The sequence below is a fragment of the Streptomyces sp. NPDC017993 genome (assembly GCF_044328065.1).
Classification (GTDB): Bacteria; Actinomycetota; Actinomycetes; order Streptomycetales; family Streptomycetaceae; genus Streptomyces.
Genome location: NZ_JBIRGO010000010.1, coordinates 165,916 through 280,457 on the forward strand (window position 1 = coordinate 165,916; position 114,542 = coordinate 280,457).

Consider the following 114,542-nt stretch of genomic DNA (forward strand, 5'->3'; position numbering starts at 1 on the left):
GGGGCGGTCTTCTTCGCCGTGGCCTTCTTCGTGGCCGTGGCCTTCTTGGCCGGGGTCGCCTTCTTGGCGGCGGCCTTGGCGGGCGTGGCCTTCTTCGCCGTGGTCTTCTTGGCGGGAGCCTTCTTCGCCGTCGCCTTCTTCGCGGTGGCGGTGGTCTTCTTCGCCGTGGTCGCCTTCTTCGTGGCGGCCTTCTTGGCGGTGGCCTTCTTGGCGGCGGCCTTCTTGACCGTCGTACGGGTGGAAGTTCCACCCGAGAGGCTTCCCTTGGGGGCCTTCTTGACGGCCACGTCGTTCTTGGGGAGCTTCTTCGAGCCGCTCACCAGGTCCTTGAAGCCCTGACCGGCGCGGAAACGCGGCACCGAGGTCTTCTTGACCCGGACGCGCTCACCCGTCTGCGGGTTGCGGGCGTAGCGGGCCGGACGGTCGACCTTCTCGAACGAGCCGAATCCGGTGACCGAAACGCGGTCGCCGGAGACAACGGAACGAACGATTGCGTCCAGTACCGCGTCCACCGCGTCCGCGGCGTTCTGACGGCCGCCGAGCTTGTCGGCAATGGCTTCTACGAGCTGCGCCTTGTTCACGTCTTCCCCTTCGGAGACATTGCTGGAACGAAAGTGTCCAAGCTTTTTCGCACGTTAGGCAGATATATACCGCAAATCAAACACGAAACGGGCTAATCACCCTTGTGCCGCAACGAACTCGACCTTCACGGACTTCTGTCGGTACGCGCATCTTCGGGATAACGACCTTCGTCGAGGTCTTCCATGAACCACTCCAGACGCCTTGCCGCGTCCGCAAGATCGTGTTTTGCCGCGGCCGTGATGACGAGCAGCTTCCGGGTCAGCGCCATCCGTACGCCCTCCGGGACTTGCAGTGTCCGCACTCTTGCGTGTGCGACCTTGAGACGGTCGGCGACGTGACCGTAGAGCTCGAGTTGGTCGTCGCGTTCCATGCGCTAATTGTGCCATCTGCGGCGAGTTGTCGCTTCACGGGGCCTCAACAGCCGCCTCCACAAGCGGATGCGCCCCCTGCCAACTGCACAGGGGGCGCATCGTACGCAATAACGCTTTGAGCCAAAAACCCGAGGTCAGACCTCTACCGTACGCGGCTTGAACGACGGCCTGTTCGCCTCGTACTCCACGATGGACGACTCCTCCCGAAGGGTGAGGCTGATGTCGTCCAGCCCCTCCAGCAGCCGCCAGCGGGCATTTTCGTCCAACTCGAAGTCGACGCTGACACCCTCGGCGCGCACCTGCCGGTCGACCAGGTCCACCGTCACCTCGGCGGTCGGGTCGGCCTCCACCAGCTTCTGCAGCGTGTCGACGGTCTCCTGCGGCAGGACCACCGTGAGCAGCCCGTTCTTGAGGGAGTTACCCCGGAAGATGTCCGCGAAGCGCGAGGAGATGACGGCCTTGAAGCCGTAGTTCTGCAGCGCCCAGACGGCGTGCTCACGGGAGGAGCCGGTACCGAAGTCGGGGCCGGCGACCAGCACCGTGGCGCCCTTGTACCGCTCCTGGTTGAGGACGAAGCCGGGGTCCTTGCGCCAGGCCTCGAACAGCCCGTCCTCGAAGCCGTCGCGGGTGACCTTCTTCAGCCAGTGCGCGGGGATGATCTGGTCGGTGTCGACGTTGCTGCGGCGCAGCGGGACGGCCCGGCCGGTGTGGGTGGTGAAAGCTTCCATGGTTCTCAGACTCCCGCGGGCACAGAGACGTCGGCGTCGGACAGGTCGGCCGGTGAGGCCAGATGGCCGAGAACCGCCGTTGCGGCGGCAACCTGCGGCGAGACCAGGTGGGTACGCCCGCCCTTGCCCTGCCGGCCCTCGAAGTTGCGGTTGGAGGTGGACGCGGCGCGCTCACCGGGTGCCAGCTGGTCGGGGTTCATACCCAGGCACATCGAGCAGCCCGCGTGCCGCCATTCGGCCCCCGCCGCGGTGAAGACCTTGTCCAGGCCCTCGGCGACGGCCTGGAGGGAGACCCGGACCGAACCGGGAACGACCAGCATCCGCATCCCCTCGGCGACCGAACGGCCGTCCAGGATCTGGGCGGCGGCGCGCAGGTCCTCGATGCGGCCGTTGGTGCACGAACCTACGAAGACCGTGTCCACCTTGATCTCGCGCAGCGGCTGACCCGCCGTCAACCCCATGTATTCCAGGGCCTTTTCGGCGGCGTAGCGCTCCGAGGCGTCCTCGTACGAAGCCGGGTCGGGGACGTTCGCCGAAAGCGGCGCACCCTGGCCCGGGTTGGTGCCCCAGGTAACGAACGGCGACAGCGAGGAGGCGTCGATGACGACCTCGGCGTCGAAGACCGCGTCGTCGTCGCTGCGCAGCGTCTCCCAGTACGCCACCGCCGCGTCCCAGTCCGCGCCCTGGGGGGCGTGGTCGCGCCCCTGCAGGTAGTCGAAGGTGGTTTTGTCGGGGGCGATCATGCCGGCCCTGGCGCCCGCTTCGATCGACATGTTGCAGATGGTCATCCGGGCTTCCATCGACAGCTTCTCGATGGCGGAGCCGCGGTATTCCAGGACGTAGCCCTGGCCGCCGCCGGTGCCGATCTTCGCGATGATCGCCAGGATCAGGTCCTTGGCCGTCACGCCGTCGGGCAGTTCGCCGTCGACGGTGATGGCCATGGTCCTGAACGGGGCCAGCGGGAGTGTCTGGGTGGCCAGGACGTGCTCGACCTGGCTGGTGCCGATGCCGAACGCCAGGGCGCCGAAGGCGCCGTGGGTGGAGGTGTGGCTGTCACCGCAGACCACGGTGGTGCCGGGCTGGGTCAGTCCCAACTGCGGTCCCACGACGTGGACAACGCCCTGCTCGACGTCGCCGAGCGGGTGCAGCCGGACACCGAATTCCGCGCAGTTCTTGCGCAGCGTCTCCAGCTGGGTGCGCGAGACCGGGTCGGCGATCGGCTTGTCGATGTCGAGGGTGGGGGTGTTGTGGTCCTCGGTGGCGATGGTGAGGTCCGTGCGGCGCACCTGGCGGCCGGCCTTGCGCAGGCCGTCGAACGCCTGCGGGCTGGTGACCTCGTGCAGCAGGTGGAGATCGATGAAGAGGAGGTCGGGCTCGCCTTCCGCGCGCCGGACGACATGGTCGTCCCAGACCTTCTCCGCGAGTGTCCGTCCCATCGCTTTCCCTCCGGCCGGCCGCATTGCCGGCCTAACTCGACTGTGCGCGTGCTGCCCGCAACCCCGTGCCGGGCCTTACGCCGGGCCCTGGTAGAGGGCCACACCTACAGATTGACGACTTCCCCGGAAAATTGAACTTGCGTTTCACACTGTGAGACGCGAGTATCGTTGCATGGACAACTCTAGCGGCGTCGGCGTTCTCGACAAGGCAGCTCTGGTATTGAGCGCTCTGGAGTCCGGTCCGGCCACCCTCGCCGGGCTGGTCGCGGCGACCGGGCTTGCACGACCCACGGCACACAGGCTGGCCGTGGCTCTGGAACACCACCGGATGGTGGCGAGGGACATGCAGGGCCGGTTCATCCTCGGTCCGCGGCTCTCCGAGCTCGCGGCAGCGGCAGGCGAGGACCGCCTGCTGGCAACGGCCGGACCGGTGCTCACCCACCTGCGCGATGTGACGGGCGAAAGCGCCCAGCTCTATCGCCGGCAGGGCGACATGCGTATTTGCGTGGCAGCGGCGGAACGACTGTCCGGACTGCGGGACACCGTCCCGGTCGGCTCCACGCTCCCCATGAAGGCGGGCTCCGCCGCGCAGATCCTGATGGCCTGGGAGGAGCCCGAGCGGCTGCACCGCGGCCTGCAGGGCGCGCGCTTCACGGCGACCGCCCTGTCGGGCGTACGGCGCCGTGGCTGGGCCCAGTCGATCGGCGAACGGGAACCGGGCGTCGCGTCCGTCTCCGCGCCCGTACGGGGCCCCTCCAACCGCGTGGTGGCCTCCGTGTCGGTCTCCGGTCCGATCGAGCGGCTGTCCCGCCACCCGGGCCGTATGCACGCCCAGGCGGTCATCGACGCCGCGGCGCGCCTCTCCGAGGGTCTGCGCCGCAGCAGCTGAGCCCACGGCCGGGCCCTGTCCGGCCGGCCCCCGCGGGCCGGCTCGACAGGGCCCGGGCGCGACCGCTCAGGCGGCCAGCCGGTCGGTGGCCTGTACGCCGTCCCGCAGCGGGACGACGCCGTGGGCCTTGCCCAGCCCGTAGGGCGGCATGTCGCCGTAGATCGACTCGTAGGACCCCTCGGGCACCACATACGTCTCGTGCCAGATCCCCACGTGCTGCTTGCCGTTGCGGGCGTAGCGGTTGAACTTGGCCCAGGCGGGCCGGTGCAGCTTGTCCGGCGCCGCGGCGTAGGCGAGCAACTTCTCCTTGGACTCCCAGTACTGCACGACGTAGTAGGTCCTGGGCGACCCGGACAGCAGCTGGTGGCCGAGCAGCCCCGCGGAGGGATCGCGTGACAACTCCCGCAGCATCCGCGGCATGGCGAGGAAGACGGGCAGCCATCGGTGCACCGCCCAGAAGTGGTTGATCCGCATCCCGATATGAAAGACCACGACATCACCCTCGGCGGCCGCCGTGGTCCGGCCGGGCTGGGTCCTGCTGCGCATGACGACTCCCTGGCTCGTTGGATAGTGGAGCTATCCAGTGATTGGATAGTGACACTCTCCCAGGAGGAGGCACAAGGGATGCGACTCTCCGAACTCAGCGCACACAGCGGAGTCTCCACCGCCACGATCAAGTACTACCTGCGCGAGCAACTCCTGCCGCAGGGGCGGCGGATCACCGCGACGCAGGCCGAGTACGACGAGTCCCATCTGCGTCGGCTGCGACTGGTGCGCGCCCTGACCCAGGTCGGCAAGGTCCCGGTGGCGGCCGTCCGCGAGGTCCTCGCGGCCGTCGACGACGAGAGCCTGAGCCGCACCATCCGGCTCGGCGCGGCCCTGTGGGCGCTGCCGCAGCCCCAGGAGGCCGACCCCGAGGCGCCGGCGACGACGCGTGCGGACGAGGAGGCCCGACGCCTTCTGGGCGAACTCGGCTGGGACAACGCCCTGGAGATCGGCCCGCTCTCCCCCGCCTACCGCACCCTGGTCACCGCGATGGCGAGTCTGCGGCAGCTCGGATACGAGGCCGGTGTCGCCGAACTCACGCCGTACGCACGGCAGATGGAAGAGGTGGCGGGCCACGATCTCGATGTCCTCGAAGCGCTGCCGGAGGAGGTCGAGCAGGTCGAGGCGGCAGTCGCCGCAGCCGTGCTCTACGAACCGGTGCTCCTCAGCCTGCGCAGGCTGGCCCAGGAGGAACTGGCCACGCGCCGCTACGGCCTGTGAGGTGGCGCCACGGGGCAGCCCATCGGGCACGACAAAGGCCCCCGCCGAAGCGAGGGCCTTGCCTTCACGTACCCCCGACCGGATTCGAACCGGCGCTACCGCCTTGAGAGGGCGGCGTGCTAGGCCGCTACACAACGGGGGCCTGTTTTCTTGCAGTTGAGCCGTGTCCGGAAGACACTCTGCGCTGGGCTACCAGGACTCGAACCTAGACTAACGGAACCAGAAACCGTCGTGCTGCCAATTACACCATAGCCCATGGTGGTTTAGACCAGTACCCCCGACCGGATTCGAACCGGCGCTACCGCCTTGAGAGGGCGGCGTGCTAGGCCGCTACACAACGGGGGCCCTAGCGATCCTTGCGTCGTTGCATCCGGGAGCGACCCGAAGGAAACGGAGAGAAAGGATCTGTACCCCCGACCGGATTCGAACCGGCGCTACCGCCTTGAGAGGGCGGCGTGCTAGGCCGCTACACAACGGGGGCCTGGTACTGCGATCAAGAAACCTTCAGCACTGGCGAAGAAGACTTCTTGCTGGGCTACCAGGACTCGAACCTAGACTAACGGAACCAGAAACCGTCGTGCTGCCAATTACACCATAGCCCACCAAAACACAACCCCCGAGCGGGGGTTTGTTTGGCTTGCGCCCTCCGGCCAGGCCTTTCGGCCCTCTCGGGCGGCGCAGGAAGAACATTACCCGATGGGAGACGGCGCACCAAAACCGATAAGCCCGCGCAGCAGGGCGGGCAGCTCCGCCAGACTCGCGATGCGCCGCACACCGTGTGGCAGGTCAGCGCCGGTGCCCGTGCGGTCCAGCCAGACGGCGGCCAGACCGGCGTCCCGGGCACCGAGCGCGTCGATGTCGAGCTGGTCGCCGACGTAGACGACATCGGCCGGTGCCACGCGGAGCGTCTCGCAGGCTGCCAGGAAGGCCGCGGGGTCCGGTTTGGCGTGCCCCAGGGCGTCCGCGCACAGCACGGCTTCGAAGCGGGCGCGGATGCCCAGGGCCGTCAGCTTGCGCTCCTGGTTGGCAGTCGAGGAGTTGGAGAGCACGGCCTGGCGGACCAGGGGGGCGAGGGTCTCCAGGGCCGGCCCTGCGTCCGGGCAGAGGGTCCAGGCCGCTTCGTAGTGGGCGATGTAGCGGCCGAACCAGGCGTCCGCGTCGGCGTCGGAGAGCGGGGCACCCAGGAACGTCCGGGCGCGGCCGCGGCGATGGTCGAGGAAGCCGACCTCCCCGGCGAGGAAGCGGGCGAACTCGCTCTCCATCGCCGCGCGCCACCGCTCCAGGGCCGGCTCCGCGCCGCCGTAGGCGTCCAGCAGCCCCTCGGCGCGGAGGTGCCGCAGGGCGCCGTCGCGGTCGGAGCCGGTGTAGTCGAAGAGGGTGTCGTCGATGTCCCACAGGACGGCGTGCACGGGCATGGCGGTCTCCTCGGGATGTCCTGCCCATTGTCGCGTTCGGCCTCCGGACGCGCCTGCGCTTTCCGGTGGCCCTTCCTGCCCCGGCAACGACGGAGGGGGTGACCGCCGGATCGGCAGCCACCCCCTCCGGGCATCATTCGCTCACGCGGTCAGCTTCGCCAGCGCCGCGTCGACGCGGGCCAGGGTGCGCTCCTTGCCCAGGATCTCCAGCGACTCGAAGAGGGGCAGGCCGACCGTGCGGCCGGTGACGGCGACCCGGACCGGGGCCTGCGCCTTGCCCAGCTTGAGGCCGTGCTCCTCGCCGGCGGCCAGGACGGCCTCCTTGAGGGACTCGGGGCTCGACCAGTCCGCCGTTTCGAGCTTCTCGCGGGCCGTCCTCAGCAGGGCGTCCGAGCCCTCCTTCATCGCCTTGTTCCAGGACGCCTCGTCCTCCACCGGGGTGTCGAGGAAGAGGAAGTCGACATTGGCGGTGATGTCCGAGAGGACCGTCAGGCGGGTCTGCGCGTGCGGGGCGATGGCCTCGAACTGGGCGCGGTCGAACTTCTCCGGCGCCCAGGGGGCGTGCGGGGCCTGCAGCCAGGGCTCGCAGGCGGCGATGAAGTCCTTGACGTCCAGCATGCGCAGGTGCGTGCCGTTGATGGCCTCGCACTTCTTGAGGTCGAAGCGCGCCGGGTTGGCGTTGACGTCCTCGATGTCGAAGGCGGCGACCATCTCGTCCATGGTGAAGATGTCGCGGTCCTCGGACAGCGACCAGCCCAGCAGGGAGAGGTAGTTGAGCAGTCCCGCGGGGAGGAACCCGCGCTCGCGGTAGAGGTTGAGGGACGCCTGCGGGTCGCGCTTGGAGAGCTTCTTGTTGCCCTCGCCCATGACGTAGGGGAGGTGGCCGAAGGCCGGGATCTCCTTGGCCACGCCCAGCTCGATCAGAGCCTTGTAGAGGGCGATCTGGCGGGGGGTGGAGGAGAGCAGGTCCTCGCCGCGCAGGACGTGGGTGATCTCCATCAGCGCGTCGTCGACCGGGTTGACGAGCGTGTAGAGGGGCGCGCCGTTGGCGCGGACGATGCCGTAGTCCGGGACGTTCTCCGGAGTGAAGGTCAGCTCGCCGCGGACCAGGTCGGTGAAGGTGATCGGCTCGTCCGGCATCCGGAAGCGGACGATCGAGGTACGGCCCTCGGCCTCGTAGGCGGCCTTCTGCTCGGTGGTCACCACGCGGCACTTGCCGTCGTAGCCGGAGGGCTTGCCGGCCTTGCGGGCGGCGTCGCGGCGGGCGTCGAGCTCCTCGGTCGTGCAGTAGCAGCGGTAGGCGTGCCCGGCGGTGAGGAGCTTGTCGGCGATGTCCTTGTAGAGGTCCATCCGCTGCGACTGGCGGTAGGGGGCGTGCGGGCCGCCGACCTCCGGTCCCTCGTCCCAGTCGAAGCCCAGCCAGCGCATGGCGTCCAGCAGCTGGCCGTAGGACTCCTCGGAGTCGCGGGCCGCGTCGGTGTCCTCGATACGGAAGACGAGGGTGCCCTTGTGGTGCCGGGCGAAGGCCCAGTTGAACAGGGCGGTGCGGACCAGGCCCACGTGCGGGTTGCCGGTCGGGGAGGGACAGAAACGTACGCGGACGGGGGAGCCGGGGGTCGCGTTAGCCACGCTTGATCACCTTGTTGGTGAGAGTGCCGATGCCTTCGATGGTGACGGCGACCTCGTCGCCGACGTTGAGCGGGCCGACCCCGGCCGGGGTGCCCGTGAGGACGACGTCGCCGGGGAGCAGCGTCATCGCCTCGGTGATGTGGACGATGAGGTCCTCGACGGGGCGGACCATCTCGCTGGTGCGGCCGAGCTGGCGCTGTTCGCCGTTGACGGTGCACTGGACGGCGAGGCCGCGGCTGATGTCCGCGAGGTCCAGGCCGGTCTCGACCCAGGGGCCGAGCGGGCAGGAGCTGTCGAAGCCCTTGGCCCGCGCCCACTGCTTCTCGCGCTGCTGGACGTCCCGCGCGGTGATGTCGTTGGCGCAGGTGTAGCCGAGGATGACGTCCTTGACGCGCTCGCGCGGCACCTCGCGGCACATACGGCCGATGACGACCGCGAGCTCCGCTTCGTGGTGCACCTCCTGGGAGAAGGAGGGGTACGCGACGGGGTCGCCGGGGCCGACCACCGAGGTGGAGGGCTTGAAGAAGGTGACCGGCACGTCCGGGATGGTGTTGCCCAGCTCGGCGGCGTGGTCGGCGTAGTTGCGCCCGATCGCCACGACCTTGTTGGGCAGCACCGGCGGCAGGAGGCGGACCTTGTCGAGGGGGACCTTCTGGCCCGAGCGCTCGAATTCCGCGAAGGGATGCCCCTTGATGACGTCGAGTTCGTCGCCTTCGACGACGCCGAAGCCGACGTTGCCGTCGATGGAGAATCTGGCGATGCGCACGGGTTGCCGCTGCCCCTCATTGATCATTGGCCGGAGTTGACACTCCAGGCTATCGCGGGGTCGCGGCCGGTCCGCCGCCCTACGAGGCCGGGGCGCCCTGCTCGGGTGCGTCCATCAGGACGGTGCGGCGGGGGTTGGCGGTCTGGGCGGGCAGCTCGACGCCGTGTTCCGGTGCCTCCAGGGCCGCGGTGCCGAGCTCGTCGGCGTCCTTGAGGTGGGCCAGGGTGGTGCGCCGCGGGTTGGCTATGTTGCGGAACATCATCGTGGTCTTCACTGCGTCACGCCTCGCGTTGGTGAGATGGGGCCGGTCGTTCGGGAAGTAATGCGGTGTCGCCTTGTCGTTCCCGGCAACTGTGTAAAGCGTCAGGCTAAGCGCGCTATTCCCGGTGACGCGCTGAGTATCTCGTTGATCTCCCTGTGAGTTTGCTCACGAAGTGTGTGACAAATGCCGCATTTCCCATGATCAACAACCATGGGCGAATGGGACATTGCCACATTGAAGCGCACGTTCCGCTCCCGATCACCGCACCTGGGACAGGGCCCTTGAGGGAACGACTCGCGGGCAAAAGTCCGTTATCTGGGGCGCAATCCTCTACGTGTCGTCACACGTTCCGTACATTGCGTCACCCATGTCACAGCCAATGGCTCCGCTCTTGTTGGAGATCCTGCACTGTGCTGGAATTCCACGGACCGCCGCACGTTTCAGCCGGCGCGCAGGGCGCTGAAAGCAGCGCCGCGCGGTGGTGCCGCTCTCTCGGCCAGAGGGGGCAGCCCGCCGGTCACTCACGACCGCCATGGGGGACTTAGCGGTCCCCTACGACTCGACACCGTCCCGCCGTTCACGCGGAGGGACGCCTGGTCCAGAGGTTGCGACGCTAGTGCAGGGACGTTTCAAGAGGGATGGCAGCGCTGCGGCGGACCCGGAGCTGCGCGGCGGGACCGACCGCGCCTCCTCGCCCCAGCGCGCCCAGGGCAACAAGCCGGTGGGCGGCGGCACCGTGCCGACCGACCGCAATGGCCAGGCGCCGGGCGACAGCTCCACGGAGAGCTCGACACCCAAGGCGCCCAAGGGCACCGGACCCGGCAACCGCATGGCGCTACGTAACTGGCGCATCAGCACCCGCCTGGTCTCCCTGCTCGCGCTTCCTGTCGTCGCCGCCACCACCCTCGGCGGCATGCGCATCACCAGTTCGCTGGAGAACATCGACCAGCTCGACAAGATGCAGCTGCTCACGGAGATGACGCGGCAGGCGACCGAGCTCGCCGACGCGCTCCAGGTGGAGCGGGACAAGTCGGCCGGTCCGCTGGCCGGCAGTGGCAACACCAAGGACGACGCGAACGTGGTCGCGCCCCGTGAGGCCACCGACCGGGCCAAGATCTCGTTCAACCAGGCCACCGGCGACATCCAGGGCGAGGACGCCACGATGGCCGGTGTCCGGGCCACCGTCCTGGAGATCGGGCGCCAGCTCAACACCCTCAACGAGATCCGCAGCAACGCCTACGACGACGACGACAACACCGCGCGGACGGTCAACAGCTACAACCAGCTGATCACCTCGCTGCTGTCGCTCTCCCAGGACATGGCGCAGGCGACCAGCAGCCCGGAGATGATCCGCAGTACCCGTGCGCTGGCGGCGTTCTCGTCGGCCAAGGAGTACGCGTCGATCCAGCGGGCCATGGTCAGTGCCGGCCTCGCCCACAAGGGCGGCCCCGAACTCTCCGCCAACGACCGGGTCGCCGGCCACACCGCCGAGCTGAACGAGAAGGCCGCCCGGGACCGCTTCTCGCAGATCTACACCAACAACGCCGGCGCGCTCACCCGCGGCCTGGACGGCAACAACGACGAGATCAAGGCCGCGGTGGCGTTCGCGCACCGCGCCTTCGCGAGCGGCAGCGGCATCCGCAGCCAGGAGTACAAGTACCTCGACTGGTACGACTCCGACACCGTCAAGATCGACGAGATGTCGCGCATCGAGACAACGCTGCTGTCCGAGATGGAGCAGAAGTCCCGCGAGCTGCGCAACGACGCCACGCAGGACGCCATCCTCAACGGTGCGCTGATCCTCCTCGTCCTCGGCGTCTCGCTGGTCGGCGCCTTCGTCGTGGCCCGGTCCATGGTCCGCTCGCTGCGCCGGCTGCAGGACACCGCGCAGAAGGTCGCCCAGGACCGCCTGCCCGAGCTGGTCAAGCAGCTCTCCGACGCCGACCCGCAGGACGTGGACACCTCCGTCGAGTCCGTCGGTGTGCACAGCCGGGACGAGATCGGCCGGGTGGCCGCGGCGTTCGACGACGTCCACCGCGAGGCCGTCCGGCTGGCGTCCGAGCAGGCGCTGCTGCGGGGCAACGTCAACGCGATGTTCACCAACCTCTCGCGCCGCAGCCAGGGTCTGATCCAGCGCCAGCTGTCGCTGATCTCCGAGCTGGAGTCCCGCGAGGCCGACCCGGACCAGCTGTCCTCCCTCTTCAAGCTCGACCACCTCGCCACGCGTATGCGCCGGAACGGTGAGAACCTCCTCGTCCTCGCGGGTGAGGAGCCGGGGCGCCGGTGGACGCGGCCGGTGCCGCTGGTCGACGTCCTGCGTGCCGCCGCCTCCGAGGTGGAGCAGTACGAGCGGATCGAGCTGAACGCCGTACCGCAGACCGAGGTCGCCGGCCGGGTCGTCAACGACCTCGTGCACCTCCTCGCCGAGCTGCTGGAGAACGCCACGTCCTTCTCCTCGCCGCAGACCAAGGTCAAGGTGACCGGCCACGCGCTGCCCGACGGGCGGGTGCTGGTCGAGATCCACGACACCGGTATCGGGCTGTCGCCCGAGGACCTGTCGGCGATCAACGAGCGGCTCGCCAGCCCGCCGACCGTGGATGTCTCGGTGTCGCGGCGCATGGGCCTGTTCGTGGTCGGCCGGCTGTCGCTGCGTCACGGCATCCGTATCCAGCTGCGGCCCTCCGACTCCGGCGGCACCACCGCGCTGGTCATGCTGCCGGTCGATGTCGCCCAGGGCGGCAAGAAGCCGGCTCCCAGCAGCGCCAAGAGCAGTGCGTCCGACGCCGGTGGCACACCCTCCAGCCGACTCGCCGGCCTCCAGCCGCGCGGTCAGGTCGGTGCGGGCCCAGGCCCTGGGCGCCCCGCGCTGCCCGGCCGAGGCGGCCCCGGAGGCGGCGGCGCGCCCAACGCCTTCGGTGCCCCGGCGCCGGCAGGCCGCGGCCAGGCTCCCGGCGCTCCCACGCAGGGCGGCGGCTCCCGTCCGCCCGCCGGCCGCCCCGGCGGCGGCGAAGGCCGTCCCTCCCTTCCCACCCGTGGCGCCGAGAACGCGCAGGCGCCCACCGTGGCACCGCCCACCGGCGCGCCCCGGCGTGAGGAGCGGCCGCAGCTGCCGCCGCGGGGACCCGCGGCCGAGCTGCCCGGCGGTTCCTCCCCGGCGGCCGGCGGTTCCGGCGGTCAGAGCGGTCCGGGCAACCAGCAGCAGGGCACCACGAGCTGGGGTGCGCGCCGTGAGCGCGGCGCCGGCGACGACTGGCCGCTTGCCCCTCGCGACGCCCAGGACCGGCCGCGCGGTCACGAGGACACGGAGACCTCCGGCAGCTTCGAGCGGCCCGCGCCCGCCGGCGGCCCCGGCGACACCGCGGCGTTCGCCCGCCCCGACTTCGACGGCCCGCCGCCCGGCGCGGACGGCCCGCAGAGTGGGCGCGGCCCTGCCGACACCGGTGGCTACGGCCGCGGTGCGGGCAGCGGCTCCGCCGACACCGGGCAGTACGAGACCGACCGGTTCCCGCAGGTCGACAGTGACACCGGGCAGTACGAGACCGGCCAGTTCCGGCAGGTCGAGGGCGACACCGGCCAGTACGACACCGGCCAGTTCCCGCAGGTCGACAGTGACACCGGCCAGTACGACACCGGCCGGTTCCCGCAGCAGGACACCGGGCGCGGTGCGTACGGCGACGAGTCCAGGGGCACCGGTCAGTACCCGGCGCGCCAGGACAGCGGTGCGCCGGCCCCCGACATGCTCGGTAGCGGGGACGCGGGCCCGGGTGACGGCCGTACCCCGATCTTCGACACGATCGAGTCGAACTGGTTCAACCACCCGGCGGCCGCGGCGGCCGGTGTGCCGCAGCAGGCCGACGAGGCGGAGGCCCCGCAGCTTCCGCGCCGCGGGTCCGCGCAGGACAACGCGGGGCGCGACAGCGCCGGGCGCACCGGCGCTCCGGCCGACGGCGCCCGCAACCGTGCGGTGGCCGGCGGCGGAGCGTCCGAGAGCACGCCGCAGTGGCGTACCTCGCCGAACGATGAGCGATGGCGGCAGGCGGAACAGGTCCGTCAGCCCGCCGCGGGCGGAGTCACCACCTCCGGACTGCCCCGGCGCGTCCCGCGCGCGAATCTCGTCGCGGGCACCGCGCAGCAGCAGTCCACCCAGACCGGTCCGCAGGTCTCGCGTGCGCCCAGTGACGTGCGCGGGCGGCTGACCAATCTCCGTCGGGGCATTCAGCAGGGCCGACAGGCCGGAGGGACTTCCTCCACCGGCAACCACGGCGTTGTCGACCCCACTCACCAGCAGGAGCGTTAGTTGAGTCCGATGAGCCAGGCGGCGCAGAATCTGAACTGGTTGATCACCAACTTCGTGGACAACACCCCTGGGGTGTCCCACACGGTGGTGGTTTCCGCGGACGGGCTGCTCCTCGCGATGTCCGAGGGCTTCCCCCGCGACCGTGCCGATCAGTTGGCGGCGGTGGCCTCCGGCCTCACCTCGCTGACGGCCGGCGCGTCCCGCATCTTCGAGGGCGGGAGCGTCAACCAGACCGTGGTGGAGATGGAACGCGGTTTCCTCTTCATCATGTCCGTCTCCGACGGCTCCTCGCTGGCCGTGCTCGCGCACCCCGAGTGCGACATCGGCCTCGTCGGTTACGAGATGGCCCTGCTGGTCGACCGCGCAGGCAGCGTTCTCACGCCGGATCTGCGCGCCGAACTGCAGGGCAGCCTGCTGCACTGAGGCGGTCCCCAGCGTCTCGCCGCACACTGCCCACCGACCACTACGCCGCACCCCCCACCGGCCCAACCAAGACAACATTCGTTGTCCCGCCCGGAGGATCAATGACCCCGCCACCTGCCACTTCCGGCCCGTACGGCGCCTACAGCCAGGCGCCGTACGGGAGCGAAGGTGACCAGCCGCTGGTGCGTCCGTACGCCATGACCGGAGGCCGGACCAGGCCGCGCTACCAGCTCGCCATAGAGGCGCTGGTCAGCACGACCGCCGACCCCTCCCAGCTGCCCGGGCTGCTGCCCGAGCACCAGCGCATCTGCCACCTGTGCCGCGAGGTGAAGTCGGTGGCGGAGGTCTCGGCGCTGCTCCACATCCCGCTGGGTGTGGCACGGATTCTCGTCGCGGACCTGGCAGAGGCCGGGATGGTGGCGATCCATCAGCCCGGCGGCAGCGGCGAGGCCGGTGGCACGCCGGACGTGACCTTGCTGGAGAGGGTGCTCAGTGGACTTCGCAAGCTCTGACGGCGGCTCCCAGGGCCGCGCGACGACCTCCGCCAAGATCGTGGTGGCGGGTGGCTTCGGCGTGGGCAAGACCACGTTCGTCGGTGCGGTCTCGGAAATCAACCCCCTGCGCACGGAAGCCGTGATGACTTCCGCGTCGGCGGGTGTCGACGACCTCAGCCACGTGCAGGACAAGACCACCACGACCGTGGCGATGGACTTCGGCCGCATCACCCTGGACCAGGACCTGATCCTGTACCTCTTCGGTACGCCCGGTCAGGACCGTTTCTGGTTCATGTGGGACGACCTGGTCCGCGGTGCGATCGGCGCCGTCGTGCTGGTGGACACCCGCCGGCTCGCCGACTGCTTCCCGGCCGTCGACTACTTCGAGAACAGCGGCCTGCCGTTCGTCGTCGCCCTCAACGGCTTCGAGGGGTACCAGCCCCACACGCCGGAGGAGGTCCGCGAGGCGCTGCAGATCGGCCCCGGGACCCCGATCATCACCACCGACGCGCGGCACCGCAGCGAGGCCAAGAGCGCGCTCATCACGCTCGTCGAGCACGCCCTGATGGCCCGCCTGAAGTAGTCGCCGACGACGGCCCGCCGCGCTTCGGCGCGGGCCGTCGGGCCCTCGGCTCCGGGCGGGCGCATTCCCCCGCCCCGGGCCGGTTCCCTCCTGCCGCGAATGGATCTGTGTCCTTCGACACGCCCGCGGAGGGTGTTCATAACGTTTCGACAGTGAATCAGGGCGCTTTCGACACCCCTCGCGCATGCCCGGCTTCGCTGTGCGCACATTTCGCTTGCCTTTTGGCGGGGCTCGCCCTTAACGCCCCTTTTATCTCGCGCATTTCCGTGCCCTCCCCAGCTTTACCCAGTGTTTGGAAGGCACCGCCCTGACGTGCTGAAATTCGCTGAACTCCGGAGTAGGAACGCCCAGAAGAAACGGCACAGCAGGTCAGGTGCCGGCGCCGAGAGGTTGTTGGTCGAGTGAGGCGAAGCAAGTCGAGCCCTGAGCCGCAGGAACCGCGGCGGGGCAACTTCACCCCGCCGCCGCGAGGTGGCGTACCGGCTTTCGACGCGCCCGAAGATACGGGCGCGACGCCTCCGGTCAGTGGTGGGAAATGGTCCCCGGGCAACTGGCGGGTGGCCACCCGCCTGAACGCCATCCTGCTGATCCCCGTTCTGGTCGCGCTGGTATTCGGCGGCCTCCGGGTGAACAGCTCCTTTGCCACCTGGCAGGACGCGAAGGACGCGGAGGACACCGCGAAGCTCGTGCGGGCGGCCCTCTCCTACGGCAACGCCCTCATCGACGAGCGTGACCGCACCGCCGAGCCCCTTCTCAAGGGCCAGCGGAACGACCCGGTCGTCGAGGAGACGCGCAACGCCACCGACGACGCCGCGGACACCTTCCGCAAGGCCGTCACGGCGATGCCGGACAAGGAGGGCCTCAAGCGCCGCCTCGCGGCGTTCGAGAAGGCCGAGCCGAAGCTGGAGCCGCTGCGCAAGGCCGCGTACACCTCGAAGCTGCGCGGCGCGCAGACCGAAGAGGGCTACGTCCAGATCCAGCACCCGCTGATGGAGTTTGCGAACGAACTCGGTCTGGGCACCGGCAACATCACGTCGTACGGCCGCACCGTCTACGCCGTCTCGCTGGCCAAGGCCGCCGTGTCGCTGCAGCGGGCCATCGGCTCCCACCTCCTGATCGACCCGGCGGCCCCGCAGGGCGGCCGGGAGCACAAGCTCCAGCTGACCGCGTTCGCGTCGTACCGCTACCTGGAGGGCATCGCCATCGGCGAGTACACCTCCGGTGGTACGCCCGAGGACGTCGCACGGCTGAACAAGGACGCGGCGGCGCTGAAGAAGTCGGCGCAGCAGAAGGTCGCCCGGGCCAAGGAGCAGGCGCAGGCCGCCGGCCAGCCGTTCCGCACCCCGCCGTCCATCGACGCCATGTCCACCGCGATCGCCTCCGGCGCCGCACCCGAGCGGCTGGGTCTCAAGGGCGTCAGCTCCGAGACCTGGTTTGCGGCTGCGACCGCCAAGTTCGACATGTACAGGTCGATCGAGAGCGACCTGTCGGACAAGGCCGTGAACGAGGCGGCGCACATCTCCGCCGACGCCAGGCGGTCCACCTTCTCCGACTCCGGCATCGTGCTGGCGGCGCTGATCATCGCCTTCCTCGTGGCCGGCATGATGGCCCGCCGGATGAGCCGCAACATGCGCCAGCTGCGCAACGCCGCCTTCGGCATCGCCGAGCAGCGGCTGCCGATGCTGGTCGACCAGCTCTCGCGTACCGACCCGGGCCGGGTCGACACCCGCGTCCAGCCGATCAACATCTCCACCACCGACGAGATCGGCGAGGTCGCCCGCGCCTTCGACCAGGTGCACCGCGAGGCCGTCCGGCTCGCCGCCGAGCAGGCGCTGCTGCGGGGCAACGTCAACGCGATCTTCACCAACCTCTCGCAGCGCAACCAGGGCCTGATCGAGCGCCAGCTGACGCTGATCACCGACCTGGAGAACAACGAGGCGGACCCGGACCAGCTGGAGAACCTCTTCCGGATGGACCACCTCGCCACGCGTATGCGGCGAAACGGCGAGAACCTCCTGATCCTCGCGGGCGAGGAGCCCGGGCGCCGGTGGAACCAGCCGGTGCCGCTGATCGACGTCCTGCGGGCGGCGACCTCCGAGGTGGAGTCGTACGAGCGAATAGAACTCACGGGCGTCCCCGAGAGCGAGATCCACGGCACCGCCGTGACCGACCTCGTGCACCTGCTGTCCGAGCTGCTGGAGAACGCCACCACGTTCTCCTCTCCGCAGACCAAGGTGCGGGTCGCCGCGACGCGGCTGCCCGACGGCCGCGTGATGATCGAGATCCACGACAAGGGCATCGGGCTCACCCCCGAGGACTTCGCGGACATCAACCACAAGCTGGCCAACCCGCCGAGCGTGGATGCCGCGATCTCCCAGCGCATGGGGCTGTTCGTGGTCGGCCGGCTGGCCGACCGGCACGGCATCCGGGTGCAGCTGCGCCCCTCCGGCGAGCAGGCGGGCACCACCTCGCTCGTCATGCTGCCCGAGGCGATCACCCACGGTGGTGGCGGCGAGGAGCAGTACGAGGACGACTTCACGGTGTCGCGGATCGTGCCCGAGCATCAGCACACGGCGTACGAGAGCAGCCACCGCACCGCCGCGGAGCTGGGCTTCGACGACCACGGCTACGGCCAGTCCGCCGACCCCGCCGAGCTGGACCCGGTGGGCCGCTCGCTGCTCCGTGAGGAGCGCCGTGCGGCTCTGGAAGCGCAGGCAGGCGGCGATCAGCAGGACGTCCGGCCGCCCTTCCCCGGCGACCGGCAGCCCGGCGGTGGCTACCAGGACTACCCGGACCAGGCATATGCGGAAGCCGATCAACCGCTCTACGACGATCGGTCCTTCGGCTCCGATGCCTTCCAGCAGCCGGGTATATCGGAGACAACTGGCCAGCAGCCGTACGTCTCGCACGAATCCGCCCGGCAGGACGACTGGTCCGAACGGCCCGCGTACAACAGCTACTTCGGGACCGAAGCGGAATCTGACCGGAATACAACTGCGGCTCCCGCAGATGCGTCCGAGCGCGTAACATTCGAGCGTCCGGGCCCCTTCACGAGCGACTCCCGCTCGCGGACCGACGCCGGCCTTCCGCGCCGCGGAGGCGGCTCGCCGCAGGCTCAGCAGGAGTGGCAGCAGCACGAGGAGCCGGTGGCGCCCCCGCAGCAGCGGAGCGCGCCGGAGAACGGCCAGGACGGTTCCGCATGGCGCACGTCCAATGACGAGCGCTGGGAGCGGGCGGAGCGGCTGCGTGAGCCGGCGGCGGGCGGAATCACTTCTTCCGGCCTCCCCCGGCGGGTGCCCAAGGCCAATTTGGTCGAGGGCGCAGCGGAGCAGACCCCGCAGGGTGGCCCCCAGGTCTCCCGCGCCCCGGAGGACGTCCGCGGCAGGCTGAGCAATCTCCGCCGCGGTGTCCAGCAGGGACGCAGCGCCGGTTCCGACAACTCCGGAGCCCCCCAGAATGACCAGCAGGGCTTCGGCCCCGGCAGCACCTACGATCAGGAGCGTTAGTGTGAGCCCGATGAGCCAGGCGGCGCAGAATCTGAACTGGTTGATCACCAACTTCGTGGACAACACCCCTGGGGTGTCCCACACGGTGGTGGTTTCCGCGGACGGGCTGCTCCTCGCGATGTCCGAGGGCTTCCCTCGTGACAGAGCCGATCAGTTGGCGGCGGTGGCCTCCGGCCTCACCTCGCTGACGGCCGGCGCGTCCCGCATCTTCGAGGGCGGGAGCGTCAACCAGACCGTGGTGGAGATGGAACGCGGTTTCCTCTTCATCATGTCCGTCTCCGACGGCTCTTCGTTGGCCGTGCTCGCGCACCCCGAGTGCGACATCGGCCTCGTCGGTTACGAGATGGCCCTGCTGGTCGACCGCGCAGGCAGCGTTCTCACGCCGGATCTGCGCGCCGAACTGCAGGGCAGCCTGCTCAACTAGCAGACAGGCAGTGCGTTTCCCGCCACCGCGCCATAGGGTGCGGTGGCGCGACCGGCGTCAGACAGGCAAGTTGGAGGAGGAGACGTGGCAACGCCCCCGAGCGGATACCCGTACGGTTCCGGACAGCAGTCCGGGCCCCAGGGCGAGACCCATAACAACCGCTTCAACTTTCCGTCTGCGCCGAGCCGCGGGCAGCAGCGGCCCCAGCCGCCGCAGTCACCGCATCCGCAGCACCAGCAGCCTCGGCCCTACGGCTCCCAGCCGTACGAGCCGCCGGTGTACGACCAGCCGCAGCCGCCCCGCATCCAGCCGGTGCAGCCCCAGCGGCGCGCGCCCGAGCCGTCCGCCCCCACCGGGGGCGCGCACAACCCGCTCGTGCGTCCGTACGCCATGACCGGAGGCCGGACCAGGCCGCGCTACCAGCTCGCCATCGAGGCGCTGGTCAGCACGACCGCCGACCCCTCCAAGCTGCAGGGCCAGCTGCCGGAGCACCAGCGCATCTGCCACCTCTGCCGCGAGATCAAGTCAGTTGCCGAGATCTCCGCCCTCCTCTCCATCCCCCTCGGCGTCGCCCGGATCCTCGTCGCCGACCTGGCAGAGGCCGGACTCGTCGCCATCCATCAGCCCGGCGGGGACGAGTCCGCCGGCGGACAGCCAGATGTGACACTGCTCGAAAGGGTGCTCAGTGGACTTCGCAAGCTCTAGCGGTGCAGCCCGCTCCACCACCTCCGCGAAAATCGTGGTGGCGGGCGGCTTCGGCGTGGGCAAGACCACGTTCGTCGGGGCCGTCTCAGAGATCAACCCGCTGCGCACCGAAGCCGTGATGACCTCCGCCTCGGCGGGCATCGACGACCTCACGCACGCGCCGGACAAGACCACCACGACCGTGGCGATGGACTTCGGCCGCATCACCCTGGACCAGGACCTGATCCTGTACCTCTTCGGTACGCCCGGTCAGGACCGCTTCTGGTTCATGTGGGACGACCTCGTGCGCGGTGCGATCGGCGCCGTCGTGCTGGTGGACACCCGCCGGCTCGCCGACTGCTTCCCGGCCGTCGACTACTTCGAGAACAGCGGCCTGCCGTTCGTCATCGCGCTCAACGGCTTCGACGGTCACCAGCCCTACACGCCGGACGAGGTGCGTGAGGCGCTGCAGATCGGGCCGGACGCGCCGATCATCGTCACCGACGCGCGGCACCGCAGCGAGGCCAAGAGCGCGCTCATCACGCTCGTCGAGCACGCCCTGATGGCCCGCCTGCGCTGAGCCCACGCGCGGGCTCCCCGTGCCCGTCCGTGTCGCTTCACGACGAAAGGCCCCCACGCCGATCCGGTGCGGGGGCCTTCGTCGTGTGCGGTGTGGTGCGGGGGCCTTGTGTACGCAGTCGTGTGTGGGCCGCCGTGTGTGGCCCGTCGTCCGTACGGGCCTTCGTCGTGTGCGCGTCGTCGGCACCGGCCGGCGCGTCCAGGCGCCGAGCTCGTCCTGGTGAGCGCCCGCAAGCGCGAGGGCCGCTTGGGGCGCGACCTCCGTGGGTAGCCCCCCGGTGGGGGAATTGCCACCCCGTAAGGGCCCGGCACCGGCCTCCCGTAGGGGCGCAGGCCCGCCCCGGTAGGGCCGCAGGCCCGCCTCCCCGTACGGGCTCAGGGCCACCTCCCGTACAGGCGCATGCCCGCCCCGGTAGAGCCGCAGGCCCACCTCCCGTACAGGCGCTCAGGGCCACCTCCCAGTAGGGCCGCAGGCCCACCTCCCGTACACGCGCAGGCCCACCCCGCGCCCCGCCACGGAGCCGTCGGGCACGTACCGCCGAGAGCCCGCGCTCCCCGCGCCGCCCGCGCCCACTCCCCCGCGCCCCTCCCCTCCCCTCCCCTCCCCGGCTTCGCCGCAGTCGCCGCAGTCGTCACAGGCACACCGGACTACGGCAACGAGCCTGAACACGGCGCGGGAGGGTGGCACTTGAAAGAACACGGCCGGTAGTCGTACACAGGCATCCGGCCCCCGCGCCGCCCGCCGTAGCGCGGCAGGGCCCGCACGCAAGCGTGCGGGCCCCTCTCTCAGAGCTCAATCAACTCTCTCAGCCGCTGCTCAGCGCCCGTCGGGACACTGCTTCCAGGCGAAGTGGTAGAGCGTATTGATGCTGCCGTCCGTGGAGTCCATGGCCATATAGCTGGTGGCCCTGGGGTCCGCGGACTTGGCATCGACCCGCAGCTCGGTGTTGATGTTGAAGTAGCGCTCTTCCCCGCACGGCGCGTAGACCAGCGACTCCACATCGGTCTCGTCCGACGACTGCCAGTTGGAGTCGTACGGCCCGGTGAAGGTGTGGCTCTTGCGGGCCGTCTCCGTCTGGCCCTGGAAGTAGTAACTTGCCTGTTCCAGGCCCTTGGCGCCGGTGGCCAGCGACGCGTAGCCGCGGTAGTCGGCTTTGGCGATCGCGTAGGTGAAGCCCTGCGGCACATGGACGTTCAGCGCGATCTGGCAGTTCTTGCGGGAGTCGGTGGGTCTGCTGCCGCCCCCCGCCTGGGCGAGGTATTCGCTGTAGGTGACGGTGAACGCGGTGTTGTCGGGCGCGATGGCCACCGCCGCGCTCCCGGGCCGGCAGCCCGAGCCGTTGACGGTGGCGACGGTGATGGTGATCTTTCCGGTCGGCGGTTCCTCACCGATCCGTGCCGATGTGGGGGATGCCGATCCGGCGAGGAGCAACGATGCCACCGCGGCACCAGCACTCAGAGTGCTGAGCATGGGCACTTCCTTCCGGTCGTCCTAGGGCCCGTCGTCCGGGAACCAGGAGAGGATGACCAGCGCATGCCAGCACGGGGATCTCCACTTGAACAGCTGTTCGTCCACGGGTTGGGGCGAACCTACGCCTTGATCCGGCCGCCGCCGGGGCACCCGGTGCCAACACCGGGCGCAGAGGCACCGTCAGACACAAACGGTCCCGTACCCACCCGGGTACGGGACCGTTCGGCAGAGCGAGCGCGCATCAGCCTTCAGCGCACAGCGGCCAGCGGCTCAGCGCTGCCAGCTGGTGGCGCCGTGGAAGCCGTACTGCCGCTCCAGGCGGCGCCAGCGGGCGGCGGTGGCGCGCGGGCCGGCCGGGGTGGCGGCCGGCTGGTGGGCGGCGCGGGCCAGGAGGACAGCGGTCAGGGCGGCGAGCTCTTCCTCGCTGGCCTGGCCCTTCTCCACGCGGATGGGGTCGTTGAGGCGGTCGGCAGGGTTCACGGTGTCTTCTTCTCCGTCGTCGCGGTGGCGCAGGGCCGGGTGCGGTTGCGGTGGGACTACTGGGGCGGGTTGCCGTGCTTGCGGGCGGGCAGGTCCGCGTGCTTGGTGCGGAGCATGTCCAGGGAGCGGATCAGCGTGTGCCGCGTCTCGGCGGGGTCGATGACGTCGTCGACCAGGCCGCGCTCGGCCGCGTAGTACGGGTGCATCAGCTCGGACTTGTACTCCTTGACCATGCGCACCCGCATGGCCTCGGGGTCGTCCGCCTCGCCGATCTGCTTGCGGAAGATGACGTTGGCCGCGCCCTCGGCGCCCATCACGGCGATCTCGTTGGTGGGCCAGGCGTAGGTCAGGTCGGCGCCGATGGACTGCGAGTCCATGACGATGTACGCGCCGCCGTAGGCCTTGCGCAGCACGATGGAGATGCGCGGGACGGTGGCGTTGCAGTACGCGTACAGCAGCTTGGCGCCGTGGCGGATGATGCCGCCGTGCTCCTGGGCGACACCGGGCAGGAAGCCGGGGACGTCCAGGAGGGTGATGATCGGGATGTTGAAGGCGTCGCAGAGCTGGACGAAGCGGGCGGCCTTCTCGGACGCCTCGATGTCCAGGACACCGGCCAGCGACTGCGGCTGGTTGGCGACGATGCCCACCACGCGGCCGTCCAGCCGGGACAGCGCGCAGATGATGTTGGTCGCCCAGCGCTCGTGGACCTCGAGGTATTCGCCGTCGTCGACGATCTCCTCGATGACCTTGCGCATGTCGTAGGGGCGGTTGCCGTCGGCCGGGACGAGGTCCAGCAGGGCGTCGCCCGAGCGGTCGGCGGGGTCCTCGCAGCCGACCGTCGGCGGGTTCTCGCGGTTGTTGGCCGGCAGCAGGGAGAGGAGGTAGCGGACCTCCTCCAGGCAGGTCACCTCGTCGTCATAGGCGAAGTGCGCCACGCCGGAGGTCTCGGCGTGGACGTCGGCGCCGCCCAGGCCGTTCTGGGTGATCTCCTCACCGGTGACCGCGCGGACGACGTCCGGGCCGGTGATGAACATCTGCGAGGTCTCGCGGACCATGAAGACGAAGTCGGTCAGCGCCGGGCTGTAGGCGGCGCCGCCCGCGCACGGGCCGAGCATCACCGAGATCTGCGGGATGACACCCGAGGCCTTGGTGTTGCGCTGGAAGATGCCGCCGTAGCCGGCGAGCGCCGAGACGCCCTCCTGGATACGGGCGCCGGCGCCGTCGTTGAGCGACACCAGGGGCGCGCCGGCCTGGATGGCCATGTCCATGATCTTGTGGATCTTGGTGGCGTGGGCCTCGCCCAGCGCGCCGCCGAAGATCCGGAAGTCGTGGGCGTAGACGAACACGGTCCGGCCGTGGACGGTGCCCCAGCCGGTGATCACACCGTCGGTGTAGGGCTTCTTCGCCTCCAGGCCGAAGCCGGTGGCCCGGTGCCGCCGCAGCGGCTCGACCTCGTTGAACGAACCCTCGTCCAGCAGCAGCTCGATCCGCTCGCGGGCCGTCAGCTTGCCCTTCGCACGCTGAGCTTCGGTGGCACGCTCGCTGGGGCCTCGCCGAGCCTGCTCGCGGATGGCATGCAGTTCGGCGACGCGCCCGCGGGCGTCGTTGGCGCCGGCGGGCACATCTTCGACAGTGGTCATGCATCGACGGTACGTGGGTCGGGGCCCGAGAACCGATGTCGGTTTCGTACAACGTCACGCGCGATTTGGTGGGCAAGCAGCACAGATTCGTCCTGCGAGCTGCTTGCGTCCAAGGCTCCATACGGGTGGTTGGGCTCTGCCGTATCTGTGAGAGCCCGACAAACGAGGGGCCGGAAGTGCCCGGTGCGGGCCGGTCAGGGCAGGGCGACGGTGCAGGTGTGGGTGGCACAGCCGGTGCCGGGGGTGAGGCGCAGCTTCAGGGCGCGCCCGGTCGCCAGGACCGCTACGGAGGGGTCGTGGTCGAGGACCGCGCGTACCGGCCGGTTCCAGGTGATCTCCACCAAATCCCCGGTGCGTTCCGGAGCGGACACGCACAGTTGTGCCGTCCGGGCGTGTCCGCGCGGGCGCGCCCCCGTACCAGCGGCGGCCCGGCGCTCGCGGACGAGGACGCTTGCCGGGCCACTGCTGGCGAGGGGGCCCGCGCTGCCCGGTCGCCAGAAGTTGGCGGCGGTCACGCCCAGGGAGGCGACGGCGACGGCCTGACGGTCGCCGTCGTTGGCCAGCAGGGTCAGCCAGTGCCGGTCGGCGGCGCGGGCGGCGAGGGTGCGCGGTCCCGCGCCCGGCATGAGGAGGTAGGCGTAGTCGGCGTCGGTGGGGTCGGTGCCGTGGTCGTGCCAGAGGGTGAGGTAGCGGCGGGTGAGCGGCTTCGGGTCGGATCCGGTGTTGATGTCGTGCCAGGAGCCGGTGCGGGCCTCGCGGTGCGCTTTCAGTGGGGCGCCGCCGGGGAAGACGTAGCCGCCGTGGCCGGCGAGGTGGGCCCAGTGGGCGCGTCGGAAGCCGGTGGTCGCGCCGAGCGTGCCGGGCTGTCGTACGCCGTCGACGGTGAGGGCGGCGGTGCCCGTCTCCCCCAGGGCGCGGTTGTCGACGATGGTCTCGGCGGGGACGCCGTCGTCGGCGGTGATGCCGGCGCCGAGGCAGATGACGGTGTCCGCGAGGCAGAACCACGACTTCTTGGCGGTGAGGGTGGAGGCGAGTCCGCGTACGTCTTGTCCGATGGCGGCGTATTCGCCGTCCGTGGTGCCGCCGACCCAGCGCGCGGCGGGTTTCGGCTCGCCCCAGCCGCCGCCTTCGTTGTCGGCGAGCCGTGTGGTGGACACGGTCGTGCCGGGGAGGCGGTAGGGATCGACGGTGGGCCAGAAGGCGTCGGTGTACTGGTCGCCGCCGAAGTCGGCGCCCCACCAATAGAGCATGCCGGCGCCGGTGTGCCAGCCGCGCGGGTTCTCCCCGTTGCCGTTCTCGTAGTACGTGATCCGGTCGGAGGCCATGGCCAGGCCCGCGGCCCACCCGGGGCGGCGGTGCACGGCGCGGTCCATGGCCGGGAAGAGGCGGTGGCCGACGGGTTCGGGGGCGGCGGGCGTGTCGCTGTCCGCGATCGCGCCGAGCCGGGCGAGGTCGGCGACCGTGTACTGGCGGTCGGTGCGCACCGGCAGCGTGCGGTCGCGCGCGATCCAGCCCTTGACCATGGCGTTCCAGCGGGTGCGTTCGGCGGCGCTCGCGCCCTGGCCGAGCAGGGCGACGGCGGCGATCAGCGCGTGGCCGTGGTAGTGGTCGCTGCGCAGTATGCGCCGCTCGTCGTTGCGCAGATAGCCGCGGCTGATGGCGCGTCCGTTGACGCTGTCCATCATCAGGCCGTTGTGGAGCAGTGGCGCGTACGCGTGCTCGACGCTGTCGAAGATGACTTGGCGAGCGGGGTCGGTGACCTCCCAGGCCGAGCCGCGGAGCAGGGTGAACAGGCGGCCCAGGCCGTCGAGCAGGACGTAGCCGTAGGTGCCCGAGTAGGCGACCCAGGCGTGCTGGACGAAGGAGCCGTCGGCGTAGAGGCCGTCGCCCTTGGTGACGTAGGGGAAGACCGGGGAGAGGGCGTCGCGGGCGAGCGCGATCTTGGCGGGGGCGCGGCCGAGGACGCCGCGGAGCGCGACGACGCGGCAGAGGTCGACGCGGTTGGCGCCGGTGCTGGTGCCGGTGTAGTCGCCGAGCGCGGTGTCGGGGACGAAGTGGTCGACCGCGGCGAGGAAGCGGCTGCGCAGGTGGTCGGTGAGTCCGCCGTCGGGCAGGTGCTCGTCGAGGATCGCGACGGTGTCCAGGAGGAGTCTGGGGCTGCCGATCTGCCACTCCCACCAGTTTCCGTAGCGGGTGGTGGTGGCGTTGTAGACGGTGGTGTCGAGGTGGTCGAGGCCGGTGATGATGTCCGCGGCCAGGCCCGCGTCGCCGGTGAGGCCGGTGCCGGGCTGGGCGTAGGCCTCGGCCATGGTGTTCAGCCGGTGGTAGCTCCGGGTGATGCCGGCCGGCGGGTCGTAGGGGCAGTCCGGCCAGAGCGAGCCGGTGGCCGGCCGCATGGCGGTGCTGAAGGTGGCGGCGAAGGTGCCGGTCTCCCGGAGGGCGGCGGCGTAGGGCGGGGCGGTGGGGTCGAAGCCGGTGCCGAGGGTGAGGTCGACCCAGCGGCCGCGCAGGTCGGCGTAGGTGTCCGCGGGGGCGGCGTGCGGGGCCGCGGAGGCGGCGCCGGCGCCGAGCCCCAGGCCGAGCGCGCTCGCGGTCGAGGCGGTGAGGAATCCCCTGCGGGACCAGGCGGACGAGGCGGGCGCAGGCGGCACGGGCGGTCCTCTCGTTGACGTCAACCAGCGTGTGGCGCAGTGCACTTGAGGGCGTGCGGACGGTCTAGCACGGGGTCGCGCGCGGCGGCAATGACCGTGCGGCGGCCCACTCCCGACACTCCCCGGATCCGTAGAGGTTGAAACTTGAACTAAAAGTGCTACGCTGAATCTCGTTGAACGTTAAACAACAACTCGAGGAGGAGCCATGGCTCTGTTCACCCGCAAGCGCACCGAGTCCGCCGACCGCACCGCGACCGCCGTGCTCCCCGCGGACCCCGCGCTGGCCACGCTGACCGGCGACTACACCATCGACCCCGCGCACAGCAGCATCGGCTTCACCGTCCGGCACGCGATGGTCACCAATGTCCGCGGCGCGTTCGCCGGCCACGAGGGCACGCTGCACCTCGACGGCACCGACCCGGCCCGCTCCACCGCCTCCCTCGACGTCACGATCGCGAGCATCGACACCGGTATCGCCGACCGCGACGCCCACCTGCGCGGCGCCGACTTCTTCGACGCCGAGAGCTTCCCGCTGATGACCTTCCGCAGCACCGCCGCCGAGCAGGTGGACGGCGACCGCTACCGCATCACCGGCGACCTGACCCTCAAGGACGTCACCAAGCCGCTCACCATCGACCTGGAGTTCCACGGCGCGGCCACCGACGTCTACGGCGCCGAGCGGGTCGGCTTCGAGGGCAGCGCCGAGATCCTGCGCTCCGACTGGGGCCTGACCTGGAACGCGGCGCTGGAGACCGGCGGCGTGATGGTCAGCGACAAGGTCAAGCTCACCTTCGACATCTCCGCGGTCAAGGCGGCCCCGCAGGACTGAGGCCGCAAGCATCCGAAACGCACGACGGCCCCGCGCCGGCCCTCCCCCGGGGGCCGTGCGGGGCCGCGGTCATGCCGTCCCCGCGGTGGTCACTCCTGCGGCTCGACGCCCGCCCGCAGCAGGCCGTACGCGTACGCGTCGTCCAGCGCCTGCCAGGACGCGGCGATGACGTTCTCCGCGACGCCGACCGTGGACCATTCGGCCTGGCCGTCGCTGGTGGAGACCAGGACGCGGGTGATCGAGCCGGTGCCCTGGGCGCCCTCCAGGATGCGGACCTTGTAGTCCACCAGCTCGATGTGGGCCAACTGCGGGTAGATCCGCTCCAGGCCGACCCGCAGCGCCCGGTCCAGCGCGTTGACCGGTCCGTTGCCCTCCGCGGTGGTGACGATCCGCTCGCCCTTCGCCCACAGCTTCACGGTCGCCTCGTTGGCGTGCGTCCCGTCCGGCCGGTCCTCGACGATCGCCCGCCAGGACTCCACCTGGAAGTAGCTGGGCCGCCGTCCCTCGACCTCCGCCCGCAGCAGCAGCTCGAAGGACGCGTCGGCGGCCTCGTAGGTGTAGCCCGCCAGCTCGCGTTCCTTGACCCGCTCGACGACGCGGCCGACCAGCTCGCGGTCGTCCCCCAGGTCGATGCCGAGTTCCTTGCCCTTCAGCTCGATCGAGGCCCGGCCTGCCATGTCGGAGACCAGCATCCGCATGGAGTTGCCGACCAGCGCCGGGTCGATGTGCTGGTACAGGTCCGGGTCGACCTTGATGGCGGAGGCGTGCAGCCCGGCCTTGTGGGCGAAGGCGGAGACACCGACGTAGGGCTGGTGGGTGGAGGGGGTGAGGTTGACGACCTCGGCGACGGCGTGCGAGATGCGGGTGGTCTCGGCCAGCTTGCCCTCGGGCAGGACCCGGCGCCCGTACTTCAGCTCCAGCGCCGCGACGACCGGGAAGAGGTTGGAGTTGCCCACCCGCTCGCCGTAGCCGTTGGCGGTGCACTGGACGTGTGTGGCACCGGCGTCGACGGCGGCCAGGGTGTTCGCCACGGCGCAGCCGGTGTCGTCCTGCGCGTGGATGCCAAGGCGCGCCCCGGTGTCCGCGAGGACGGTCCGCACCACGGCCGTGACCTGCGCGGGAAGCATGCCGCCGTTGGTGTCGCAGAGCACCACGACATCGGCGCCGGCCTCGCTCGCGGTCCGCACCACCTGCTTGGCGTAGGCGGGATTCAGCGCGTAGCCGTCGAAGAAGTGCTCGCAGTCCAGGAAGACCCGGCGGCCCTGGGACCGCAGGTACGCGACGGTGTCCCGCACCATCGCCAGGTTCTCCTCCGGCGTGGTGCGCAGGGCGAGCTCCACATGCCCGACGTGGGACTTGGCGACGAGCGTGATCACCGGGGCCTGGGATTCCAGGAGCCCGGCGACCTGCGGGTCGTCCTCGACCCGTACGCCGGCCTTGCGGGTGGCGCCGAAGGCGACCAGCTGGGCGTGCCGGAAGTCGATCTCCGTGCGGGCGCGCTGGAAGAACTCGGTGTCCCGGGGGTTGGCGCCGGGCCAGCCGCCCTCGATGAACCCCACGCCGAAGTCGTCCAGGTGCCGGGCGATGGTCAGCTTGTCGGCGACGGTGAGGTTGATGCCCTCGCGCTGGGCGCCGTCGCGCAGCGTCGTGTCGAAGACATGGAAGGTGTCGGACACCGGGCCGTCGGACCGGGGGCTCGGGGACGGGGAGGGTTCGGGTGCGTCCGTCATGCTGGTCTGGCTCCTGTCGGGATCTCGGTCTACCGGAATAACCGGCTCCACCGTCCCTCCATGATCCCTCGCGCTCCGCCTCCGGTGACGGGTGGGCCGGAAACGAAAAAACCTCTCGCGGGTGCGAGAGGTCTGCGCGCGGGTCTGGGACGACGATGGCCGCGCCGTACTCGGTTCGTACGGGGCGGTCACTGCGGACCGGCGCGCCTGCTGCCAATAATCGTGGCGAACGAGAGCACGGGGGCAGTCTGGCACGGGGGTGCGCGGCGGGGGTAACCGGTCTCACGATGCGGTCGGCGTGGTCCGGCGGGCGGGCTCCCCGAAGGGTCCCGCACCGGACCACGCCGCGTCCGAAGCCGGCGGCTCGTCGGCCCCGGACGCGGCGGTCGCTCACCCGGTCACATTTCCCGCGGGACGCTCAGACCTTGGCTTCGCTGGGCGAGCCGGAACCGGCCGCCCGCGTGCCCTTCCCGGCCGCCTCGTCCTTGCCGACCCGGTGCAGGTCGATGGTGCGGGTCTCGCGCATCGTGATGTAGACGATCAGCGAGACGGCGGCGCAGCCGGCGACGTACCAGTAGTAGCCGGACTCGATGCCGCCCTCCTTGAACCACAGGGCGACATACTCCGCCGTGCCGCCGAACAGGGCGTTGGCGATGGCGTACGGCAGGGCGACGCCCAGCGCGCGGATACCGGTCGGGAACAGCTCGGCCTTCACGCAGGCGTTGATCGAGGTGTAGCCGGTGACGATGACCAGGGCCAGCAGCGAGAGGCCCAGGGCGGGCCAGAAGCTGCCGGCATGCTGCAGCAGCGTCATGATCGGCACGGTCAGGAACGTCGAGCCGACCGCGAAGGTGATCAGCAGCGGGCGGCGGCCGATCCGGTCGGAGAGCTTGCCCGCCAGCGGCTGGAGGCACATGAAGGCGAACAGCGCGCAGAAGCTGACCAGCGAAGCGGTCGGCTTCTCCATGCCGGCGCTGTTGGAGAGGTACTTGGTGAGGTAGGTCGTGTACGTGTAGTACGCGACCGTGCCGCCCATGGTCAGGGCGATGACCAGGAACGCCTCGCGCTTGTGGGCCAGCAGCGCCTTGATCGTGCCGCGGTCCGGGTCGGTGTTGGCGCTGTCGTCCTCGGCGTAGACCTCGGTCTCCAGCATGTTGCGGCGCAGGTAGAAGACGATGCCGGCGCCCAGCGCGCCGACGATGAACGGGATGCGCCAGGCCCAGCTGTGCAGCGCGTCCTCGGACAGGGTGCGCTGGAGCACGATCTGCAGACCGAGTCCGAGCAGCTGCCCCGCGGTCATGGACACGTACTGGAAGCTGGAGGCGAAGCCCCGCTGACCGGGCGCGGACGCCTCGGTGAGATACGTCGCGCTGGCCGCGTACTCGCCGCCGACGGACAGCCCTTGCAGCATCCGGGCGACCAGCAGGACCGCCACGCCGCCGTAGCCGGCGACCGCGTAGGTCGGCGCGATGGCGATCAGGACCGCCGAGGCGGACATCAGCGTGACGGTCAGCGTGAGCGCCGCCTTACGGCCCTTGCGGTCCCCCACCCGGCCCAGCACCCAGCCACCCACCGGGCGCATGAAGAAGCCGACCGCGAAGATCCCCATGGTGTTCATGAGGTTCGCGGTGTCATTCCCCTCGGGAAAGAACGAATCCGCGAAATACACCGCAAAGCTGGCATAAACAAACCAGTCAAACCACTCGACCATGTTGCCGGCCGAGCCGACCCAGATCTTTTTCCATTGCTCTCGTCCCATAGCCGCTCACGGTCTCCGACACCGCGTCACACGGCAAGAGGCACTGGTGCAACGATCGCGATTACTTGCGTACGTTGTGGTCACGGCCGGCGGCGCGGGAGCGGCACCGTGCCGCGGGCCTACGGCGGAGGCATTGCCGAACGGGGTTCCGCTCCCCCTCACACCATGAGCGACTCGTCCAGGAACTCCCGTACATGGCCGCGTACTTCCTCCCGGTCCGTGCCGGGGAGGCCGACGACGAGCTGGGAGCCGAAGCCGTCGAGCAGGGCGCGGGTGCGGGTGGCGAAGCGTTCGGCGTCGACGGGGCGGAACTCGCCCTTCGAGGTGCCTTCGACGAGCAGCGCCACCAGGTCGCGGTGCCAGGCCAGCTCCAGTTCGAGCTGGCGTTCGCGGGTTTCGTCGTCGGCGTTCTGCGAGCGGTTCCATACCTCCAGCCACAGGGTCCAGCGCGGGTCGCGGTGGCCTTCGGGGAGGTAGAGGTCGACGAGGGCGTCCAGCCGCTCGCGGGCCGGGACGCGGCGGGAGAGAGCGGCCCGGCGCTCGGCGCCGAGCTGCTCCTCGCTCCACTGAAGGGTCTGGAGCAGCAGCTCGTCCTTCGTACCGAAGTAGTAGAGGATGTGGCCGCTGCTCATGCCGACCTCGCGGCCCAGGCCCGCCATGGTCAGCCGGTCCAGGCCCTCCGCGGCGATGGTGGTCATCGCCGCGGCGAGGACTTGTTCGCGGGGCTGGGTGAGCCGCCGCCGGGGACGGCGCACGGGACCGGACACGGGGACCTCCGGGGTCGGCGGGGCCTGCTGGGTCAGACCTTGGGCTGCTGCTGGGTGATGCAGTGGATACCGCCACCCGCTGCGAAGATCGTACGGGCGTCCACAAGGGTCACGGTGCGGTCGGGGAAGAGCCGGCGGAAGATCCCCGCGGCGTGCTCGTCGCGGGGGTCGTCGAAGCCGCAGAGCACCACCCCGTCGTTGCAGAGGTAGTGGTTGATGTAGGAGTAGTCGACGAGTTCGCCGTCCTCCTCGATGACGGTGGGCGCGGGGACCTCGACGACCTCCAGCTGCCGACCCTTGGCGTCGGTGGCGGAGCGCAGCAGCTTGACGATCTCGGCGCAGATCGCGTGGTCGGGGTGGTCGGGGTCGGGCTGGGTGTGGGCGAGGACGACGCCGGGGCGGGCGAACGCGGCGACGATGTCGACATGGCCGCGGGTGCCGAACTGGCCGTAGTCGGCGGCCAGGCCGCGCGGCAGCCAGATCGCCTTGGTGGTGCCCACGTGCGCATGGATCTCGGCCTCGACCTCCTCGGCGGTGCGGTCGGGGTTGCGGCCCGGGTCGAGCTGGACGGTCTCGGTGAGCAGCACGGTGCCCTCGCCGTCGATGTGGATGCCGCCGCCCTCGTTGACGAGCGGGGTGGCGTAGCGGCGGGCGCCGGCGAGGGCGGAGACCTGCTCGGCTATCTTCTCGTCGTGCTCCCAGCGGGCCCATTCCTGGGCGCCCCAGCCGTTGAACACCCAGTCGGTGGCGGCGAGTCGGCCGTTGCCGTCGGTGAGGAAGGTGGGGCCGATGTCGCGCATCCAGGCGTCGTTGAGCGGCCGATCGACGAGGTCGATGTCCGGGCCGAGCAGGGCGCGGGCGCTCTCGGCCTGGCCGGGCCCGGCGACGACGGTGACCGGCTCGAAGCGGCGTACGGCGCGGGCCACCGCGGCCCAGGCCCGGCGTGACTCGGCGAGCGTCTCGCCGCCCTCTTCGCCGAAGGTGAAGTTGGGGCCGGGCCAGGCCATCCAGGTGCGCTCGTGCCGGGCCCACTCCGGGGGCATGCGGAAGCCGTCGGCGGCAGGGGTGTTCATGCGGGGTCCTCACGGGTCGCGGTGACAGTTGGGGTGGGAGTGGCCGAGGTGATGGGCCCGATGCCGCCGGGCAGCGGTCTCGCCGGGCGCACCCCCGGTGGGTACCGGGGGTGCGGAGGGCGGGCGGCCGGTGTGCGGGTGCGCGCCGGCGGTGCCTGCCTTACAGGAAGTACAGGCGGGACAGCGAGACGGTGTCGGCCGGCTCGGAGCGCATCGGGTCGCCGTCGAGGGTGACCAGGCCACTGTGCCCGTCGACCTGTACCTGTCCGACACGGGAGTTGTGGACGAGGTCGCCGGGGCCGATGCCACGGGTGCCGCGGACGGCGACCCGGCGGCGGCGGGTGGGCATGCCGTCGCCGCCCTGTTCGGCCGCGGCGCGGGCGACGAAGGCGACCGAGATCTCGGCGGGCGTCGCGCCGTGCGCCCCGAACTGCGGGCCGAGGACGAGGGGTTCGCAGGTGTCGGTGGCGGCGTTCGGGTCGCCGGTGACGCCGTAGGCGGGGAAGCCGGACTTCAGTACCAGCTGCGGCTTGGCGCCGAAGAACTGCGGCTTCCAGAGCACGATGTCGGCCATCTTGCCGACCTCGATCGACCCGATCTCGTGCGCGAGGCCGTGGGCGATGGCGGGGTTGATGGTGAGCTTGGCGACGTAGCGCAGCACGCGCGCGTTGTCGTCGTGCGCGCCGTCGCCCTGCATGGGTCCGAGTTCGGCCTTCATCTTGCCGGCCATTGCGAAGGTGCGGCGTACGGTCTCGCCCGCGCGGCCCATGCCCTGGGCGTCGGAGGAGGTGATGCCGATCGCCCCGAGGTCGTGCAGCACGTCCTCGGCGCCCATCGTCCCGGCCCGGATGCGGTCGCGGGCCATCGCGGCGTCGCCCGGCAGATCGGTCTTCAGGTCGTGGACCGAGACGATCATGCCGTAGTGCTCGGCGACCGCGTCCCGCCCGAAGGGGAGGGTGGGGTTGGTGGAGGAGCCGATGACGTTGGGGACGCCGGCCATCTTCAGGACGTTGGGGACGTGTCCGCCGCCGCAGCCCTCGATGTGGAAGGCGTGGATGGTCCGGCCGTCCAGGACGCGCAGGGTGTCCTCGACGGAGAGGCATTCGTTGAGGCCGTCGCTGTGCAGGGCGACCTGGACGTCATGGTCCTCGGCGACGCGCAGCGCGGTGTCGAGGGCGCGGGTGTGGGCTCCCATGTCCTCGTGCACCTTGAAGCCGCAGGCACCGCCCTCGGCGAGCGCCTCGACCAGCGGGGCGTCGCCCGAGGAGGAACCGCGGCCCAGGAAGCCGATGTTGACGGGCCAGGCGTCGAAGGCGCTGAAGGCGTGGCCCAGCGCCCAGGGAGAGTTGACGCCGACGCCCCAGACCGGCCCGAATTCCTGGCCGATGATCGTGGTCACGCCGGAGGCGAGTGAGGCCTCCATGACGCGCGGCGACAGCAGATGGACGTGGGTGTCGACGGCGCCCGCGGTGGCGATCATGCCTTCGCCGGAGACGATCGAGGTACCGGTACCGACGACGACATCGACGCCGTCGAGGGTGTCGGGGTTGCCGGCCCGCCCTATGGCGTGGATGCGGCCCTCGCGGATGCCGATGGACACCTTGCGGATGCCCTGGACCGCGTCGATGACCAGCACGTTGCTGATGACGACATCGCAGGTCTCGCGGACCGCGGCGGCCTTCAGGTGCAACCCGTCGCGGGCCGTCTTGCCGAACCCGGCGAGGAATTCGTCGCCGGGCTTCTGGGCGTCGGACTCGACGCGGACGACGAGTCCGGAGTCGCCGAGAACGACGCGGTCGCCGGCCCGCGGGCCGTGCACCGACGCGTACTCGTGGGGATCGATGCTGCCGGTCATGTCCGCTCCTCCGCTCCCAGGTAGCCGCAGGCGGCCGCCCGCCGCAGCGCTTCCGTCTTCGCGCCCGGCGCGTCCAGTGGCCCGTCGACGAGACCGGCGAAGCCGATCGCGACCCGGTCGCCGCCGATCGGCACCAACCCGACCTCCGCGGCGCCGCCCGGGTCGAACCGCACCGATGAGCCGGCCGGTACGCACAGCCGCATGCCGTAGGCGGCACCGCGGTCGAAGTCCAGCCGGGGGTTGGCCTCGAAGAAGTGGAAGTGGGAGGTGACGCTGACCGGCACGGTCGCGGTGTTGCGCACGGTCAGCCGGAGCGCGGGCTCGGGCTCCGGGTCTGCCGGGCCGGGCAGCACCGCACCGGGTACGGCCGTCTCCGCCTGCCCGTCGTCGGGCGCCGGGGTGCCGCCGCGGATCGGGTCGCTGACCACCGCGAGCCGGGAGCCGTCGTCGAAGACGGCCTCCACATGCACCTCGGTGACCACATCGGCCACGCCCGGCAGCACATCGTCCGGGCCGAGCACGCCGCGTGCCGCCTCGATGGCTTGAGCGAGGCGGCGCCCGTCCCGCGCCGCCTCGCAGACTGTGTCCGCGATGAGCGCGGTCGCCTCGGGCACGTTCAGCTTCAGGCCGCGGGCACGCCGCGTGCGCGCCAGCTCGGCCGCGTTGAACAGCAGCAGCCGGTCGCGTTCCGTCGGGGTCAGCCGCATCCCGTCACCTCCAGCTCGATTAGAGCAACACTCTAACCCGCAAACGGTCAAGCTGAAAGCATTGACCTGTGGCATGGGGATGAGTCACATTGAGCGCTGCTCTAATTTATGCCGCGCTCAGTGCGCAGGCCCGGAGCCCTCACCCACAACGCACACGGAAACGGGTGCTCCGAACGCGCCAGGAGCACCGCTCACACACCTGTTGTCCGGCCTCTCAGGGGAGCCCTCATGCCGATCGAACAACGCGGAGTCGACACCATTCCGGACGAGGAACGCACCAGCGGACCCCGCGATCTCGTCTCCATCCTGCTCGGCTCGAACCTCGCCCTCGGCGTAGTGATCTTCGGCTGGCTCCCGGTCTCCTTCGGCCTGGGCTTCTGGCCTTCGGTGAGCTCACTCGTCCTGGGCACCGTCGTCGGTACGGTGCTCACCGCGCCCCTCGCACTGGTGTCGCTGCGCACCGGCACCAACCTCTCCACCAGCAGTGGAGCCCACTTCGGTGTCCGCGGCCGACTGATCGGCTCGGTGATCGGGCTGCTACTCTCGCTCGGCTACACCGCACTGACCCTGTGGGTCGGCGGCGACGCGGTGGTCGGCACCCTCTCCCGGCTGTTCGGCCTGCCCAGCGGCGGCTTCACCTACGCGGCGGTCTACGCCGTGCTCGCCGCCTGCACCGCGCTGGGCGCGGTCCACGGCTACCGGCTGCTGCTGCGGCTGAGCCGGGTCCTGGCCATCGGGATGAGCGCGCTGCTGGCCATCGGCCTGATCGCCTACGCCCCGGACTTCACCACCGCCACGTCGGCGGGCTCGGAGTACCTGCTCGGCGGCTTCTGGCCGACCTGGTTGCTGGCCGTGGTCTCGGCCGGGCTCAGCGGCCCGATCGCCTTCATCACCCTGCTCGGCGACTACACCCGCTACATCTCCCCCCGCCGGCACACCTCGCGCAAAGTCTTCTGGTCCACCTGTGTGGGCCTGGTCACCGGTCTGCTGGTGCCCCAGCTCTTCGGTACGTTCACCGCCGTCGCGGTGGGCGCGGGCGAGGACTACGCGGGTCCACTGGTCGCGGGCGCGCCGTTCTGGTTCCTCGCCCCGCTGTTCCTCGCCGCCTCGGCCGGATCCGTCGGCAACGCCGGGCTGATGCTGTACTCCATGGGCCTCGACCTGGACGCGATCCTGCCGCGCGCCAGCCGGACCCAGGCCACGTACGTCGTCGCCGCCCTCGCCACGGTCTTCGTCTTCCTCGGCCACTTCGCCTGGGCCGCACAGGACGCCATGACGTCCTTCGTGCTGCTGCTGACGGCGGTCGGCACACCGTGGGCGGTGATCACCGTCATCGGGTTCCTGCGCTGCCGGGGCGAGTACGACCCGGACGCCTTGCAGGTCTTCAACCGCCGTACGCGCGGCGGGCGTTACTGGTTCCGTGCGGGCTGGAACCCGCGTGCCACGGCCGCCTGGGCCGCGGGGTCCGTGATCGGCGTGGCCGCCGTGGACACCCCGCTCTACACCGGCCCACTGGTCGCCTGGACCGGCGGGATCGACTTCAGCTTCCTGCTGTCCGCGGGCGTCGCCGGCACCCTGTGCCTACTGCTGTCGGGGCGGGAGCACCTCGCGCCGGCGGCGGAGGCCGCGGCGGACGCGCAGACGGCGGACGCGCAGGCGCCGGAGGGCGAGCCGGACGCCGCCGTGGCCCCCGCGGGCTAGGCGGAGCCACCCAGCGATCGCGTACGCCACGCGAAGGGCCGCCCGGCAGGTCATTCCTGCACCGGGCGGCCCTCGTGCGTACCGGCTCAGCCGAGCGGGTGCATCCACCCGTGGGTGTCGGCCCCGGCGCCGGTCTGGATGTCCAGCAGCGCCTTGCGGAGCTTCATGGTGACCTCGCCCGGCTCCCCGTCCGCGATCGTCCAGGAGGCGCGGGTGGACTTCACCGAGCCCACCGGCGTGATGACCGCGGCGGTGCCGCACGCGAAGACCTCGGTGAGCGCGCCGTCCTCGGCCGCCGCCTTCCAGTCGCCGACGGAGATCCGGCCCTCGGCGACCTCGTACCCCAGGTCGGCGGCGATGCTCAGCAGCGAGTCACGGGTGATGCCGGGCAGCAGCGAGCCGGTCAGCTCGGGGGTGATGATGCGGTTGCCGAACACGAAGTACAGGTTCATGCCCCCCATCTCCTCGATCCAGCGGCGCTCGATCGCGTCCAGCCACACCACCTGGTCGCAGCCGTGCTCGGCGGCCTGGGCCTGGGCGACCAGGGAAGCGGCGTAGTTGCCGCCGGTCTTGGCCGCGCCGGTGCCGCCCGGGGTGGCCCGGACGTACTCCTCCGAGAGCCACACCGAGACCGGCTTCACACCGCCGGGGAAGTAGGCACCGGCCGGGGAGGCGATGACGATGAAGAGGTACTCGTTGGCCGGCTTGACGCCGAGACCCACCTCGGTGGCGAACATGAACGGACGCAGGTAGAGCGACTCCTCGCCGGCGGCCGGCACCCATGCCTTGTCCTGCGTGACCAGCGCGTCACAGGCGGCGATGAAGGTGTCGACGGGCAGCTCGGGCATGCCCAGGCGGCGCGCGGAGGACTGGAAGCGGCGGGCGTTGGCGTCCGGCCGGAAGGTGGCGACGGTGCCGTCGGGCTGGCGGTACGCCTTCAGGCCCTCGAAGATCGTCTGCGCGTAGTGCAGCGTCATGTTGGCCGGGTCGATGGACAGCGGCGCGTAGGGCACGAGCTCGGCGTCGTGCCAGCCGCGGCCCTCGGTCCACTTGATCGTCACCATGTGATCGGTGAAGTAGCGGCCGAAGCCGGGGCCGGCCAGGATCCGCTCCCGCTCCGCATCGGACAGCGGGTGCGAGGAGGGCTTGAGCTCGATCGTGGGCGTCGTCATGAATGCGTGTCCTTCACTGCGTGTTCCGAATACCGCGGGTCACCGGGCCGGCCCTCCGGCCGGGGGGCTGAGGGGTCCAGGGGGCACCCCTGGGATGCGGTACCGGTGCGGTTGTCAGGGCCGCGCTCACGACGTGCACAGGACGTACCAGGATCGTTACTGGGACGTCCGAGTTTCCTCGCGGACAGCGGCCCCACGTCCGATTATCGCTCGTAGGGCTCCGCGGGTGAAAAACGTGTGCGCGGTCCGGGTCCGATGGTCGCACCCAACCGGGCGGTAGCCCAGGCCGGGACAACGCACACGGCGCCGGGACCCGTGGCCCCGGCGCCGTGCGTGATGCGGATCAGCTGCGCTGCGGGATCAGCCCGCTACGCGCGCGGCGAGCACGTCGCCGATCTCGTCGGTGGTGCGGGCCGTGCCGTCCCGGGCCTCCAGGTCGGCCGCGACGGCCTCCTCGATACGGGCGGCCTCGGCCTCGAAGCCGAGGTGGCGCAGCAGCAGCGAGACCGAGAGGATCGTCGCCGTCGGGTCGGCCTTGCCGGTGCCCGCGATGTCCGGCGCGGAGCCGTGCACCGGCTCGAACATCGAGGGGAACTCGCCGGTCGGGTTGATGTTCCCGGAGGCGGCGAGGCCGATGCCGCCGGTGACGGCCGCGGCGAGGTCGGTGAGGATGTCACCGAAGAGGTTGTCCGTGACGATCACGTCGAACCGCTCGGGCTGGGTGACGAAGAAGATCGTCGCCGCGTCGACGTGCAGGTAGTCGGTGGTGACCTCGGGGTACTCCTGGCCGACCTTGTCGAAGATGTTCTTCCACATGTGTCCGGCGTAGACCAGGACGTTGTTCTTGTGGACCAGCGTCAGCTTCTTGCGGGGGCGGTTGTTGGCCCGCTCGTAGGCGTCCCGGACCACGCGCTCCACGCCGTAGGCGGTGTTGAGGCTGACCTCGGTGGCGACCTCGGCGGGGGTGCCGGTGCGCAGGCTGCCGCCGTTGCCGGTGTACGGGCCCTCGGTGCCCTCGCGGACCACGACGAAGTCGATGTCGGGGCGGCCGGCGAGCGGCGTGGTGGTGTTCGGGAATAGCTTCGAGGGGCGCAGGTTGACGAAGTGGTCGAACGCGAAGCGGAGCTTGAGCAGCAGACCGCGCTCCAGCACACCGGAGGGTACGGAGGGGTCACCGATCGCACCGAGCAGGATCGCGTCGTGGTTCTTGAGGGACGCCAGTTCCTCGTCCGGGAGCGTGTCGCCGGTCGCGTGCCATCGCTTGGCACCAAGGTCGTACTCCTTGGTTTCCAGCTTGACGTCCTGCGGGAGGACCGCGGTCAGGACCTTCAGGCCCTGGGCCACGACTTCCTGGCCGATACCGTCACCGGGGATCACTGCGAGGCGAATGCTGCGAGACATGTCTGGACCCTACTCTCCGTCCCATTGATTGACACGTAACGTCCGTCATACGGACACATGGGGAACCGGTCAACCCGCGTTCACCCCGGCGCCCCGTTCCCGCAGGGTCGCGCTGGGACATTCGGGGGCATGACTGGTACTTCCCGGGGGGCCGGCCCCCTGCCCTCGCACACCCCTCGCGTCGGTATTCCGGAGCGGCTCGCGGCCCGGATGAGCATGCCCGAGCAGCACGAGTACCTCCGTACGAAGCTGACCCGGCGAGGGCTGCTGCGGAGCTCGGCCGCCACCGCGGGCGTCATCGCGGGCTCCGGTCTGCTGTCCGGTTCCGCACAGGCCGGCTCCCCGGTTCTCCTGCCGTCGCCGGCCGCCACCGCGGTGGACGGGTCGATGGTCGCGCCATTCGGCCGGCATCTGGCCTTCGGCGCCGATCCCCGCAGCCAGATGCGGGTGGGCTGGCAGGTGCCGTTCGCGGTGCGCCGGCCATATCTGCGGGTGGGCCTGAAGCCGTGGGACCTGGGGCGCAAGATCGAGGCCGAGGTGCGCGATCTGCACACACCGTCGCTCTCCGCGAAGCTGCCGGCGGTGCAGCAGTTCTACCTGCATGCCGCGCTGGACGGCCTGCGGCCCGGCACCACGTACTACTACGGCGTCGGGCACGACGGTTTCGACCCGGCCGACCCGCGGCACTTCTCGACCGTCGGCACCTTCCGGACCGCCCCGGCACGCCCCGAGCCGTTCGTCTTCACCGCCTTCGGCGACCAGGGCGTGAGCTACGACGCCCTCGCCAACGACCAGTTGATCCTGGGTCAGAACCCGGCGTTCCACCTCCACGCGGGCGACATCTGCTACGCGGACTCCGACGGCCAGGGCTCGGCGGACGACACCTATGACGCGCGGGTCTGGGACCAGTTCCTGGCCCAGACCGAGTCGGTGGCCAAGTCCGTGCCGTGGATGGTGACGACCGGCAACCACGACATGGAGGCCTGGTACTCCCCGCACGGCTACGGCGGCCAGAACGCCCGCTGGACACTGCCGGGCAACGGCCCCGACGCCCGCAACGCCCCCGGCGTCTACTCCTTCGCCTACGGCAATGTCGCGGTCGTCGCGCTGGACGCCAACGACGTGTCGTACGAGATCCCCGCCAACCAGGGCTACACCGACGGCGCGCAGACCCGCTGGCTGGACCGCCGGCTCGGGGAGTTGCGCGCCGCCGACGGCATCGACTTCGTCGTGGTCTTCTTCCACCACTGCGCGTTCTCCACCACGAACTCGCACGCCTCGGACGGCGGGGTGCGGGACGCCTGGCTGCCGCTCTTCGACAAACACCGGGTCGATCTGGTCGTCAACGGCCACAATCACGTCTACGAGCGGACCGATGCCCTCAAGGGCGGCCGGGTGGCCAAGAAGATGCCGCCGGGCGAAAGCGTCGACGCGGCCCGCGAGGGCATCGTCTACGTCACCGCGGGCGGCGCGGGCAAGGCGCTGTACGACTTCCCCGTACCGGACAGCTACGAGGGACACGAACACCGCCTCGACGAGGTCGAGACGTACCACTGGACCAAGGACCGGGCGAAGGAGAAGGACACCGTGACGTGGTCTCGGGTGCGCTACACCGGCTTCTCGTTCATCGCCGTCGCCGTGGAGCCGGGGCGCCACCCCCGGATGAAGGTCACCGCACTGGCCGAATCCGGCGAGCGCGTCGATCACTTCGAGGTCACCCGCTCGCGCGCGCGGTGAGGCGGGCGCGCGCCGGCCCGCCGTCGCTGACGGACGGCGTGCCGGCGTGCTGACGTGCCTGACGTGCGAGAGGAATCAGTGCCCGGTGGAGCCGCCGTTGTCGCGGCGGTCGAGCGCCCGCTGGAGGGCGGCTGCCGCGTTCCTGCGGTCGGCTTCGTTGGTCGTACGGGCGGTGTGACGGGTCCTGCGGACAGCAGTCTCGGCCATGATTCACGTCTCCAATGCCAAAGAGCCCCGAGAAAGGTGGGATGCGTCGATCCAGAAACGGCCGTCAGGGGCGTGGGCCTCGGCACGGCAGGGATCACCTGCGCTCGCGCACCGGGCCGCATCCGCCTTCGCTCGATGGAGCGATACGTTCGGCTCCTACAAAGCTAGGACAGCTCGGCCGTGATGTCTGCACAATTACTTGGGCTTCCTACTATCTGAGACGGACACCCCCCGAAGAGCCTCTTTCGAGGGGTGCGGGCAGGGTCCGGCGGCCCTCGTCGGGTCGGGCCACGCACGACGGACCGCCCCGGGCCTGTGGAGGCCCGGGGCGGTCCGTGTGGTACAGCGGCGTGGCGCGCCGCGGACGGGCGTCAGCCCATGTGCGGGTAGCGGTAGTCCGTCGGGGGCACCAGCGTCTCCTTGATGGAGCGGGTGGACGTCCAGCGCATCAGGTTCTGCTTGGCGCCGGCCTTGTCGTTGGTGCCGGACGCGCGGCCGCCACCGAAGGGCTGCTGGCCGACGACGGCGCCGGTGGGCTTGTCGTTGATGTAGAAGTTGCCGGCCGCGAAGCGCAGCTGCTCGCAGGTGCGGGCGGCCGCGGCGCGGTCCTGGGCGATGACGCAGCCGGTCAGGCCGTAGGCGGAAGCGGACTCCATCTGCTCCAGCATCGCGTCGTACTCGGCGTCCTCGTAGACGTAGACACCCAGGATCGGGCCGAAGTACTCCTCCTTGAAGATCTCGTTCTCCGGGTCGGTGGAGACCAGGACCGTCGGGCGGACGAAGTAGCCCTCGCTGTCGTCGTACGTGCCGCCGGCGACGACCTCGACGGTCGGGTCGGCCTTGGCGCGGTCGATCGCCGCCTTGTTCTTGGCGAAGGAGCGGTCGTCGATGACGGCGGACATGAAGTTCGTCAGGTCCGATACGTCGCCCATGGTCAGGGAGTCGACCTCGGCCGCGAACTCTTCCTTGAGGCCGGAGTTCCACAGCGAGGCCGGGACGTACGCGCGGGAGGCCGCGGAGCACTTCTGGCCCTGGAACTCGAAGGCGCCACGGGTCATGGCGGTCTTCAGCACGGCGCGGTCCGCCGAGGGGTGGCCGACGATGAAGTCCTTGCCACCGGTCTCGCCGACGAGGCGCGGGTAGGTCTTGTAGTTCTCGATGTTGTTGCCGACCGTCTTCCACAGGTACTGGAAGGTCTTGGTCGAACCCGTGAAGTGGATGCCCGCGAGGTCGGGGTGGTTCAGCGCGACCTCGGAGACGTCCTTGCCGTCACCGGTGACGAGGTTGATGACGCCCTTGGGCAGACCGGCCTCCTCCAGCACCTGCATCAGCAGGACGGCGGCGAGAGTCTGGGTCGGGGACGGCTTCCAGACGACGACATTGCCCATCAGCGCGGGGGCGGTCGGCAGGTTGCCGGCGATCGCGGTGAAGTTGAAGGGCGTGATCGCGTAGACGAAGCCTTCGAGGGGGCGGTGGTCCGAGCGGTTCCACACACCGGGGGAGTTCGCCGGCGGCTGCTCGGCCAGGATCTGGCGCGCGAAGTGCACATTGAAGCGCCAGAAGTCGATCAGCTCACAGGGCGTGTCGATCTCGGCCTGCTGCGCGGTCTTGGACTGGCCCAGCATGGTGGCGGCGGCCAGCGTCTCGCGCCAGGGGCCGGAGAGCAGGTCGGCGGCCTTGAGGATGATCGCGGCACGGTCGTCGAAGGCCATCTCGCGCCAGGCCGGGGCGGCGGCCAGGGCGGCGTCGACGGCGTCCTGGGCGTCCTGGACCGTGGCGTTGCCGTACGTGCCGAGCTTCGCTGCGTGGTTGTGGGGCTGCACGACGTCGAAGCGCTCGCCACCGCCCAGCCGCCGCTCGCCACCGATGGTCATCGGCAGGTCGATCGGATTGCCGGCCAGCTCCTTGAGCTTGGCCTCCAGGCGGGAACGCTCCGGGGTACCGGGGGCGTAGGTGTTGACCGGCTCGTTAACCGGCACGGGGACCTGGGTCACAGCGTCCATAGCGGCCGTGTCTCCTTCGATTTCGCTCGTCGGTTTCGTACGTCGGTAAAGCTGCGGCCGGGGCCGCGTGGGGTGGGCGGCTGCGGGCGCTGCTGTCCGGGGCTCACCCCGGGCTTCCAGCATCCACCCGTGCCCGCCGCCGCGGGGGGATCAGCCGCGGGTGGCGAGCGATCGCAGGAAGAACGCCATGTTCGCGGGGCGCTCCGCGAGCCGCCGCATGAAGTATCCGTACCAGTCCGTGCCATAGGGGACATACACCCGCATGCGGTGTCCCTCGGCGACCAGCCGCTTCTGCTCGGCCTCCCGGATGCCGTAGAGCATCTGGTATTCGAAGTCGGCCGGCTTGCGTCCGTTGCGGTGCGCGAGCTCCTGGGCGATGGCGACCATCCGCGGGTCGTGCGACCCGATCATGGGATAGCCCTGCCCTGCCATCAGGATCTTCAGGCAGCGTACGTACGCCTTGTCGACCTCCCGCTTGTCCTGGAAGGCGACGGTCGCGGGCTCCTTGTACGCGCCCTTGACCAGCCGCACCCGGGAGCCTTCCCCGGCGAGCGCGTGGCAGTCGTCCTCGGTGCGGAAGAGGTAGGACTGCACCACCGCGCCCGTCCGGGGGAAACGCTCGCGCAGCTCGGCGAGGATCGCGAGGGTGGAGTCGACGGTGGTGTGGTCCTCCATGTCGAGGGTCACCGTCGTACCGGCCTCGGCGGCGGCTTCGACCACGGGAGTGACGTTCTTCAGCGCCAGCTCGTGACCGCCGGGCAGGGCCTGGCCGAAAGCGGAGAGCTTGACGGACATCTCGGCCCGGTCGCCGAGTCCCTGCTCCGTGAGCGCCTCGGTCAGCTGGAGGTAGGCGTCGCGGTTGCGCAGCGCCTCCGCGGGGTCCGTGATGTCCTCGCCGAGGTGGTCGAGGGTGATCTCCATACCGCGCGCGGCCAGGGACCGGACGGCCGCCATGGACTCGTCCAGACGCTCGCCTGCGACGAAACGGTCCACCACGGGGCGGGTGACCGGGGCGGCCGCGACGATACGGCGGATGCTGTCGCTGCGTGCTGCGGCGAGAAGCACGGGACCCAGCATGGGGCACCTCCACGATTCAGGATGACGAATGCCGGGCGGGCGCCGGGCTGGCGGGCAACGGCAAGATGAGCCACCTGAAACTTAAGGATCTCGCCATCTTCCTGCCATCGACACCTGTCACGCCTTCGTGGTCGGGATCTCAGACAGATGTATGAGAATGGGAGTGGCGAGGGGCGGGATGCCCCCCATGAGACGCAGGAGACGGGACGGACGAGACGGACGAGCGGGATGAGAGAGCTGCCGGTGCGCCGGTGCGATTGGTGGTACCAGTGGTGAGGCTGAGGCGACAGGGAGAGGGGCCGGGCGGCGGATGCGAGGCGACTACCAGCAGCTCGTGGACGAGATCTCGTCGGCGCTCAGTGCACCGGCGACGCTGGAGGACCGGGACTTCGGACTGATCGCGTTCGGCGCGCACGAGGGCGATGACGATGAGGTGATGGACCCGGTACGCACCCGGTCCATCCTCCAGCGGCGGTCGTCGGCGGCGGTCCGGGCCTGGTTCGAGGCGTTCGGCATCGCCCGCGCCAAAACCGCCCTGCGCATCCCGCCGGACCCGGCGGCGGGCGTCTTCAAGGGCCGGATCTGTCTGCCGGTACGGCATCGCGGCATCGTGCACGGCTACGTCTGGCTGCTGGACGACGGGCATCTCACCGACCTCGCGCTCGGTGGCGAGGGCACGCCGGCCGACCCCCGGATCGCCCAGGCCATGGAGACCGCCGCCCGGATCGGTGCCCTGCTGGCGGACGAGGCCCGCGCCGGTTCCGAACTGGGCGATCTGCTACGGGAGTTGCTGCACTCCGCGCCGGGCGGCCGGGCGGCCGCGGCCGCCTCCCTGGACGACGCCCTCCGGGACAGCCTGCGGTTCACGCCCGGCGTCCCGCTCGCACTGGTCGCCGTACTGCCCTGGGACACCACGGACACCGACGTGGCGCCGCTGCCGAGCCTGCCCGGGCTCCTCGCCGCGTGCGCGCTGCCCGCGGGCGCCGGACTCCCCGACACCGGGGGCGCGGCTCCGTCCGCCGCCGCGGGCGCGGTCACGCCGCCCCGCGACGTCCGCCCGGAAGGCCGGGGCACCGGGGCCGACGGGGGCACGGGCGGCGCCACGGCCGGCCGGACCCCACCGGCGGCCCCCGCGCCGGTACTGGCCGCGCTGGTACGGCTGCGCTCCCCCGGCTCGCTCACCCCGGCGCACACCGTGGCGGAGCATCTGCTGCGCTCGCCCCGGGCGGGCGCCGCACCGGCGGCTGCGGGCCGGGCCGACGCGACCGAGGGCCGGCCGAGGCGAGGCGCCGCGCGTAACGGCGGAGCGACCGCCGGGTCGGGCGCGGCCGGTATCGGCACCGCCACCCAGGAGTTGACCGATCTCCCCGCCGCTTGGCGCGAAGCGCTGGACGCGGCCCGCGCGGCCCGCGCCGAGCCGCGTCTCGGCGCCATCGCGCAGTGGGACACTCTCGGCGCGTACCGCCTGCTGACGGCCCTGCCGGACGCGTCGGCGGACCCGGCCGTCCAGCCGCTGCTCGCCCCGGCCCACGCCGAACTCGCCCGGACCGCAGAGGTGTTCCTCGACTGTGCGGGCCAGGCCGGGCGGACCGCGCAGCTGCTGGGCATCCACCGTCAGACGCTCTATTACCGCCTGGGTCGGGTGGAGAAGCTCACCGGCCTCGACCTCGCCGAGGGCGAGGACCGTCTACTGCTGCACATGGCGCTCAAGTCGTCGCGCCTGTAAGGGCGTCGGCCGGCCGCAGTGCCTCCGGCTACTCCGCCGCGGGCCGTGCGCTCCCCAGCACCTCGCCCGCGGTGACCCGGCGCAGCGCGCCGGCCAGGTCGCGGCCGGTGGGCATCGCGTCCGGCGTGAGCAGGGACTGCACCATCAGGCCGGTGAGCAGCGCCTGGTAGAAGGAGCCGACGACCCGGGCGGCCTCCGCGTCGACCTCGCTGTCCGGCACCCCTTCGAAGACCGCGACAAGGCCCTCGCCGCCCTCCGGGTGCGCCTCGCCGATCGCCGCGCGCAGCGCCTCGTCGCGCGGCAGCAGCCCCAGCACCTCGACCTGCGAGGCGATGAACTCCCGCTCCGTGGCGATGTGTTGGAGGATCTGGTCCCAGACCGCGGCGAACCGCTCCAGGGGTTCGGCGTCCGGGGCCGCCGCGGCGTCGAGCGTGGAGGCTTCCGCCACGCCGGCGCCCCACTCCTCGACGGACGCGATGAGCGCCTTGCGCATCAGGGCGTCCTTGGAGCCGTAGTGATAGCCGATGGAGGCGAGGTTGGCGCCGGACGCCGCCACGATGTCGCGGGCGGTGGTGCGCGCGTACCCCTTCTCCACCAGGCACCGCTTGGCGCCCTCCAAAAGATCTTCGCGGTGTCCCATACGGGCAGCCTACCGGGGCGCCATACGCCCGTACCAGACAGTTGTATTAAACGTGCGTACGGGCGCGAGGCGAGCGCGATCACTAAAGCCGCCGGGCTCCGGGGCGCCAACAGCGACGCGCCCGGCGTGCGCGGACCGGCCGGGCCGGTCGCGGTGCGGGGCGCGGGAGGGTTGCCGGCGGAGGCCGGAGAGTTCACCCCGGCCTCCGCCGCTCCCCCGGTCGAGACGCCCCGGCGAATCACCGGAGCCGGTCCGGCCCCGGGCCCTTCTTGCCGCCCTTGGGGGACTTCATGCCGTCGTCGAACTCCAGCTCCTCCTTGCGGATCTCGGTGTTGACGTCCTGCTGTTCGGTCACCCGCTCGGTCTCCAGGTGGACGCGCTCGACCGGCACGGTCCGCTTGCTGATCACGGCCTGCTCCTCGTGCAGCACGACCTCGACCTCACCCTCGCCGAGCTTCGACTGGGTCCTGCCCGCCTTGCGCTCCTCCTCGGTGATGCGCTCGCGGACCATGCGCACTTCCTCGTGGGACACCGGGACCGTACGGTGCACCTCCTCGGTGACCACGTGCTTGCGCAGATGCGCCCGGCCGCTCTCGTGCTCCTCGGTGCCGATCTGCATCTGCTCCTCGGAGAGCACGATCTCCTCGGCCTGCTCCTTGCTCATGGCGTCCCCCTCGTCGCGTCCGCGCGACATCGCCATCGACCCGGCACCCGCCCCGGCCATCGGGCGGTCCGTGCTCGCCGGCGACTCGGTCACCAGCTTGTTGCGTTCGCCCTCCATCGGACGGCCCTGCGGCCGCTCCCCCATGGTGGTGCCCTTCGCACCGGCCGCGCCCGCGGCGCCGGCGCTCATCCCGGCCTCCGGGCCGGAGGACATGACGGTGTCGGAACGTGAGGTGTCGGCGCCCGAGGCGGGCCCGCCCGCGCCCGGCCTGGTCAGCCCGTAGTGGCGATAGAGCTCGGCCTCCTCGGAGGGATCGAGATGGCCTTCGGCGTCGATCCGCGGCGCGTCCTTGATCCGGTCCTTGGTATGCGGCACGCGCAGTTCGCCCTCCACCCGCCGCGCCCCGGCGAGCGGCACGAAGGTTTCCTTCATCCCGAAGAGCCCGGTACGCACCGTGATCCACTCGGGGGCATTGGTGGCGTCGTCGCGGTAGACCTGCTGGACCGTGCCGACCTTGGCGCCCTCTTCGTCGACCACATGCAGACCGGTCAGATCCTGAGGGGTGTCACCCAGGGGTGCATTCATGGCGTCTCGTCTCCTTCCGCACGCGCCGGCGGGGGCACGCGCAGTTCCCATTGCGCGACGCGAACATCCCCTCAGCGAGTCGGGAGGTCCGGCGCCGGGCGGGCACCGGCGGCCCCTGGACGGTGTTGGCGGGCCCCGCACCTTCGACACCGAATACGCCATTCGAGTGAATGGTTGGCCCTGTCATCCACAGCGGGCGGATCTCACCGGAACGGAGTACGGCCCCGCACGCGCACGAGCCCGGACTCCGCCGAAGCGGGGCCCGGGCCCGTAGAGCTGCTGGAACCGGCGGGATCAGTCGCCGAGGTTCACCGCACGCACGGAGGTAGCGCCGATCTCCTCCGCGATCTCGGTGAGCACGCTCGCCGGGATCGTGTCGTCGATGGTCAGCGCGACCAGCGCCTCGCCGCCGACGTCGGCACGGGAGACCTGCATGTTGCCGATGTTGATGCCGGCCTCGCCCAGGATCCGGCCGACGGTGCCCACGACACCCGGACGGTCGCTGTAGCGCAGGAACGCCATGTGGTCGGCGAGCGCCAGGTCGATCGAGTGCTCACCGACCGCGACGATCTTCTGGGTGTTCTTGTGGCCGGACAGCGTGCCGGAGATCGAGATCTCGTCGCCGCCCGCGAGGGTGCCGCGCACGGTCACCACATTGCGGTGCTCGGGCGACTCGCTGCTGGTCGTGAGCCGCACCTCGACGCCGCGCTCCTGCGCGAACAGCGGGGCGTTGACGTACGACACCGTCTCGTCGACGACGTCCTCGAACACGCCCTTGAGCGCGGAGAGCTCCAGCACCTTGACATCGTGCTGGGTGATCTCGCCGTAGACCTCGACGTCGAGCCGCAGCGCGACCTCACCGGCCAGCGCGGTGAAGATCCGGCCGAGGCGCTCGGCCAGCGGCAGACCCGGCTTGACGTCCTCGGCGATCACGCCGCCCTGGACGTTGACCGCGTCCGGCACCAGTTCGCCGGCGAGCGCGAGGCGCACCGACCTGGCGACCGAGATACCGGCCTTCTCCTGCGCCTCGCCCGTCGACGCACCCAGGTGCGGGGTGGCGACGACCTGGTCGAACTCGAAGAGCGGCGAGTCGGTGCAGGGCTCGGACGCGTAGACGTCCAGGCCGGCGCCGGCGACCCGGCCCTCCTTCAGGGCGGTGGCCAGCGCCGCCTCGTCCACGATCCCGCCACGCGCGGCGTTGACGATGCGGACCGAAGGCTTGACCTTGTGGAGCGCCTCGTCGCCGATCAGACCGACCGTCTCGGGGGTCTTGGGGAGGTGGACGGTGATGAAGTCCGCGGCCTCCAGCAGCTCGTCGAGGGTGAGGAGCTTGACGCCCATCTGCGCGGCGCGGGCCGGCTGGATGTAGGGGTCGTAGGCGACGACCTTCATACCGAAGGCGGACATCCGCTGCGCGACCAGGACGCCGATCCGGCCGAGGCCGACCACGCCGAGGGTCTTCTCGCTCAGCTCGACGCCGGTGTACTTGCTGCGCTTCCACTCGCCGTTCTTCAGGGCGGTGTTGGCCTGCGGGATGTTACGGGCCGTGGCGACCAGCAGACCGCAGGCGAGCTCGGCCGCGGTGACGATGTTGGAGGTCGGGGCGTTGACGACCATCACGCCGGCCTTGGTGGCGGCGGGCACGTCGACATTGTCCAGGCCCACGCCCGCTCGGGCGACGACCTTCAGCTTCCTGGCGGCCGCGATGGCCTCGGCGTCGACCTTCGTCGCGCTGCGCACGAGGATGGCGTCGACATCGGCGATCGCGGGCAGCAGCTCGGCGCGGTCCGCGCCGTTGCAGTGCCGGATCTCGAAGTCCGGACCGAGAGCGTCGACAGTGGCGGGCGACAGTTCTTCGGCGATCAGTACGACAGGTTTCGAGCTCACGTGGTCTTCAGTCCTCACTAGTCCTTCGCGGACGGCCGTCCCGACGGCCGAAGGCGGTGAAGGGGGCAGCCGCGTGGAAGACGCACGACGCTGTGAGCCTGACGCGCTTGTGGTTTGAGTGTAGTGGCGGTGCAGGGCACGTCCTGCGCCTTGGCGTCAGGATCACCCATGCGTGTTCGACGCGGTGGACAAGGCGGCGGCGCCTCATGGACAAGGGGGCCGCGAACGGCGTCGCGGCCCCCTGTCCCACGGGGCTCACGCCTCGTCGTCGACCCAGCTCATCAGCTTGCGCAGCTGCTTGCCGGTGGTCTCCAGGAGGTGGTCCTCGTCGGCCTTCTTGTACTCGTTGTACTTCGGCAGACCGGCGTTGTACTCCGCCATCCAGTTGTTGGCGAAGGTGCCGTCCTGGATCTCGGCGAGCACCTTCTTCATCTCGGCCTTGGTGTTCTCGTTCACGATCCGCGGGCCGGTGATGTAGTCACCCCACTCGGCGGTCTCCGAGACCGACCAGCGCATCTTCTCCAGGCCACCCTCGTACATGAGGTCCACGATCAGCTTCAGCTCGTGCAGGCACTCGAAGTACGCGATCTCGGGCTGGTAGCCCGCCTCGACCAGCGTCTCGAAACCGGCCTTGACCAGCGCCGAGGCGCCACCGCACAGGACGGCCTGCTCACCGAACAGGTCGGTCTCGGTCTCCTCGGTGAACGTCGTCTTGATGACACCCGCACGAGTACCGCCGATGCCCTTGGCGTAGGAGAGCGCCAGCGCGAAACCGTTGCCGGTCGCGTCCTGCTCCACCGCCGCGATGCACGGCACGCCACGGCCTTCCTCGTACTGACGGCGCACCAGGTGGCCGGGACCCTTCGGGGCGACCATGCACACGTCCACACCGGCCGGGGCCTTGATGAAGCCGTAGCGCACGTTCAGACCGTGACCGAAGAACAGCGCGTCGCCGTCCTTCAGGTTGTCCTTGATGGACTCCTCGTAGACCTTCGCCTGGATCGGGTCCGGCACCAGGATCATGATGACGTCGGCCTCCGCGGCCGCCTCGGCGGGCGTCACCACACGCAGGCCCTGCTCCTCGGCCTTGGCCTTGGACTTCGATCCCTCATGCAGACCGACGCGCACATCGACGCCCGAGTCGCGCAGCGACAGCGCGTGGGCGTGGCCCTGGCTGCCGTAACCGATGACCGCGACCTTGCGGTTCTGGATGATGGACAGGTCGGCATCGTCGTCGTAGAACAGCTCGGCCACTTCGGGTATCTCCTTGGATCTAGCTGGTTGCCCACACAGTACGTCGGGCGGGGTGAGGAAGGTTCGCGGGTCTCGCCATGCGAGCGGCGGGGCGGCGCCGTGTCACTCGGACACGGCGCCGTGCGGTCCACCAGGGGGACGGGAGTCAGGCCGAACGGTCCAGGGCACGCAGCGAGCGGTCCGTGATGGACCGGGCGCCACGCCCTATCGCGATGGTGCCGGACTGCACCAATTCCTTGATGCCGAACGGCTCCAGCATCTTGAGCATCGCCTCCAGCTTGTCGCTGGAGCCGGTGGCCTCGATGGTGACGGCCTCCGGGGAGACGTCGACCGTCTTGGCGCGGAAGAGCTGGACGATCTCGACGATCTGCGAGCGGGTCTCGTTGTCGGCGCGGACCTTGGCGAGGACCAGTTCCCGCTGGATCGCGGAGCCCGGCTCCAGCTCGACGATCTTCAGAACGTTGACGAGCTTGTTGAGCTGCTTGGTGACCTGTTCGAGCGGCAGCGACTCGACGGTGACCACGATGGTGATGCGGGAGATGTCGGGGTGCTCGGTGACACCGACCGCGAGGGAGTCGATATTGAAGCCGCGGCGGGAGAACAGGGCGGCGATCCGGGCCAGGATGCCGGGGGTGTTCTCCACCAGGACGGAGAGCGTGTGCTTGGACATGGTCGGTCTTCTCTCTTCTTCCGTGCGTCCGTGACGTCCTGGGATCAGTCGTCTTCGTTGTCGCCGAAGTCGGGACGCACGCCCCGGGCGGCCATGACCTCGTCGTTGGACGTGCCGGCGGCGACCATCGGCCACACCTGCGCGTCCTCGTGGACGATGAAGTCGACGACGACCGGCCGGTCGTTGATCGCGTTGGCCTTGGCGATGACCGCGTCCAGCTCGGCCGGGTCCTCGCAGCGCATCGCGACACAGCCCATGGCCTCGGACAGCTTCACGAAGTCCGGGACGCGGGTGCCGCCGCTGGACTTGCCCTCCACGGCGACGCCGTCGTCGGGGCCGCTGTGCAGCACGGTGTTGGAGTAGCGCTGGTTGTAGAACAGGGTCTGCCACTGGCGGACCATGCCCAGCGCGCCGTTGTTGATGATCGCGACCTTGATCGGGATGTTGTTCAGCGCGCAGGTGACCAGTTCCTGATTGGTCATCTGGAAGCAGCCGTCGCCGTCGATCGCCCAGACCGTGCGCTCGGGCTGCCCCGCCTTGGCGCCCATCGCGGCCGGGACTGCGTAGCCCATGGTTCCGGCACCGCCGGAGTTCAGCCACGTCGAGGGCTTTTCGTAGTCGATGAAGTGGGCGGCCCACATCTGGTGCTGGCCCACGCCCGCGGCGTAGATCGTGTCGTCCGGGGCGAGCCGGCCGATCCGCTCGATGACCTGCTGCGGCGACAGGCTGCCGTCCTCGGGCAGGTCGTAACCCAGCGGGTAGGTCTCCCGCCAGCGGTTGAGGTCCTTCCACCAGGCGGTGTAGTCGCCCTTGTGGCCGGCGTCGTACTCCGCCTTGACGGCCACGATCAGGTCGGCGATGACCTCGCGGGCGTCACCGACGATCGGCACGTCCGCCACCCGGTTCTTGCCGATCTCCGCCGGGTCGATGTCCGCGTGCACCACCTTCGCGAACGGCGCGAAGGAGTCCAGCTTGCCCGTGACACGGTCGTCGAAGCGGGCGCCGAGCGTGATCAGCAGATCCGACTTCTGCAGCGCGGTGACGGCGGTGACCGCACCGTGCATACCGGGCATGCCGACATGCTGCGGGTGGCTGTCGGGGAAGGAGCCCAGCGCCATCAGGGTGGTCGTCACCGGCGCGCCGGTCAGCTCGGCCAGCACCCGCAGCTCGGCGGTGGCGCCGGCCTTCATGACGCCGCCGCCGACGTAGAGCACCGGACGCTTGGACTCGACGATCAGCCGGGCGGCCTCGCGGATCTGCTTGGCGTGCGGCTTGGTCACCGGGCGGTAGCCGGGCAGGTCGGTGTGCGGCGGCCAGACGAAGGTGGTCTGCGCCTGCAGCGCGTCCTTGGCGATGTCGACCAGGACCGGACCCGGGCGGCCGGTGGCGGCGATGTGGAACGCCTCGGCGATCGTCCGCGGGATCTCGGCCGGGTCGGTGACCAGGAAGTTGTGCTTGGTGATCGGCATCGTGATGCCGCAGATGTCCGCCTCCTGGAAGGCGTCCGTGCCGATCGCCTTCGAGGCGACCTGGCCGGTGATCGCGACCAGCGGGACGGAGTCCATGTGGGCGTCCGCGATCGGCGTGACGAGGTTCGTGGCACCAGGACCGGACGTCGCCATGCACACCCCGACCCTGCCGGTGGCCTGCGCGTAGCCCGTGGCGGCGTGACCGGCACCCTGCTCGTGGCGCACCAGGACGTGCCGCACCTTCGAGGAGTCCATCATCGGGTCGTACGCCGGGAGGATCGCACCGCCGGGGATACCGAACACGGTGTCGGCCCCGACCTCCTCCAGCGAACGAATGAGGGACTGCGCGCCCGTGACGTGCTCGACGGTGGTGGGCTGCTGAGCCCCGCCGGAGTTACGGGCCCGCGGCTGCGGATGGTGGGCCCCGGAGGCCTGCTCGGTCATCTGCGTCTCTTCTCGAAGCTGAGGGTTTTGACGGGATTTGTGAGGTTGCTGTGCAACAAAAAACCCCCCGTGCCAGGTGGCAAGCGAGGGGAGCGCGTCGGTGCGGTAGCTGGGGCTTCGTCAGGGGCCCAGCGTCAGCCGACGCGCTGTCCAAGTACGAGAATTCGGGTGCGCATGGCACTGACCCTCCCCCCGGCGCGCCATGAGTGTCAAGTGGGTGGGACGGAGGTCTCACTATTTGAGCGCAATGGCGGATGGGCGAGGGCATCGGGCCCGGCCGCACCGCCGCGCCGAACGGGCAGGCCGGTGCCGCTGAGGACCACCGCCCGGTCCTCTCCCGGGAGGTCGGGGACCGGGTAGCCGCCGACCGTCAGGGCGCGCCGCAGCCGGTGCTCGTCCAACGGCCCGGAGAAGGCCATGCCCTGGCCGTGGGTGCAGCCCATGGAGCGCAGGGCGAGGACCTGTTCGGGCAGATCGACGCCGTCCGCGACGGACTGCATCCCGAGGTCCGCGGCGATCCGCAGCAGACCCGCGGTGATCTTGTGCAGCCGGGCGGACTCCACGACGCCGTCGACCAGCCCCCGGTCCAGCCGCAGGACATCGACGGGGAGCCTGCGCAGCGCGCTGATGGCGGCGTATCCGCTGCCGAAGCCGTCCAGGGCGATCCGGACGCCCAGGCGCCGCAGCGCGGCCAGCCGACGCTCCAGTTCGTCCAGCGGGATACGGGGATCACTTTCGGACAATTCCAGAACGAGCGCGCCCGACGGGAGGCCGTGCCGGTTGAGCAGCGTCTCGATGGCCTTGGGGGGCAGACCCGTCGGGCCGTCGTCCAGCAGTCGGCGGGCGGAGAGCCGCACGGCCACCGGGACCGTATGCCCGGCGCGGTGCCGCGCCGCGGCCTGTTCCACGGCCTCCCGCAGCTGCCAGCGGCCCAGCTCGGCGGTGCGGTCGCCGTCCTCGGTGGGCCGGCCGCGCTCGCCGGACCTGAGGAGTTCGGCGGGGGTGAAGAGGATGCCCTGCGCGGAGCGCCAGCGGGCGTGCCCGGCGACGGCGGTCACCCGTCCGGTGGCCAGTGCCACCACCGGCTGGTGCAGCAGCGCGAACTCGCCTTCGTGCAGCGCCGTGCGGAGCTTGGTGGCGAGTTCGGCGCGGGGTGTCACCTCGGTCTGCATGTGCGGGGCGTAGAGCTCCACGCGGCCCTTGCCGGCCTGTTTGGCGCGATACATCGCGAGGTCGGCGTTGCGCAGCAGGCCGGCCGGGGTGACTCCGGGCTCGGCGAAGGCGACGCCGATGCTGGCGGCGACGCGGACGTCGCGGCCCTCGATGCGGTAGGGCTCGGAGAGCTTGATACGCAGCCGGTCGGCGATCTCCAGGACGCGCAGCTCACGGGCGGCGTGATCGTGGGTGCCGTCACCCGTGATGAGCGCGGCGAACTCGTCGCCGCCCAGCCGCGCCGCTATGTCCCCCGAGCGCACGGACTCGCCCAGCCTGCGGGCGGCCTGGATCAGCAGTTCGTCGCCCGCCTGGTGCCCGATGGTGTCGTTGACCTGCTTGAAGCCGTCGAGGTCGATGTAGAGCACGGCGGTGTCGTGGTCGGTGGAGCGGCGGCCGGTGACGGCCTTGCTGACGCGTTCGGTGAACAGTGCCCGGTTGGGCAGGTCGGTGAGCGCGTCGTGCGAGGCGTTGTGCTGGAGCTGGGCCTGCAGGCGAACGCGCTCGGTGACGTCACGGGAGTTGAAGATCAGCCCGCCGTGGTGGCGGTTGACCGTGGATTCGACGTTCAGCCAGCCGTCTCCGCCGGAGCGCTGCTCGCCGGCACGGAAGCGGCACTCGATGCGGGTGGTCGGTTCGACGTCCGGTGCGGCGGCGAGGAATCTGCGGACCTCGTGCACCACCCGGCCCAGGTCCTCGGGGTGGATCAGGGAGGCCAGCTCGGAGCCGACCAGCTCCTCGGCGTCGCGGCCGTAGACACCCGCCGCGGCGGGGCTCACATAGCGCAGGACGCCGGTGGGTGCGGCGATCATGATGACGTCGCTGGAGCCCTGGACGAGGGAGCGGAAGTGGTTCTCCTTCTGCGCCAGCTCCTGGGTGAGCGTGATGTTGTCGAGCAGCATGATGCCCTGGCGGACGACGAGGGCGAGGACGACCGTGCAGCCCGTGAAGAGCACCACGCGGTCGATGCGCCGCCCGTCGAGGACGTTGGTCAAGATGCCCAACGTGCAGACGGCGGCGGCGAGATACGGGGTCAGTGCGGCGAGCGAACCCGCGATGGGCCGGCTGCCTGCGGGCTGGGCACGGCGCGTCGCGCGCTTGAACTCGTCACCGGCGAACTCCGACGGCGCTCGGCGGGCGACCCACGGCGCGTACGCGAGGAGTATCGACCCGGCGAACCAGCCGGCGTCCAGGATCTGGCCGGACCGGTAGTGGTCACGCAGCAGCGGGGAGCTGAACAGGGCGTCGCAGAGCACCGTCAACGCCAGTGCGGCGATGGCGGTGTTGACGGCGGAGCGGTGCACCGAGGAGCGCCGGAAATGGAGTGCGAGCACCATGCTGACCAGCACGATGTCCAGCAGCGGGTAGGCGAGCGACAGGGCGCTCTCGGCTACGCTGCGGCCCTGGAAATGGGTGGTGTGGGCGAGCGCGAGGCTCCACGAGAGGGTGAGCAGCGAGCCGCCGATCAGCCAGGCGTCCAGGCCGAGGCAGACCCAGCCGGCCCTGGTCACCGGCCGCTTGGCGAGGACCAGCAGGCCGACGATGGCGGGCGGCGCGAACAGCAGGAAGCAGAAGTCGGCGACGGAGGGGCTGGGGACCCGCACGTCCAGGACGACTTCGTACCAGCCCCATACGCCGTTGCCGATGCCGGCCATGCCCGAGGAGACGGCGAACAGCACCCAGGCCGGGCGGAAGCGGCTCTCGCGCTTGCGGGCGTACAGTCCGCAGGAGACGGCCGCCACCAAGGCGGCGACGCTCAACCCGAAGTCCCCCATGAAGACGGCGACTTCGCGCGATCCCCAGCCGAAGGCGGCACCGACGGCGTAGCCGCCGCAGACGCCGGCAAGCGCGATCTGGGGCAACAGGCTCGGTGGGCCGCCGGCCTGTGCCGGGGGCCTGGAGAGCACCGCTCCCGGGGCGCTCACCGCGCTCTCCCGGTCGTCCGTCCGCGGCGTCGTCGTGCTCGGCGGACCCGAGGGTCCCGCAGTCTCTCCGTGGGTGCTTGTGGATCGCGCGTCTCGCGAATCAACCATCGGCCGTACATCGCCCGTCGCCCCCCTCGAGTTCCGGATCCTTCGCTCGGCGCCGCATACGCACCGACGTCGTCCCCGATCGGGACGATACACCAGTTCCGTCACTCAGGGACATAGTTCCTCTACGGAGCGTGACTACCTGCGGGATTGCGGATACACCCTGCAGTCGTACGGCCTCATAGAGCTACCCGCAACCGTTCCCCTTAGCCGTGGCGACCACGTTCCGCACCGCCTCGCCGGCCGCGAAAAGCGTCAACTGCTCCCGCAGGAGCCGCTTCGCACGAGGCAGGAAGGCAGAGCTGGGGCCGCCGACGTGTGGAGTGATGAGTACGCCCGGAGCGTGCCACAGCGGATGGCCGGGCGGCAGCGGTTCCGGATCGGTGACGTCGAGTGCCGCCCGAAGCCTGCCGGACTCCAGCTCGGCGAGCAGCGCCGAGGTGTCGACGATCCCGCCGCGGGCGATGTTCACCAGCAGTGCGCCGTCCTTCATCCGCGCCAGGAAATCGCGTCCGACCAGGCCACGGGTCTCTTCGGTGAGCGGTGTGGCCAGCACGACGACGTCCGCGTCGGGCAGGAGGGCGTACAAGGAGGAGAGTGGATGCACGGGACCGCGCAAAGTCTCACGTGCGGTGCGCGCGACGCGCGCCACCCGCGCACACTCGAAAGAAGTGAGCCGGTCCTCGATGGCACTGCCGATCGAACCGTAGCCCACAATGAGGACCGACTTGTCCGCGAGCGCCGGTTGGAAGCCCTGCCGCCACTCCCCCGCGTCCTGGCCCCGTACGAAATCAGGGATGCCGCGCAGTGCCGCCAGCGTCAGGGTGAGGGCGAGTTCCGCGGTGCTGGCGTCGTGCAGCCCGCGGGCGTTGCACAGCTGGGCGCCGGCCGGCATCCGAGGCAGCCCGGGCAGCATGTGCTCGATGCCGGCCGTCAGGGTCTGTACGACCTCGACCCGGTCCATCATCGACAGCGGGCTCAGGCAGCGGTCGGCGTTCTTCATGTAGGGGACGGCGTAGAAGACGCACCGGTCGGGGTCGGCCGGATAGTCGGGGCCTGCGTCCCAGTGGACGTAGTGGAGGCCCTCGGGGAGGCCCTCGATCTCGTCGGACGGGATGGGGAGCCATACGTCGTGCGCGCCGGTGCGCCGTTCTGCGGATGCCATGGCCAGAGGCTATGCGAAGAGGCGTTCGCTTCAGACGTTAGTTTGGACAGGCCCTTGACCGGGGGCGAGGGGACGGAGGCACAACCAGGTGGAGCGCAGGACAATCGGTGCGGCGGCGCTCGAAGTGGGTGCTATCGGGCTTGGCTGTATGCCGATGAGCTGGGGGTACACCGAGTCGCAGCGCAGCGGTGAAGGCTCGCTGCGGGCCGTGCACGCCGCGCTCGACCGGGGCTGCAGTCTGCTCGACACCGCTGACATGTACGGGCCGTTCACCAATGAGCTGCTGGTGGGGCGTGCGCTCAAGGAGCGGCGTCGGGACGCGTTCGTGTCGACCAAGTGCGGTCTGCTGGTCGGCGAGCAGCACATCGTCGCGAACGGGCGGCCCGGCTATGTGAAGCGTGCCTGCGACGCGTCGCTGCGGCGGCTGCAGACCGACTGCATCGATCTCTACCAGTTGCACCGGGCCGATCCCGAGGTGCCCGTCGAGGAGACCTGGGGAGCGATGGCGGAACTGGTGGCGGCCGGGAAGGTGCGGTCGCTGGGGTTGTGCGCGGTGGGTGCGCGGGCGGTCCGGCAGACCCGTGCGGCCCGGCAGTCGGCGGCCGGCGGCGGGGCGCGCGCCGGCTCGCGGATGCATGACGGGACGCTGCGTCAACTGGAGCGCATGCAGCAGGTCTTCCCGGTCAGCAGCGTGGAGGCCGAGCTGTCGGTGTGGTCGCCGGAGGCACTGGAGGCGCTGCTGCCCTGGTGCGAGTCGCGGGGGGTCGGTTTCCTGGCGGCGATGCCGCTGGGCAACGGCTATCTGACCGGCACCCTCACCCCGGGGCAGGGCTTCGAACCGGAGGACCTGCGGGCCCGCCACCCCCGCTTCACCGCCGAGATGATGGCGGCGAACCAGCCGGTGGTGGCCGGGCTGCGGAGGGTCGGCGCCCGGCACGGCGCGACGCCGGGGCAGGTGGCGCTGGCGTGGGTCCTGGCGCAGGGACGCCATGTCGTCCCGGTGCCGGGCACGAAGAAGGAACGGTGGGCGGTGCAGAACGCCAAGGCCGCCGATCTGGTGCTCGGCCCCGAGGATCTGGCGGAGATCGCGTCGCTGCCGCCGGCCCGGGGGTCGTGGTACTGAGCGTGGCGCGACGCCCGGCAGGGCCTGCCGCACCGTGAAGGACCCTCCTACGGCGCCTCGGCCCGGCTCCGGTCCGGGTCGCGCCGCTCCCCCTGTCGGCAGATCATGGCTGGTGGAAGTGGGCCCGGAAGCCATAAGGCGCGGCGGTGGGGCGCGCGATGTGGTGTCCTTGTCCACGCCCTGCCGACGAGAGGACCCCTGCCGTGCAACGCCGTTCCCAGACCGCCGTGTTGGCCGCCGCTTCGCTGCTCCTGGCAGCGGGCTGCTCCTCCGGTGGCGAGAAAACCGAGAACGGCGGGGATGCCTCCTCCGCCCCGCCCCGCAGCCCCGGTGCCTCCGCGCCGGCCTCGCCGAGCGCGTCACCGTCGCCGTCGGTGGCCGCCAAGGGGTCGGTGAAGGTGACCGCCACGCTGACCACCGGCCTGGAGTCGCCGTGGGGCGTGGCGCCGCTGCCCGGCGGTGATCTGCTGGTCGCCTCCCGCGACACCGGCACGATCGTGAAGGTGGCGGCGGACGGCGGGAAGAAGACGGAGCTGGGCTCGGTGCCGGGTGTGGAAGCCGGTGGCGAGGGCGGCCTGCTGGGAATCGCGGTGTCTTCGACGTTCGGCGCGGATCACCAGGTGTACGCGTACTTCACCACCGCGTCCGACAACCGCATCGTCCGGATGATCTACGACGAGAAGCGGCCCGCGGGCAATCAGCTCGGCGCTCCGGACACGATCTTCAAGGGCATCCCCAAGGGGCAGATCCACAACGGGGGGCGGATCGCGTTCGGCCCGGACAAGATGCTCTATGCCGGTACGGGCGAGACCGGCGACACCGGGCTGGCGCAGGACAAGGACTCCCCGGGCGGCAAGGTTCTGCGGATGACGCCGGACGGCGAGCCCGCGCACGGCAATCCCGAGGCGGATTCGGTGGTCTACGACTACGGCCACCGCAATGTGCAGGGGCTGGCCTGGGACGGCGAGAAGCGGCTGTGGGCCTCGGAGTTCGGGCAGGACACCTGGGACGAACTCAATCTCGTCCAGCCGGGCAAGAACTACGGCTGGCCGGAGGTGGAGGGCAAGGGCAAGGGCGACGCGGGATCGACGTTCGTGGACCCGGTCGCCCAGTGGAAGACCGCGGACGCCTCGCCCAGCGGCATCGCCTACGCCAAGGGCTCGATCTGGATGGCGGGGCTGCGCGGCGAGCGGCTGTGGCGGATCCCGCTGGACGGGACGAAGGCGGCGGCGGAGCCGCAGGCGTTCCTCGACGGCGACTACGGGCGGCTGCGGACCGTCGTGGCGGCCGAGGACGGCGGGTTGTGGCTGGTCACCAGCAACACCGACGGGCGGGGCGAGCCCCGCAAGGGCGATGACCGGATTCTCCACCTCGAGGTGAGCTGATCCCTTTTCGGCGGGCCTGCCTACACTCGGAGCAGGGGGACGGGCCACGTCGCGAGGGGGCACGGTGTTCAACGTCGTCGAGGAACTGTTCGCACCCGGCCGCAAGCACACGGACGAGGAGCGGCAGAAGATGTCGCTCGTCGTGGACGACGTGGGCGACGGCGACCCCGGGGAGGGGCCGATAGACCTCGCCTCCGGCACGGTCGTCGTCCGCGCGCCGCGGAGCCGAGAGGCTCCGGACGACGCGAGCTGATCTGGGCCGTCGGCCGCGACCGCGGGGGGCGGCGCCTGGGATACCGCTTGGGATGCCGCTGTCGTGCCTGTGCGGGTGCCGGGCCCCCAACGGTCTGCGGGGCGTGTGCGAGTGATCGCTGGGTCGCTACTGCGCCGCCACGGCCCCGTCCGGTGCCGGCTCGCTGAACAGCCGCAGCCGGTGGGCCACGGCGCCCGCCTCGCCGCGGCCGGAGACGCCGAGCTTGGCGAGGATGTTGGAGACATGCACGCTGGCGGTCTTCGGGGAGATGAAGAGGGCGTCGGCTATCTGGCGGTTGCTGCGGCCGTCGGCCACCAGGCGCAGCACGTCCCGCTCGCGCGGGGTCAGGCCGAGCGATTCCGCGGGCACGGCGACGGGTGGCGGTCCGGGCGTCACTGAGCCGTTCCGGGCGGCGGCCGGAGCCGTGGCCGCCGCCAGCCCCGGGAGCGGCACTCTGGCGCGCTGGGCGAGGAGTTCGAGTTCGTCGGCCAGCGGGCGGGCGCCCAGCTGTCCGGCGGCGGTGTGCGCCTGGGTGAGCAGGAGGACGGCGGCCTCCCGGGGCGTACGGCCGTGCAGGCCCGCGGTCGCCCGCTCGGCGCCGTGCAGCAGGGACTCGGCCCAGCGGTAGCAGGCCCAGGCGAGTTCGTGCGGGCGCTCCAGGGGTTCGAAGGAGGCGACCGTCTCGGCCCAGGCGTCCGGCGCCTCCCGGCCCTCGGCGCGCAGCAGTTCGGCGTCGACCGCGAGGCCGTAGGAACGGCAGACGGGGGACAGACGCGGCAGCTTCTTGGCGGCGTCCCGGATCCGGGCGAGGATCCTGGCCCGGCCGGGCTCGGCGGCGGGCAGGCCGCGGGCATCGGACTCCGCGGTGGTGGCGGACCACAGCAGCGGCCACGCATAGCGCTGGATGCCGGGCGGGAAGCCGGTGTCCAGGGTCTGCTGGAGGATGGCGCGGGCGTCGAGGATGCGGCCCTGGCGGGCGGCGATGCGCAGGGCGTGGCGGGCCATGGGGACGGCGTGCTGTGGCTGGGTGTCGTGGGTTCCGTAGTGCTCCTGGGCCACGGCCAACTCCCGCTCGGCGTCGGCCGATTCGCCCCGGTCCAGGGCGAGGGCGGCGAGGCGGTTGGCGGCCAGGGCGAGCGGGCGGGCGCTCTGGGCGAGGTCGCGGGCCTCGGCCGCGACCCGGCCCGCTTCCGCCCAGCGGCCGAGGGACTGCAGCGATTCGGCGCGGTTGCCGGCCACCCAGCTGGTGCTGTCCTTGAGGCCGTAGTGGGTGGTGAGTTCGAGGCCGCGGTCGGTGACCTCGACGGCCTCGCGGGAGCGGCCCACGCCCTCCAGCAGGGACGGGAGGTTGACGTGGCCGCGCCCGATGACGGCGAAGTAGCCGCGGTCGACGGCGAGGTCGAGTGCGGTACGGAAGTCCGCGAGGCCGTCGTCGACCTCTCCGGCCTCGACCCGCAGGCCGGCCAGGGTCAGCCGGGAGTTCAGCTCGGCCTCTTCGTCGCCGACCGACTTGGCGAGTTCCACGGCGCGTTCGGCCTTGGCGAACGCGCCGGGGCCCGGTTCGTGGAGCACCGCCCAGCTGGCGACGTGGGCCATCACGGCGGCGTGCACGGAGGACGGCGGCAGGCCGCGCATCAGCTCCTGGGCGGTGCCCAGGTCCGCCCAGCCGTCGCCGCGGCCGGTGCGCTGGACGAGCAGGGAGCGCTGCACCAGGAACCAGGCGGTGCGAAGGGGGTCGCCCCCGCTCGCGCCGTGCTGAGAGCTTCCGGGAGCGTCGCTGCCCTCGCGCAGTGACCGCAGGGCGCGCTTGGTGATCGTGAAGGCGCGCTCGCTGTCGCCGGAGAGCCGGGCGGCCACCGCGATCTCCGCGAGCAGATCGAGGAACCGCAGGGCGTCGTCGTCGCAGCCGCAGGCCGGATACGCCTCGGCGTAGTCGACCGGACGCACCGCGCCCCGGACCTCCTTGGGGGCGTCGTCCCACAGCTCCAGGGCGCGGTCGAGCAGCCGGAGCTGTTCGGCGTAGGCGTGGCGGCGGCGGGCCTGGACGGAGGCGGCGAGGACGGCGGGCAGTGCCTTGGCGGGGTCGTGGGCCTTGTACCAGTAGCTGGCCAGGCGGGCGGCGCAGACGTCGGAGCGGACGAGTGAGGGGTCGGCTTCGAGTGCCTGGGCGTAGCGGCGGTTGAGGCGGGTGCGTTCGCCGGGCAGCAGGTCGTCGACGACGGCCTCGCGGACGAGGGCGTGCCGGAAGCGGTAGCCGGTGCCGTCCTGGGTCGGGACCAGGGTGTTGCTGCCGACGGCGATCCGCAGTGCCTCGATGAGGTCGTCCTCGGGCATCCCGCAGACGGCGGAGAGGAGTTCGTGTTCCACGGTGGAGCCGCCCTCGGCGGCGGTGCGGACCACGCGCTGGGCGTGCTCGGGCAGCGCCTCGACGCGGACCAGCAGCAGATCGCGCAGCGGGTCGCTGAGGCCGTGCAGACAGCCGTCGGCGATGCTGCGGGCGAGCTCCTCGACGAAGAAGGCGTTGCCCTCGGAGCGGGCGAAGACCCGGTCGACGGTGGCTTCTTCCGGGTCGCTGCCGTTGATTCCGGCGATCTGGGAGCGGACCTCTGCCCGGTTGAAGCGGGCCAGCTCCACGCGCTGGACCGTGCGCATCCGGTCGATCTCGGCGAGGAAGGGGCGCAGCGGATGGCGGCGGTGGATGTCGTCGGAGCGGTAGGTGGCGACGAGGAGGACGTCGGCGTCGTGCAGGGCGCGCAGGAGGTAGGCGAGCAGCTCGCGGGTGGAGCGGTCGGCCCAGTGCAGGTCCTCGATGACGACCACGATCACGCGGTCGCCCTCGCGCTCGCCGTCCCGGCTGCGGCGCGCCGCGAGCCGCTCCAGCAGGCGGGCGGTCAGCTCGAAGAGGCGGGCGCGGCCGGTCTCCTCGTCGTGGGTCTCGGCGGTTTCCCCCAACTCGGGCAAGATGCGGGCGAGTTCGCCCTCCTGTCCGGCGACGGCGGCGGCGAGTTCGTCGCGCAGGTGCCAATTGAGGGTGTGCAGGATCGCGGAGAAGGGCGCGTAGGGCAGCCCTTCGGAGCCGATCTCGATGCAGCCGCCCGCGGCGACGAGGGCGCCCTGCGCGCGGGCGCTGTCGGTGAACTCCTCGATGAGCCGGGTCTTGCCGACCCCGGCCTCGCCGCCGATCAGCAGTGCCTGGGGCTCGCCGGATGTCCTGACGTGGGCGAGCGCGTCGCCCAGCGCGGCGAGTTCGGCCGCACGGCCGACGAACACGGGACTGACGGACCTGGTCTCCACGTCGCCGAGCATGGCACACCGGTCTGACAATCGGGCACCGGATTTCGGCAGGCGAAACGCCCGGCCCGGTGCGCTGGGCACCTGGGGCCGGGCGTGCGGTGGCCGGGTCGGCCGGGAGCGGGCGGGCACTTGTGGCCCGGGTCAGGCGGCGGCGCGGCGTACGCGCGTGCGCAGGCCCCGCTTTCCCCTCACCCGCCCTTCGGTTTCGTTCGCTCCTGAGCGGGCGGCGGCGCCGTGTCCGGCGCGCTGCCCTTCGGTCGCCTGGCGTACCAGGCGCTGCCGGTCGGCCTCGCGGCGCAGTTCCTCGTAGCGGACGCGGATGTCGAGTTCGGAGGTGTACACGGTGACTCTCCCTGGCGATGGTGAGGCGGTGGCTCGACGGCTGGTCGCTCGTCGATGACCTCAAGCCTCGTCGCCCAGGGGGGTCCACCACATCGGGAGAGTGCCCGATCTCCGTGCTCGCGCGTCCTTAGATTCCCGCGCCGGGGGCCGGGGGCTCCTTAGGGACCGGCCCCCGCGCCCGCGAGCGGCTTACTGGCCGGGTGCGGCACCCTTAGGAATGCTCGGCAGGCTTCCGAAGAGGTCGAGGTACATGCCTCCGGAGATGAGGATGCCGAGGACGCCGAGGGCCAGTCCGCCCCAGGCGACGGCCCGCACCCAGGTGCTGCGCGGCCGGGTCAGCACCACGGCGGCGACGATCACGGCGAGCAGCGCGAAGACGCCGTTCACCAGGGCGGTGGTGTGCCACGGGGTGCCGTAGACGGTGGAGATCTGGTCGGTGGCCTTGCCCGACTGGAGCTTGATCTGGCCCATCAGGGTCTGCCGCTCGGCCATCAGCGTGCCCAGCCAGGTGCCGGTCACGGAGGCGAGGCCGAGGCCCGCGGCGACGACGGCACCGGCGCCGGCGGCGACCGCCGTGGTGCCCGCGCGCGCGGCGTGCTCCTCGTCGGCGGTCGTGGTGTCGTCGAGGGCGTCGAGGTCGCTGTCGTCGTCGTGCTCGGTGAGGACGTCGGCCTTCCCACCGGCGTCGGCGGTGTCCGTCGACGCGGTGCTCTTGGTGGTCGTGGTGCCTGTGTCGACCTTGGTGTCCTTGGCAGCCTCACCGGTCGCGTCGCTACCGGTGGCCTCCGTGGTCCCCTCGGCCGCCTTGGCGGCCTGGGCCGGCACGGTCTCGTCGTCGGTTCGCTTGTCGGTCGTCCTGGTCGTTCCCATGGTCGCGACCGTAGGGGCCGCGTCTGAGAGTCCGATGAGAACCACCGCGGCAGTCGGAGGACCGGCCCTCGCAGCGGCCCGCCGCCCCTCGGTGTGCTACGCCCTGACCAGGGGTTTCTCCATTTCCCTGGGGCCGGGCAGGGAAACCGGATCGAGTGGTTCCGGCGGCGGTTCGATGCTGAGGCGGGGCAGCCGGCGGTCCATCCAGGCGGGCAGCCACCAGTTGGCTCCGCCGAGCATGTGCATCAGGGCGGGAACCAGCAGCGTACGGAGGACGAACGCGTCCAGGGCGACGGCAGCGGCCAGGCCGATGCCGAACATCGCGATGATCCGGTCGCCGCTGAGCACGAACGCCCCGAACACCGCGATCATGATGACCGCCGCGGAGTTGATCACGCGGCTCGTCTCGGCCAGCCCGACGCGCACCGCCCGGCGGTTGTCGCGCGTCAGCTGCCACTCCTCGTACATCCGGCTGACCAGGAACACCTGGTAGTCCATGGAGAGGCCGAAGAGCACCGACACCATGATGACCGGCAGGAAGGGTTCGATGGGGCCCGCGCTTCCGAGGCCGAGCAGTTCGCTCCCCCAGCCCCACTGGAAGATCGCGACGACGATCCCGAAGGACGAGGCGACGGCCGCGACGTTCATCACCGCCGCCTTGAGCGGGATACCGATACTGCGGAAGGCCAGCAGCAGCAGGACCGAGCCGAGGCCGATCACCACGCCGACGAAGAGGGGCAGCTTGTCGACGATGACGGATGCGAAGTCGTCGTAGCTCGCGGTGACACCGCCGACGTGGACGTCCATCGTCGTCGCGCCCTCGGCTTCGGGCAGCACGTCGGCGCGCAGCCGTTCCACCAGGTCGGAGGTCTGCTGGGACTGCGGTGAGCTGGTCGGCACCACGGTGATCACGCCGGTGCTTCCGCTGCCGTCGTACTCCGGGCCGCCGACCCGGTCGACCCCGGGGGTGGTGCGCAGTTCGTCCGGCAGCCTGTCGAAGGCCAGCCGGTCCTTGGCGCCGTCGAGGGAGCCGACGAGCGTCAGCGGGCCGTTGACCCCGGGCCCGAAGCCGCTCCCGGAGCCGCCGTCGGCGCCGCGGCCGCCCGCCAGCAGGTCGTACGCCTGCCGGGTGGTGGACGTGGCGGGGTTGTTGCCCTGGTCGGAGGTGCCCAGGTGGAGGCCGAAGGTGGGCAGGGCGAGGACGAGCATGACGGCGGCCGCCACCGCGCCCAGCAGCTTGGGGTGCCGCTCGACGAAGCCGGACCAGCGGGCGGCGAAGCCGGTGGGGTGCTCGGGCCGCGGCCCGTGCTCGGCCAGCTGCCGTCGTTCGCGGCGGCTGAGCGCCCGCTTCCCGATCACGCCGAGCAGCGCGGGCAGCAGGGTGATGGACGCGGCGACGGTCAGCACGACGGTGAGCGAGGCGGCGAGCGCGACACCGTTGAGGAAGTTGAGCCGCAGGATCAGCATGCCGAGGAGGGCGATGCAGACGGTGGCGCCGGCGAAGACGACCGCCCGCCCGGACACCGTCACGGCCCGTTCGGCGGCCTCCTGGACGGATAGCCCCTCCCGGAGGCCCTTGCGGTGCCGGGTGACGATGAACAGGGCGTAGTCGATGCCGACGCCCAGGCCGATCAGCATGCCGAGCATCGGCGCGAAGTCGGCGACGGTCATGGCGTGGCTGAGCAGGGTGATGCCGGCCGAGGCGGTGCCGACGGCGGCGACCGCGGTGATGATCGGCAGGAAGGTCGCGGCGAGCGACCCGAAGGCGAGGAAGAGGACCACGGCGGCGGCGCCCAGCCCGATGATCTCCGCCAGTTGGGCCTTCGGCGCCTCGGTCAGGGCGACGCCGGCGCCGCCCAGCTCGACCTGGAGGCCGTCGCCCGACGCGGCCTGTGCGGTGTCGACGACCTCTTGGACCTGGCCGGCGTCCAGCTGGTCGGTGGGGACGTCGAAGACGACGGAGGCGTAGGCGGTGTGCCCGTCCTGGCTGATCTGCTGCTCACCCTGCGGCCCGTAGGGCCCCTGGACGGTGGAGACGCCCGGCAGCCCGGCGATCTCGTCGAGGGTGTGCGCCATCTTCTTCTCGACCGCGCCGGAGCGAACGGTTCCGGAGTCGGTGTGCCACACGAGGGTGTCGCTGTCGCCGGACCGGTCGGGGAACGCCTTCGCCATCAGGGCGGTGGCCTGCCCGGATTCGGTCCCGGGGACGTCGTAGTTGTTGGAGTAGGCGGATCCCGCCACCCCCGCCGCCACCGCGACCCCCGCGAAGGTGGCGAGCCAGAGCACGATCACAACGATGCGGCGCCTGAGGCACCACCGAGCCAGAGCGGTCACGGACCTCGTCTGCTTCCCGGGTTGTGCGTCGATAACTCCCGGGTGACGGGTGGTGCCGAGCGCGTGGTGAACGGGTGCGTGGCGGGTCCGGCCCCGGAGGGTGTCCGGGAGGTCTCATCGCGGTGACGAAGGAGTGTCGGGCCTGCCTCTTCTGCAGGGTGGCAGCCCGAAAAGATCCTTTGTCCCCTTTGTGGACTTCCCCACAAAGGGGACACGACGGGGAACTCGGTCGCGGTCAGCCCGTGACCGACTCCTTGCCGTTCTCGATGTGCCCCATCAGCCGGCGGTGGAAGGCGCCGTCCTCGGTGATCTTCAGGGCCAGGTCGTACCACCCGTGCGCGTCCGCCGTGGCGTGCGCGACGGTGCGGGTGCTGCCCGCCTTCACCTTGAGCGTGCGGGGCGAGCTGTCGGAGTAGGCGAGCGGCGCGAGGGTGAGGGTGAGGTCCGTGCCGCCGCGGTTGACGACGGTCAGATGGATCTCCCGCCGGCCGGCGTCGATCCAGGAGCTGATCTTGACGGCCGCCGCGGCGCCCGTGCCCGCGCCGGCGAACTCCCGGCGGAACCCGTTCGGCCCGGTCACCGTGAAACGGTACGCGCCGTCCTTGACCGGCACCGCCCACTCCCCGGGCCCCGCCACGTCGCGGTGCTGCGGAGCGTCGTACTCCTTCGCGTACGGGTAGAGGGCCAGATGTGCGGCGGCCTTGCCGGTGTTGCGTACCGCCAGGCGGAAGAGCGAGGCGCCCGCGTCGAAGCCGCCGTCCGCGTCCGGTTGGTACGGCAGCGCGCGGGCCGGCCGGCTGCCGTGCTCCTGTTGCGGCAGCGCCTGCCGCGCCGGCGGCAGCGGCGCCCACCGCCCGCTGAACGCCGGGATCTCGCCAGGCTGCTCCACCGACGGCCGCCGGTGTCCGCGCGAGAAGTCGAAGGCGCTGGTCAGGTCGCCGCAGACGGTCCGCCGCCACGGGGAGATCTGCGGCTCCTCGATGCCGGTCCACCGCTCCAGGAACCGGGTGATCGAGGTGTGGTCGAAGACCTGCGAGCAGGCATGACCGCCGACCGTCCAGGGCGAGATGACGATCATCGGCACGCGGATGCCGAGCCCGGTCGGCCGGCCGTCCCAGAACTCCCCGTCCGTCCCGGCCGGCGGGACCGGCGGCGGCACGTGGTCGAAGAAGCCGTCGTTCTCGTCGTACGTCAGGAAGAGCGCGGTGTGCCGCCAGACCTCGGGGTTCTTGCCGAGCGCGTCCAGGACCTTGTAGACGATGGTGGCGCTCTCGACGGGTGAGGACGAGCCGGGGTGCTCGGAGTCGGCGGCCGACGGGACGATGTAGGAGACCTCCGGCAGCTTGCCGGAGGCGACGTCGGCGGCGAAGGCGGTCGCCGTCGTGTCCGGCTCGCCGCGCCGCAGCGCGCGCTCGAAGAGGCTCCGCTCGGCGCGGCTCAGCCCCCGCACCCCCTCTTCGAGCAGCCCCTGGAGCCGCGCGCGCTCGGCCGCGTCGGCGCCCGCCACCTTCCCGTAGAAGGCGGTCATGTTCGCCGCACCGTCCACCTTGGCGAGCGCCTTCTTCGCGACGGCCTTGAAGGTCGCGAAGAACTCCAGGTTGTTGTCGGTGAAGTTGTCCCACTCCTGGTAGACACGCCAGCTGCGGCCGGCCTTCTCCAGGCGCTCGGCGTACGTCGGCCAGGTGTAGCCGGTGTGGGTGTCCTCCTCGTAGGCGTCGTTGCCCACCGCGCGCTTGCCGGTGCCCGGCTCGAAGCCCGTCCAGCCGCTCACGAGGTGGTTGCGGTTGGGGCTGGTGGAGGAGTGGATGGAGGAGTGATAGGCGTCGCAGATGGTGAAGGTGTCGGCGAGCTCGTAGTGCAGCGGGACGTCCTGCCGGTCGTAATACGCCATGGTCGCCGCGGTCTTGGCGGTGACCCAGTTGTTCATCCACCCGCCGTTCCACGCCTTGGATCCGCCGTCCCAGCCGTGATCCAGCGCCCCGATGTACTGGAGATCCTTCTTCTGCGCCGCGGCCGCGGCCCGTACCGGGAAGGGCAGCACCGTGCCGAGGCCGAGGGGTCCGGGCTGCTCGTACACGCCGGTACCGGAGGGCAGCTCGATCGCGTTGCGGTCGGCGAAGCCGCGGACCCCGCGGAGCATGCCGAAATAGTGGTCGAAGGAACGGTTCTCCTGCATCAGCACGACGACATGTCTGATGTCGCCGATCCCGCCACTCCCCCGCACCGGCCGCGCCGCGTCGTCCGCCATCGCCTGCCGCAACGACGGTGGCAGCAGCGACCCTGCCACCGCGGCGCCCGCCGCCGCGCCAACTCCCAGCACCCGTCTACGAGATACCTCCGGTGCCACGCCAGACCTCCCACTCGACAGCCCTGCCCGAAGCCCCGTCACCAATGGTCGCCGCGCAGGCCATTGAGAGGGCGCGACGGGGACGGTAGCGGACGGCTGTAGACCGCGATAGGTACCCGGGTGACAACTTTGGGAACAGCTGCCCCGGGCCGGGAGCCCGGGGCGGCTCCCGGCCCGGGGCGGCTCCCGCGGCGTGGCGACGCGGAAAATGCGTTGCCGGCGCACGGACGACGGGGGAGGCTGCCCGGCATGCCTGACAACAGTGCGGGCGGCGCCCACGGGGTGGCCGCCCTTTTCGCCGGCGGGCGGCTGACGGCGATCCCCCGCAAGGCGGCCCGTCGCGAGCAGTTGCTCGTCCATCTCACCGAGACCCTGTTCGAGCGGGACCGGGAGTACGTCGAGCGAGAGGTCAACGAGGCGCTGCGCACGGTCCACGAGGACTGTTCGGCACTGCGCCGCTATCTGGTCATCGCCGGACTGCTGTCCCGGACCAGGGACGGCAGCTGCTACCGACGGGTCCACTGAGGGGTGCCGAGGGCGGCTGCGGCCGGCCCGTTGAAGGATCCGGCAGCTCTCCGGGGCGAATGCGCAGGTGACCAGCGCCCCGAACTGCCGCTCTTCAGGGGCGCTCGGGGCCGCGGGATCGCCGTTCCCGATCGTTACGCGGGACTAATGGTGCGAGCGACGCCTTCTGCAGCATAAGTGTCGTGGCGAGGCTTGACCGCCTCCTGAGGTAGCAGGAAGCTGAGCCGCCCCCCACGGCAACCCACCTCATTCACCGTTGGACTGCCCATGCGCCCGCTTGTCTCCGCAGGTCTGCTCGCGGCCCCCGTCGCCGTGGCCCTGCTCCTCGCCCCGTCCGCTCACGCCACTCCCGGCGACAACGGCACCGTGAAGATCCACGACGCCACCACGGGTGAGGAGCTTCGCAAGAACGAACCTCACGTGTGCACCTTCTACCTCGACGCCTTCGGCTTCGACGCCGGCCAGGAGATCGACTGGCGCATCGAGGCGTGGGCCCCGACCGCCGGAGTCAAGGGCGAGACCGCGAAAACCGGTTCGCTGACGCTCCGCAGCGACGGGCACGGCCGTACGCCGGACCTGTCACTGCCCGACGGCCATTACAAGCTGTTCTGGAACTTCGCCGGCGAGCACGGCCGGGCCAAGCACAAGGTCTTCTGGACCGACTGCGAGGACGACGGCCCGAGCGGCACGCCGTCACCGTCCACGCCCCCGTCCGCCACGCCCACGGCGTCCGCTCCCGCGGGCACCGTCCCCTCCTCCTCGTCGTCCGCGTCGCCCACGACATCCGCGTCCGCGCCGGCCGGCGGCGACCTCGCCGAGACCGGCAACGGCGCACCCGTCGGGCCGCTGGCGACCGTGGCCGCAGCGCTCGTCGCGGCCGGGGGCTACCTGGTGATCCGCCGCCGCAAGGCACGGCAGCACTGACCTCGCAGCACACCGTGCCCCCGCGTTCCGTGCGAGCGCGGGGGCACTGCCGTGCGGCCTCGACCGGTGCGGTACCACCCGCACCGACACGACACCGCACCCACGGTCCACCGCTGGCGCCGGCCGGGCCGCGCAGGCTCCAACACCCGCCACTGCGCGACCACTTGACAACAGCATTGGTCTGAACCATTTTGTGCGCAGAAGCGGTGGCCACCGTCTCGTGCAGTTCTCCTGCGTTTCCCTTCGGCACCGGAGACAGCCATGCCACGCATCGAGCGCACCAGACCCTCCCGTCACAGACGCGTGTTCACCGCATTCCTGGCGGCCCTCGCCGCCGTGGTGCTGGGCGCCGCCGGCGTCCAGGCCACCGCCGCCCCGGCGAGCGCCGGCGCCCTGGCCGACGTCAACGTCGCGAAGAACGCCGGATACGAGTCCGGGATCAGCAACTGGACCTGTTCCGGGGCGAGCGGAGCACCCGTCAGCAGCCCTGTCCACAGCGGGGCGAGCGCCTTGAAGGCCACCCCGACCGCGTCGGACCACGCCAAGTGCTCCCAGACCGTCGCGGTCAAGCCCGGTGCGACGTACCGGTTGAGCGCCTACGTCCAGGGCTCGTACGCCTACCTGGGCGTGTCGGGCACCGGCACCACGGACGTCTCGACCTGGACCCCGGGCAGCACCGGCTGGCAGCAGATCGGCACCAGCTTCACCACCGGCCCCGGCACCACCTCGGTGACCGTCTACACGCACGGCTGGTACGGGCAGGGCGCCTACCACGCGGACGACCTCAGCGTCTTCGGCCCGGACGGCGGAGGCGGCACCGACCCCGGCCCGGAGGTCCCGTCGGCGCCCGCCGGCGTCACCGTCGGCGCCGTGACCTCCTCCTCCATCGCGCTGACCTGGAACGCGGTCACCGCAGCCACCGGCTACACCGTCTACCGCGACGGCACCAAGGTGCAGGCCGTGAGCGGCACCTCGGCGACCGTCACCGGCCTGACCGCGGCCACCTCGTACCGCTTCCGGGTCTCCGCGACCAACACGGCCGGCGAGTCGGCGCGTTCCGCCGAGGTCACCGCCACCACGTCCGCCGGCAGCGGCGGTGACCCCTCGGTCCCCCGGCACGCGGTCACCGGCTACTGGCAGAACTTCAACAACGGCGCGACCGTCCAGAAGATCAGTGACGTGCCGAGCCGGTACGACATCATCGCCGTGGCCTTCGCCGACGCGACCACCACACCCGGCGCCGTCACCTTCAACCTCGACTCCGCGGGCCTGGGCGGCTACACCGTCGACCAGTTCAAGGCCGACATCAAGGCCAAGCAGGCGGCCGGCAGGTCCGTCGTCCTCTCCATCGGCGGCGAGAAGGGCACCGTCTCCGTCAACGACGCCGCCTCCGCGGAGAACTTCGCCAACAGCCTCTACGGCCTCATGCAGCAGTACGGCTTCAACGGCGTCGACATCGACCTGGAGAACGGACTCAACCCGACCTACATGACGCAGGCCCTGCGCATCCTGTCGCAGAAGGCGGGCAGCAAGCTCGTGATCACGATGGCCCCGCAGACCATCGACATGCAGTCCACGTCGGGCGGCTACTTCCGGACGGCGCTGAACATCAAGGACATCCTGACCGTCGTCAACATGCAGTACTACAACAGTGGTTCGATGCTCGGCTGCGACGGCAAGGTCTACTCCCAGGGCACCGTCGACTTCCTCACCGCCCTGGCCTGCATCCAGCTCGAAGGCGGCCTCGACCCCTCACAGGTGGGCCTGGGCCTGCCCGCCTCGACCCGTGGCGCGGGCAGCGGCTATGTCTCCCCCGGCGTCGTCAACGCCGCCCTGGACTGCCTGACCCGCGGCACCGGTTGCGGCTCCTTCAAGCCGGCCAAGACCTATCCGGGGCTGCGCGGCGCCATGACCTGGTCCACCAACTGGGACGCGGCGAGCGGCAACGCGTGGTCGAACGCGGTCGGCCCGCACGTCCACGGCCTGCCGTAGCTGGTACGCACACCGGCCGGCGCGCCGGAATCGCGTTCGCCGGCACCCCACATGCCGGCGAACGCACATCGCGCGGAGCGGCCCGGCCACCCTCACTCAGTTGTCAACACCGGTGCCAACTCCCGCAATTGGCTCAGCCCCAGGTCTCGCGGAGGCGCCAGCGGCTGGATCGCCACATGATCGGCCCCCGCCGCGTGGTGCTCCCGCACCCGCCGGTGAATCGCCTCCACATCGCCCCACGCCACGACCGCGTCGACCAGCCGGTCGCTGCCGCCCCCGGCGAAGTCCTCGTCCCCGAAGCCCAGTCGGCGCAGGCTGTTCACATAGTTGGGCAGCGTGAGGTAGAAGCGGGTGTGGTGCTCACGCGCCAGCGCGCGAGCGGCCGCGGGGTCGGTCTCCAGCAGCACGGCCTGCTCCGGGGCGAGCAGCGGCCCCGAGCCCAGGACCTCGCGGGCCTGCGCGGTGTGCTCGGGCGTGACGAAGTAGGTGTGCGCCCCCGCCGCCCGCTTCCCGGACAGTTCCAGCATCTTCGGTCCCAGAGCGGCCAGAACCCGGGGCGCCGGCCCGTCGGGCAGCGGCGCCTCGTACTCGGTTGCGTCCATGCCCTCCAGATACGACCGCATGGCCGCCAACGGCTTCTCATAGACATGCCCCCGCTGACCGACCTGCGGCGCGTGACTTGCCCCCAGCCCGAGGACGAACCGCCCGGGATACGCCTCGGCGAGGGTGTTGGCGGCGGCATTCATCGCCGTCGCGTCCCGCGCCCAGATGTTCGCGATGCCGGTGGCGACGACCATCCGCCGCGTCGCCGCCAGCAGCAATCCGGCGTGCGTCAGCGCTTCCTTGGTGGCGCGCCCCTCCCCGAACCACAGAGCGCCGTACCCCAGCCCCTCGATCTCCGCCGCCGCCTCCCGGGCCACCTCGGCCGTCACCAGCCCGAGCCCCGCGTGCCAGACCCCGACCCGGCCGAGCCGTGCGGCGAGAGTGTGCTGCTGCATCGTGCGTTCCTCCACTGTGCGGGCAAGACTGTTGCTCTCGTCTCAGCACGGGACCCCGCCTCGGCATTCCTCGCGGTAGCGGCCCTCTCCCCGAATCGCCAAGACCCCCCGAAACGGCTCGATGCGGCCCCCGTGACCGGGGACCGCATCGAGTACGCCGCTGCGCGGCAGCCGAACGTCAGCCTTCGACGCCCAGCTTCTCCAGGATCAGCTCACGCACGCGTGCCGCGTCCGCCTGACCGCGGGTGGCCTTCATGACCGCGCCGACCAGGGCGCCCGCCGCGGCGACCTTGCCGCCGCGGATCTTGTCGGCGATGGCGGCGTTACCCGCGATCGCCTCGTCGACGGCGGTGCCCAGCGCGCCCTCGTCGGAGACGACCTTCAGGCCGCGATTCTCGACGACGGTGTCCGGGTCGCCCTCGCCGGCCAGCACGCCCTCGATGGTCTGGCGGGCCAGCTTGTCGTTGAGGGAACCCTCGGTGACCAGGGCGGTGACCCGGGCGACCTGCTCGGGGGTGATCGGCAGGGCGGCCAGGTCCACGCCGTCCTCGTTGGCGCGGCGGGCCAGTTCGCCCATCCACCACTTACGGGCCGAGGCGGAGTCCGCGCCGGCGTCGACGGTGGCGGTGATCAGGTCGACCGCGCCGGCGTTGAGGATCGACTGCATGTCGTGCTCGGAGATGCCCCACTCCTCGCGCAGCCGGTTGCGGCGAAGGCGCGGCAGCTCCGGCAGCGTGGCCCGCAGTTCCTCGACCCACGCGCGCTCGGGGGCCACCGGCACCAGGTCCGGCTCGGGGAAGTAGCGGTAGTCCTCGGCGTTGTCCTTGATGCGGCCGGCGGTGGTGGAGCCGTCCTCCTCATGGAAGTGCCGGGTCTCCTGGACGATGGAGCCGCCGGAGGAGAGCACCGCGGCGTGCCGCTGGATCTCGAAGCGGGCCGCCCGCTCCACGGAGCGCAGGGAGTTGACGTTCTTGGTCTCCGAGCGGGTGCCGAGCTTCTCGGTGCCGTTCGGGCGCAGCGACAGGTTCACGTCGCAGCGCATCTGGCCCTGCTCCATGCGGGCCTCGGAGACGCCCAGCGCCTTGATCAGCTCGCGCAGCTCGGCGACGTACGCCTTGGCGACCTCGGGGGCCCGCTCGCCCGCGCCCTCGATCGGCTTGGTGACGATCTCGATGAGCGGGATACCGGCGCGGTTGTAGTCCAGGAGGGAGTGCGAGGCGCCGTGGATACGGCCCGTCGCGCCACCGACGTGCGTGGACTTGCCGGTGTCCTCCTCCATGTGGGCGCGCTCGATCTGCACGCGGAAGACCTCACCGTCCTCCAGCTGTACGTCGAGGTAGCCGTCGAAGGCGATCGGCTCGTCGTACTGGGAGGTCTGGAAGTTCTTCGGCATGTCCGGATAGAAGTAGTTCTTCCGGGCGAAGCGGCACCACTCGGCGATCGAGCAGTTCAGGGCCAGGCCGATCTTCACCGCGGACTCGACGCCGATCGCGTTGACGACCGGCAGCGAGCCGGGCAGGCCCAGGCAGGTGGGGCAGGTCTGCGAGTTGGCGTCGGCGCCCAGGGTGGTGGAGCACCCGCAGAACATCTTGGTCTTGGTGCCGAGTTCGACGTGCACCTCGAGACCCATCACGGGGTCGAAGGTGGCCAACGCGTCCTCGTACGACACCAGTTCGGTGACTGTCACGGTGAAACTTTCCCTCTCAGCCCAGCAGGACGTCGTCGTCGCCCAGACGCTTCAGTTCGCGATAGAGGATCGCCAGGCCCGTGACGATCGCCGCGGCCGAGACGGCGGCGTCGACCAGGCGCAGCGTGTCGCTCTCCTTGCGGGCCAGCTTCGCCTGCTTGGCGACGCTGATGGCGCCGAACGCGGTGCTGCCGATCGACAGGTACAGACCGCCCTTGGACTTCTTGAAGTTCTTGGCCTTCTTGGTCATGGCGTTCGCGCTCACAGTGAAGGTGCCTCCTCGAGCAGTGGGTGGCCCCACTTGGCGGTGAACGCGGCCTCGACCGCGGCACCGACCTTGTAGAGCCGGTCGTCGGCCATAGCAGGGGCGATGATCTGCAGACCCACCGGCAGCCCGTCCTCGGGTGCCAGTCCGCAGGGCAGCGACATGGCCGCGTTGCCTGCCAGGTTGGTGGGGATCGTGCACAGGTCCGCGAGGTACATCGCCATCGGGTCGTCGGCGCGCTCGCCGATCGGGAAGGCGGTGGTCGGCGTGGTCGGCGAGATGATCACGTCGACCTGCTCGAAGGCCTTCTCGAAGTCGCGGGTGATCAGCGTCCGCACCTTCTGGGCGGAGCCGTAGTACGCGTCGTAGTAGCCGGAGCTGAGCGCGTACGTGCCGAGGATGATGCGGCGCTTGACCTCGTCGCCGAAGCCGGCCTCACGGGTGAGGGCGGTGACGTCCTCGGCGGACTTCGTGCCGTCGTCGCCGACCCGCAGGCCGTAGCGCATGGCGTCGAAGCGGGCCAGGTTGGACGACGCCTCGGACGGCGCGATCAGGTAGTACGCGGCCAGCGCCAGGTCGAAGGACGGGCAGTCCAGCTCGACGATCTCGGCGCCCAGCTCCTTCATCAGCGCGACGGACTCGTCGAACCGCTGGAGCACACCGGCCTGGTAGCCCTCGCCACGGAACTGCTTGACCACACCGACGCGCATACCGCGGACCTCGCCGCTGCGGGCCGCCTCGACGACCGGCGGAACCGGCGCGTCGATGGAGGTGGAGTCCAGCACGTCGTGGCCGGCGATGACCTCGTGGAGCAGAGCCGCGTCCAGGACCGTACGGGCACAGGGCCCGCCCTGGTCGAGGGAGGACGAGAAGGCGACCATGCCGTAGCGGGAAACGCCGCCGTAGGTGGGCTTGACGCCGACCGTGCCGGTGACGGCTGCGGGCTGGCGGATGGAGCCGCCGGTGTCCGTGCCGATGGCGAGCGGGGCCTCGTACGAGGCGAGGGCGGCGGCTGAGCCGCCACCGGAGCCACCGGGGATGCGGGTGAGGTCCCAGGGGTTGCCGGTCGGGCCGAAGGCGCTGTTCTCGGTCGAGGACCCCATGGCGAACTCGTCCATGTTGGTCTTGCCGAGGATGACGACGTCGGCGGCCTTGAGCTTCTTGGTCAGCGTCGCGTCGTACGGGGGGATCCAGCCTTCGAGGATCTTCGAGCCGACGGTGGTGGGGACACCTTCCGTCGTGAAGATGTCCTTGAGCGCGAGCGGGACGCCGGCCAGCGGGCCGAGCTTCTCGCCGCGGGCCTTCTTCTCGTCCACGGCGCGGGCCTGGGCGAGCGCGCCCTCGCGGTCGATGTGCAGGAAGGCGTTCACCTTCTCGTCGACGGCCTCGATGCGCGCCAGGTGGGCCTCGGTCACCTCGACGGCGGTGACCGCGCCGGAAGCGATCTTGTCCGCGATCTCGGCGGCGGTGAGCTTGATCAGGTCAGCCATGTCGGTCACTCCTCCCCCAGGATCTGCGGCACCTTGAAACGCTGCTGCTCCTGGGCCGGGGCGCCGGAGAGCGCCTGCTCGGGGGCCAGCGACGGACGGACCTCGTCCGCGCGCATGACATTGGTCAGGGGCAGCGGGTGGGAGGTCGGCGGTACGTCTTGGTCGGCGACCTCTGAGACGCGGGCGACCGCGCCGATGATGTCGTCGAGCTGTCCGGCGAAGTGGTCGAGCTCTTCGGCCTTCAGCTCCAGACGTGCCAGCCGGGCGAGGTGGGCGACCTCCTCGCGCGTGATGCCAGGCATGCAGCGATCCTCTGGTGTTCTTGGCGGAGTGTTTCTATGGACTTTTTCGGCCCAATCCTATGGCGTCGGCGACAGCTCCCGCGAAACGCTTCCCAGCGGGCCGTCGCCGCGTCCCTGCCACGCTCCGTGAAGTAAGCCGCAGAAGCCCGCAGAAGACGCGCGGAGACGCGCCGAAGACGTGAGCGAGATGCAGAAAGGCTGCCGGCAGCCACGCCCGACCCCCGGCCCACGGCACCTCGCCCGGCCCTCCCGCCGCAGCTCCTGCCGCCCCTACGAGCCTTCGGTGGGCCGACGGGTCTCCGCGGGCGGCGTCTCGGCGGGCGACGGTCCGGCGGGGTGCGTCGGCTCGGTGCGGTCGGCGGGGTCCGCGGGGCCGTTCGGTTCGGTGGGCCCGGAGGTAGGCCCGGGTTCAGACGCGGCGGGTCCTGAGCCGGGCCCGGGAGACACGGGCTGGGGCGCGAGCTCGGGCGCGGCGGGTCCGGGCTCGGCCTCGGGCTCGGCCTCGGGCTCGGGCTCGGGCTCGGGCTCGGGCTCGGGCTCTGGCTCTGGCTCTGGCTCCGAAGGCTCCGGGGCAGGCTGCTCCTGCTCGGCCGGCCCGTCCGTGGGCTCCTCCGCCTCGGATTCGGTGCGCCCGTGCGGAGGCGGCTCGTGTCCGCTCGGCTCATGGGCGGGCGGCTGCGGGGTGCCGGGCTCCGTGGGCCCGTGAGGTGTGTCGTGGCCCTCCGGCGGGAGCCGGGGTACCGGGGGCGGGAGTGCCGGGGGCTGTGCGGGGGTGTCGGAGCGTGGACACGGGACGGCCGGTGGCCGGGTCAGTTCAGGACCTGTCCGGAAGGGCTCTCTGCTGCCTTCTCCGCCGCCAGGGCGGCCGTCTCCGACTCGCGGTGCCAGCCGTGCTCACCGCGGGCCCTCAGCCATGCCGTGGTCTCGTCCGGTGGCATCGCCGCGGCCACCAGCCAGCCCTGGACGGCGTCACAGCCGAGGTCGCGCAGTCGCTCCCAGGTCTCGTCGTCCTCGACGCCCTCCGCGACGACCACCAGGCCGAGTGAGTGCGCGAGGTCGAGGGTGCAGCGGACGATCTCGGCGTCCTCGTTGTCGACGGCCAGCCGCGCCACGAACGAGCGGTCGATCTTGAGTTCGCTGACCGGCAGGCGCCTGAGGTGGACGAGGGAGGAGTAGCCGGTGCCGAAGTCGTCGAGGGACATCTTCACGCCGTGGGCGGTCAGGCCGGCGAGGGTGTCGGCGGCCCGCTGCGGGTCCTCCAGGAGGACGTGCTCGGTTATCTCCAGCTGGAGCGAGCCGGGTGGGACCCGGTGCCGGGCGAGGCGGGCGGCGACCGCTCCGGCGAAGCCCGGGGAGTGCACGTCGCGGGGTGAGACATTGACCGCGACCGGCACGTCCAGGCCCATCGCACGCCACCGCGCCACCTGGGCGAGCGCGGTCTCCAGGACGTACTCGGTCAGCCGTGGCATCAGGCCGGAGGACTCGGCGATGGCGATGAATTCGTCCGGTGGCACTCTGCCGCGGTCCGGGTGCACCCAGCGGACCAGTGCCTCCAGGCCCGCGACATGGCCGTCGAAGCCGACCTTGGGCTGGTAGTGCAGCTCGACGTCGCCGGCGTCCAGGGCGCGGCGCAGGTCGCCCAACAGGCCGAGCCGGTCCGGGGTGTTGCCGTCGCGCTTGGCTTCGTAGAGCTCCACGCCGCTGCGATCGCGCTTGGCCTGATACATCGCCACATCGGCGCGGCGCAACAGCCCTTCCGCGTCGAGGGCGTGGTCGGGGAAGACCGCGACGCCGGCGCTGGCTTCGAGCACCAGGGTCAGGCCGTCGAGGTCCAGCGGGGATCCGAGGGCCGCGACGAGGTTGCGGGCCACCCGCTGGGAGCTGGTGAGGGAGTCGGTGGTCGGCAGCAGGACGGCGAACTCGTCGCCGCCGAGCCGGGCGGCCTCGGCGCCGCGCGGCAGGGCATGCCGCAGCCGGTCGGCGATCTGCAGCAGCAGGCGGTCACCGGCGAGGTGGCCGAGGGTGTCGTTGACGGAGCGGAAGCGGTCCAGGTCGATGAGGACCAATGCCGAGCGGGCGCCGACCCGTTCGGCCTCGTCGAGTGCGGTCCAGGTGCGCTCCAGCAGCCACTGGCGGTTGGGCAGGCCGGTGAGCGGGTCGCGCAACTGCTCCTCGGCGCGGGCCCTGGCGATCCACAGGGTGGAGTCCAGGGCGATGAGCGGGACGGCGAACAGGGGCAGCAGCAGCGGTGCGTGGACGGCGCAGATGGCGATCAGCGGGGAGATCCCGAGCAGCGCGACGCCGACGAGAGCCTGCCGGACCACGGCCGTTCGGGCGATGGTGGGCAGTCCGCCGGTGTGCGGGGTCAGGGTGAGCCACAACAGGCCCCGGCTGACGAGGAGATAGCCGCCGGCCGCGGTGACGACCTCCGGAAGCACCGACAGGTCCCAGGCGTCCGGCGTCCAGGGCTGCCGGACGCTGGAGACGACGCCGAACGCGGCCAGGCCGAGCGCCGCGGCGCCGAGACCGAGGACGTCGACGGCGCCGTGCACCACGGCCTGCCGCCAGCGGTGCCGGCGGGCGGCGCCGACGAGCACGACGACGGCGAGGCTGACCAGGACGGCGGGCAGCCAGCCGTAGAGGAGCAGGACGGCGAGGGCGAGCGCCGCGCCGGAGCCCGTGCCGCCCCACCAGCGATCGCGGCCGAGGGCGACGAGGTGCCCCACGATGACGCCGGTCAGGACCGCCAGCGACCAGCCGACGGAGCCTCCCGGGAAGAGCGCCTCACCCTCGCCGAGAGTCCGGACCACACCCGTGACGAGCGCGAGGCCCGCCACGGTGACGAGGGTCGCGGGCAGCGCGGGCACGACGAGCCGGCGCAGCCGCGACGCCGGAGCGGCGCTGTCGGTCGGTTTCATTCCGATCCCTCTCACAGCCGGCTGTGCCCGCGCCACGGCAGGCGCACATCCCAACAGTAGGCCGCGGAAGGCCGCCGCGGGCAGCGATCGGCAGTGGTTGCCCGAATGCGACCCGGCCTCCCGGATCAATCTGATATGCGCCGATGGGCTGACTCCTCACTCCTCCTCAGGCGGAGTGACAGCTACCGCTCGTGCTGCGTCGGGGCCCTGCTCCAGCAGCACGGCGAAGCCGTCATCATCCAGCACTGGGACCTTCAACTGCATGGCTTTGTCGTACTTGGAACCGGGGTTGTCTCCGACCACCACGAAACCGGTCTTCTTCGAAACGGATCCGGTCACCTTCGCTCCGAGACTCTGGAGGGCCTCTTTCGCGCCATCTCTGGTGTGTGACTGAAGTGTGCCCGTTACGACGACGGTGACGCCTTCGAGGGGGCGTGGGCCTTCGTCACCCGAATGCTCCTCCTCCATCCGGACGCCCGCGGCCCGCCAGCTTTCGATGATTTGCTGGTGCCACTCCTCCGCGAACCACTGCTTCAGCGAGGCGGCGATGGTCGCTCCGACGCCGTCGACGGCGGCCAACTCCTCCTCGCTCGCGTCCCGGATGCGGTCCAGCGAGCGGAACTCGCGGGCCAGCGCCTCCGCCGCCACCGGGCCCACATGCCGGATCGAGAGCCCGGTGATGATCCGGGCCAGCGGACGCTCCTTGGCAGCCTGGATGTTCTCCAGCATGGCGAGGGCGTTCTTCTTCGGCTCGCCCTTCTGGTTGGCAAAGAAGGTGACGACCTTCTCCTCGCCGGTCTTCGGGTCGCGCTTGGGCAGGCCGGAGTCCGGGTCCAGGACATAGGACTTGATGGGCAGCAGCTGTTCGATGGAGAGGCTGAAGAGGTCGCCTTCGTCCTTCAGCGGCGGCTCGGCCGGCTCCAGCGGCTGGCTGAGAGCGGTGGCCGCCACATAGCCGAAGTTCTCGATGTCCAGGCACTTGCGGCCGGCCAGGTAGAACAGCCGCTCACGGATCTGGGCGGGGCAGGACCGGGCGTTGGGGCACCGCAGGTCGATATCGCCTTCCTTGGCGGGCTGCAGGGCCGTCCCGCACTCGGGGCACTCGGCCGGCATGACGAACTCCCGCTCGGTGCCGTCCCGCAGGTCGACCACCGGGCCGAGGATCTCGGGGATGACGTCGCCGGCCTTGCGCAGCACGACGGTGTCCCCGATGAAGACGCCCTTGGCCTTGACCACGTCCTGGTTGTGCAGGGTCGCGAACTCCACCTCGGAGCCCGCGACCGTCACCGGCTCGACCACCGCGTACGGCGTGACCCGTCCGGTGCGGCCGACGCCGACGCGGATGTCCACCAGCTTGGTGTTGACCTCCTCCGGCGGGTACTTCCAGGCGATCGCCCAGCGCGGCGCCCGCGAGGTCGAGCCCAGCCGCCCCTGGAGCCGGATTTCGTCGAGCTTGACGACCACGCCGTCGATCTCGTGCTCGACGGCATTGCGGCGGGTGTCGGCGTCGCCGTAGTGGGCGATGAACTCGCGTACCGCTTCGAGGGAGTCGACCACCCTGTTGTGGGCGGCGGTGGGCAGGCCCCACTCGCGCAGCAGGTCGTAGCCCTGCGACTGGCGGTCGATGTCGAGACCTTCGCGGGCTCCGGTGCCGTGCACGACCATGTGCAGCGGGCGGCCGGCGGTGACCTTGGGGTCCTTCTGACGGAGCGAACCGGCCGCGGCGTTGCGCGGGTTGGCGAACGGCGGCTTGCCCTCGGCCACCAGGCGTTCGTTGAGTTCGAGGAACTTCTCCATCGGGAAGTAGACCTCCCCGCGGACCTCGACCAGCTCCGGGACCCGGTCGCCTTCGAGGCGGTGCGGGATCTCGGCGATGGTGCGGACGTTGGGGGTGATGTCCTCGCCGGTGCGGCCGTCGCCCCGGGTGGCGGCGCGGGTCAGCCGGCCGTGCTCGTAGGTGAGGTTGACCGCGAGGCCGTCGACCTTCAGCTCGCACAGGAAGTGGTACCCGGCGCTCTTCGGGTCGCCGCCCAGCTCCCCCGCCAGCCGCTCGGCCCAGGCGGCCAACTCGTCGTTGTCGAAGGCGTTGTCGAGGGAGAGCATCCGTTCGCGGTGCGCGACCTCGGTGAACTCCGTGGCGTACGCCCCGGAGACCTTCTGGGTGGGCGAGTCCGGGGTGCGCAGCTCCGGGTATTCGGCCTCCACGGCCTCCAGGGAGCGCAGCAGCTTGTCGAACTCCGCGTCGCTGACGACCGGGGCGTCCTTCACGTAGTAACGGAAGCGATGCTCCTCGATCTGCTCAGCGAGCTGCGCGTGCTTCTCCCGCGCCGCTGCGGGCACCTCGGATACCGCTGCGTGCTGTTCGCCAGCCACCGTCTTGTCCTCCCGTGGTCCTTGAGTGCCGTCACTCAGGGTTGTCTGCGAGCGATCTCGCCGCCCGGACGCAGTGGGCGAGGGCCGAGCGGGCATATCCGGGCGAAGCGCCCGCCAGTCCGCACGACGGGGTGACGACCACGGACTCCGCGAGGGTGCCCGGTGCCAGCCCCAGCCTGCGCCACAGCGTCCTGACACCCATGACGCTACCGGCAGGGTCTGACAATCGACTGTCCACGCCGGGCACCACGCCCGCGAACAGCGCCGTACCGCCCTCGACGGCCTCGCCGATCGCCTCTTCCTCACGCTCGGTGAGCAGGGAGAAATCGAACGAGATGCCCGCGGCGCCGGCCCGCCGCAGCAGCCCGAACGGCACCTCGGGGGCGCACGAGTGGACGACCACGGGCCCGCCGTCCGCCGCGCCGATGAGGTCGCGCAGGGCGCCCTCGACCACCACCCGGTCCACGGCCCGGTGGGTGCGATAGCCGCTCGCGGACCGCACCCGCCCCTGGAGCACCGCCGTCAGCGACGGCTCGTCAAGTTGCAGTACGACCTGGGCGCCCGGCACCCGCCGCCGAACGTCCGCGAGGTGTCCGCGCAGCCCCTCCGTCAGGGACTCCGCGAGGTAGCGGCAGGCGCCGGGGTCGCTGAGCGCCGCCTCGCCGTTGCGCAGTTCCAGCGCGGTCGCCAGCGTCCACGGGCCGACGGCCGAGACCTTCAGCAGCCCTTCGTAGCCCTGGGTGAACTCCTCCAGGGCGTCGAGGTCTTCGCCGAGCCACGATCCGGAGCGCCGGGTGTCGCGCCCCGGGCGGTCGCTGATCCGCCAGCCGCTGGGCTCGACATGGGCGTAGACCTCGACGAGCATGCCGATGGTCCGGCCGATCATGTCGGCGCCGGGGCCCCGGGCCGGCAGTTCCGGCAGGTAGGGGAAGGTCTCCACGGACCCGGTGACGGTTTTCGCCGCTTCGCGCGCGTCACCGCCCGGCATCGATCCGATGCCGGTCGCCGCGCCCGCGGCCCACTCGTACGTGCTGTTCTCGCTCACCCGGGAAGGGTATGCGGCGGGGTGGGAGGGATGCGGAAGGTGGGGGGTGCGGGAAGGACCGGGCGGGGCCGTCAGGCGCGGGTGCGGATGCCCAGCAGGGCGATAGCCGCCGCGGCGGCCAGGGCAGCGGCCGTCAGCAGGAAGGCGATGCCTGCGCCCTGGTACCCGCCGCCCGCCGCGGTGAGCACCGCGCCCATCCCGGCGATGCCGACCAGGGAGCCGACCTGCCGGTTGGCGTTCAGGGTGGCGCTGCCGATGTCGGCGTGCTCACGGCCCGCGGCCTCCATCAGGACGCCGGTCATCGCCGGGGAGCTGACGCCGCCGCCGATGTTGGCGACGGCGAGGACCACCGCGATCGCCCAGTAGGGCAGGCCGGGCGTGAGGAGCGCGACGAGCACGGCGTAACCGGCGGCGGAGAGGCCGAGGGAGGCGGTGAGCGCGGTGCGGTTGCCGAGGCGTGGCCCGATGCGGGCGTAGAGCATGTTGCCGAACGGGAGGACCAGGACCGCGGGCAGCATCTGCAGTCCGGCGGCCACCGGGGTCGCACCGCGCGCGGTCTGGAGGAAGAGCCCGAGGACGAACAGCGTCCCGTAGAAGGCGAAGTTGAAGAGGAAGCCCACGAGGTTGGCCGCGGCGAAGCTGCTGTCCGCGAAGAGCGAGACCGGCAGGATCGGGTGCCGGGCGGACCGTTCCCGTAGCGCGAATCCGGCGCCCGCGAGCACGGTGACCGCGAAGGCGCCCAGCACCCACGGGTCGGACCAGCCGTTGTCCGGCCCCTCGATGAGTCCGTAGCTGAGCGAGCCCAGGGTGAGCAGGCCCAGGAGGTGGCCGGTGCCACCGAGCGCGGAGGCGCGCGCCGGTACGGCCGCGATGAACCGGCGGGTGAGGAGCAGGCCGGCGATGCCGATGGGGAGGTTGACGAGGAAGATGCTGCGCCAGCCGAGGGTGCCGACCAGCAGTCCGCCGATGGTCGGCGCGAGGCCCACGGACGTGGAGACGATCGCGGACCAGACCCCGAGGATCCTGGCGCGGCGGGCCGGCTCGGGGAACGCGTGCATCAGCAGGGAGAGCGAGCTGGGCATGAAGAGCGCTGCGCCCGCCCCTTGGGCGACGCGGGCCGCCACCAGGACGGCGCCGTCGGGGGCCGCGGCGCCCAGGAGGGAGGCGGTGGTGAAGACGACGAGGCCGAGGAGGTAGATCCGGCGGGCCCCGAACCGTTTGGCGAGGGAGCCGGCGAGCAGCAGGAGCGAGGCGAAGGCGAGGACGTAGCCGTCGACGACCCAGGTGAGGCCCGACATGGTGAGGCCGAGCCGGGCACGCAGGTCGTCGGCGGCGACGTTCATGATGCCGGTGTCCAGGCTCGCCATCACGAAGCCGAGCGCCAGCACGAGGAGTTGGGCTCCGCCGCGTCGCTGCGTGCGGGGCCGCCGGGCTGCCCGGCCGCGCCGTCCGTTCGCCGGCGCGTGCGGCACCGCGCTGTCAGTGATCATGAGATTTAGTTAAAGCTGTAGCCATCTCCGGAGGCAATAGTTACAGCTATAACTTTACGGAACGCAGACGAAAGCGCCGGACCCCGGAGAGAACTCCGGGGCCCGGTCGGGTCATCGGTGGGCGACGGGCGTCAGTCCGCCCGCCCCAGCGCCTTCAGCAGGTCGTCGCGGAGAACGGACCGCTCCGCGTCCGACAGGTGGTCGAGCGGCGACTCGGCACCCATCCGTCGCAGCAGGTCGAGCCGCAACTCCCGCCCCGCCTCGGTCAGTACGAGCTGCTTGGCGCGCCCGTCCAGGGGGTGCGGCTGCCGCACGACCATGCCCTGCTTCTCCAGCTTGGAGATGACGTAGGTGACGTTCGGCGGCTCGCAGCACAACGCCGCGGCCAGCTCCCGCGCCGTCCGGGGCTCCCCGAGTTCCTCCAGCGCCTTGGCCTGCGTCGGCGTGAGGTCGAGTTCGGCGATCCGGCCACGCTGATGGGCGTCGAGCCGACGGCTCAGCTCGGTGACGAGCCCCCGGATCTCCCGGAACCCGCACCCCGCCGCCGCGGTCGACTTCGCTTCAGTGCTCACCCGTGCAGCGTACGTCGCCGCGCCGGGAAACCACCGGGCCGCGGGTGCGGCCCGCCCCGGGGCTCAGCGGCCCGGCCGCACCGACACGTCGTTGATCTCCGCGTCCCGCGGCAGGTCGATGGCCGCGAGGACCGTCGAGGCGACGGACTCCGGGTCGATCCAGCGCGACGGGTCGTACTCCTTGCCCTCCTGCTGGTGGGTGCTCTCCTGCATGGGCGTGGCGGTGCGCCCCGGGTAGACCGAGGTCACGCGGACGCCGTTGCCGTGCTCCTCCGCCCGCAGCGAGTCGGCCAGCGCCTTCAGCCCGTGCTTGCTCGCGGCGTACGCGCCCCACTGCGCGTGGGCGTGCAGCCCGGCGCCGGAGTTGACGAAGACGACGTGCCCCTGGGCGAGCCTCACCATCGGCAGCAGCAGCCGGGTGATCTCGGCGGGTGCGACGAGGTTGGCCGCGAGCTGGCGCTGCCACGCCTTGGCGGGCAGGTCGCCGACGGCACCGAGTTCGATCACTCCGGCGATGTGCTGGATGGAGTCGAGCCGGTCCGGCAGCGGCTGCTGGCCGAAGGCCCAGGACAGCTTCTCCGGGGTGGCCAGGTCACCCACGAGCGTCCGGGCGCCGGGGAACTGCGCGGCCAGCTCCTTGGCCCGCACCGCGTTCCGCGCCAGCAGCCACAGCTCCTCGCCGCGCTCCGCCAGCCGCCGTGCGACCGCCGCTCCGATGCCCGACCCTGCGCCCGTGATCAAGTGCGTACCCATACGGCCGATCCTAACGAGGCGTGCGGAGCGGCGGGGGTGCCCCCGGGGCGGGCGGCCGCGGCGGCTCAGCCCTGTACGCCCGCCTTCTCCTCCAGGTAGGCCAGGGCGCCGACGCCGTCCTCCGCGAAGAAGACGAGATCGGTGAGCGGGATCGGCAGGAAGCCCTCCGCATCCATCCGCAGGAACTGCTGCTTCAACCCGTCGTAGAAACCGGCCGCGTTCAGCAGCACGACCGGCTTGGTGTGCAGCCCGTGCTTGCGCAGCTCCAGGATCTCGGTGGCCTCGTCGAGCGTGCCCGTGCCGCCGACCATGACGACGACGGCGTCGGCGCGGGCCAGCAGCTGCGCCTTCCGCTCGGCGAGGTCCTTGGTGACGATCATCTCGTCCGCGCCCACGTACGCCTTGTGCGCGAGGAACTCCACGGAGACGCCGACCAGCTTCCCGCCCGCCACGCGCACACCGTCGGCCATCACCTTCATCAGGCCGGTGTCCGAGCCGCCCCAGACCAGCGTGTGGCCGCCCTTGCCGAGCAGCGTGGCGAACTCGCGGGCGGGGGTGACGTAGCGGTCGTCGAGGTCGGCGGCGGAGCAGAAGACGCAGATGTTCATATGCCGAACCCTACGAGCCGCGCGGGGGCCGCGGTACGGGCTCCTCGCCGGCGCCCCTCGCCTGGGCCGACGCGGGGGCCCGGCCCGGGACGCCGGGCCGGGCACCTGTCTAGATCAGGCCCTGGTCCAGCATCGCGTCCGCCACCCGCTCGAAGCCGGCGATGTTCGCGCCCGCCACGTAGTCGCCGGGCAGCCCGAACCGCTCGGCGGTCTCGTAGCAAGTGTCGTGGATGGTGCGCATGATCGTCGCGAGTTCACCCTCGGTCCGTTCGAGGGCCCAGGACTCCCGCGCGGAGTTCTGCCGCATCTCCAGCGCGCTGGTGGCGACGCCGCCCGCGTTGGCGGCCTTGCCCGGCCCGAAGGCCACGCCGGCCTCCTTCAGGAGCGTCACCGCCTCCGGGGTGGTGGGCATGTTGGCGCCTTCGGAGACCGCCTTGACGCCGTTGCGGAGCAGGACCCGGGCCGCGTCCGCGTCCAGCTCGTTCTGGGTGGCCGAGGGCAGCGCCACCTCGCACGGCACGTCCCACACCCGCCCGCCGGGCACGTACGTGGCCGACACCCCTCGGCGCTCGGCGTAGTCGCTGATCCGGCCGCGCTCGACCTCCTTGATCTGCTTCAGCAGGTCGAGGTCGATGCCCTTCTCGTCGACGACGTAGCCGCCCGAGTCCGAACACGTCAGGACATTGCCGCCGAGTGCCTGGACCTTCTCGATCGTGTAGATGGCGACATTGCCGGAGCCGGAGACGACGACCTGCTGGCCGTCCAGCTCCTCGCCGCGCCGCTTGAGCATCTCCTCGGTGAAGAGCACATTGCCGTAACCGGTGGCCTGTGTACGGCCCGTGGAACCGCCCCAGGCCAGGCCCTTGCCGGTCAGCACGCCGGCCTCCCAGCGGTTGGTGATCCGCCGGTACTGCCCGAAGAGATAGCCGATCTCGCGGCCCCCGACGCCGATGTCCCCCGCGGGGACGTCGGTGTGCTCGCCGAGGTGCCGGTGCAGTTCGGTCATGAACGACTGGCAGAACCGCATGACCTCGGAGTCCGACCGGCCGTGCGGGTCGAAGTCGCTGCCGCCCTTGCCGCCGCCGATGTTCAGGCCGGTGAGGGAGTTCTTGAAGATCTGCTCGAAGCCGAGGAACTTCACGATCCCGAGGTTCACGGACGCGTGGAAGCGCAGACCGCCCTTGTACGGGCCGAGCGCGCTGTTGAATTCCACCCGGAAGCCGCGGTTGACGTGCACGGCTCCGGAATCGTCCTGCCAGGGCACCCGGAACATGATCTGCCGCTCCGGCTCGCAGAGCCGCTCGAGGATCTTGGCCTCGGCGAACTCCGGGCGGGCGGTCAGCACGGGGGCCAGGGTCTCCAGGACCTCCAGAGCGGCCTGGTGGAATTCCGGCTCGCCGGGGTTCCGTCGTACCAGCTCCGCGTGCAGGGAGGACGGCCCGGTGGACACCGTGCGGCGGCCGGTCTCAGCTTGAACAGTCGACATTGACTTGCGTTCCCTTCGTGGCCCTACGAAAGGCCGCCCGCGGCCCGGATTGCCGAGGCATCCGGCGCGACGGCCCTCTGACGTCTGGTCGCTGGGCCGACCATACTTGCCGGTCCTTGAGCCACGAACGAGGGCAGGCACCCCTACCGAATGGCATGTTCATGCGGTGACAAGATGGGCCGTTCCTGCAATCGATCATGTAAAGGGCACGCCCACCGTGAGCCAACAGCCCCCGCAATCACCCCCGTACGGCCCGCCGCAGCCACCGACCGGCATGCCGCTTCACGGCGGCGCCCCGCAGCCGCCTGCTCCCTCCGGGCCCCGCGGTCGGACCGGAATCATCGTTGCGGTCGTCGCCGCTGTGGTGCTCATCACCGGTGGCATCGCGGCGTGGTGGTTGCTCGGCTCCGAGGAGTCACCACGCGACGACGCCGCGGCGCACGGCCTGAGCGCACCGAAAGTGGTGAAATCGGCCGCCACGGAGCTGCTCTACGACAAGAACGCCACGGAGCAGCTGTACCCGGTGGCGAAGCAGGACGCGTCGAAGTACCCGGAGTTCAAGGGCCTGACGCAGGTCGACTCGGTCTACGTACCTAAGGACGCGCCCGACGGGCGGCTGGCGGTGCACACCGCGGCGGGCCCGGTGTCCGACCCCGCCCGGCGAATCGAGGCGGCCTTCGCGCCCAACCGGATGGCCACCGAGCCGAAGACCTTCCGCCTGCCGTCCGGCGGCGCGCGGGACGGCCTGCTGCGCTGCGGCGTCGCCGCCGGGGACGGCGACTACCTGCCCCTGTGCGTGTGGGCCGACAACAGTTCGGTCGGTGAGGTGCTGCTGTTGGGTGAGGCGCCCAACTCTTTGAAGAAGGTCGACCTGGACGCGTACGCGCAGCGGGCCGGCGACCTCTACCGCGCCATGCGGGGCGGCTCGGCGGGTTGAGCGGGCGCAGCCGGCGGGGCGGCAGTTGGGCGCGGCAGTGACCGGCACTGACCGCCCTGGCCAGGGCGTTTCCCGTGGAAGGAGGGGTGGTGGCCGGACCACCGCCCCCCGCTCCGGCCCCAGCGGCCGGCGGTCAGTGCCGTGCGACCCGTAACGCGTCGCTCAGCGCTTCCGCCAACCGCCGTGACAGAAAGCGGAATTCGCGGTCCGGGACCTTCGGGTCGGCGTGCAGGGCGCGCGCGTGCCGCAGCAGTTCCTCGCCGATGTCGAGCTGCATCTCCTCGATGCTGTCGGCAAGATCGGACACCGGGCCGCCGTCACCGTCGGTGATCAGAAAACAGGGGCGGTCGTCCGGGGTACTCCAGGGCAGCAGCCTCATCTGCGGCGCGGAAAGTTCGGATCGTGGTGGTTCATTCGTCATGCGGACAAGCCTTCCGGTCCGCGTCTAGCCTGGCCACAGATCAGCGCCTACTGTGCGCTACCACTCCGCAACTGTGCGAGGTGTGCGATGCCCCATAACGACGAACCGCCCGTGAGCCTCCGGATCTTCGGCAAGCAGTCCCGGTACTTACGCGAGCAACGCGGCATGACCCGCCGCGAACTGAGCGCGCTCGTCCCGTACTCCGAGTCCCTGATCGCGATGGTCGAACGCGGCGAACGACCGCCCAAGCCCGGCTACGTCGACGCGATCGACGCGGCCGTGGGCGCCGACGGCCTGCTGCGCGTCCTGATCCCCGACGTGGCCGAGAAGCATCACCCGGTGTGGGCCGAGGAGTACGTCAAACTCCAGGCGGAGGCGCTGGCGTTGCACGCGTACTCCACCCACTTCCTGCACGGGTTGTTGCAGACGGAGGAGTATGCGCGGGCGGTGTTCCGTTCGCGACGGCCAAGCCTCGACGACGAGGAGATCGACAAGGTCGTGCAGGCCCGCCTCGCCACGCAGCAGCTCCAGACACGCAAGCCCGCGTGCCGGATGACCTTCGTGCTGGAGGAGTCCGTACTTCTGCGAAAGATTGGCGGAAGGAACGTATGGCAAGGCGAGTTGCATCACCTGATCAAGCTGGGCGAGCTGCACAACGTTCAGATCCAAGTCATGCCGCTCTCCCGGGAGACGCACGCTGGCGTGGACGGTCCGATGACGCTGCTGGAAACACCGGACCACCACACGATCGGCTACGTGGAAGGCCAACAGGGCAGTTATTTCCTGACAGAACCCGATGACGTAAGCGTGCTGAGCCACCGGTACGGGACAATCCGATCTCAGGCCCTCGACGCCGAGGCGTCGCGAGCCCTCATTCAGCGTCTGCTGTCAGGAGAGGCATGAGCACCGAACTGGCTTGGTTCAAGAGCAGTTACAGCGGCGGCGATGGCGAAGCCTGCGTCGAAGTCGCCGTCGCCTGGAGGAAGTCCAGCTACAGCGGCAGCGAGGGCGAAGCCTGCGTCGAGGTGGCTGCCTGCCCCGGCACCGTCCACGTCCGCGACTCCAAGGACATCTCATTGCCCTCGATCGCGGTCAGCCCCGCCTCCTGGGCATCCTTCGTCGCATACGCGCAGGTCGCACCGGACGCCGTCTGACGGGACACCGGTGGGGCGGCACCAGGTTCCGCCCCACCGTCCGCCGGTGAGCCGGACGGCCAACCAAAGAACCCGGGCAGAGAACCCCACCCACCTACCGTCGCTCCAACCACTCACCCCATCGGGTGAGTTGGGCACGGGAGCGTCCGGAATGCGGTTACGCTCGCCCCAGATCAACGCCTGACACAGCACCACAACCGCACACAGAACGGCCCCCGGCGGGACGGCAATCCCGGTCCGAGGGCCTGATCACAAGGAAGCGAAACCCTTCCCCATGACTTCAGCGCAGTCTAACGCGCCCTCGTCCGTGCCCTCGCGCACTTCCGGCGGCGTCACCCACATCCGTACGCGCCAGACCTCTCACTTCACCGTCCTCGCCAACCGCCTTGCGCAGCGCGCCGGTAGCGCGGTCACGGTCGGCGTCGCCGCGTACATCCTGTCGCTCCCCGACGGCGCACCGATCACCATCGAGGCGCTCTGTACGCACTTCGCCGAGGGCAAGATCACCATCGCCGAGGCTTTACGCGAGCTGGAGGACGAGGGCTGGCTGGAGCGACGCGTCGAACGCGGCCCGCGCGGCCGGATCATCACCCGCACCTTCGCCTACGACCTCCCGGGGCAGTCAGGACGGCCAGGAGTGCCGGGCCTGCCCAGCTCGCCGGAGGAGCGTGCCGTGGCCATCGTCGAGGAGCCGCCCGACCCCGCTCCGGCACCCGGGCCGTCCCCCGAGCCGCCCCGCCAACCTTCCGGGGAAGCCGCCCCCTCCCCCGTCGCCCCGGAAGTCGACCGCGAGGCCGTGGACCTCCTGGCCCGACTCCCCCATCGCGACCGCCGTCTGCTGCTCTCGGAGCGCGAGATCGCCGCGCTGGCCCCGGCCGTCACGGACTGGCTCGCTCGCGGCGTACCCGCCGAAGAGATCACGGCCGCCCTCACGCAGGGCCTCCCGGCGCGGCTCACCCGCCGCCCGGCCCGCCTGCTGGCCCACCGCCTGGTGGCCCTGCGTCCGCCGGCACGCACCAGCCCGCCCCCGGGTTCCGCTCGCCCACCCGTCGTCCCCCTCCAGAACTGCGACGGCTGCGACCGCGCCTTCCGCGCCACCCACCCGGGGTATTGCCTGGACTGCCGTGACTCTTCGGAGGTGCACTGTGCCGCCTGAGGCAACGGGGGCGGAGACGCACAACAACTGTGTGCGGGGACGTTCACGCAGAGCTACGCTGGCACGAACCAGGACGCAAGGGGAGGGCACACCATGACGGCGCAGATGGAGAGCCCAGTGCAGACCGAAGAAATGCGGCGCTTCGAGGAACTCGACGCGGCGTTCCCGGACTACCACGCCGAAATGATCGACGGAGAGGTCTACCTCAGCACCGTGGTTACCAGCGCTCACGGCAACATGGTTCTCACCATCGCGTCCCAGCTTTTATCCAAGTGGTTCGTCATGACAGAGGTCGACACGGTCTACGGCGGTTGGCACGGTAAGACCCTCCTGCGGCCTGACTTCTCGGTGGCCGACCCTTCCTACCGCGGCACACAACTGAAGCAGTTTCCCGCGGAGGACGTCATCCTCGTCGGGGAGGTCGTCTCCGACTCCAACCCTGAGAACGACACCGATAAAAAGGTCAAGAAGTACGCTCAGGCCGGAATCCCGTACTACCTCATCGTGAACCCCATAGAGGGCAAGTGCCTGCTCTACTCGCTGCCGAGCGGCGAGCACTACCGGGCCTCGCTGGAGGCGGAGTTCGGTGAGCCGGTGCCGATCGACGCCCCGATCGACGCCGAAATCGACACCACGGCGCTCTACACGTACTGACCGGGCGCGGGTCTACTCGACCCCCGCCGCCACCCGTCGCTCCGTCGTCGCGATGGTCGCCGAGCCGACGACCCGGCTCCCGTCGTAGAGGACGATCGCCTGGCCGGGGGCCACGCCACGGACCGGCTCGGTGAAGGTGACCTGGAGTTCGGAGTCGTCCACCACCTCGGCCGTCACCTCCGTCTCGCCGCCGTGGGCGCGGAGCTGGGCGGTGTAGGTGGCGAGGCCGGCGGCCGGGGGGCTGCCGCACCAGCGGGGCCGGATGGCGGTCAGCGCCGTGACGTCGAGGGACTCGACGGGGCCGACCGTGACGGTGTTGTCGACCGGGGAGATGTCCAGGACGTAGCGCGGCTTGCCGTCGGCGGCCGGGTGGCCGATGCGCAGGCCCTTGCGCTGGCCGATCGTGAAGCCGTACGCGCCTTCGTGCGTGCCGAGGCGGTTGCCGGCCTCGTCGACGATGTCGCCCTCGGCCGCGCCCAGCCGCTTGGCGAGAAAACCCTGGGTGTCACCGTCGGCGATGAAGCAGATGTCGTGGCTGTCGGGCTTCTTCGCGACGAACAGGCCGCGCCGGGCGGCCTCTTCGCGGATCTCGGGCTTGGTGGTGAGGGTGTCGCCCAGCGGGAACATCGCGTGCGCCAACTGCCGGTCGTCCAGCACGCCGAGGACGTAGGACTGGTCCTTGGCCATGTCGGAGGCGCGGTGCAGCTCGCGGGTGCCGTCCTCGCGCAGGACGACGGTGGCGTAGTGGCCGGTGCAGACGGCGTCGAAGCCGAGGGCGAGGGCCTTGTCCAGCAGCGCGGCGAACTTGATCTTCTCGTTGCAGCGCAGGCAGGGGTTGGGGGTGCGCCCGGCCTCGTACTCCGCGATGAAGTCGTCGACGACATCCTCACGGAAGCGCTCGGCGAGGTCCCAGACGTAGAAGGGGATGCCGATGACGTCGGCGGCGCGGCGCGCGTCGTGTGAATCCTCGATGGTGCAGCAGCCGCGCGCGCCGGTACGGAACGACTTGGGGTTCTCGGAGAGCGCGAGGTGCACGCCTGTCACGTCGTGGCCGGCCTCGGCGGCGCGGGCCGCGGCGACGGCGGAGTCGACACCGCCGGACATGGCGGCGAGTACACGGAGGCGGCGGGGAGCGTCAGTCATAACCTCTCCAGGGTAGACGGAACCACCGACAGCCCCGAAAGCGTTAAGCAGCTCATGGGGAAAACCGAGGGCGAGGGGGACCGGCCCGCGATCACGCGCAGGCGTGCGCTGTGGATCGGGGGCGGCGGCCTGGTCGCCGCGGGCGCGGCGGCGTACGGCGGGCGGGCGGAGCTGGTGCGCTGGTGGTGGCGCCTCCCGGGCAACAGCAAACCGCGCAAGGCCGGCGAGGTGGACTACCGCGGCGCCCAGTGGGTGGAGGCCTCCCCGGCGAACTGGCGGTTCGCCGACCGACCGGCCGACTACGAGGTCGACCGGGTGGTCATCCATGTCGTGCAGGGCAGCTTCGCGACGGCGCTGAAGGTCTTCCAGGACCCGCTGCACGGCGCCGCCGCACACTACGTCGTACGCAAGGACGGGCATGTGGCGCAGCAGGTCAGGGAGCTGGACGTGGCATTCCACGCCGGCAACCGCGGCTACAACGAACGCAGCGTCGGCATCGAGCACGAGGGCTTCGTGGACCGCCCGGAATCCTTCACGGCGGCCATGTACGCCTCGTCGGCGCGGCTGACGGCGGCAATCTGCCGGCGCTACGGCCTACCCGCCGACCGGAAGCACATCGTCGGCCATGTGGAAGTGCCCGGCACCGACCACACCGACCCCGGGCCGCACTGGGACTGGGACCGCTACCTCCGCCTCGTGCGGGACGAGCTGCGGCGCCCGCCCACGCCGAAGCCGAGCGCGTAAAAGATCGTTCACACACCGAGGCGCCTCCTGCCACGGCTCCAGAGTCCGAGCGCTTCAGCTGGTGGGCCGTGGGGGCAGGTGGCGCGCGGTGTCGGCCAGGCCGCGGATTTCGGTGACGATGCTGCCCCAGGCTGATTCGGGGAGCTCATGGCCCACCTCCGGCAGCAGGACCAGGCGCGCATCGCTGATCCGGGAGGCGATCGCCCGTCCTGCGCCGGGCTTGATGAGGGGGTCGTCCTCCCCGTGGAGCACCAGCGTGGGCCGGGTGATGGCGCTGATCGGCGGGCCGTGCCATTGGGCGCCGATCTGGCGGCTCTGTGCCTGCCGGTCGTGAACACCGCTGTCGGCGTTGCGCTCCGCGGCCTCTCGGGCCGCTCGCTCGTCGAAGGCGCGGTTCGGCGAGGCGAGAAGGCGGGCGACGGCGATGCCGGCCGAGACGGCCCCGTCGGGGGTGTCGGGAAACCGCAGCCGGGCGAACGCTGCCAGCGTCCTCATCCGTATGTACCGCATGACCCGCAGCCCCGAGGTGTCTCCGGGAACGGCGGCCATGGACGTGAGCGTCCGGACGCGGTCCGGGTGTCGTATCGCCACGCGTTGTGCGACGGCGCCGCCGAGTGAGACGCCCAGCAGGTGCGCCGACCGCCAGCCCAGAGCGTCCATGACGGCGACGGCGTCATCCGCCATGTCCTCGGCGGTGTACGCCTCTCCGCGCTTGGTGAACAGCGCGGAGAGGGGGTTGCCGGTGGCGGTGGGCGGCAGGTGCGTCGACTCCCCGCCGTCACGCTGGTCGTAACGGGCCACCGCGAAGCCCTGCGCCGCGAGCATCCGGCACAGTCCGTCCGGGACCCACAGCCGATTGACCCCCAGACCCGTGACCAGCAGAAGCGGCTCGCCGGCGGCCCCTTCACAAAGCTGGTCCACGGCCAGCCGCACCGGGCCGTTCTCCGCCCGGCGGACCGGGCCCCACAGATGTGCCGATGACGAGGACACGGGAACCTCCATAACTGCGATCGGTGTTCGCAGTTTAGAGTAAGGAGGTACGCATGGGAACGGAGGAGGCGGGTGGGCAAGTGGCTCAGGACCCTGTGACCGTCTGGGCGCGGCCCGAACGCGGCGCCCGCGGCCCCGCGGCCGTGCACAGCCGCGCGGAGTTGACCGTCGTCGCCGTCGAACTGGCGGACCGAAGCGGCCTGTCGGCGGTGTCCATGCGTCATGTGGCCAAGGCCCTGGGCGCCGGCCAGGCATCCCTCTACCGCTACATCTCCGGCCGGGAGGACCTGCTCGATCTGATGACGGACGCGGTGGCCGGAGAGATCGACCTCGGCATCGGGCTCAGGGGCGATCCCGTCGAGGATCTGGTCGCTCTGGCAGCCCGGACCAAGGACGTCCATCTGCGGCACCCCTGGCTGCTCGACGTTCCACCGGAGCCGCTCCGGCTGGGCCCTCGGAGCCTGGACTATCTGGACTACGCGCTGCGGGCACTGGCGCCGGCCCGGCTGCCGGGCCGGACCGGGATGGAAACCGTCGCCCTGATGAACGCGCTGATCACGCAGTTCGCGCGGGCAGAACTCCGGAGCGGCAACACAGCCACCGACCGCCAGGCGGCACAGGCCGCCTACCTGAGCGAAGCTGCCGCTCGCGGGGACCATCCGGCCATCGCGGCCGCGATGGCCGATCAGACCGAGCCGGATGCCGCGGAGGACCCTCAGGTGCTGTTCGAGCGGACGATGCACCGCGTCCTCACCGGGCTCCTTGGGCCGGGTCCCTCCCGATGAGTGCTCCCGGTGAGCGCATCGCGGCTGTGACGCACGCCCTGTCGCCGCTCGGATGGCCGCCCTACGCTGCCCGGGACGCGCGAGCGCTCGCGAGCCGCTCACGCACGGGAATCGGAGCAATGACCGGCACGCGTGAAGGACGGCCCGCCTTGTCCAGCGATCTCTCGCCAGTCATCGCCGCTTGCACTCGCTGGCTGCTGTCGGCGTTCCCGCCGGCGAGCGGCCCGCTGAACCACGCCCTCGCCGAGGCCCAGGCACGGCAGGCGGCCACCTTCGCCGCCGCACTGCGCCACCCGACCGCACTGGACGCCGAACTGCTGAACCTGGCCGGCCCCGGCGGCTCCGAGCGGCTGGACTCCGTCACCGGCTCCGATGCCCACCCGCTGGACGCCGCCGAGTACGCCTGGCGCACCTGGGTGGACGAAACCGTCGTCAGCTGGGCGGCCTGCCTGCTGTCCGACGAAGACCTCGCCGCCACGGCAGCGGCCCGCCTGGCAGCGACCCGCCACGGCATCGAGTCCGTGGGCGATGCGCGCCGGCTGACGGTCCCCAGCCCGCGCGATCGCCATGCCGCGCCGCTGCTGCGCCACCCGGACCTTCTCGACCCGATCGCGGGCCTCCACCGCGACGCCCTGCTCGGCCTCCTCGACGGCGGCCCGGCCATCGTCTCGCCCGACCCGACGTGAACCGCTGAAGCGGGCGCCTGCCGCGACAGGGGCGGAGTGACGCACGTCACATTCAGTCCTGTCACATCGTTCCGAGCCGCTCCGTCAAAGGTGTGTAACCACGAAACACGACGGAGGACCTCACCATGGATGCTCGCTTGAACCTCTTCGGCAACCCGGTCGCAGGCAAGTTCCTGAAGCACATCAACTCGGCGGGCAAGGTCATCTCGGACTCGACGCTGCCCGCCGCGACGCAGGAACTGGTCAAGCTCCGCGCCAGTCAGGTCAACGGCTGCGGCTTCTGCACCGACATGCACAGCAAGGACGCCGCTGCCGCCGGGGAGACCTCGCTGCGGCTCAACCTGGTCGCGGCCTGGCGAGAGGCCACGGTCTTCACCGAGGCCGAGCGCGCCGCCCTGGAGCTGACGGAGCAGGGCACCCGTATCGCCGACGCGGCCGGTGGCGTCACGGACGAGGCGTGGGCGAACGCCGCCAAGCACTACGACGACGAACAGCTCGCCGCCCTGGTGTCGCTCATAGCCCTCATCAACGTCTACAACCGCATGAACGTCATCGTCCAGCAGCCCGCCGGGGACTACCAGCCCGGCCAGTTCGGATAACCAGAGGCACCCGGCGCGGCGATACCGTCCCGCGCCGGCAGCACGCCCCGGGCACCTCACACCGAGGCCCGGGGCGCTCTTGGTGTACGAACCAGGGCCCGCCCGACGAGCCTTCTCGCCCGACGAGCCTTCTCTTCGACGTCAGTCCGTCCGGTGCAACGACGACCGGGACGACCGGAAGAGAACGGCCTGCTGACGCGCCCTAGCTGAGTCCCGCGCTGCGCGCCCGGGCCACGACCGGCCCGATGGCCTCGGCGACCGCCGCGACGTCCTGCGCGGTGGAGGTGTGCCCCAGCGAGAAGCGCAGGGTGCCGCGGGCCAGGTCCTGGGCCATCCCGGTGGCCAGGAGGACATGGCTGGGCTGGGCGACACCGGCCGTGCAGGCGGAGCCCGTCGAGCAGGCGATGCCCTGGGCGTCCAGCAGCAGGAGCAGCGAGTCGCCCTCGCAGCCGGGGAAGGAGAAGTGGGCGTTCGCGGGGAGGCGGCCGGCGGGGTCCGGGTCGCCGCCGAGGACGGCGTCCGGGGCCGCGGCGCGGACCGCCTTGACGAGGTCGTCGCGCAGCGCGCCGATGTCGCGGGCGAAGTCCTCGCGGTGCGCGACGGCGTGCCGCCCCGCGGCGGCGAAGCCGGCGATGGCGGGGGTGTCCAGGGTGCCGGAGCGTACGTGCCGCTCCTGGCCGCCGCCGTGCAACACCGGGACGGGGGCGTACTCACGGCCCAGAAGCAGCGCGCCGATGCCGTACGGCCCGCCGATCTTGTGCGCGGAGACCGTCATCGCGGCCAGTTCCGAGGCGGCGAAGTCGATCTCCAGCTGGCCGAACGCCTGCACCGCGTCGGCGTGCAGCGGGACGTCGAACTCCTTTGCCACCCGGGCGAGTTCATGGACCGGCTGGATCGTGCCGATCTCGTTGTTGGCCCACATGACGGTGGCGAGCGCGACATCGGCCGGGTTGCGGCCGATGGCCTCGCGCAGCGCGTCGGGGTGCACCCGGCCGTAGGTGTCGACCGGCAGCCATTCCACATGGGCGCCCTCGTGCTCCGCGAGCCATTCCACGGCGTCCAGGACGGCGTGGTGCTCTACGGGGCTGGCGAGGACGCGGGTGCGGGCCGGGTCCGCGTCCCGGCGGGACCAGTACAGCCCCTTGACCGCGAGGTTGTCGGCCTCGGTGCCGCCCGCGGTGAAGACGACTTCGCTCGGGCGGGCGCCGAGCGAGGAGGCGAGGGACTCCCGCGCCTCTTCGACGGTGCGCCGGGCCCGCCGGCCGGCGGCGTGCAGGGAGGACGCGTTGCCGGTGACGGTCAGCTGGGCGGTCATCGCCTGCACCGCCTCCGGAAGCATCGGAGTGGTGGCGGCGTGGTCGAGGTAAACCATGGTGCGCACGATTCTACGAGCAGGCGCCACGGACCTCGGGGGCGCATCTCCGGCGCGCGGGGGCGCCGGGCCTCGCGACGGGCAGACCGCGCTTGTTCCGCCCTCTCCCCTCGTCCCCTCACCGACAGGCGCGTAAGGAGTGTCTAGCCTTATGCTCATGACGCAGTGGCTTCTGGACCGTACGTTCCGCAGCTCCTCCGGCGAGGCGCGCTGGGCCGCGCTCGGCGCCGAACGGCCCGGCACCCCGCCGGTCGTCCTGCTGCACGGCACGCCGTTCTCGTCGTACGTCTGACGCAACATCGCCGCCGCCCTCGCCGAGCGCCGCCAGGTGTTCGTCTGGGACATGCCGGGGTACGGCGCCTCGGAGATGAGGGAGGGGCAGGATGTCTCGCTGGCCGCGCAGGCCAGGGTCTTCAGCGAACTGCCGGCGCACTGGGGCGTGCGCGAACCCGCCCTCGTCGCCCATGACTTCGGCGGCTGCGTGGCGCTGCGGGCGCACCTGCTGCACAGCGCGCGGTACGCGCGACTGGCGCTCGTCGACCCGGTGGCGCCGGCACCCTGGGGCTCGCCCCCCTACCGCCTGCTGGGCGCGCACCCCGAGGTCTTCGGTCAGCTGCCGCCGGAACTGCACCGGGCGCTGGTGCGCGCCTACCTCTCCTCCGCCAGCCACCCGGGCCTGCACCCGGCCGTCCTGGACCGGCTGGTCGACGACTGGTGCACGGGGAGGGCCGGCCGGCGTTCTACCGGCAGATCGAGCAGAACGACCAGCGGTACACCGACGAGATCGAGGGCCGCTACGGCGAGATCGACCTGCCGACGCTCATCTGCTGGGGCGCCCAGGACAGTTGGATCCCGGCAGCCAAGGGAGAGCAGCCGGCAGCCGCCCTCCCGGGGGCGCGGCTGCGGCTGATCGAGGGGGCCGGGCATCTGGTCCAGGAGGATGCGCCGGCCCAACTCACCGCGGTGCTGAGGGAGTTCCTCGGGTGACCCGCGGGCCGGGCGACTCACCCGGCCCGGTCACCCGTGGCGGGAGGCTCAGCCCTCCAGCAGGGCGCGCGCCAGCTGCCGGGACTGCGCGACCAGATGGTCCTCGGAGTCCCAGACCTCGGCGTCCTCCTCCAGGAAGCCGCCGGCCAGGTTGCGGGTGGTGATCGCGACCCGCAGCGGTCCCGGGGCGGGGCGGCGACGGATGTGGGTGGTCAGCTCGACGGTGGGGACCCAGCCGAGAAGCCCCATCTCGAAGGCGGTCGGCGGCAGCGCGTCGACGGTCAGCAGGAGGGACAGCGGATCGGGCTCGCGGCCGTCGGCGAGGCCGAACCAGGCGCGCATCTCGCCCTTGCCGGAGGCGGCGCCGACGGCCCAGCCCGCGGTCGCCGGGTCCAGGCGGAGGGCGAGCCGCTCGGTGATGGCCGTGCTGCCCGGGATGGCCGGCTCGCCCTCGGGGGCACTGTCGGTGCCCAGGCAGTGCTCGTAGGGCGGGATGGCCGGCGGCTTGGCGGTCGTGCGGACGTCGTCGGGCAGCGCGTCGAGGTCGCCGTACGCGGCGAGCACCCGCATCCGCTCGACCTCGGTGCCGTCCTCCGCGAACTGGACGAGCGTCGCGGTGCCCGTCGACATCGTGCGGCCGGTGCGGACGATCTCGGTGCGGATGACGGCGGGCCCGGGGACCGAGGCCGTCAGGTAGTGCGCGGTGACCGAGAAGGGGTCGGGGTGCGGGAGGGCGTCGCCCAGCGCGCGGCCCATGAGGGCGAGAAGATAGCCGCCGTTGACCGCGTGGATGATCGTCCACCCGGCGGAGAGCTCCGCGTCGTAGACGCCCTCGGCCCGACGCGTGACCGCGGTATCGCGGTCGAACTCACTCTTACCTATGGTCACCAATGCCATGACGTGCACGCTACACCGGATGGTTACTGACCGGTAGTGTCAAATTTGAACCCTCACCTTTCGCCGCCGCTTCCGCGCTCCGCCCGCCCCGCCGGGCACGCGCCGACGACGGCGGTCCTGCGGCCTGAGAACATGGCGCCATGCTTCACGTGCTCTATCTGGTCGGCGTCGCGGCGTTCGCGGCGAGCGGGGTGCTGGCCGCCTACCGCGCCAACATGGACCCGTTCGGCGGGCTGGTGCTCGCCTTCGCCGCGTCCATCTCCGGCGGCACGCTGCGCGATCTGATCCTCGACCGGCAGCCGCTGTACTGGACGCACGACTGGGTGCTGCTGACAGTGATCATCTGCGTCGGCGTCGGCACCATCGCCTACCTGCGCTTTTGGACACTGCCGGTCAAGTCGCTGCTCGTCGTCGACGCGGTCGGCCTGTCGGTCGTCACGGTGATCGGAGCGCGCGCCGCCATCGAGGCGGGCGCCACCCCGCTGGCCGTGATCATCCTCGCGGTGCTGACCGGCGTCGCCGGCGAGGTCATCCGCGATGTGCTGTGCGGGGAGTTCCCACCGCTGCTGCTGCGCGAGGACGTCTACGCCATCGCCGCGCTGGCCGGCGGCTGCTGCTATCTGGGACTGCACCACCTCGGCACCGGCGGCACCCCCGCCGCGGCGGTCTCGGCGGGGGTGGTCTTCGCCCTGCGGATGGCGGCCGTCTACTTCGGCGTACACCTGCCCCGGCCGGAGTCGCTGGGCAAGCGCAGCTCCGACTGACCGGGCGGCGACCGGCCCGGGCGGACTCCGGCTGACGCCCGGGGCGGACCGCCGCTACTCGCCCGGCAGTGCCGGCTTGCCGGTGGTGTTCAACCAGGTGTCGAAGAGATCGTCCAGCTGCTGCCCGGAGATCTTCTCGGCGAGCGCGATGAACTGCGAGGTCCGCGCGTTGCCGTAGCGGTGCTGCGCGGTCCAGGCCGGCAGCAGCTCGAAGAACGCCTTGTCGCCGATCCGTTCACGCAGCACCTGCAGCGTCATCGCACCCCGGTCGTAGACCGCACCGGAGAACATGGTGTCCCGCTGCGGGTCGGCGACCTTCACCTTCCAGAAGTCGTCGCCTGCCGGGATGTCCCGGTACTCCTCGCGGAAGGCATCGGGGGCGCTCTGAGTGCCCTTGTGCTCGGCCCACAACCACTGCGCGTAACTGGCGAAGCCCTCGTTGAGCCAGATGTCCTTCCACTGCCTGACGGAGACCGAGTCGCCGAACCACTGGTGGGCCAGCTCGTGGACGATGGTGGTCTCGCTGCGCACCGCCGAGTAGACCGGCTTGGACTGCACCTCCAGCGAGAAGCCCGCCTGCGGCATGTCGTCGACGATCGCGCCGGTCTCCTCGAAGGGGTACGGGCCGAAAACCTTGGACCAGTAGTCGGTGGCCTCGGACGTGATCTTGTAGACGTCGACCTTGCCGGTGGGCAGTGTCGGGTCGGTGGCGACGTAGATGGGGGTGCCGCCGGGCGTGGTGCCCGTGCGGACATCGAACTTCCCGATGGTGGCGGTGGCCAGATACGTCGCCATCGGGCGCTTCTCGCGCCAGTGGGCGTAACTGCGGCCGTGCGCCTCGCCGGAGCTGATGAGGCGGCCGTTGGAGACGCCGGTCAGGCCCTTGGGTGCGTCGATGCGGATGTCGTACGTCGCCTTGTCGCTGGGGTGGTCGCTGGAGGGGAACCACGTCGACGCGGCGTTCGGCTCGCAGGCGACGAAGACTCCGTCCTTGGTCTTCATCCAGCCGTAGTCGGAACCGAAAATGATCGGGCCGCCGAGCGGCTTCGGGACGCCGCCGTAGGAGACGGTGACCGTGAAGCGGTGGCCGCGCCGCAGCCGGGAGTCCGGCCGGATCTTTATCTCGTCGCCGGATCTGCTGAACCGCGCGCGGTGGCCGTTCACCCGGACCGAGTCGACCGTCAGTTTGTGCAGATCGAGGTCGAAGGCGGAGAGGTTCTCGGTGGCCCTGGCGGTCAGCGTGGTGCGGCCGTTGAGACGGCCGCTGTCCGTGTCGTAGCTGACGCCCAGGTCGTAGTGGAGAGCGTCGAAACCGCCGTTGCCGAGTTGCGGGAAGTAGGGGTCACCGACTCCCGGGGCGCCGGCCGAGGCGCCGGGTCCGGCGGCGATGGTGGCGGCCGAGGCCACCGCCGTGGCGAGCGCGAGCCAGCGGGAGGTGCGACGCGCGGAGCGGGAGAATGCCATGAGCCGTCCCTTCGAACACACGGATGATGTCTGAACAACCGCGCCGACTCTGCACTCTCCCGCCCCCGCAGGGCCCGGGACTTTGCCAATTCCTCAGAAATTGATGCTCACTTGGTGGCTCCGGCTACTTCTCCGGCACTACGGTCGCCCGCGCCCCGGCGGCCTCGCCGCCACCGGAACCCGCCTCCGTGGCGTTCTCCGGGTGGTGGCAGGCCACCTGATGACCGGTCTTGAGCGCCACCAGCGGCGGCTCGGTGGTCGTGCACACCTGGGTCGCCTTCCAGCAGCGGGTGCGGAACCGGCAGCCGGAGGGCGGATTGATCGGCGAGGGCACATCGCCCTTGAGCAGGATCCGGTCGCGCTGGGTCCGCCGCTTGGGGTCGGGCACCGGCACCGCGGAGAGCAGCGCCTTGGTGTACGGGTGCATCGGCGACTCGTACAGCGACTTGCGGTCGCTCAACTCCACGATCTTGCCGAGGTACATGACCGCGATGCGGTCCGACACATGGCGGATCACCGAGAGGTCGTGGGCGATGATGACGTAGGTCAGGCCCAGCTCCTCCTGGAGATCGTCCATGAGGTTGACGACCTGCGCCTGGATGGAGACGTCCAGCGCGGACACCGGCTCGTCGGCGACCACCAGCTTCGGCTTGAGGGCCAACGCCCGTGCGATGCCGATGCGCTGGCGCTGGCCGCCGGAGAACTCGTGCGGGTAGCGGTTGTAGTGCTCCGGGCTCAGGCCCACCAGCTCCAGCAGCCGCTGCACCTCCTTCTTCACCCCGCCCTCGGGCTCGGCGCCCTGGAGGCGGAAGGGGGTGCCGATGATCCCGCCGATGGTGTGCCGCGGGTTCAGCGACCCGTACGGGTCCTGGAAGATCATCTGGACGTCGCGGCGCATCGGCCGCAGCTTGCCCGGGGACAGGTGGGTGATGTCCCTGCCCTCGAACTCGATGGACCCGCCGGTCGGCTCGTCGAGCCGGGTGATCAGCCGGCCCATCGTCGACTTGCCGCAGCCGGACTCGCCGACCACACCGAGCGTCTCCCCCGGCCGGACGTCGAAGTCGATGCCGTCGACCGCCTGCACCGCGCCGACCTGCCGCTTGAGCAGGCCCTTGGTGATCGGGAAGTGCCGGACCAGACCGCGCACCCGCAGCAGCGGCTCGGCGTCGGAATCCTGCGGAGCGACCCGGCGGTGGCTGTCCTGCGCGCCCTCGTCCGCCGATCCCTTCTGCAGCGGGATCTTCTTGCTCTCGTCGTCAGTCGTCTCGGTCACAGCTTCGGCGCAATCTCTTCGGTCCAGATACGCTCCCGCTCCTCCTGCGACATGTGGCAGGCGGAGAAGTGCCCGCCCTCCACCTGGCGCAGTTCGGGGCGCACCGTACGGGTGAGGTTGCCCTTGGGGACGTCCGCGTACGGGCAACGGGGATTGAAGGCACAGCCGGACGGCACATTGATCAGGCTGGGCGGCGAACCCTTCACGGGGATCAGCCGGTCGGTCTGATCGCGGTCGATCCGCGGCATCGAGCCGAGCAGGCCCCAGGTGTAGGGGTGCTGCGGCGTGTAGAAGACCTTCTCCGCGGGGCCGCGCTCCACACACCGGCCGCCGTACATCACCAGCAGGTCGTCGGCCAGCTCGGCCACCACACCCAGGTCGTGGGTGATGATGATGACCGCCGAGCCGAACTCCTTCTGGAGATCGCGGATCAGGTCCAGGATCTGCGCCTGGACGGTGACGTCCAGGGCGGTGGTCGGCTCGTCCGCGATCAGCAGCTCGGGGTTGTTCACCAGCGCCATCGCGATCATGGCGCGCTGGCGCATACCGCCGGAGAACTGGTGCGGATGGTCGTCGACCCGCTTGTCGGGCTGCGGGATGCCGACCCGGTCGAGCATCTCGACGGCCCGGCGGCGGGCGGTCTTCTTGTCGACGTCGTGGTGGACGCGGTACGCCTCCACGATCTGCTGGCCGACGGTGTAGAAGGGGTGCAGCGCGGAGAGCGGATCCTGGAAGATCATCGCCATCTCGCGGCCGCGCAGCCGGCGCACCTCGTCCGGATCGGCGGAGACCAGCTCCTTGCCGTCCAGCCAGATCTCGCCGGACATATCGACCTTGCTGCGCTGCTGGCGGGACGCGCGGTGCAGGCCCATGACGGCGAGCGAGGTCACCGACTTGCCGGAGCCGGACTCGCCGACGATGCCGAGCGTGCGGCCCTTCTCCAGCGTGAAGGAGAGGCCGTCGACGGACTTCACGATGCCGTCGTCCGTCGGGAAGTGCACCTTCAGGTCCCGCACTTCGAGGAAGGCGGCCGGGGTCCCGGCCTCCTTCGCCACGGGCTCGGTCACGACGGCAGCTTTTTTCGTGGACGCGACCGTGGACGCGGTCGTGGGCTCGGCCACCGGCTTGTCGCCGGGCGTGCTCGCGGCCGGTCCGGCCGTCTCGGTCTTGTCCTCGGAGGAGTCGGTCACGAGAGCCTCACCCGCGGGTCGACGGCGGCGTACAGAACGTCCACCACCAGGTTGCATATGACGATGAAGAACGCGGCGAGCAGGGTGACGCCGAGAATGTTCGGCAGGTCGTTGGCGTTGATCGCCTCGACGGCGAAGGCGCCGACTCCCTTGAGCGAGAAGACCTGTTCGGTGATCAGCGCACCGCCGAGCAGCAGGCCCAGGTCCATGCCGAAGACCGTGATGATTGGGGTGAGCGCGGCCCGCAGACCGTGCCGTACGACCACCTTGCGCTCACGCAGGCCCTTCGCGCGGGCGGTACGGATGTAGTCCTCGCTCAGCGTCTCCAGCATGCCCGCTCTGGTGAGCCGGGCGTAGAGCGCGGAGTAGAGGAACGCCAGGGTGACCCAGGGCAGGACCAGGGTCCGCGCCCAGAGGAAGGGATCCTCCATCAGCGGCACGTAGTCGCTGCGTTCGAAGATCGGCCACTGGTAGGTGAAGAGGGCCAGCGCCAGGGCGCCGGTGAAGAACATGGGGAGCGAGACGCCGGCCAGGGCGACGCCCATGGCCATCCGGTCGAAGAGCGAGCCGGGGCGCAGCGCGGAGAGCACACCGGTGGCGACACCGGAGACGACCCACACCACGGCGGCGCCGGCTGCCAGCGACAGCGTCACCGGGAGCCTGGACTGGATCTCGGGCCAGACCTCGATGTGCGTCTTGAAGGAGTAACCGAAGCACGGCACATGGCACTTGGCCACTTCCGGCCCGAACTTGTAGTCGACGCCGACGAAAATGCCCTTGAGGAAGTCCCAGTACTGCTCGTACACGGGCTTGTCCAGGCCGAGGTTCTTCTTCACCGCCGCGATGTCCGCGGCCGTGGGGGCCTTTCCGATGTACTGCTGGGCAAGCTGGTCGGTGCTCTGCCCGGCCAGTTTCGGCAGCAGGAAGAAGATGCCGAAAGTGACCGCGCTGACGATCAGCAGCAGGATCACTGCGCTGATCAACCTGCGGATGATGTACGAGAACACGGGGATGCGGCGTCGGTGCCGCGGGCCGGTAGCGACCGGCCCGCGGACACCAATGCCTTCACCTGCCTTCCAGGGCTGCTACTTCTTGACGCCGATGTTGAGGTAGTCGTACTGACCGCTGAAGGCCGAGGTGGACACCAGGTTGGTGGCCTTGGGCGAGCGGTACAGCAGGACCTTGAAGTAGGTGAGCGGAACGATCGCCGCCTGCTCCATCGTCTTCTTGTCGATCTCGGCGTACGCCTTCTCGCGCGCGGCCTTGTCGGTGTCGGCGATGGCGCTCTCGAGCAGCTTGTTGATCGCCGGGTCGTCCAGCTCGGACAGGTTGGTGTTACCGGACTGGCTGATCGCCTTGCCGTTCAGGATCTGCTGCAGGTAGCCGTAGCCGGTCGGGAAGTCCGAGCCCCACTGCATCATGATCAGGCCGACGTTGTTCTTCTTGTTGAACTTCGGCACACCCGCGTAGTCCGAGAAGTACTTGCTGCTCGGGTAGCTCTGGATCTTGGCGTTGACGCCGATCTTCTTCAGCGAGTCGATGACCGTGGTGGCCGCGTCGATCTCGTCCTGGCGGTCGTTGCGCGCGAGGATCGTGGTGTTCGTCTTGCCGGCGCCGCACTTGTCCCAGTGCTTCTTGGCCTCGGTGAGGTCCAGCTTGTCCCCGTCGTACTTCTGCGGGTACAGGTCGAACTTCTGGTAGCCGTCGATGTCGGTCGGCAGGACCGTGGAGGCCACCTCACCGCGGATCGGGCCGCCGAGCGAGGTCTGCACGGCCTTCTTGTCGATCGCGTACTCGACGGCCTTGCGGCACTCGATGTTGTCGAACGGCTTCACCTTGGTGTTGAGGGCCGTGTAGACGACACGCTGACCGAGGGCGTTGTCGGTGTTCGCCTTCTCGTCGGGGTCCGTCAGGAGCTGGGCCTGGGTCTGGCCGTCGACACCGCGACCGGCGAGGTCCACATGGGTGTTGCCGGACCGCAGGTCCTTGTCGATGGTCGACTGGGCGACCTTCATCTTCAGGACGATCTTGTCCGGCAGCTGCTTGCGCAGCGGGTCGTTCTTCGCGGACCAGTGCGGGTTACGGACGAGGGTGAGCTGCTTGCCCTCCTCGTAGTTCTCGAACTTGTACGACCCGGAGGAGACCACGGCCTTGGTGTACTCCGCGCCCTTGTCCTTGGCCCGCGGCACCGGCGCGGTCTGCGGGGCGCTCACCAGGTAGTCGAACTCGGCGAAGGGCTTCTTGAGGTGGAAGACGATCGTCTGGTCGTCGGGCGTCTCGATCGACTTCAGACCGGCCTTGTCCTTGTCCTTGAAGGGACCCTTGTAGCCGCCGTCGTTGTCCTTGAGGAACTGCTGGAAGTAGTTCGGGCCCAGCGAGAGGGTGTCACGCGCGAAGTTGCTGCGCTCGACCGCGTACTTCACGTCCTTGGACGTGATCACGGAGCCGTCGTCGTACTTCACGCCCTCGCGCAGCTTGTACGTCCAGGTCCTGCCGCCGTCGGTGGGCTTGCCCATCCCCTTGGCGAGGTCCGGGGTCAGCTCGTTGCCCTTCGTGCCGGGGCCCGGCTTGAAGGTGGTGAGCGGGCGCGCGTAGAGCCGGCTGAAGTTGTAGACGAAGGCGTAGTACGTGTTGCCCGGGTCGAACGACTCGGGAGCGTCGCTCAGCGCGTAGTTGACCGTGCCGCCCTTCTTATCGGAGGCGTTGACGATCCCCTTGGTCGCGGCGTTGGCCTCGCCGGAGCCGTTCTTGGAGTCCTTGCTCCCACTGCAGCCGGCCAGCAAAAGGCCCGCACTGGTGAGGGCCGCGATAGCCGCGACCGGAACTGACCTTCGCATGATGGTCGGTGTCCCCTTCGTTCGTCGAGAAACGTCAAACAACTGTTGAGACATCTGGGCGGTGCGGGTGCCCGGCAGGCGTCAGCGGCTGCGCGGGTCCAGCGCGTCCCTCAGACCGTCACCGAGCAGGTTGAACGCCAGCACGGTGACGAAGATCGCGAGGCCGGGGACGATCATGTACTGGGGATCGACCTCGTAGTACTTGACCGCCTGGTTGAGCATTCCGCCCCAGGAAGCCTGGGGCGGCTGGATGCCGACGCCCAGGAAGCTCAGCGCCGCCTCGAAGAGGATGTTGGAGGGGATCAGCAGCGTGGAGTAGACGATGATCGGGCCCACCAGGTTGGGCAGCAGCTCCCGGAAGAGGATGAACGGCCCGCGCGCACCCATGCCGCGCGCGGCGTCCACGAATTCCCGCTCCCGCAGCGACAGGGTCTGCGCCCGCACGATGCGCCCCATGTACGGCCAGTTGAAGAAGCCGATCACGAAGATCAGCACCGAGATGTGCAGCGGCAGACCCTCCAGGCCGAACGCGCCGCCCTGCAGCGAGGCGGAGATCGCGATGGCGAAGAGCAGCAGCGGGAAGGCCAGGAAGACATCCATCATCCGGCTGATCACCGCGTCGACGCGCCCGCGGTAGAAGCCGGCGACGACGCCGAGGACGCTACCGATGGCCACCGAAAGCAGCGTCGCGCCGAAGGCCACGATCAGCGACACCCACGAGCCCTCGAGGATCCGGGCGAGCAGGTCGCGGCCGAACTTGGGGTCGACGCCGAAGGGGTGATCGGCGCTCATGCCGCCGAAGTCACCCTTGGGCAGCGTGGTGTTGGGGTCGATCAGCGACTGGTTCGGGCTGTTGGGGTCCAGACCCAGCAGGGACTGGAGGGGCCGGGAGAGCGCGGCGACCGCGACGAGCAGGATGACAACGATGGCACCGGCCACCGCGACCTTGTCGCGCCGGAATCTCAGCCAGGCGATCTGCCCGAGCGAGCGCCCTTCGATGCGCTTGCTCTCCACGCCTTTCAGCACCGCTTCCGGCTGCGCCTCAGCAGCCGCCCCGGTGGTCTCGATCGGTGCGGTCACGGTGCTTTTGACCCCTCTCGGCCGACGGTGGCCGGCCCAATGCCCGCCGCTGTAGCGGCCTGATTCACATCACTGGTGCACGTGGCGCGGGCATCGCGAGAGTTCGCAGTGTGAAGTTTCGGAGATTCACGCGACGCCGATCTGAATGACGCTCGTACAAAGGGCCGAAGCCCTCTGCTGCGGGAGTCTTCATCCGATTCGCGATCACTCACCAGTCCTCACGGTGAAAGGATGCGCAACTGTGATGTGCTTCACGGCCTTCCGTTATACGGACAGCCGGGCCGCCTGAGCGGAATGATCAAGCCTCGCGGGTCGCCTCAACCGAGGGGCATACAGGGGCAATTCAGCCCGAAGGACGGCGCGCCTCGGCACCGTCGGCGTCAGTAGGGACGCGGAAAACCGTAGCCGTAGGAGGGCGCGGGGGCGGGCGGCTGACCCGGGGGCTGGGCGTATCCGTCACGGTCGAAGAAGGGGCGCGCGGACGCCCGCATCCACATGCAGACCGGGTCGTATTCGTCATTCATCGCGACCGTCGAGACCGGCAGCCCGTCCGGAACCGCACCGATCGACTGCTGGATCATCAATCGCGCCGACTCCACCGCCTGTTGGCCGGTGTCGTACAGATCGAGACCGATCGCCAGATAAGGGGCACCGAGGGCGGGCTGCACCCAGGCCCGGCGCAACGAACGCACGGCGGGCGTCCGGTGGGCGTTCTGTGCCAGGAGGGCGTAGAACTGCGGGATGTCGATGACCGGTTCGGAGACCCGCAGCGGCCCGGCCGGCAGCCGGTCGAGACCGCCGGCGATACGGCGCAGATCCAGCCACGGGATGCCGACGCCGCCGCCGGGAGCGTGCGGATTCAGCCACAGGCCCCATCGGTCGGGGAAGAGCGACGCGGCGATTTCGAGGCCGGTGACGAGCTCGTGGTCGCGGTTCCAGCCGGACGCGGCCAGCTCGGGCGCCGAGGTCACGCACGGCGCGTAGCCGAGGCCTTCGACCTCCATGTTTCCGTACTGCGCGTCGGGCATACCGGCCCGGCCCTGCCACAGCAGCATCCAGACCTGGCTCGCGGCGAGCGCGTGCAGCAGCGCCTCATAGGTGTCGTAGCGACCGGGCGAGACCTGTTGCAGCATCTGCTCGACCTGTCCGGCCGCGGCCGCTCCCTGATGCGCACCCGCGCTCACGTGGTCCGTCCCTTCTGTCAGCAGGGCACGTGGGGTTGCACCCGCCCGTCATCCAACCAGCTTACGAGTGCTCCCGAGAGTAGAAGGGCCGCACCCGCTGGAGCATCCAGTCGGCGACCGGGTCCCCCAGGGCGATGTCCAGCATGACGAGCTGCACGGGCCAGCGCACGGGCACCGCGCCGAGCGCGCGCCCCAGGGCCGCCAGCGCCGCCTCGCGGGCGGTGCCGTCGTGCAGGGCGGCGGGGGCCGCCTCGACCTGAACACCGACGAACAGCGCGGGCGTGTCGCCCTCGACACTTGCCAGGGCACGCCGGGCACTCAGGACAAATCCGGCACCGGAGAACTCCAGCCCCGCGGCGGCCAGGAAGTCCACCGGTTCATCCTGCCAGTCCGGCTCGAAGAGCCGGACCCGGCCGCCGCGCGCCGGTCCGTCCGCCTCCGCCCGCCCCACCCGGCACAATTCGGCCACCGCGGGCGGCGGTAGCGGGACGCCGACCGTGCCGTCCGGGTTGACCGCGATACCGATCAGCGGCGGCAGCCCACGGGCGAACTCCTGGGCGGGCGCGACGGTGAAGGACATGTGGGAACCGACGACCCGCAGGAACTCCTGCTCGGAGCTGAAGACCGGGACATACGCCGCGCCACCGATCTCGACGGTGGGCATATCCAGGCCGCCGGCCCCCGGTCCCGCGCTGTCCGGGCCGCCGCCGTTGGGCAGTGGCACCCACACCCGGCTGCGACCCAGCACCTCCACGATCCGGCCACCGGCACCCGGGTGCCCGACCGACGCGGACAGCACCTCTTCCAGCTCGTTCGCAGGCCACGTCAGCTGCGGTATCCCCTGCTCCGGAAAGTTCATGTCCACCCACCCGTTCCAAACCGCCCTATCTGGCCAAAGACCCTAGCGGCCGACGTGGCGGCAGCCGAAGGCGGCCATCGGCGGGCGATCTTCGACGGCGAGCGGGGCCCGGCAGACGCCGCCCCTCACCGCCTCAGTCGAAGCTGACGGTCTCCAGCGCGCTCGCCGCCGGCCGGTCCAGCAGCACCGCCGAGGCGAACCCCCTCGGCAGCCGGCCCGCCTCGGCCCCGCCGACGAGCCTGCTCACCGCCCTGCGATGCCGCGCGAAGGCGTACCCGGAAACCCCGCGCCCCCGCGACTCCTGCCCGGACAGCGCCACCTCGGGCGGGACGTCGAGCAGCACCAGATGCAGCCCACGGCCACCACGCCGGGCCGACCGCGCGATCCAGCGGCGCACCCACGCCAGCGTCCCGCAGTCGTGCACCACGACGCTGTCGCCGGAGCGCAGCGCGCGGCGCAGCCCCAGGTAGTGCGCGGCACGGACCAGCGGGCGGTACACCCCGTACGGCAGCCGGCGCAGCCTGCCGCGCTCCCAGCGGACCCGGACGTCCTGCGAGTCGATGCGGTGCACCGCGCCACCCCGGCCGTCCAGCGCCGGCACGATGCGGTGCATGAGCGTGCTCTTGCCGCTGCCCGGCAGCCCGGAGACCACCACGAGGTCACCGGCCGGGAAGTGCATCTCGGCCGCCTCGCCGGTCTGAGGCGTCCCCCTCAGATCCAGCACCTCCGCGCTGCGCCCCGGCCTGACCACGGCCAGGGGCGAGCGTATGGGCCGGGGCACCGCGGCGCCCGCGACCCCTGACGTTGTCGCGAGTGCGGCATCCTTGTGCACCGTCATCGCCCCTCCCGGTCACTTGCGGGCCCGGCCAGAGTCCGTCCCTTTCCCGAAGAGTGTCAAGAAAAGGTAATGCCCATCAAGGCGATTGCCCGATCCGCCGGACCACGGCGACCGCCCGGGGCGGGGCGGCGACCGGGACTCCTGCATCCGGCGATCCCGTGCAATGATGTCGGCGCCAGGTGCACAGCTCAGCTCACCCCGTGCACCGCCAACTCCATACCGGCCGCTTGAATCCGCGCGGGAGAGTCCTCGCCGCCACGGCGGGGCGCCGAAGGAGCAAGTCCTCCCTTGAATCTCTCAGGCCCCGATACCGCGCGGGCGAGGCAGATCTGAAAAGCGAGCCACGGCCCGGCTGACGGGCGGCTCCACCCAAGGTGCAAACCGGGTCCGTTCGCGGGATCCCGGTGAACCTCTCAGGTTCCGATGACAGATGGGGAGAACGTCTTGTTCACCCATGCCTGGGAGCCCAGAACCATGACTGATGCCCCTCGCCGTACCGCGCTGGATGCCACGCATCGTGCGCTCGGCGCGACCATGACCGACTTCGCCGGCTGGGACATGCCGCTGCGCTACGGCAGCGAACGCGACGAGCACGTCGCCGTCCGCACCCGGGCCGGCCTCTTCGACCTCTCCCACATGGGAGAGATCACCGTCACCGGCCCGCAGGCCGCCGATCTCCTCGACTACGCGCTGGTGGGCAACATCGGCGGCGTCAAGACCGGCCGGGCCCGCTACACCATGATCTGCGAGGCCGGGGGCGGCATCCTCGACGACCTGATCGTCTACCGGCTTGCCGACCGGGAGTACATGGT

Annotated in this window: 96 protein-coding genes, 5 tRNA genes, 1 pseudogene and 1 riboswitch (2 of these 103 only partly in view); of the genes and pseudogenes, 33 read left to right on the top strand and 69 right to left on the bottom strand. The window is 70.8% G+C overall.

Features of this window, described 5'->3' with window-relative positions; translation table 11 throughout:
* The 4 genes from ACH4FH_RS20225 to leuC all read right to left on the bottom strand — a co-directional run.
* Positions 1-581, bottom strand: the 5' portion of a protein-coding gene (locus ACH4FH_RS20225; protein ID WP_398557241.1) for an HU family DNA-binding protein. It extends 91 nt beyond the left edge of the window; only the first 581 of its 672 coding nucleotides appear in the window; it begins with the start codon at positions 579-581; its stop codon lies off the left edge, out of view.
* Between the two features lie 125 nt (positions 582-706).
* Entirely contained in the window at positions 707-952 is a 246-nt protein-coding gene (locus tag ACH4FH_RS20230; RefSeq protein ID WP_398557242.1) for a hypothetical protein, read from the bottom strand.
* A 135-nt stretch (positions 953-1,087) separates the two neighbouring features.
* Positions 1,088-1,681, bottom strand: coding sequence for a 3-isopropylmalate dehydratase small subunit (gene leuD / locus ACH4FH_RS20235; RefSeq protein ID WP_398557243.1), 594 nt, complete (start codon positions 1,679-1,681; stop codon positions 1,088-1,090).
* 5 nt (positions 1,682-1,686) lie between these two features.
* Entirely contained in the window at positions 1,687-3,117 is a 1,431-nt protein-coding gene (gene leuC, locus ACH4FH_RS20240) for a 3-isopropylmalate dehydratase large subunit (protein ID WP_398557244.1), read from the bottom strand.
* 172 nt (positions 3,118-3,289) lie between these two features.
* On the opposite strand from leuC, the gene ndgR reads away from it, so the two are divergent.
* Positions 3,290-4,006 (top strand): IclR family transcriptional regulator NdgR, encoded by a 717-nt coding sequence (gene ndgR, locus ACH4FH_RS20245; RefSeq protein ID WP_398557245.1) that lies wholly within the window; start codon positions 3,290-3,292, stop codon positions 4,004-4,006.
* A gap of 66 nt (positions 4,007-4,072) precedes the next feature.
* Here the strand turns inward: ndgR and ACH4FH_RS20250 are convergent, their stop codons facing one another.
* Positions 4,073-4,552: a DUF4188 domain-containing protein gene (locus tag ACH4FH_RS20250; RefSeq protein ID WP_398557246.1), complete on the bottom strand. Its 480-nt coding sequence runs from the start codon at positions 4,550-4,552 to the stop codon at positions 4,073-4,075.
* Positions 4,553-4,630: 78 nt separating this feature from the next.
* Here ACH4FH_RS20250 and ACH4FH_RS20255 point away from each other — a divergent pair, with 78 nt between their 5' ends.
* Positions 4,631-5,272 carry a MerR family transcriptional regulator gene (locus ACH4FH_RS20255; protein ID WP_398557247.1) on the top strand — a complete coding sequence of 214 codons (642 nt, stop codon included), beginning with the start codon at positions 4,631-4,633 and terminating at the stop codon, positions 5,270-5,272.
* Between the two features lie 69 nt (positions 5,273-5,341).
* Here the strand turns inward: ACH4FH_RS20255 and ACH4FH_RS20260 are convergent.
* The 9 genes from ACH4FH_RS20260 to ACH4FH_RS20300 all read right to left on the bottom strand — a co-directional run bounded on the left by ACH4FH_RS20260 (position 5,342) and on the right by ACH4FH_RS20300 (position 9,356).
* Positions 5,342-5,414, bottom strand: a tRNA-Glu gene (locus ACH4FH_RS20260).
* A gap of 42 nt (positions 5,415-5,456) precedes the next feature.
* A tRNA-Gln gene (locus ACH4FH_RS20265) sits at positions 5,457-5,528 on the bottom strand.
* A 16-nt stretch (positions 5,529-5,544) separates the two neighbouring features.
* Positions 5,545-5,617 (bottom strand) — tRNA-Glu (locus ACH4FH_RS20270).
* A 63-nt stretch (positions 5,618-5,680) separates the two neighbouring features.
* Positions 5,681-5,753 (bottom strand) — tRNA-Glu (locus ACH4FH_RS20275).
* Between the two features lie 49 nt (positions 5,754-5,802).
* Positions 5,803-5,874: transfer RNA gene (locus ACH4FH_RS20280), tRNA-Gln, on the bottom strand.
* Between the two features lie 87 nt (positions 5,875-5,961).
* Positions 5,962-6,687, bottom strand: a complete 726-nt coding sequence (locus ACH4FH_RS20285; protein ID WP_398557248.1) for an HAD family hydrolase — start codon at positions 6,685-6,687, stop codon at positions 5,962-5,964.
* A 141-nt stretch (positions 6,688-6,828) separates the two neighbouring features.
* The gene (gltX, locus tag ACH4FH_RS20290) at positions 6,829-8,316 is read right to left on the bottom strand and encodes a glutamate--tRNA ligase (protein WP_398557249.1); all 1,488 of its coding nucleotides are present in this window, start codon (positions 8,314-8,316) and stop codon (positions 6,829-6,831) included.
* Entirely contained in the window at positions 8,309-9,082 is a 774-nt protein-coding gene (locus ACH4FH_RS20295; RefSeq protein WP_398557250.1) for a fumarylacetoacetate hydrolase family protein, read from the bottom strand. The genes gltX and ACH4FH_RS20295 overlap by 8 nt, the downstream gene beginning before the upstream one ends.
* A 79-nt stretch (positions 9,083-9,161) precedes the next feature.
* Positions 9,162-9,356, bottom strand: coding sequence for a hypothetical protein (locus tag ACH4FH_RS20300; protein ID WP_398557251.1), 195 nt, complete (start codon positions 9,354-9,356; stop codon positions 9,162-9,164).
* A 604-nt stretch (positions 9,357-9,960) separates the two neighbouring features.
* Between ACH4FH_RS20300 and ACH4FH_RS20305 the strand changes: the two genes are divergently transcribed.
* The 8 genes from ACH4FH_RS20305 (at position 9,961) to ACH4FH_RS20340 (ending at position 20,335) form a co-directional block, all read left to right on the top strand.
* Positions 9,961-13,641, top strand: a complete 3,681-nt coding sequence (locus ACH4FH_RS20305; RefSeq protein WP_398557252.1) for a nitrate- and nitrite sensing domain-containing protein — start codon at positions 9,961-9,963, stop codon at positions 13,639-13,641.
* A gap of 9 nt (positions 13,642-13,650) precedes the next feature.
* On the top strand, positions 13,651-14,064 hold the full coding sequence (locus ACH4FH_RS20310; RefSeq protein WP_398557370.1) for a roadblock/LC7 domain-containing protein: 414 nt from the start codon (positions 13,651-13,653) through the stop codon (positions 14,062-14,064).
* 101 nt (positions 14,065-14,165) lie between these two features.
* Positions 14,166-14,576 (top strand): DUF742 domain-containing protein, encoded by a 411-nt coding sequence (locus tag ACH4FH_RS20315; RefSeq protein ID WP_030087818.1) that lies wholly within the window; start codon positions 14,166-14,168, stop codon positions 14,574-14,576.
* Positions 14,557-15,141, top strand: a complete 585-nt coding sequence (locus ACH4FH_RS20320) for a GTP-binding protein (protein WP_398557253.1) — start codon at positions 14,557-14,559, stop codon at positions 15,139-15,141. The genes ACH4FH_RS20315 and ACH4FH_RS20320 overlap by 20 nt, the downstream gene beginning before the upstream one ends.
* A gap of 401 nt (positions 15,142-15,542) precedes the next feature.
* Positions 15,543-18,647, top strand: a complete 3,105-nt coding sequence (locus tag ACH4FH_RS20325) for a nitrate- and nitrite sensing domain-containing protein (RefSeq protein ID WP_398557254.1) — start codon at positions 15,543-15,545, stop codon at positions 18,645-18,647.
* A gap of 10 nt (positions 18,648-18,657) precedes the next feature.
* Positions 18,658-19,071 carry a roadblock/LC7 domain-containing protein gene (locus ACH4FH_RS20330; RefSeq protein WP_098749732.1) on the top strand — a complete coding sequence of 138 codons (414 nt, stop codon included), beginning with the start codon at positions 18,658-18,660 and terminating at the stop codon, positions 19,069-19,071.
* A gap of 84 nt (positions 19,072-19,155) precedes the next feature.
* Complete coding sequence (locus ACH4FH_RS20335; RefSeq protein ID WP_398557255.1) at positions 19,156-19,776, top strand: DUF742 domain-containing protein; 621 nt, start codon at positions 19,156-19,158, stop codon at positions 19,774-19,776.
* Positions 19,757-20,335 carry an ATP/GTP-binding protein gene (locus ACH4FH_RS20340; RefSeq protein ID WP_159469791.1) on the top strand — a complete coding sequence of 193 codons (579 nt, stop codon included), beginning with the start codon at positions 19,757-19,759 and terminating at the stop codon, positions 20,333-20,335. The genes ACH4FH_RS20335 and ACH4FH_RS20340 overlap by 20 nt, the downstream gene beginning before the upstream one ends.
* 816 nt (positions 20,336-21,151) lie before the next feature.
* On the opposite strand, the gene ACH4FH_RS20345 is transcribed toward ACH4FH_RS20340, so the two are convergent.
* The 4 genes from ACH4FH_RS20345 to ACH4FH_RS20360 form a co-directional block, all read right to left on the bottom strand.
* Entirely contained in the window at positions 21,152-21,805 is a 654-nt protein-coding gene (locus ACH4FH_RS20345) for a DUF4360 domain-containing protein (RefSeq protein ID WP_398557256.1), read from the bottom strand.
* Positions 21,806-22,075: 270 nt separating this feature from the next.
* Complete coding sequence (locus ACH4FH_RS20350; RefSeq protein WP_398557257.1) at positions 22,076-22,285, bottom strand: acyl-CoA carboxylase epsilon subunit; 210 nt, start codon at positions 22,283-22,285, stop codon at positions 22,076-22,078.
* 56 nt (positions 22,286-22,341) lie between these two features.
* Complete coding sequence (locus ACH4FH_RS20355; RefSeq protein WP_398557258.1) at positions 22,342-23,925, bottom strand: acyl-CoA carboxylase subunit beta; 1,584 nt, start codon at positions 23,923-23,925, stop codon at positions 22,342-22,344.
* A gap of 194 nt (positions 23,926-24,119) precedes the next feature.
* Positions 24,120-26,576 (bottom strand): polysaccharide lyase 8 family protein, encoded by a 2,457-nt coding sequence (locus tag ACH4FH_RS20360; RefSeq protein WP_398557259.1) that lies wholly within the window; start codon positions 26,574-26,576, stop codon positions 24,120-24,122.
* A 205-nt stretch (positions 26,577-26,781) separates the two neighbouring features.
* Between ACH4FH_RS20360 and ACH4FH_RS20365 the strand changes: the two genes are divergently transcribed.
* Positions 26,782-27,405: a YceI family protein gene (locus ACH4FH_RS20365; protein WP_398557260.1), complete on the top strand. Its 624-nt coding sequence runs from the start codon at positions 26,782-26,784 to the stop codon at positions 27,403-27,405.
* Positions 27,406-27,494: 89 nt separating this feature from the next.
* On the opposite strand, the gene cimA is transcribed toward ACH4FH_RS20365, so the two are convergent.
* The 6 genes from cimA to ureA all read right to left on the bottom strand — a co-directional run bounded on the left by cimA (position 27,495) and on the right by ureA (position 35,296).
* Positions 27,495-29,135 carry a citramalate synthase gene (cimA, locus tag ACH4FH_RS20370; RefSeq protein WP_398557261.1) on the bottom strand — a complete coding sequence of 547 codons (1,641 nt, stop codon included), beginning with the start codon at positions 29,133-29,135 and terminating at the stop codon, positions 27,495-27,497.
* A 418-nt stretch (positions 29,136-29,553) separates the two neighbouring features.
* Positions 29,554-30,894 carry an MFS transporter gene (locus ACH4FH_RS20375; RefSeq protein ID WP_398557262.1) on the bottom strand — a complete coding sequence of 447 codons (1,341 nt, stop codon included), beginning with the start codon at positions 30,892-30,894 and terminating at the stop codon, positions 29,554-29,556.
* Positions 30,895-31,052: 158 nt separating this feature from the next.
* Positions 31,053-31,661: a TetR/AcrR family transcriptional regulator gene (locus tag ACH4FH_RS20380; protein WP_398557263.1), complete on the bottom strand. Its 609-nt coding sequence runs from the start codon at positions 31,659-31,661 to the stop codon at positions 31,053-31,055.
* Between the two features lie 32 nt (positions 31,662-31,693).
* Entirely contained in the window at positions 31,694-32,734 is a 1,041-nt protein-coding gene (locus ACH4FH_RS20385; RefSeq protein WP_398557264.1) for an agmatine/peptidylarginine deiminase, read from the bottom strand.
* A gap of 160 nt (positions 32,735-32,894) precedes the next feature.
* Positions 32,895-34,589, bottom strand: coding sequence for an urease subunit alpha (locus tag ACH4FH_RS20390; RefSeq protein ID WP_398557265.1), 1,695 nt, complete (start codon positions 34,587-34,589; stop codon positions 32,895-32,897).
* Positions 34,586-35,296: an urease subunit gamma gene (ureA, locus tag ACH4FH_RS20395; RefSeq protein WP_398557266.1), complete on the bottom strand. Its 711-nt coding sequence runs from the start codon at positions 35,294-35,296 to the stop codon at positions 34,586-34,588. Before ureA ends, ACH4FH_RS20390 begins: the two co-directional genes overlap by 4 nt.
* Positions 35,297-35,524: 228 nt before the next feature.
* Between ureA and ACH4FH_RS20400 the strand changes: the two genes are divergently transcribed.
* A complete protein-coding gene (locus ACH4FH_RS20400; protein ID WP_398557267.1) occupies positions 35,525-36,997 on the top strand; it encodes a cytosine permease in 1,473 nt (490 codons plus the stop codon).
* 86 nt (positions 36,998-37,083) lie between these two features.
* On the opposite strand, the gene ACH4FH_RS20405 is transcribed toward ACH4FH_RS20400, so the two are convergent.
* Both ACH4FH_RS20405 and ACH4FH_RS20410 read right to left on the bottom strand, forming a co-directional pair.
* On the bottom strand, positions 37,084-38,169 hold the full coding sequence (locus tag ACH4FH_RS20405) for a branched-chain amino acid aminotransferase (protein WP_398557268.1): 1,086 nt from the start codon (positions 38,167-38,169) through the stop codon (positions 37,084-37,086).
* 360 nt (positions 38,170-38,529) lie between these two features.
* Positions 38,530-39,570 (bottom strand): 3-isopropylmalate dehydrogenase, encoded by a 1,041-nt coding sequence (locus ACH4FH_RS20410; protein ID WP_398557269.1) that lies wholly within the window; start codon positions 39,568-39,570, stop codon positions 38,530-38,532.
* Positions 39,571-39,699: 129 nt separating this feature from the next.
* Here ACH4FH_RS20410 and ACH4FH_RS20415 point away from each other — a divergent pair, with 129 nt between their 5' ends.
* Positions 39,700-41,307: a fibronectin type III domain-containing protein gene (locus ACH4FH_RS20415; protein ID WP_398557270.1), complete on the top strand. Its 1,608-nt coding sequence runs from the start codon at positions 39,700-39,702 to the stop codon at positions 41,305-41,307.
* A gap of 75 nt (positions 41,308-41,382) precedes the next feature.
* On the opposite strand, the gene ACH4FH_RS20420 is transcribed toward ACH4FH_RS20415, so the two are convergent.
* The 3 genes from ACH4FH_RS20420 to ACH4FH_RS20430 form a co-directional block, all read right to left on the bottom strand.
* Positions 41,383-41,514 carry a hypothetical protein gene (locus ACH4FH_RS20420; RefSeq protein WP_398557271.1) on the bottom strand — a complete coding sequence of 44 codons (132 nt, stop codon included), beginning with the start codon at positions 41,512-41,514 and terminating at the stop codon, positions 41,383-41,385.
* 371 nt (positions 41,515-41,885) lie between these two features.
* On the bottom strand, positions 41,886-43,517 hold the full coding sequence (pruA, locus tag ACH4FH_RS20425; RefSeq protein ID WP_398557272.1) for an L-glutamate gamma-semialdehyde dehydrogenase: 1,632 nt from the start codon (positions 43,515-43,517) through the stop codon (positions 41,886-41,888).
* A 150-nt stretch (positions 43,518-43,667) separates the two neighbouring features.
* Positions 43,668-44,594, bottom strand: a complete 927-nt coding sequence (locus tag ACH4FH_RS20430; protein WP_398557273.1) for a proline dehydrogenase family protein — start codon at positions 44,592-44,594, stop codon at positions 43,668-43,670.
* A gap of 310 nt (positions 44,595-44,904) precedes the next feature.
* Between ACH4FH_RS20430 and ACH4FH_RS20435 the strand changes: the two genes are divergently transcribed.
* Positions 44,905-46,320, top strand: a complete 1,416-nt coding sequence (locus ACH4FH_RS20435; protein WP_398557274.1) for a PucR family transcriptional regulator — start codon at positions 44,905-44,907, stop codon at positions 46,318-46,320.
* 28 nt (positions 46,321-46,348) lie between these two features.
* Here ACH4FH_RS20435 and ACH4FH_RS20440 read toward each other — a convergent pair whose 3' ends face one another.
* From ACH4FH_RS20440 to ACH4FH_RS20475, 8 genes are all read right to left on the bottom strand, one after another.
* Positions 46,349-46,960: a TetR/AcrR family transcriptional regulator gene (locus tag ACH4FH_RS20440; RefSeq protein WP_398557275.1), complete on the bottom strand. Its 612-nt coding sequence runs from the start codon at positions 46,958-46,960 to the stop codon at positions 46,349-46,351.
* Positions 46,961-47,198: 238 nt separating this feature from the next.
* Positions 47,199-48,209 (bottom strand): PRC and DUF2382 domain-containing protein, encoded by a 1,011-nt coding sequence (locus ACH4FH_RS20445; protein ID WP_398557276.1) that lies wholly within the window; start codon positions 48,207-48,209, stop codon positions 47,199-47,201.
* Between the two features lie 294 nt (positions 48,210-48,503).
* Positions 48,504-50,096 (bottom strand): phosphoglycerate dehydrogenase, encoded by a 1,593-nt coding sequence (gene serA, locus ACH4FH_RS20450; RefSeq protein ID WP_398557277.1) that lies wholly within the window; start codon positions 50,094-50,096, stop codon positions 48,504-48,506.
* A gap of 255 nt (positions 50,097-50,351) precedes the next feature.
* The gene (ilvC, locus tag ACH4FH_RS20455; RefSeq protein WP_398557278.1) at positions 50,352-51,350 is read right to left on the bottom strand and encodes a ketol-acid reductoisomerase; all 999 of its coding nucleotides are present in this window, start codon (positions 51,348-51,350) and stop codon (positions 50,352-50,354) included.
* Positions 51,351-51,495: 145 nt separating this feature from the next.
* Positions 51,496-52,020, bottom strand: a complete 525-nt coding sequence (gene ilvN, locus ACH4FH_RS20460; protein WP_393895732.1) for an acetolactate synthase small subunit — start codon at positions 52,018-52,020, stop codon at positions 51,496-51,498.
* Between the two features lie 44 nt (positions 52,021-52,064).
* Positions 52,065-53,933 carry an acetolactate synthase large subunit gene (locus ACH4FH_RS20465; protein ID WP_398557279.1) on the bottom strand — a complete coding sequence of 623 codons (1,869 nt, stop codon included), beginning with the start codon at positions 53,931-53,933 and terminating at the stop codon, positions 52,065-52,067.
* Positions 53,934-54,142: 209 nt separating this feature from the next.
* A complete protein-coding gene (locus tag ACH4FH_RS20470; RefSeq protein ID WP_398557280.1) occupies positions 54,143-57,070 on the bottom strand; it encodes a putative bifunctional diguanylate cyclase/phosphodiesterase in 2,928 nt (975 codons plus the stop codon).
* Positions 57,071-57,362: 292 nt separating this feature from the next.
* Positions 57,363-58,340 (bottom strand): 2-hydroxyacid dehydrogenase, encoded by a 978-nt coding sequence (locus tag ACH4FH_RS20475; RefSeq protein ID WP_398557281.1) that lies wholly within the window; start codon positions 58,338-58,340, stop codon positions 57,363-57,365.
* Positions 58,341-58,428: 88 nt separating this feature from the next.
* Between ACH4FH_RS20475 and ACH4FH_RS20480 the strand changes: the two genes are divergently transcribed.
* From ACH4FH_RS20480 to ACH4FH_RS20490, 3 genes are all read left to right on the top strand, one after another.
* Positions 58,429-59,463 (top strand): aldo/keto reductase, encoded by a 1,035-nt coding sequence (locus tag ACH4FH_RS20480; protein ID WP_398557282.1) that lies wholly within the window; start codon positions 58,429-58,431, stop codon positions 59,461-59,463.
* A gap of 203 nt (positions 59,464-59,666) precedes the next feature.
* Complete coding sequence (locus ACH4FH_RS20485; protein ID WP_398557283.1) at positions 59,667-60,848, top strand: PQQ-dependent sugar dehydrogenase; 1,182 nt, start codon at positions 59,667-59,669, stop codon at positions 60,846-60,848.
* Between the two features lie 64 nt (positions 60,849-60,912).
* On the top strand, positions 60,913-61,101 hold the full coding sequence (locus ACH4FH_RS20490; protein WP_398557284.1) for a DUF6191 domain-containing protein: 189 nt from the start codon (positions 60,913-60,915) through the stop codon (positions 61,099-61,101).
* 126 nt (positions 61,102-61,227) lie between these two features.
* Here ACH4FH_RS20490 and ACH4FH_RS20495 read toward each other — a convergent pair whose 3' ends face one another.
* From ACH4FH_RS20495 to ACH4FH_RS20515, 5 genes are all read right to left on the bottom strand, one after another.
* Positions 61,228-64,407: an AAA family ATPase gene (locus ACH4FH_RS20495; RefSeq protein ID WP_398557285.1), complete on the bottom strand. Its 3,180-nt coding sequence runs from the start codon at positions 64,405-64,407 to the stop codon at positions 61,228-61,230.
* A gap of 129 nt (positions 64,408-64,536) precedes the next feature.
* Positions 64,537-64,737, bottom strand: coding sequence for a hypothetical protein (locus ACH4FH_RS20500; RefSeq protein WP_398557286.1), 201 nt, complete (start codon positions 64,735-64,737; stop codon positions 64,537-64,539).
* A 189-nt stretch (positions 64,738-64,926) separates the two neighbouring features.
* Positions 64,927-65,607 carry a hypothetical protein gene (locus ACH4FH_RS20505; RefSeq protein ID WP_398557287.1) on the bottom strand — a complete coding sequence of 227 codons (681 nt, stop codon included), beginning with the start codon at positions 65,605-65,607 and terminating at the stop codon, positions 64,927-64,929.
* Between the two features lie 96 nt (positions 65,608-65,703).
* Positions 65,704-67,941, bottom strand: a complete 2,238-nt coding sequence (locus ACH4FH_RS20510; protein WP_398557288.1) for an MMPL family transporter — start codon at positions 67,939-67,941, stop codon at positions 65,704-65,706.
* 235 nt (positions 67,942-68,176) lie between these two features.
* Positions 68,177-70,288, bottom strand: coding sequence for a phosphocholine-specific phospholipase C (locus ACH4FH_RS20515; protein ID WP_398557289.1), 2,112 nt, complete (start codon positions 70,286-70,288; stop codon positions 68,177-68,179).
* A 249-nt stretch (positions 70,289-70,537) separates the two neighbouring features.
* Here ACH4FH_RS20515 and ACH4FH_RS20520 point away from each other — a divergent pair, with 249 nt between their 5' ends.
* The 3 genes from ACH4FH_RS20520 to ACH4FH_RS20530 all read left to right on the top strand — a co-directional run bounded on the left by ACH4FH_RS20520 (position 70,538) and on the right by ACH4FH_RS20530 (position 73,729).
* Entirely contained in the window at positions 70,538-70,813 is a 276-nt protein-coding gene (locus tag ACH4FH_RS20520) for a DUF2087 domain-containing protein (RefSeq protein WP_398557290.1), read from the top strand.
* Positions 70,814-71,080: 267 nt separating this feature from the next.
* Entirely contained in the window at positions 71,081-71,737 is a 657-nt protein-coding gene (locus ACH4FH_RS20525) for an LPXTG cell wall anchor domain-containing protein (protein ID WP_398557291.1), read from the top strand.
* Positions 71,738-71,998: 261 nt separating this feature from the next.
* Positions 71,999-73,729 (top strand): chitinase, encoded by a 1,731-nt coding sequence (locus ACH4FH_RS20530; RefSeq protein WP_398557292.1) that lies wholly within the window; start codon positions 71,999-72,001, stop codon positions 73,727-73,729.
* Between the two features lie 92 nt (positions 73,730-73,821).
* On the opposite strand, the gene ACH4FH_RS20535 is transcribed toward ACH4FH_RS20530, so the two are convergent.
* The 13 genes from ACH4FH_RS20535 to gdhA all read right to left on the bottom strand — a co-directional run bounded on the left by ACH4FH_RS20535 (position 73,822) and on the right by gdhA (position 89,716).
* The gene (locus ACH4FH_RS20535; RefSeq protein WP_398557293.1) at positions 73,822-74,727 is read right to left on the bottom strand and encodes an LLM class F420-dependent oxidoreductase; all 906 of its coding nucleotides are present in this window, start codon (positions 74,725-74,727) and stop codon (positions 73,822-73,824) included.
* Positions 74,728-74,905: 178 nt separating this feature from the next.
* Positions 74,906-76,414, bottom strand: coding sequence for an Asp-tRNA(Asn)/Glu-tRNA(Gln) amidotransferase subunit GatB (gatB, locus tag ACH4FH_RS20540; RefSeq protein ID WP_398557294.1), 1,509 nt, complete (start codon positions 76,412-76,414; stop codon positions 74,906-74,908).
* Between the two features lie 16 nt (positions 76,415-76,430).
* Positions 76,431-76,664, bottom strand: coding sequence for a hypothetical protein (locus ACH4FH_RS20545; RefSeq protein WP_398557371.1), 234 nt, complete (start codon positions 76,662-76,664; stop codon positions 76,431-76,433).
* A gap of 11 nt (positions 76,665-76,675) precedes the next feature.
* Positions 76,676-78,169 carry an Asp-tRNA(Asn)/Glu-tRNA(Gln) amidotransferase subunit GatA gene (gene gatA, locus ACH4FH_RS20550; protein ID WP_398557295.1) on the bottom strand — a complete coding sequence of 498 codons (1,494 nt, stop codon included), beginning with the start codon at positions 78,167-78,169 and terminating at the stop codon, positions 76,676-76,678.
* Between the two features lie 5 nt (positions 78,170-78,174).
* The gene (gene gatC, locus ACH4FH_RS20555) at positions 78,175-78,471 is read right to left on the bottom strand and encodes an Asp-tRNA(Asn)/Glu-tRNA(Gln) amidotransferase subunit GatC (protein ID WP_398557296.1); all 297 of its coding nucleotides are present in this window, start codon (positions 78,469-78,471) and stop codon (positions 78,175-78,177) included.
* An 809-nt stretch (positions 78,472-79,280) separates the two neighbouring features.
* A complete protein-coding gene (locus tag ACH4FH_RS20560; protein WP_398557297.1) occupies positions 79,281-81,389 on the bottom strand; it encodes a putative bifunctional diguanylate cyclase/phosphodiesterase in 2,109 nt (702 codons plus the stop codon).
* Positions 81,390-81,545: 156 nt separating this feature from the next.
* Positions 81,546-83,762: an NAD-dependent DNA ligase LigA gene (ligA, locus tag ACH4FH_RS20565; protein ID WP_398557298.1), complete on the bottom strand. Its 2,217-nt coding sequence runs from the start codon at positions 83,760-83,762 to the stop codon at positions 81,546-81,548.
* A 31-nt stretch (positions 83,763-83,793) separates the two neighbouring features.
* Positions 83,794-84,750 (bottom strand): methionine synthase, encoded by a 957-nt coding sequence (locus ACH4FH_RS20570; protein ID WP_398557372.1) that lies wholly within the window; start codon positions 84,748-84,750, stop codon positions 83,794-83,796.
* A 128-nt stretch (positions 84,751-84,878) separates the two neighbouring features.
* Positions 84,879-86,297, bottom strand: a complete 1,419-nt coding sequence (locus tag ACH4FH_RS20575; RefSeq protein ID WP_398557299.1) for an MFS transporter — start codon at positions 86,295-86,297, stop codon at positions 84,879-84,881.
* A gap of 131 nt (positions 86,298-86,428) precedes the next feature.
* Complete coding sequence (locus tag ACH4FH_RS20580) at positions 86,429-86,869, bottom strand: MarR family winged helix-turn-helix transcriptional regulator (protein ID WP_398557300.1); 441 nt, start codon at positions 86,867-86,869, stop codon at positions 86,429-86,431.
* Between the two features lie 63 nt (positions 86,870-86,932).
* A complete protein-coding gene (locus ACH4FH_RS20585) occupies positions 86,933-87,622 on the bottom strand; it encodes an SDR family oxidoreductase (RefSeq protein WP_398557301.1) in 690 nt (229 codons plus the stop codon).
* Between the two features lie 65 nt (positions 87,623-87,687).
* Positions 87,688-88,230, bottom strand: coding sequence for a TIGR00730 family Rossman fold protein (locus ACH4FH_RS20590; protein ID WP_398557302.1), 543 nt, complete (start codon positions 88,228-88,230; stop codon positions 87,688-87,690).
* A 109-nt stretch (positions 88,231-88,339) separates the two neighbouring features.
* Positions 88,340-89,716, bottom strand: coding sequence for an NADP-specific glutamate dehydrogenase (gene gdhA / locus ACH4FH_RS20595; protein ID WP_398557303.1), 1,377 nt, complete (start codon positions 89,714-89,716; stop codon positions 88,340-88,342).
* 274 nt (positions 89,717-89,990) lie between these two features.
* Here gdhA and ACH4FH_RS20600 point away from each other — a divergent pair, with 274 nt between their 5' ends.
* A complete protein-coding gene (locus ACH4FH_RS20600) occupies positions 89,991-90,653 on the top strand; it encodes a hypothetical protein (RefSeq protein ID WP_398557304.1) in 663 nt (220 codons plus the stop codon).
* Between the two features lie 133 nt (positions 90,654-90,786).
* On the opposite strand, the gene ACH4FH_RS20605 is transcribed toward ACH4FH_RS20600, so the two are convergent.
* Positions 90,787-91,074: a hypothetical protein gene (locus tag ACH4FH_RS20605; protein ID WP_398557305.1), complete on the bottom strand. Its 288-nt coding sequence runs from the start codon at positions 91,072-91,074 to the stop codon at positions 90,787-90,789.
* Between the two features lie 87 nt (positions 91,075-91,161).
* On the opposite strand from ACH4FH_RS20605, the gene ACH4FH_RS20610 reads away from it, so the two are divergent.
* From ACH4FH_RS20610 to ACH4FH_RS20625, 4 genes are all read left to right on the top strand, one after another.
* Positions 91,162-91,977, top strand: coding sequence for a Scr1 family TA system antitoxin-like transcriptional regulator (locus ACH4FH_RS20610; protein WP_398557306.1), 816 nt, complete (start codon positions 91,162-91,164; stop codon positions 91,975-91,977).
* Entirely contained in the window at positions 91,974-92,228 is a 255-nt protein-coding gene (locus ACH4FH_RS20615; protein ID WP_398557307.1) for a DUF397 domain-containing protein, read from the top strand. Before ACH4FH_RS20610 ends, ACH4FH_RS20615 begins: the two co-directional genes overlap by 4 nt.
* A gap of 274 nt (positions 92,229-92,502) precedes the next feature.
* Positions 92,503-93,384 (top strand): hypothetical protein, encoded by an 882-nt coding sequence (locus ACH4FH_RS20620; protein WP_398557308.1) that lies wholly within the window; start codon positions 92,503-92,505, stop codon positions 93,382-93,384.
* Between the two features lie 117 nt (positions 93,385-93,501).
* Positions 93,502-94,038 carry a Uma2 family endonuclease gene (locus ACH4FH_RS20625; protein WP_398557309.1) on the top strand — a complete coding sequence of 179 codons (537 nt, stop codon included), beginning with the start codon at positions 93,502-93,504 and terminating at the stop codon, positions 94,036-94,038.
* Positions 94,039-94,050: 12 nt separating this feature from the next.
* On the opposite strand, the gene mnmA is transcribed toward ACH4FH_RS20625, so the two are convergent.
* On the bottom strand, positions 94,051-95,181 hold the full coding sequence (mnmA, locus tag ACH4FH_RS20630; RefSeq protein WP_398557310.1) for a tRNA 2-thiouridine(34) synthase MnmA: 1,131 nt from the start codon (positions 95,179-95,181) through the stop codon (positions 94,051-94,053).
* 54 nt (positions 95,182-95,235) lie between these two features.
* On the opposite strand from mnmA, the gene ACH4FH_RS20635 reads away from it, so the two are divergent.
* The gene (locus tag ACH4FH_RS20635) at positions 95,236-95,925 is read left to right on the top strand and encodes an N-acetylmuramoyl-L-alanine amidase (protein ID WP_398557311.1); all 690 of its coding nucleotides are present in this window, start codon (positions 95,236-95,238) and stop codon (positions 95,923-95,925) included.
* A 54-nt stretch (positions 95,926-95,979) separates the two neighbouring features.
* Here the strand turns inward: ACH4FH_RS20635 and ACH4FH_RS20640 are convergent, their stop codons facing one another.
* The gene (locus ACH4FH_RS20640) at positions 95,980-96,915 is read right to left on the bottom strand and encodes an alpha/beta fold hydrolase (protein ID WP_398557312.1); all 936 of its coding nucleotides are present in this window, start codon (positions 96,913-96,915) and stop codon (positions 95,980-95,982) included.
* Positions 96,916-96,968: 53 nt separating this feature from the next.
* Here ACH4FH_RS20640 and ACH4FH_RS20645 point away from each other — a divergent pair, with 53 nt between their 5' ends.
* The 3 genes from ACH4FH_RS20645 (at position 96,969) to ACH4FH_RS20655 (ending at position 98,985) form a co-directional block, all read left to right on the top strand.
* Positions 96,969-97,700: a TetR/AcrR family transcriptional regulator gene (locus tag ACH4FH_RS20645; RefSeq protein WP_398557313.1), complete on the top strand. Its 732-nt coding sequence runs from the start codon at positions 96,969-96,971 to the stop codon at positions 97,698-97,700.
* A 149-nt stretch (positions 97,701-97,849) separates the two neighbouring features.
* Complete coding sequence (locus ACH4FH_RS20650) at positions 97,850-98,386, top strand: hypothetical protein (protein WP_398557314.1); 537 nt, start codon at positions 97,850-97,852, stop codon at positions 98,384-98,386.
* Positions 98,387-98,511: 125 nt separating this feature from the next.
* Positions 98,512-98,985 (top strand): carboxymuconolactone decarboxylase family protein, encoded by a 474-nt coding sequence (locus tag ACH4FH_RS20655; RefSeq protein WP_398557315.1) that lies wholly within the window; start codon positions 98,512-98,514, stop codon positions 98,983-98,985.
* A gap of 202 nt (positions 98,986-99,187) precedes the next feature.
* On the opposite strand, the gene ACH4FH_RS20660 is transcribed toward ACH4FH_RS20655, so the two are convergent.
* Positions 99,188-100,357 carry a cysteine desulfurase family protein gene (locus tag ACH4FH_RS20660; RefSeq protein WP_398557373.1) on the bottom strand — a complete coding sequence of 390 codons (1,170 nt, stop codon included), beginning with the start codon at positions 100,355-100,357 and terminating at the stop codon, positions 99,188-99,190.
* Positions 100,358-100,514: 157 nt separating this feature from the next.
* Between ACH4FH_RS20660 and ACH4FH_RS20665 the strand changes: the two genes are divergently transcribed.
* Both ACH4FH_RS20665 and ACH4FH_RS20670 read left to right on the top strand, forming a co-directional pair.
* The gene (locus ACH4FH_RS20665) at positions 100,515-100,649 is read left to right on the top strand and encodes a hypothetical protein (protein ID WP_398557316.1); all 135 of its coding nucleotides are present in this window, start codon (positions 100,515-100,517) and stop codon (positions 100,647-100,649) included.
* Between the two features lie 51 nt (positions 100,650-100,700).
* Positions 100,701-101,344 (top strand): annotated as a pseudogene (locus ACH4FH_RS20670) (alpha/beta fold hydrolase).
* A gap of 48 nt (positions 101,345-101,392) precedes the next feature.
* Here the strand turns inward: ACH4FH_RS20670 and ACH4FH_RS20675 are convergent.
* Entirely contained in the window at positions 101,393-102,241 is an 849-nt protein-coding gene (locus ACH4FH_RS20675) for a thioesterase family protein (RefSeq protein WP_398557317.1), read from the bottom strand.
* Between the two features lie 140 nt (positions 102,242-102,381).
* Here ACH4FH_RS20675 and ACH4FH_RS20680 point away from each other — a divergent pair, with 140 nt between their 5' ends.
* Positions 102,382-103,005 (top strand): trimeric intracellular cation channel family protein, encoded by a 624-nt coding sequence (locus ACH4FH_RS20680; protein WP_398557318.1) that lies wholly within the window; start codon positions 102,382-102,384, stop codon positions 103,003-103,005.
* Positions 103,006-103,059: 54 nt separating this feature from the next.
* Here the strand turns inward: ACH4FH_RS20680 and ACH4FH_RS20685 are convergent, their stop codons facing one another.
* The 9 genes from ACH4FH_RS20685 to ACH4FH_RS20725 form a co-directional block, all read right to left on the bottom strand.
* The gene (locus tag ACH4FH_RS20685) at positions 103,060-104,469 is read right to left on the bottom strand and encodes a M1 family metallopeptidase (RefSeq protein ID WP_398557319.1); all 1,410 of its coding nucleotides are present in this window, start codon (positions 104,467-104,469) and stop codon (positions 103,060-103,062) included.
* A gap of 124 nt (positions 104,470-104,593) precedes the next feature.
* Positions 104,594-105,742: an ABC transporter ATP-binding protein gene (locus ACH4FH_RS20690; protein WP_398557320.1), complete on the bottom strand. Its 1,149-nt coding sequence runs from the start codon at positions 105,740-105,742 to the stop codon at positions 104,594-104,596.
* Complete coding sequence (locus tag ACH4FH_RS20695; RefSeq protein ID WP_398557374.1) at positions 105,739-106,809, bottom strand: ABC transporter ATP-binding protein; 1,071 nt, start codon at positions 106,807-106,809, stop codon at positions 105,739-105,741. The genes ACH4FH_RS20690 and ACH4FH_RS20695 overlap by 4 nt, the downstream gene beginning before the upstream one ends.
* Positions 106,810-106,928: 119 nt before the next feature.
* Positions 106,929-107,939 (bottom strand): ABC transporter permease, encoded by a 1,011-nt coding sequence (locus ACH4FH_RS20700; RefSeq protein ID WP_398557321.1) that lies wholly within the window; start codon positions 107,937-107,939, stop codon positions 106,929-106,931.
* A 78-nt stretch (positions 107,940-108,017) separates the two neighbouring features.
* Complete coding sequence (locus tag ACH4FH_RS20705; protein WP_398557322.1) at positions 108,018-109,769, bottom strand: ABC transporter substrate-binding protein; 1,752 nt, start codon at positions 109,767-109,769, stop codon at positions 108,018-108,020.
* A gap of 81 nt (positions 109,770-109,850) precedes the next feature.
* Positions 109,851-110,849 (bottom strand): ABC transporter permease, encoded by a 999-nt coding sequence (locus ACH4FH_RS20710; RefSeq protein WP_398557323.1) that lies wholly within the window; start codon positions 110,847-110,849, stop codon positions 109,851-109,853.
* Between the two features lie 380 nt (positions 110,850-111,229).
* On the bottom strand, positions 111,230-112,033 hold the full coding sequence (locus ACH4FH_RS20715; RefSeq protein ID WP_398557324.1) for an enhanced serine sensitivity protein SseB C-terminal domain-containing protein: 804 nt from the start codon (positions 112,031-112,033) through the stop codon (positions 111,230-111,232).
* 61 nt (positions 112,034-112,094) lie between these two features.
* Complete coding sequence (locus tag ACH4FH_RS20720) at positions 112,095-112,892, bottom strand: enhanced serine sensitivity protein SseB (RefSeq protein ID WP_398557325.1); 798 nt, start codon at positions 112,890-112,892, stop codon at positions 112,095-112,097.
* A gap of 133 nt (positions 112,893-113,025) precedes the next feature.
* On the bottom strand, positions 113,026-113,730 hold the full coding sequence (locus ACH4FH_RS20725; protein WP_398557326.1) for an AAA family ATPase: 705 nt from the start codon (positions 113,728-113,730) through the stop codon (positions 113,026-113,028).
* Between the two features lie 228 nt (positions 113,731-113,958).
* Positions 113,959-114,053, top strand: a riboswitch (glycine riboswitch).
* Positions 114,054-114,204: 151 nt separating this feature from the next.
* Between ACH4FH_RS20725 and gcvT the strand changes: the two genes are divergently transcribed.
* Positions 114,205-114,542 carry the beginning of a glycine cleavage system aminomethyltransferase GcvT gene (gene gcvT / locus ACH4FH_RS20730; RefSeq protein WP_398557327.1) on the top strand. Its footprint extends 790 nt past the window's final position, so the window shows 338 of its 1,128 coding nt (coding positions 1-338); the start codon lies at positions 114,205-114,207; the stop codon falls past the right edge of the window.

What these genes read in the sequence shown, in the direction of transcription:
- ACH4FH_RS20230 (WP_398557242.1), bottom strand. Translation starts at nt 952, where the DNA reads ATGGAACGCGACGACCAACTCGAGCTCTACGGTCACGTCGCCGACCGT.
- leuD (WP_398557243.1), bottom strand. Translation starts at nt 1,681, where the DNA reads ATGGAAGCTTTCACCACCCACACCGGCCGGGCCGTCCCGCTGCGCCGC.
- leuC (WP_398557244.1), bottom strand. Translation starts at nt 3,117, where the DNA reads ATGGGACGGACACTCGCGGAGAAGGTCTGGGACGACCATGTCGTCCGG.
- ndgR (WP_398557245.1), top strand. Translation starts at nt 3,290, where the DNA reads ATGGACAACTCTAGCGGCGTCGGCGTTCTCGACAAGGCAGCTCTGGTA.
- ACH4FH_RS20250 (WP_398557246.1), bottom strand. Translation starts at nt 4,552, where the DNA reads ATGCGCAGCAGGACCCAGCCCGGCCGGACCACGGCGGCCGCCGAGGGT.
- ACH4FH_RS20255 (WP_398557247.1), top strand. Translation starts at nt 4,631, where the DNA reads ATGCGACTCTCCGAACTCAGCGCACACAGCGGAGTCTCCACCGCCACG.
- ACH4FH_RS20285 (WP_398557248.1), bottom strand. Translation starts at nt 6,687, where the DNA reads ATGCCCGTGCACGCCGTCCTGTGGGACATCGACGACACCCTCTTCGAC.
- ACH4FH_RS20310 (WP_398557370.1), top strand. Translation starts at nt 13,651, where the DNA reads ATGAGCCAGGCGGCGCAGAATCTGAACTGGTTGATCACCAACTTCGTG.
- ACH4FH_RS20315 (WP_030087818.1), top strand. Translation starts at nt 14,166, where the DNA reads ATGACCCCGCCACCTGCCACTTCCGGCCCGTACGGCGCCTACAGCCAG.
- ACH4FH_RS20330 (WP_098749732.1), top strand. Translation starts at nt 18,658, where the DNA reads ATGAGCCAGGCGGCGCAGAATCTGAACTGGTTGATCACCAACTTCGTG.
- ACH4FH_RS20345 (WP_398557256.1), bottom strand. Translation starts at nt 21,805, where the DNA reads ATGCTCAGCACTCTGAGTGCTGGTGCCGCGGTGGCATCGTTGCTCCTC.
- ACH4FH_RS20355 (WP_398557258.1), bottom strand. Translation starts at nt 23,925, where the DNA reads ATGACCACTGTCGAAGATGTGCCCGCCGGCGCCAACGACGCCCGCGGG.
- ACH4FH_RS20365 (WP_398557260.1), top strand. Translation starts at nt 26,782, where the DNA reads ATGGCTCTGTTCACCCGCAAGCGCACCGAGTCCGCCGACCGCACCGCG.
- cimA (WP_398557261.1), bottom strand. Translation starts at nt 29,135, where the DNA reads ATGACGGACGCACCCGAACCCTCCCCGTCCCCGAGCCCCCGGTCCGAC.
- ACH4FH_RS20375 (WP_398557262.1), bottom strand. Translation starts at nt 30,894, where the DNA reads ATGGGACGAGAGCAATGGAAAAAGATCTGGGTCGGCTCGGCCGGCAAC.
- ACH4FH_RS20385 (WP_398557264.1), bottom strand. Translation starts at nt 32,734, where the DNA reads ATGAACACCCCTGCCGCCGACGGCTTCCGCATGCCCCCGGAGTGGGCC.
- ACH4FH_RS20390 (WP_398557265.1), bottom strand. Translation starts at nt 34,589, where the DNA reads ATGACCGGCAGCATCGATCCCCACGAGTACGCGTCGGTGCACGGCCCG.
- ureA (WP_398557266.1), bottom strand. Translation starts at nt 35,296, where the DNA reads ATGCGGCTGACCCCGACGGAACGCGACCGGCTGCTGCTGTTCAACGCG.
- ACH4FH_RS20400 (WP_398557267.1), top strand. Translation starts at nt 35,525, where the DNA reads ATGCCGATCGAACAACGCGGAGTCGACACCATTCCGGACGAGGAACGC.
- ACH4FH_RS20405 (WP_398557268.1), bottom strand. Translation starts at nt 38,169, where the DNA reads ATGACGACGCCCACGATCGAGCTCAAGCCCTCCTCGCACCCGCTGTCC.
- ACH4FH_RS20410 (WP_398557269.1), bottom strand. Translation starts at nt 39,570, where the DNA reads ATGTCTCGCAGCATTCGCCTCGCAGTGATCCCCGGTGACGGTATCGGC.
- ACH4FH_RS20415 (WP_398557270.1), top strand. Translation starts at nt 39,700, where the DNA reads ATGACTGGTACTTCCCGGGGGGCCGGCCCCCTGCCCTCGCACACCCCT.
- ACH4FH_RS20420 (WP_398557271.1), bottom strand. Translation starts at nt 41,514, where the DNA reads ATGGCCGAGACTGCTGTCCGCAGGACCCGTCACACCGCCCGTACGACC.
- pruA (WP_398557272.1), bottom strand. Translation starts at nt 43,517, where the DNA reads ATGGACGCTGTGACCCAGGTCCCCGTGCCGGTTAACGAGCCGGTCAAC.
- ACH4FH_RS20430 (WP_398557273.1), bottom strand. Translation starts at nt 44,594, where the DNA reads ATGCTGGGTCCCGTGCTTCTCGCCGCAGCACGCAGCGACAGCATCCGC.
- ACH4FH_RS20435 (WP_398557274.1), top strand. Translation starts at nt 44,905, where the DNA reads ATGCGAGGCGACTACCAGCAGCTCGTGGACGAGATCTCGTCGGCGCTC.
- ACH4FH_RS20440 (WP_398557275.1), bottom strand. Translation starts at nt 46,960, where the DNA reads ATGGGACACCGCGAAGATCTTTTGGAGGGCGCCAAGCGGTGCCTGGTG.
- ACH4FH_RS20445 (WP_398557276.1), bottom strand. Translation starts at nt 48,209, where the DNA reads ATGAATGCACCCCTGGGTGACACCCCTCAGGATCTGACCGGTCTGCAT.
- ilvN (WP_393895732.1), bottom strand. Translation starts at nt 52,020, where the DNA reads ATGTCCAAGCACACGCTCTCCGTCCTGGTGGAGAACACCCCCGGCATC.
- ACH4FH_RS20465 (WP_398557279.1), bottom strand. Translation starts at nt 53,933, where the DNA reads ATGACCGAGCAGGCCTCCGGGGCCCACCATCCGCAGCCGCGGGCCCGT.
- ACH4FH_RS20475 (WP_398557281.1), bottom strand. Translation starts at nt 58,340, where the DNA reads ATGGCATCCGCAGAACGGCGCACCGGCGCGCACGACGTATGGCTCCCC.
- ACH4FH_RS20495 (WP_398557285.1), bottom strand. Translation starts at nt 64,407, where the DNA reads ATGCTCGGCGACGTGGAGACCAGGTCCGTCAGTCCCGTGTTCGTCGGC.
- ACH4FH_RS20505 (WP_398557287.1), bottom strand. Translation starts at nt 65,607, where the DNA reads ATGGGAACGACCAGGACGACCGACAAGCGAACCGACGACGAGACCGTG.
- ACH4FH_RS20520 (WP_398557290.1), top strand. Translation starts at nt 70,538, where the DNA reads ATGCCTGACAACAGTGCGGGCGGCGCCCACGGGGTGGCCGCCCTTTTC.
- ACH4FH_RS20525 (WP_398557291.1), top strand. Translation starts at nt 71,081, where the DNA reads ATGCGCCCGCTTGTCTCCGCAGGTCTGCTCGCGGCCCCCGTCGCCGTG.
- ACH4FH_RS20530 (WP_398557292.1), top strand. Translation starts at nt 71,999, where the DNA reads ATGCCACGCATCGAGCGCACCAGACCCTCCCGTCACAGACGCGTGTTC.
- ACH4FH_RS20535 (WP_398557293.1), bottom strand. Translation starts at nt 74,727, where the DNA reads ATGCAGCAGCACACTCTCGCCGCACGGCTCGGCCGGGTCGGGGTCTGG.
- ACH4FH_RS20545 (WP_398557371.1), bottom strand. Translation starts at nt 76,664, where the DNA reads ATGACCAAGAAGGCCAAGAACTTCAAGAAGTCCAAGGGCGGTCTGTAC.
- gatA (WP_398557295.1), bottom strand. Translation starts at nt 78,169, where the DNA reads ATGGCTGACCTGATCAAGCTCACCGCCGCCGAGATCGCGGACAAGATC.
- gatC (WP_398557296.1), bottom strand. Translation starts at nt 78,471, where the DNA reads ATGCCTGGCATCACGCGCGAGGAGGTCGCCCACCTCGCCCGGCTGGCA.
- ACH4FH_RS20560 (WP_398557297.1), bottom strand. Translation starts at nt 81,389, where the DNA reads ATGAAACCGACCGACAGCGCCGCTCCGGCGTCGCGGCTGCGCCGGCTC.
- ACH4FH_RS20570 (WP_398557372.1), bottom strand. Translation starts at nt 84,750, where the DNA reads ATGCCGGGCGGTGACGCGCGCGAAGCGGCGAAAACCGTCACCGGGTCC.
- ACH4FH_RS20575 (WP_398557299.1), bottom strand. Translation starts at nt 86,297, where the DNA reads ATGATCACTGACAGCGCGGTGCCGCACGCGCCGGCGAACGGACGGCGC.
- ACH4FH_RS20585 (WP_398557301.1), bottom strand. Translation starts at nt 87,622, where the DNA reads ATGGGTACGCACTTGATCACGGGCGCAGGGTCGGGCATCGGAGCGGCG.
- ACH4FH_RS20590 (WP_398557302.1), bottom strand. Translation starts at nt 88,230, where the DNA reads ATGAACATCTGCGTCTTCTGCTCCGCCGCCGACCTCGACGACCGCTAC.
- gdhA (WP_398557303.1), bottom strand. Translation starts at nt 89,716, where the DNA reads ATGTCGACTGTTCAAGCTGAGACCGGCCGCCGCACGGTGTCCACCGGG.
- ACH4FH_RS20600 (WP_398557304.1), top strand. Translation starts at nt 89,991, where the DNA reads ATGCCGCTTCACGGCGGCGCCCCGCAGCCGCCTGCTCCCTCCGGGCCC.
- ACH4FH_RS20605 (WP_398557305.1), bottom strand. Translation starts at nt 91,074, where the DNA reads ATGACGAATGAACCACCACGATCCGAACTTTCCGCGCCGCAGATGAGG.
- ACH4FH_RS20610 (WP_398557306.1), top strand. Translation starts at nt 91,162, where the DNA reads ATGCCCCATAACGACGAACCGCCCGTGAGCCTCCGGATCTTCGGCAAG.
- ACH4FH_RS20615 (WP_398557307.1), top strand. Translation starts at nt 91,974, where the DNA reads ATGAGCACCGAACTGGCTTGGTTCAAGAGCAGTTACAGCGGCGGCGAT.
- ACH4FH_RS20620 (WP_398557308.1), top strand. Translation starts at nt 92,503, where the DNA reads ATGACTTCAGCGCAGTCTAACGCGCCCTCGTCCGTGCCCTCGCGCACT.
- mnmA (WP_398557310.1), bottom strand. Translation starts at nt 95,181, where the DNA reads ATGACTGACGCTCCCCGCCGCCTCCGTGTACTCGCCGCCATGTCCGGC.
- ACH4FH_RS20635 (WP_398557311.1), top strand. Translation starts at nt 95,236, where the DNA reads ATGGGGAAAACCGAGGGCGAGGGGGACCGGCCCGCGATCACGCGCAGG.
- ACH4FH_RS20645 (WP_398557313.1), top strand. Translation starts at nt 96,969, where the DNA reads ATGGGAACGGAGGAGGCGGGTGGGCAAGTGGCTCAGGACCCTGTGACC.
- ACH4FH_RS20655 (WP_398557315.1), top strand. Translation starts at nt 98,512, where the DNA reads ATGGATGCTCGCTTGAACCTCTTCGGCAACCCGGTCGCAGGCAAGTTC.
- ACH4FH_RS20660 (WP_398557373.1), bottom strand. Translation starts at nt 100,357, where the DNA reads ATGGTTTACCTCGACCACGCCGCCACCACTCCGATGCTTCCGGAGGCG.
- ACH4FH_RS20665 (WP_398557316.1), top strand. Translation starts at nt 100,515, where the DNA reads ATGACGCAGTGGCTTCTGGACCGTACGTTCCGCAGCTCCTCCGGCGAG.
- ACH4FH_RS20675 (WP_398557317.1), bottom strand. Translation starts at nt 102,241, where the DNA reads ATGGCATTGGTGACCATAGGTAAGAGTGAGTTCGACCGCGATACCGCG.
- ACH4FH_RS20680 (WP_398557318.1), top strand. Translation starts at nt 102,382, where the DNA reads ATGCTTCACGTGCTCTATCTGGTCGGCGTCGCGGCGTTCGCGGCGAGC.
- ACH4FH_RS20685 (WP_398557319.1), bottom strand. Translation starts at nt 104,469, where the DNA reads ATGGCATTCTCCCGCTCCGCGCGTCGCACCTCCCGCTGGCTCGCGCTC.
- ACH4FH_RS20705 (WP_398557322.1), bottom strand. Translation starts at nt 109,769, where the DNA reads ATGCGAAGGTCAGTTCCGGTCGCGGCTATCGCGGCCCTCACCAGTGCG.
- ACH4FH_RS20720 (WP_398557325.1), bottom strand. Translation starts at nt 112,892, where the DNA reads ATGAACTTTCCGGAGCAGGGGATACCGCAGCTGACGTGGCCTGCGAAC.
- ACH4FH_RS20725 (WP_398557326.1), bottom strand. Translation starts at nt 113,730, where the DNA reads ATGACGGTGCACAAGGATGCCGCACTCGCGACAACGTCAGGGGTCGCG.